Raw genomic sequence first — 98,096 nt, 5'->3', positions numbered from 1 at the left:
AAATCCTACTCCCGCACCCAACTTTGTAGTATTTTCGCCGTCTTGGTTCACCAAGGCGGCGATTTTGCATTTTACGGTCAAGGCAAACTTTCCCCGCTCTTCCAGCGGCGTGACCACGACGGTTTCAGTCAACTTGCGCACCAGGTCCCGGGCCTCAGCCGCTGCCTCGCTGTCGCTGCGATCCAAAGCGCGCTCCAACGAGCCTACGGCTGAGCGATAATGCTCCGTCACGCGCGGGTGCAGGGCGACGACTGACGCCGCCGGCGCTTGGGCCAGCTCTGATTTAATCTGGCTTCTCCGCGCTTTCAGCGCGTCCAGACGATCCTTGACTGCAGCGCCCGTAAGGGAACCATCGGCGATCTGGTCAACGAAGCGTTGGGCGGGGCGCTTTACCTCTTCAAGCTCACTGTCCAGTTTTGATCGAGCCTGGGCAACTCTACGCGCGTTATTCTCCCCTGCCATCCCCGCCTCTTTGATAGCCAGCGCTACACGTTCCGGCGCAAGAAGTCGGTTGTTGATTGCGGCTAGGACGCGCGCTTCGATCTCGGCACTCTTGATCCCTCGGCCATTTGTGTATGCCGATTTTCCGCGCTCTCGTCGCCATGAGCACATAAAGCGTTGGTCGGCGCCGCTTCGGATCATCGGGCCGCCACAAACCCCGCAGGTCAGTTTTCCGCTTAGTAAGTACCGGGGCCGAACGGCTATGCGCGGGGAGGGCCTCCGTGGCGATAAGGTGTTTTCCGCGTAGCGACCCTGAACTTTCGCCCATAACTCGTCGGAGATGATCCGAAGGTGGGGTACCTCGGTCCGGATAATTTCTCCAGGATCCGCCGTTCGCGCTTGGCGCTTTCCTGTGCGTCTGTCCTTGACCCAAGTCTGGCGACCGAAAACCAGGACGCCGCGATACAATGCATTATGGATGACCCCATTGCCGCGCTCGGCATTGCCGTTGATCGTCGACGCGTTCCAGCTTCCGCCTCTCGGGCCGGGTATACTGCGCCGATTCAAGTCGCTTACGATCGCCCGAGGCGATTGGCCGGCGGCGTAGCGCCGAAAGATTTCTCTGACGACTTCTGCTTCACCAGGATCGATATCGCGAAGGCCCCGGATCGGTTCGCCGATGGCGTCGACTTCTCGCCTGGTTTTGTAGCCGTAGACACGGCCCCTAGTATGGCGACCGGAGCGGACGACGCCTTGAAGGCCGCGCCTTGTCTTTCGGCTTGTCTCGCGCAGTTGGAGGGCGTTCATGGTGCCCATCAGCCCAATCTGAAGCTCAGATATGTCGCCTTCGGAGATCGTGCGGATTTTGACGCCGTGAAACCGCAGATCCTCGAAGAGGGCCGCGACATCGGCTTGGGACCGAGAAAGGCGATCTAACGCTTCACAAAGCACGACGTCGAACTCGCCGTTCTTTGCGCCGCGCATCAGGCTGTGCAATCCGGGTCGGTTTGCTGCGGACCCTCCTGAGATGGCTGCGTCCTCAAACGTCGCGACGATCTTGGTCGCCTCCTTCGCTGCAAACGAACGGCACGTCGCAAACTGATCCGCGATCGAAGCGACGTTTTGAAGGTCGGTCGAGTAACGGGCGTATAGGGCGGCACGCATCAGATCAGGCTCCGGGCGATTGAAAATCGCCACGGTGCATATCGAGCGTCATACGCGCAAGGATGCGAGCCAGCTCGTCGAGAAGGGCCTCGGCGAGAGCAGCTCGACTGCTTGGCCATATCGTATCGCACGCACTAATCGCGCGAGCGCTATCAAGTATGCTCCTGGCGTCAGCCAGCGCGCAATTTTGCGAAGGGGGTGAAGCTGTAAGCTCATCGCAAGATTGGCGATGACTTAATGTTGGAGTGGTTAGGGTAAACCTCTCCGTATTGGTCGTGTTATATTCAGATTTGATCATTCCACCTTATTCCTAAAAATAGAAATCCGGCGGGAATCGGTCTTACGGCTTGGTCAGCTTGAAGGCAGGTAAGTTAAGCGAAGGTTAACGTAAAGGCGGGGCTTAGCTGAACAGTTCAGACGGCCCACAGCCAAGGCCGACTGCGAGAGCGTAGACCGCCTTGATGCCGACGTTGCGTTCGCCGCGCTCAATGCCGCCGATATAGTTTCGGTGGAGCCCGGCTCTGTCGGCCAGTTCCTCTTGGCTTAGGCCAAGCGCAATCCGCCGCGACCTGACGGCGCGGCCAAAACTCAGCAGTTCAGCGTCAACTTCCACGCAACCGCACTTGCGGCTGCCGCCCGATCTTCACTACACACTATCAGTGTGATTTTTGCGAGGGGTGTGATGGCTGATTTTGTCGATATTTCCGAGATGAGTTCCGAACTGCAGCTCATGATCGGAACAGGGTCGCATCTGGACCCAGCAGAGCTCGACCCGTTGATCATGCTTGCATCGCTTAGGGTTCTGCAGAACGCCGGCTGGGAAGGCTTAAACGACGACGCACTCACGATCCTTTCGCTATTGCTGATGGTGTGGGTTCGACAGCTACGGGACGATCCCGACAATGGGGGGTTGGTGAAGACGACCGCCGAGGATCTGGCCGACCTTTCAGGATGGCTGGTGGACAGGGTGCTAGCGTCCCTGCAGGCGCTAGGTCCGCATATCCTGATCGATGACCTCGCCCTGTTTGCTGAAGGGGATCTGGAGATTGGCTTGGCGCCTCTGCTCCATCATGGCGGCGCTGACTGCGGCGATATGCTGATCCGGTATTGGACGGCTCACTATGTGATGAGAATGGGGCCCAAGCTCGAGGCTGCCGAGGAGACCGTCGCGGAGGGGTTGGCGCGAGCGAGGGATCTTGTTGGCGCCGAGGAGCGCGTGGCGAGGCTCAAGGCTCGCTGGGACGCCTATCGAGCCCAGCGAGACGGTTTTGCGCACTACACGGTGTACGGCGCCGGCGCGGACCTGGCCGCTTTTGTGGATGATGTCTCGACCCTTGAGGCGTTGAACGACGCAGTGGTTGGTCTGATCGACCCCGCCAATCATGGGCCGCTGTCCTTTGCTCAGGAATGCGGCCTTCTTGCGTGTACCAAGCTTCAGGCTCTCGCGATCAGTGCGGCTGAGCTGCAGCTGAACCCCGTCGAGACGAAGGGCGTTCGACACTGAAAAGCAGGCATTCGGACGTGTGCTCTGGTCGCCGTGCCGCCCCACAGCTTCGGTCACACGACATACTGCCGTGTACGAGAGCCACAGACTTTGTTGGGAGACGCCTGATGATGGACGTTCTTATATTCATGGCCGGTGGGGTCACCGCTGTGTTCATAGCCTGGTTGGTCAAGCCCATTTTTGGAGGGCTCATAAAAGGCATGAATGGCGGGACGAGCCGGCGTAAAAACAAGTCAGAGTAGCAGTTGGCTTCGCGTGTCGGTCGATGTATCGGCCGCGCGTTCCTCCGGTCCGGAGGATGTGCACGCCTTGTCGCGGTAGCCCTGCGCCTACTGGACGAGCGCAGTCGGATCAACGCGAGAAATTTAGGTCAAGATTGCGTGCTTGACTCGTCATGATCGCCGGCTCGGGCCTTTCGATCACACAGCGCTCGCGCCATTTTGGAGATCACCGTCTTGATGGCGAGGACCGCCACAATGGTGAACGAGAACACCAAAGCCATCTGCAAAAAGTTCATCTGAAAGGCTTGCAGCTCAGCGTCGCTCACCGTCGTTCTTCTAGCTGGTTGTGCAGCCAAATCTTCCATCTCAAGCGCCATCCTAATCACAGCCTAGGGGGCGATAGCCCGTGCTCTAAACGACGGAACCAGACGACAAAAAACGTCTAACCCCAGTTGGGGGCCATTAGGAATATCATCCTGTGGAGGATGATGCACACCTTACGCACACCTGCGGTAGTATTAGGTGATTGTAAAACAACAAGAAAACTCGGGCGCAAAATAGGTTACAGGTGACCCAAGAATCTGTAGGGCTGATTTACTTAGATAAAACAGCAGGTTATATGGGTTGCGCGTAACCCATTTAAAGACACACATCTGTACGCCAGCTCAGCTTCACCCTCATCATGGGGGCATGGGTCCTGATCATGAAATGGCGATTTCACGATGGGGATTCTGACCAGTCCTGCGGTCGCTCCTGGCGACTATCGGAAATCGCGCGCCTTCGGCTTGATCGTGTCGAGATGAAGATCGGGAATGTAGATGTCCCGGACCTTGATCGCGCGAGGGGGCGCGTCGCGCGCATCCGGCGACCCGCCGCGATGAAATTCGTCGCCGCGCCCGTGGGGCAGGGGGAAGGCTTCGCCCCGGTCGCCGACCGAAGCGAGCAGGGCCGAAGCATCATGAAGTCTGGTCGCGACGATATGGACGACGTCGCCCTCCCGCTGAACCTTGCCGTCGACGACCAGCATGGACGCCGACAGCACGATGCGGCGCTGCTGTTCGTAGAGGCTGGGCCAGATGACCAGATTGGCCACGCCGGTCTCGTCCTCGATGGTGATGAACATGACCCCCTTGGCGCTGCCGGGCTTCTGACGGACCAGCACGAGGCCCCCCACGCGTGTCAGCCGACCATCGCGCATGGCGGTCCCATCGGAACAGGTCATAACGTGCCGAGCCTGCAGATCGTCGCGCAGGAAGCTCAGCGGATGATCGCGTAGGGTCAAGCCGATGTGGCTGTAGTCCTCGACCACTTCTCGTCCCGGCGTCATCGGCTTGAGGCCAGGATCGGGTTCGGAGATTTCCGGTTTCTGGTCACGGGCGTCGGCGGCGGCGAACAAGGGAAGGGGGTCGTCCCGCAGCCCCTTGATGGCCCACAGCGCATCCCGACGGTCGAGGGAAAGGGCTGGGCGGAAGGCGTCCGCCTCCGCCAAGCGGACAAGACTGGCGACCTGGGCGCCGGCGCGTCGCCACAGGTCGTCGACGGAGCGGAAGGCGCCGTCTGTCCGCGCCGCCAGGATGCGGGCGGCGTCGCCGTTCACCAGGCCGCGCACCATGCGAAGACCCAGGCGGACGGCGAAGCGCCCATCCTCGCTTGCCGGCTCCAGAGTGCAGTCCCAGCGGCTGGCGTTGACGCAGACGGGCCGGATCTCGACGCCGTGCTGCTGGGCGTCACGGACGATCTGCGCCGGGGCATAGAAGCCCATGGGCTGGGCGTTCAGCAGCGCGGCGCAGAAGACATCCGGGTGATGGCATTTGAGCCAGGAGGAGGCATAGGCGATCAGGGCGAAGGAGGCCGCGTGGCTTTCCGGAAAGCCGTAGGAGCCGAAGCCCTCAAGCTGGCTGAAGGTCTTCTCGGCGAAGGCGGCGTCATAGCCACGCTCGACCATGCCGCTGATCAGCTTGTCCTTGAAATGGCTGACCCCGCCGGTGAACTTGAAGGTCGCCATGGCCCGGCGAAGCTGATCAGCTTCCGAAGCGGTGAAGCCGGCGCATTCGATCGCGACCCGCATCGCCTGTTCTTGGAACAGGGGCACGCCCAGGGTCTTGCCCAGCACCTTCTCCAGCTCGGGCTTGGGATAGACGACGTCCTCCTTTCCCTCGCGACGGCGCAAGTAAGGATGGACCATGTCGCCCTGGATCGGCCCGGGACGGACGATGGCGACCTCGATGACCAGATCTTAGAAGGTGCGGGGCTTGATGCGCGGGAGCATGGCCATCTGGGCTCGGCTCTCGATCTGGAAGACTCCGAGCGTGTCGGCCTTGCGGATCATCGCATAGGTCTTGGGGTCCTCGGCCGGAATGGTGGCGAGGTCGAGCGCGATCCCCTTGTGCTCGGCCAGGAGGTCGAAGCCGCGCTTCATGCAGCTGAGCATGCCGAGCGCCAGCACATCGACCTTCATGAACTTCAGGACGTCGATGTCGTCCTTGTCCCATTCAATGACCTGGCGGTCTTTCATCGCCGCCGGCTCGATCGGGACCAGGTCGTCCAGGCGGTCGTGGGTCAGGACGAAGCCCCCGGGGTGCTGGCTGAGGTGGCGCGGGGCGCCGATCAGCTGGCGCGACAGCTCCAGCGCCAGGCGAAGCCGCCAATCCTCCAGATTGAGGTTCAGGTCCGCGACATGTTTGTCCTCGACGCCCTCGCTGGAATAGCTCCAGACCTGGGACGACAGGGTCTTGATCAGGTCCTCGCTGAGGCCCAGCGCCTTACCGACATCGCGCAGGGCGCCGCGCGACCGATAGCGAGTGACGACCGAACACAGGGCCGCATGGTTGCGGCCGTAGGTCTCGAAGATCCACTGCATGACGACCTCGCGCCGCTCGTGCTCGAAATCGACATCGATGTCCGGCGGCTCGCGGCGCTCCTGGCTGACGAAGCGCTCGAACAGCAGATCATTGCGGCCCGGGTCGATCGAGGTAATGCCCAATACGTAGCAGACGGCGGAGTTGGCGGCCGAGCCGCGTCCTTGGCACAGGATGTCCTGGCTGCGGGCGAAGCGCACGATCGAATGGACCGTCAGGAAATAGGGGGCGTAGTCGAGCTGGCCGATGAGATCGAGTTCGTGCCGAAGCGTCTTGCGCACGCTGTCCGGCAACCCTTCCGGATAGCGCTCGGCGGCCCCGGCCCAGGTCAGCTGTTCCAGCGTCTGCCGCGGCGTCATGCCGGGCGTCGAGACCTCGTCAGGGTATTGATAGGCCAGCTCATCGAGGGAGAAGCGGCAGCGGTCGGCGATCTCGACCGAGCGGGAAAGCGCCTCGGGATAGGCCTTGAACAGGCGGTGCATCTCGTGGGGCGGCTTCAGATAGCGATCTGCATGGCGCTCGCGCCGAAAGCCTAGCTCGTCGATCGTGCAGCCGTGCCTCACGCAGGTGACCACGTCCTGCAACAGGCGTTGATCCGGATGATGAAACAGGACGTCGTTGGTCACGACGGTCGGCACGCCCGCCTGGACGGCGAGGTTCGACAGGTCGTGCAGCCGCAGCGCGTCGCCGGGGCGTCGCCGCAGCGTCAGGGCAAGATAGCTTCCCGCAGGAAAGGTCGCCTTCAGCCGTCGCAGATTGATGGCGCAGGCCTCGTCCGTCTCGTCAGGAACCAGGATGGCGATCAGGCCTTGCGCCCAATCCTTCAGGTCCGACCAGTCGAGATGGCATTTCGCCTTGCCGGCGCGGCGTTTGCCCAGGGAGAGCAGGCGCGTCAGTCGGGAATAGGCCGGTCGATCGGTCGGATAGACAAGCACGCCTGTCCCATCGATCAGATCAAGCCGGCAGCCAACGATCAGCCGTACGCCGGCGGCCTTGGCCGCCTCATGGGCGCGCACGATCCCGGCCAGCGAGTTGCGATCGACGATGGCCAGGGCCCCAAGCCCGCACAGCCGCGCCTGTTCGAACAGCAGCTCGCAACTGCTGGCGCCGCGCAGGAAGGAGAAGTGCGAAGTGGCTTGAAGCTCGACGTATGACATAGCGATTAGGCGGCTGTTCGATCTTCCCGACAGCACTCCGGCGAGCCGAATGGCAAGCGTCGCCTTGGACAAATGTTTTCTTTTTGTTCTCGCTTGATATGCAGGCTGCATGTCCGGCGTCGCCACCCGCAAGATCGTCCATGTGGACATGGACGCCTTCTTCGCCTCCGTGGAACAGAGGGATGATCCCGCCCTGCGCGGTCGCCCCGTGGCAGTCGGTCATGCGGCGGCGCGCGGCGTGGTCGCCGCCGCCAGCTATGAGGCGCGGCGGTTCGGGGTGCGGTCAGCCATGCCCTCGACGACCGCCCAGCGGAATGTCCGGACCTCGTCTTCGTCCCGCCGCGCTTCGAGGTCTATCGCGCGGTGTCGGCCCAGATCCATGCGATCTTTTCGGACTACACCGATCTGATCGAACCCTTGTCGCTGGACGAGGCCTATCTCGATGTGACGGCCGATCGGCGAGGCCTCGGGACCGCCTCGGCGACGGCGGAAGAGATCCGGCGGCGGATTCTAGACGAGACCGGCCTGACGGCTTCGGCAGGCGTTTCCTACAACAAATTCCTGGCCAAGCTGGCGTCGGACCAGAACAAGCCGAACGGCCAGTTCGTTGTGGCGCCAGGGCGCGGCGAGGCCTTCGTCGAGGATTTGCCGGTCAGGCGCTTCCATGGCGTCGGCCCGGTGACGGCCGCCAAGATGGAGCGACTGGAAATCCGTACCGGCGCGGATCTGCGCCGTCAGTCCCTGGCCTTTCTCCAACACCATTTCGGCAAGTCCGGGCCCTGGTATTACGCCATCGCGCGCGGGCAGGACGACCGGGCGGTCAATCCGGACCGGACGCGCAAATCGAGCGGGTCGGAAACCACCTTCGCTTCCGACCTGACTAATCCGGACGCGATCGAAGCCGGTGTGGCCGCCATGGCCGACGATGTCTGGGCCTGGTGCGAGAAGACAGGAAGCCGGGGACGGACGGTCACCGTCAAGGTCAAATGGGCGGACTTCCAGCAATCGACGCGTAGTCGGTCCCTGTCCGAGCCCGTGGCTTCCCGCCAAGCCCTGCACGAGGTCAGTCGGCTGCTGGTCCGATCCCTCTACCCGCCAAGCCGTGGCGTGCGCCTTGTAGGGGTCAGCCTGTCCAATCTGGAGACAACCGGGGCCGCGGCGAACCAACTGGCCCTGTCGTGACCGGACTGTCGCAGTTCGATTTGTTCGGCGATGCACCCGCGCGCACGCCCGTGGTGGCGGGGTTCGACTATTGGGCCGACGTTCTGTCGGCGCCCGAACAGGCCGCGCTTGTCGCCGCGCTCCAGACTCTGGCGTTCAAACCCTATGAACATCTGGGCTACTTGGGCCACCGCCGGATCGCCGCTTTTGACCGCAAGGGGGATGGGCCGGAGTGGCCAACGTTTCTCTCGACCCTAATGGCGCGCTTGGCGGGTCGTCTCGATCTGGACGGCGCGGCGTTCGTCCAGGTCCTGGTCAATGAATATGCCCCGGGTGCCGGCATCGGCTGGCATCGCGACCGTCCTGTCTATGGCGAGATCCTGGGCCTGTCCCTGCTGGCGCCCTGCGTGATGCGGCTGCGCCGACGCGAGGGGGCGGGTTTTCTGCGGCGCAATGCGCCGCTGGCGTGCGGCTCGGTCTACCGGTTGTCGGGAGAGGCGCGCAGGGACTGGGAGCATTCGATCACGCCGATGATGGCCTTACGCTATTCCGTCACCTTCCGGACCCTGGCCGCCTGAAGACTGCGGGGGCTGCCGCCGGACGTCATGTGTCCGGATCGGCTTAGTCAGCGAGGTCGATCCAGGCCGGCGCATGGTCGCTGGCGCCCTCGACGCCGCGGACCGCGCGATCGACGCCGGCGTCGGTTAGGCGTTCGGCCGCAAGGCCGTTGAGCAGGAGATGGTCGATGCGCAGGCCCGCGTCGCGGGACCAAGCCTCGCGGAAATAGGACCAGAAGGTCCAAGGCGGCGGATCGTGCGGGAAACGCTCGCGCAGGGCGTCGGTCCAGCCCTGGTCCAGCAGGCGCTTGAAGGCGGCGCGGCTCTCGGGCTGAAGCAGGGCGTCGGCCTTCCACGAACTGGTGTTGTAGATGTCGGCGTCGGTCGGAACGACATTGTAGTCGCCGGCGAGCACGACCGGCGCTGCAGTGGCGTAGAGGGTCCCCGCATGGGCGATCAGCCGGTCGGCCCAGGCGAGCTTGTAGTCGAACTTGGGCCCGGGCCTGGGATTGCCGTTGGGCAAATAGAGGCAGCCGATCAACACGCCATTGACCGCCGCCTCTACATAACGGGCCTGAGGATCAGTGGCGTTGCCGGGCAGCCGGCGTCGGGTCACGACCGGCTCGCCGATGCGGCTTAGGATAGCGACGCCGTTCCAGCGCTGTTCGCCAACCCAGGCCGCATCGTAGCCGGCCGCCTTGATCTCGGCATTCGGAAATTGGCTGTCGGTCGCCTTCAGCTCCTGAAGGCAGACCACGTCCGGCTGGGCCTGTTCAAGCCAGGCGAGGAGATTGGGCAGGCGACGATTGACGCCGTTGATGTTGAAGGTGGCCAGCCGCATCCCGTCACGGCGTCCGCAGGGCCGCCAGGGCGGATCGCACATGGGGTGCAAGGGTGTCGGCCATCTTGCCCACGCCGGCGGCGTTGGGATGGATCCGGTCCGGCAAGACATAGGCCGGCTGCAACGCCACACCCTCCATCAGGAAGGGCATCAGGGGCACGCTCGCTGCGCGAGCGACCTCGGGGTAGACCGCATCGAACGCCCAGGCGTAGGCGCCGAACCAGGGCGGCGCCCGCATACCGCACAGCAGAATGGGGATGCTGCGCCGATGGAGTTTGTCGATGATCGACAGCAGATTATCCCTGACATGATCGGTCGGGCCCAACTGCATCATGTCGTTGGCGCCCAAGGCGACGACGCAAAGATCCGTTTGCGCCGGCACGTCCCGATCGAGCCTTTGCAAGCCGTCCCCCGTCGTGTCGCCGAATACGCCCGCGCCGATGACGCGAACCAAAGGCGTTTCGCTCGCCAGTCGCGCCGCCAGTTGGCGCGGCAAGCTTTCAGCCGACTTCAGGCCGTAGCCTGCGGTCAGCGGGTCGCCGAGAAGCGTTACGACACGCTCAGCATTGCCCATAGGCGGCGCTCCTGTCAGCGTCGAATGTGACAGGCAGGCCGAAACCGGATCTTGGGCGGTCGGAGTGCAGCGGGTCATGCGTCATGGCCTACCCAAAGTAGGCCGCACCTGTCCTGTTCCTCTCAGGTCGTCTGAAAACAATCCCCAACTTCGGCCGTGATGCGCTCGTCTGGCTGTCGATCGTCCACGGCAGTAAGGCTTTAAAGAAGGCCGTTGATCAGCCGTGCGGCTTCAGTACGACCTTCGTCCATTCGTTCGGATTGTCATGGAAGTTCTTGTAGGCCTCTGGCGCCTGCTCCAGCGGGAGACGGTGGCTGATCAGATCCGTCGTGTCGATCTTGCTGTCCATGACCAGCTCAAGGAGCTGCGGCAGGTATTTCTGCACATGGGTCTGGCCGGTCTTGATCGTCAGACCCTTCTGCATGAGGGCGCCGATCGGCAGCTTGTCGCCAATCCCGCCATACACGCCGGGGATTGAAACGCGACCTCCCTTGCGACACGCCATGATCGTCTCGCGCAGGACATGTTGGCGATCCGTTCCCAGCTTCGTTTCTTGCTTCACCGCATCGATGATGTTGTCGGGCGAAAAGCCATGCGCCTCCATGCCGACGGCGTCGATGCAGGCGTCCGGCCCGATGCCGGCGGTCATCTCCATGAGTGCGTCTCGAACCTTGACCTCGTGATAATTGAGGACTTCCGCGCCGTTCGCCTTGGCGAGCTCCAGTCGGCGTGGATGATGATCGATGGCGATGATGCGGCCGGCGCCCATCAATCTGGCGCTCTTGATGGCGAACAGGCCGACGGGGCCGCAGCCCCAGATCGCCACCGTGTCGCCGGGTTCGATCTCCGCGTTCTCGGCCGCCATCCAACCCGTGGGGAAGATGTCGGACAGGAACAAGACCCGCTCATCCTCAATCCCGTCCGGCACCACGATCGGGCCGACATCGGAATAGGGGACGCGGACATATTCCGCCTGACCGCCCGCATAGCCGCCGGTCAGGTGTGAATAGCCGAACAGGCCGGCTGCCGGATAACCGTAGGCGATCTCGGACGCGTCGGATTTGTCGGCGGGATTGGAGTTGTCGCAGGCCGAGAATTGCTGCTTGCCGCAATGGAAACACGAGCCGCAGGCGATCACGAAGGGCACGACGACTTTCTGGCCGACCTGAAGGCTTGTGTTGCCACGGCCGATCTCGACAACCTCGCCCATAAACTCATGGCCGAGGATATCCCCATTGGACATGCCGGGGATCACGCTGTCGTAGAGGTGCAGGTCTGATCCGCAGATGGCGGTCGCCGTGATCTTGATGATCGCATCACGGGGATTGACGATCTGAGGATCGGGGACCGTGTCCACCTGAACATTGTGTTTGCCGTGCCAGGTCAGAGCGCGCATGAGAATTCCCTCCGGGATCAGAAATGACGATCGGCGCGCGGCGCCGCGTCGGGGGCCTTGGACGTCGAGATTTCGCCCGTCTCCATCAGCTGTTTGAAACGTCGCAGCTCGCGCCGGGCCTGGACCCGGGGCTCGCGCTGCATCACCTTGGCGACCAGTTTGCCAACGGCGCCCGCCGGCGGGTCATAGCTGATCAGGATACGCACCTCGGTTCCACGGCCAAAGGCGTTGTCGCGAAACTCGATCCAGCCCTGGTGATCGACGTCGCTGTCTTCTGTGGAGCGCCAGGCGATGTACTCGCCGGGACGGTCTTCGGTGATCTCGCTCACAAGCTCGATCTCCGCACCGGCCGGGCCGGCGACGCTCCAGCTCGATCGTGGGGCGTCCAGAAGATCCACCGACCTCACATTCTCCATGAAACTGGGCAGGTTTCGAAAGTCGCGCCAGTAGTCATAAAGCCGTTGACGGGGCTGGTTGATCATGACGGCCCGAATGCTGGTGGAGTCGTAGGCGCCTTCGACATAGTCGTCGTCGTGGAAGGCGGGTGACTGAACGTCGGCGTATGTCGAAAGGGGGGCGGACATCGTTGATGCCTCCTTGATGTTAAACGGTCGGGATCAGGCGGCTCGAGACTGGGGCGCGCCAGCGTAGCGTTCGAACTCTTCGGCGTAACGCGAGGCCAGACGGATCTGGTGGTGACCCTTGGCCTTCAGCGTCAGGAACCAATCGCTCTCTTCCTCGAACATATGGGTGAGAACGGCGCCTTCGATGTGCGCCCACTTGTCCAGCCAGGCGGGCTTCGAGGGCGCGATGTTTTCAAGCTCCGCCATCTGAGCCTTCGTGGTCGTCTGCTCGAGATAGGCGTGGGCCGCGTGCATCTTTTCGCCGGCCTGACCGAGGGCGGGATAGAGGACCAGCTCCTCAGCCAGCGCATGGCCGTTCAGCACGACGGCGAGGACATCGCGAGCGGCGTTTCTTTCGACAGCGGTCTTGGCCGTTCGGCCGCAGGCGAAGGCGGCGCGGATGGCGTCATGATGATCGAGCACTAGCGAAAGCCAGTCTCCAGCCTGGGAGGCGGCGCGTGCCTTTTCCGTCGCCGCCTTGCGCGTCTCGTCGTCAGGCTGCGGGGTGACGGCGGCGAGCGCCTTGTCGATGAGGGACATCAAACCTCCCGTGAAAGAGGGTTCAAGAGCCGTTGGGAGTTGTCCGTTCCGCCTGTCCAATAACGGGCACAACAGGTGTCCAGCTCGACAGTAAAACGATCCAAGGTCCGAAAACCGACCTTTGGAACAGCACTCGGAATGGCCCGGTTAGCTCGGCTTCAACCAAGGAGCCAACCATGTTCATGCATAACAAGCGCCTGATGTATACGGTCAGGGTAGCCGAACCGAACCCGGGTCTCGCCACCCTGATGCTTGAGCAATTCGGAGGGCCGCAGGGCGAGCTCGCCGCCGCCATGCGCTACTTCACACAGGCTTTGGCGGACGAAGATCCGGGCCGCAAAGACATGCTGCTCGACATCGCCACGGAAGAGTTAAGCCACCTCGAAGTCATCGGCTCGATCGTGTCCATGCTAAACCGGGGCGTGAAAGGCCAGATGGCTGAAGCCGCGATGGAGGAGGCGGATCTGTACGCCTCGCTGAACAGCGGCGGTGAAAGTCATACGACGTCCATTCTCTATGGCGGCGCGCCGGCCCTCATCAACTCCGCCGGTGTCCCGTGGACCGCCGCCTACATCGACTCGATCGGCGATCCCGCCTGCGACCTACGCTCCAACATCGCCGCCGAGTCCCGAGCCAAGATCGTCTATGAACGTCTGATCAACTGCACGGACGATCCCGGCGTGAAGGACGCGTTGAACTTCCTGATGACGCGCGAAGTGGCGCATCAGAAGTCCTTCGAGAAGGCCCTCTACGCCATGGAGCCGAACTTCCCGGCAGGCAAGCTGGTCGGCCTGCCTGCCTTCGCTGACAAATACTACGACATGTCCCAAGGAGAGGGCGATACCCGCGGTCCCTGGAATGAGGGTGAGCAATGGGAGTTCATCGACGACCGTGAACAGCAGGGCGCCGTGGACGGCGGCGACGGCTCCGCCAGCGTCTCACTGGGCGAACGGGACGCCGCCGCTGTCCAGGCCTTCGCGGCCCGAACAGCCTCTGACGCCGACAGCAATCCTGTGACCGGCGCTGATCTAGGGGCGGGACCTGGGGCAGGGACCACGACCGAACTGATCGAGGACGAAGGCGTCAGTTAACCCATGTAAGTGCGCTACGCCCGGAAAGTCGCAGGATGCGCCTATGCTCGATCCTGCGACACCGTCCGGCGAAACCCCGCCATGTCTAGAGCCGCGCGAGGAAATTCTTTCGTTGTGGCGGGCGTTTGATCCGCTCTCCTTCGAAAGTCGCAGTCGCGCGCTACGCCTGGGAGAGATCATTCCCGTCGTGTCGGGCGGACCCTATCGTCCGGATGGCGAGATCGCTGTCGTTCTCGACGGTTGTCTTCTTCTTGATGACGGGAAACGAGGAACCCATTGCGGCGTCGCTGCGGCGGGCGATCTGATCGACATCGCAGGGGGAAGCCAAGGGCTTTGGCTGTCGAACGGCTTGGTGTACCGGGCGCCCGTGGCGGCCTTCTGCCGGGAAGCGGGTGAGGAAGGCGTTCAATTTCTGCTTGCAGGCGGCCTCAAGCGACTGAAGTCGATGGAGGCGCGGTTGAGGTGCGCCATGTCGCATGGGGCGGTCTCTCGCGTCGCCAGCTTTCTTCTGGATATCCATCGCGCTACCGGTGGCTTTGAGATCGCGCTGTCACAATCGAATATCGGAGCGTTGCTGAGCCTGCGCCGATCCAGCATCAATCAGGCGTGTCAGAGCCTTCGCGCCGCCGGCGCCCTACGCACCGTGCGGGGACGAATTCTTTTGAAGGATGAGGCCGTTCTCGCGAGCCTGGCCTGCTGTCACTATCGTCCACGGTCTCCAGCGTTCGCCGAAGCCATCGCGGCCGAGGCGGCCTAGATCAGGCCGTCACCGGTCTCGGACCGGTGCGCCGAATACATAGATGCCGGCATGGACGAGCTTTGCGATCAAGTCGGGCGAGAGGAGCGACGGGGCTGAATCGACGTCGGCGATCCACCGACCATCGCACCACAGGGCGACAGCCTGACCCATCGCTTTTGCGCGCTGAGACGCCTGGGCCATGGCGTCAGCCATGTCGTTTGAGATGAGGGTCTCAGGCTCTCCGCCATCACGGTAACGGATCTGATAGCGCAGAACGGGAGGATGGACGGTCATGCCACCCAGACCTCCAGCACCTCTCGGCATTCGGCAGTTTCGACCTGGAGACTGAAGCGGTCGCTGTAGAGCGCCAAAAGGTGGTCGTGAGGCTGATCAGCCGAACTGCAGACCCCGTCGCTGACCACCACGATACGATAGCCCAGATCGATGGCTCCGAGCACGGTCGAGAGAACGCAAACGTCAGTTTCCGCGCCCGTTACGACGAGCGTATCGACACCCTGATCTTTGAACGCCTTGTGGAGGTGTGTGCCTGACCAGGCGGAATAGACCGTTTTGTCAATGATCTGCGCAGGCGGCGCGAACCGCTGAAGCGGAAGCGCCAGATCCAACATCGCCGGATCGAGAGCGTTCTTCGTCATGGTCGACCAACGCCGCCAATAGTCGCGCCAGGCGCCCCCCGCCTCATCGGGCGTTGCGGCGGGGATTAATCGGGTGAACCACAGCCTTTCAGGCCTTGCAGAACATAGCGCCTCGATGGCCGGAAGGGTTTTGGCTGCCCAAGGCGTATGCCATTCGGTCCCTTCCACGAACATGCGTTGCATGTCGATGCAAAGGTGCGCCGTTGTTTCCGGAATGCGCGTCTTCAGGCCGTGTGTCACGGCCTGAGCCCCGGCGTCTCTTCACCGCAGTGGTGTTCGCTCTCGCCCAGCTCGACTTCGGTGCGGGAGACGACCTCCTCCTGTCCCGCGTCGAGTATTTCGTCCTCGGGGCCGCCTAGACCGCCCTGCGCCAAGCCGCGCGTATCATCAATCTTGTCCCTGTGTGGCGTATGTCGGGTCATGTCGCCTTCTCGCCGGATCAAAAGACAACCAATCCTGGTGCGTCCGCTCAGTTTCATAGGTCCGATTTTGGACAGGCTTCTAGCCTGTCGAGAGTACCCCCCGACGGCGCGTCGGACAGCCCTTTACATGGGTTAGTGCAGGCATGCCGGGTTTGGGGGAACGCGAGGCATGGATGAGGACCTGCCGCCCCCAATCGATTCGCCATCCGATGCGCCGGGCCGGCTGGGAGAATTCGTCGCGCTGTCGTCTCGCGAGCGTTCGGCGCTGGCCGGGCTTCTCGAGCCGGTCCAGCATTGGCCTCGCCACCATGTGTTGCGTCATGAGGCGGCTGAACCTTCGCATCTCTATCTGCTGACTCAGGGCTGGGTCGCATCGTCCATCGCGCTTGCATCGGGCAAGCAACAGATTGTGAAGGTCCATCTTCCGGGCGATCTCCTGGGAGCGCCGAGCCTGTGCCTGACGACAACGGTCGACTGCCTGACCGCCATGACGCCCATCGCTGTGCACGCGATATCGAGGTCCAGGCTGATAGCGACATTTGAGGCCTATCCGCGGATTGCGCTTTCGCTCTTTCTGAGCGCGCAGAAAGAGCGTGTCGCGTTGATGGAAAGTCTGGCCGTGGTTGGTCAGGCGCCCGCACACGTTCGCATCGCCGCCACGCTGACCAATCTGTTCGATCGATTGTCCGAACGCGGCGATGCGCCGGGCGGCATGTTCCATATGCCTTTGACCCAGCGCGATCTCGGCGACCTGATCGGGATCACGCCGGTGCATGTGAACAGAACCCTTCGCGAGATGGATCGCCTGAATCTGATCAAACGGTCCGACCAGACGATTTCCCTGATCGATGTTGATCGGCTTCGCCGTATCGCTGGGCTGCCCGTCAGGCGCTATGTGTCCGGTCCCAACCGGATCGCGAGCGTCTGACGCCGCAGGCGCGGAGATGGAGGCGCAGCGGCCGCGCGCTAATGAGCTTCGGATGGATTTAGGCCGTCCGCCGTCTCGCGATCGGCGCGCCGCTTGAGGACCTAGACAGCTTCAGATCGAGATAGGAGGCGTCGAAGGCGACGCGCTCGGTCAGCGCCGTCCAGTCGTCGATCGACACCTGACCATTCCGCCATCGCACCAGGCCCGTGTCGCGAAGGACCTTGAGCGAGCGGTTCACGTGGACGCTCGACATCCCCAGCATGTCCGCTAGGTCCGATTGGGTCAGAGGGCATTCGAAGGTGTGGTCTTGGGCGAGGGCTACGGCTTCCAGACGGAGGTAGAGTTCACAGATCAACTGGCCCAGTCGTGTCCCTGCGTCTCTGCGTCCCAGCGCCACCAGCCACTGCCGGTGGATGGCCGCATCTATCAGCGTTTCAAGCCAAAGCGCCCGCGCAAGGCGAGGGGCGTGTTCCGTCACGCGCCTCAAGTCGGCGTGCTGGACAACCGCAACGGTGACGTCAGACAAGGCTACCAGGCTGTGATCCATCGTTTTCAGAAGAAAGCCATGCAGATCGATGAAGTCCCCGGGAACGCTAATCGCTGTGATCTGACGACCGCCGTCCGCCAGGGTCGAGACTCGGCCGACAAATCCCGAGAGCAGCAGCGTACTGAACGTGGGTCGATTGCCCTCTTCCACCAAGGCTTCGCCGGCTGCTGCGCGACGGCGCCCACTTAGGAGGCCTCCAAGCCGTCCGCGATCGTCGTTCGAGAGGTCGCCGAGGCGATGAAGCTTGGCATCGATGAGCGATTCCACGGACGTCATCCTTGCGAACAGAGGCGTCGGGACGCTGCGGCCCTTGTCACAGGATCAACGCGACGTAGCCGAGGACCGGCTCGCATGAGGGTCATCCGTCCTTGGCGCCGAATTCGACGAATGCGGCGCGTATCGTCTGTTCCTCGTCATCGGTTTCTGCAGACACGACGACTTTGACACGGCCGGCGATCGGCACGTCCGACCGAGAGTCGACGCTGGGGCTGTCGCCTTCGACGTCTCCGCCCGAAGGCCTGTCTCCAACCGTGTTCGCCTCGCCTTCAGGAGCGACCTGAATGGCGTCTCGTTCCATGCCATGGGTTTGGACAAGCCGTTCGACCACGAGCTCGGCGTCTCTACGTGTTGCGAATGTGGAGGCGACAAGGTTGGTCATGGTTGGGTCCTCTTAGTTCGTCCACTGAACGCGCTGCGTAGTTTATCGCTCCAAAGCTGACTGCTCTCCGCAGCCCTCGCGCGATTGCATCGGATCATCTCGACCAAATGCTCTTGGTTCTGCTGGCTTCAAAAGCCGAACGCCTCCCATCTGCTTGAGACCATTATCGCACACAGGAACGAATAGCCGCGGCATAGCTTTGACCTTCAGGCTTTACGCCATGGACCGATCCGAGGGGGGTCGGGTTGTCGATCACGGCGGTATGGATGCGCATCGGCGTCATCGCACATCTCAAATATCCGATCGCAGAACCCTTCGCCGGCGGGCTGGAGATGCATACCCATCTGCTCTGTCGCCAACTGCGGCTGAACGGTCATGACGTCACGCTGTTTGCAGCGACCCTGTCCGACCCCGCGCTCGGTCTGGAGGCGATCTGCGAGCAGACGGAAATCGCCAAGGTCGGGACTGCGGAGGCCGGCGACGTCGCCTTCTTCCGAGAGCATCATGCTTATCTGTCGTTGATGAGCCGGCTTCGACGCAGTTCATTCGACGTCATCCACAACAACAGCCTGCACTATCTGCCGGTCTCGATGGCGGAGACCTTGCCGATGCCGATGGTCACTACGCTCCACACGCCACCCTTTTGCTGGCTGGAAAGCGGTATCCGCGAAACGAGCGCACCCTTCGCGCGGTTTGTCGGCGTTTCCGAGGCCATGCGCGAACAATGGAGCCGAGTGCGGCCGATCGATCAGGTCATTCTGAACGGGATCGACCTGGAGCGCTTTCAGTGGCGTGCGCGTCACGACGAACCTGGGCATTTGATCTGGTATGGGCGGATTGTGCCCGAGAAGGGTCTGCATCTGGCGCTGGACGCGGCGGCATTAGCGGGTGTCGCCCTGCGGTTCGCGGGCCCGATCCTGGATCAAGCCTATTTCAATGCCGAGATCGCTCCGAGGTTGACGCGCGAAACCACCTATCTCGGCCACCTCGATCACGAAACGCTGTCGAAGGAGATTGGGCAGGCGGCCGCCTTCGTCTGCACGCCGCGCTGGGACGAACCCTACGGGTTGGTGGTGGCCGAAGCGCTGGCGTGCGGCACGCCCGTCGCTGCCTTCGCGCGCGGCGCCATTCCCGAGATTCTGTCTCCCGACTGTGGCGCCTTGGCCCGTCCGGACGATGTGCAGGATCTGGCGCGCGCGATCGCCCGGGCGGTCGGTCTGTCTCGGTCGGCCTGCCGCGCGCGCGCGGAAGCGGTCTGCGATGCGCGCCGGATGATCACCGCCTATGAAGAACTCTATGGCGAGATGATTCAGGCGGCTGCGGCAGCGCAGATGCAGGCCAATGACACGCTGGAAGATCGGCTGATCGCATGACGGGCGAACCTGCCTTCTGCGTTTGCGTGCCCGCGCGGAATGAGGAACGGCGTCTTCCCGTGCTTCTGGCCGCCCTGGCCGCGCAGAATCTTCCGGGCAGGATTTCGGTCGCGCTCTGCATCAATAACTCGACAGACGGTTCGCTCCATCAGGCGCAGGCAGCGGTCCCCCGGTGGAAGGATCGACTGGACATCGTCGTCGATTTGCAGACCTTCCCAGAGCATCGCGCGCATGCCGGCGCAGCGCGGCGCGCGGCCATGTCCGCCGGTCTCGAGCGTGTCGCAGATCAACCCAATGGCGTTCTGATCTCGACGGACGCCGACACACGACCACCACCGAACTGGCTGTCCGCCAATCTCGCAGCCATCGCGGATGGAGCGGATCTGGTGGGCGGACGACTGGTGTTGGATGAAGCGGAAGCGATCTCTGCGGATGTCGCGGCTCTGCGCCAGATGTGGGACGCCTACTGGCGTGAAGTTCGCGCGATTGAGGACGAGATCGACCCTTCGCCGCATGATCCGGCGCCCAGACATGGCGATCACACCGGGGCCAGCCTCGCCATCACGGCGGCGGCCTATCTGTCAGCCGGCGGGGTGCCCGAACAGCCGACGGGCGAGGATCGGGCGCTTGTGATCGCCGCTCAAGCGCAAGGGGCCAGGCTTGTGCATCCCTTGGCGGTGTGGACCCGAGTGTCGGCACGAACGACGGGCCGCGCCGCCGGGGGGATGGCGGAGGACATGAGCCGCTTGTTCGATCAGGCGCGGAACGGCGGTCCGATCATGGCGCCGGACCTTTCGCATTGGCGGCAGCGGGCGAGGTGGCGCCGGGGTCAGCGTCACGACGCGGCGAGCGCCAGGCGGCTGTCGGCATTGGAAACCCAACTGCCCGCCATGCCGCTCGATATGGATTTACGAGAATGGGCCGACGGCGTTGAGAGAGCCGCAGCGTGAGGGCTTCGATCGGATACTATGTCCATCACCAGGGCGACGGCCACCGCCAGCGCGCACTGGAAATCGCCGCCGCTGCGCCCGAGCGATTTGTCCTGCTTGGAACGGGATTGAAAGGACGAACCGAAGACATCGCCTGCGTGGATCTGGAGGATGACAGGCCCCACGACGAAGACTGCTTCTCCGGCCGTGACGAGGCGCCTGTCCGGCCTGAGGCGCTGCATTACGCCCCCTATCACCATGCAGGCGTCCGGGCGCGGACCGCCCGGTTCGCCCATTGGATCAGCGAAGCCAGGCCGGCCTTGATGGTGATCGATGTGTCGGTCGAAATGGCGATGCTGGCCCGGCTGTGTGCGACGCCTGTGGTCTATGTCCGCCTCGCGGGGGATCGATCGGACCCGGCGCATCTAGACGCCTTCCGCGGCGCAGAAGCCTTGCTTGCGCCCTTCCATGAGCAGCTGGATGGGATGGGGGCCAGCGAGGTGCGGGACAAGACGCACTACTTCGCCCCCCAACGCTATTCGGGACCGAAGCGTGGATCAGGCGTCCTGGTCGTTCATGGGCGAGGTGGCGATCCGCTGGATGGCGCCAAGCTGGCGGCGGCTGCGGAGGCGACGCCCGAGAAGATGTGGACCGGCGTTGGGCCGATCGAGCCTCCGCCGGTCATACCGCCGAACCTGAAGCTGGCGGGCTGGATCGACGCCATCGGCGACGAGATCGACAAGGCGGAGGTCATCGTCGGAGGCGCGGGAGACGGCCTGCTGAATGCGGTGATTTCGGCCGATAAACCCTTTGTCTGTCTTCCCGAGCCTCGCGCCTATAATGAGCAGGTCGCGAAGGCCGAGCGATTGGCGACACTTGGCGCTTCGATCGTCCTGGCGCAGTGGCCGCAGGCGCAGCAATGGCCGGGCATCCTTCAGTCAGCACTCGCACTGTCGCCCGCTGATCGGCAGCAGATCAGCGGGCAGGGACTCGGCGCCGCCGGACCCTGGCTTGTCGACCTCGCATCAGAGCTTGAGGCACGCCGATGACAGCCCTGGAAACAACGCCGACCGCGTCATCGCCTCTGGAACTTGAGGTCAGGTTGGCGGCGCTCGGTGCGCGCTACGACGCTGCGCCGCGATATCCCGCCGAGAGTCTGACGCTGCTCGCCTCGGAGGGTTGGGGTCGGCGGTTCGCTCCGGTTCAAAGCGGCGGAACGGCCTATGACGATCCAGTCCAAAAGGCCTTGGCCTTGATGGGCGCTTTGCGAAGCGTGGGGCGGTCGGATCTCAGCGTCGGCCGATTGTTCGAAGGACACGTCAACGCCTTGGCGCTGTTCGACTGGTACGCGGACCCGGCCCAGAAGGCTTGGCTCGGCAAGATCCTTGCGCAGGGGGGCTGGTTCGGCGTCTGGGCGACGGAGCCGCCGCCCGGCGTTCGTCTGGTCGGCGACCGGCTGCAGGGCGACAAGATGTTCGCGACCGGCGCAGGCGGCCTGGAATATGCGATCATCACCGCCCAGCCGGAACAGGGCGAACGCCAGCTGATCGTCGTGCCGGCGAACGACCCGAAGAGGGCTGATCTGAGCGGGTGGCGCGTCCGCGGCATGCGCGCGACGACCAGCGGGCGCTATGAGATGACCGAGTTGAAGGTCGATGCCGATCAGCGGCTCGGACGTCCCGGAGACTATGATCGCGAACCGCGTTTCACGGCCGGGGCCTGGCGGTTCACGGCGGTGCAGTTGGGCGGCGTCGAAGGCCTGGTCATGGCGATGCGCGACGCGCTGTCCGACGCCACCCGCGCCGATCCCATCCAGCGCGCGCGCTTCGCCGACGCGGTCGTTGCGACGCGGACGGCCTGGCTCTGGGTCCGCGAAGCCGCGATCCGCGCGGCGTCCGAAGCGCCGGACGCCGGGGATTTCGCCCGCGCCACGCGCGGCGTCGTCGAACGCAGCGCCCTGGATGTCATGGAGTTGGCGGCGCGGTCGGTCGGGACACGCAGCGCCTTCGACGGCGAGCGCATCGACAAGATCACCCGTGATCTCAGCCTCTATCTTCGGCAGGCCGGACCCGACTATGCGAAGGACCAGGCGGCCAAGACCTGGCTGGATCGCGATCTCTGGGGCGAGGGCGACGCCCTATGGTGAGCGAGAAAACCGGCCGGCTGGCGACCCTGGCGCTGGAGCGTTCGCCCTGGCGATCCGCGCGGTGGCTGGTCATCGCCCCGCATGCCGACGACGAGACGCTGGGCGCCGGCGCCTTGATCCATCAGGCGGCCGAGGCTGGGCGGTTGGCGGGCGTCGTGATCCTCACCGATGGTGCGGGTTCGCACGATCATTCGGATGCGGCCTCCCGTGCGAGGCTTATCCGGACCCGACGCCTGGAGGCAGGGCGCGCCGTTCGACGGTTGGCGGGGGATGCGGCGGCGCCGCCCGTGTTTCTGGATTGGCCTGATGCTCAGCCGGCTTCTCCTGGCAGCACGGTATTCGAGGCGACCGCCCGTCGTCTGGCCGCCGTGTGCCGTAATCGGCGCGTCGATGCGATCGCCGTCACTGGACCAGACGATCCCCATTGCGATCACCAGGCGGCGGCACAGCTTGCCCGCCGCGCAGCCGGTATGGCTCGCCGGCCGGTCGCCGTTTTCGATTATATCGTGTGGGGGGCGGCTCCGTCCGAGACGAAGCTGCGGATTACGACGCGACCTCTAAGGGCCGGCTTGAGGGCCTATGCCTTGTCGGCCCATCAGAGCCAGTTGACGCCGATGTTTGGACCGGGGTTTCGGCTCGAGACGGCGAGGGGGCTGCGGGCCGCCTCGGACACCCTGTATCGGCGCGACGCCTATGGCTGAACGCTCGCTTCCCGCCGCCTATTTCGAAGGCATCTTCGCCGGGGACGCCGATCCGTGGGATCTGGCCTCCAGCCCCTATGAGGCCGCCAAGTTCGATCGCACCATCGCCGCCCTTTCGACGCGGCGAGCAGCTTTTGCGCTCGAGGTCGGTTGTGCCGGCGGCGTCCTGACCGAGCGGCTGAGCACAGTCTGCAATCGTCTGTTGGCGATCGACGTCAGCCCGACCGCCCTGGAAAGGGCGCGCCAGCGTCTGTCGGGGCGGCCGAACGTCCGGTTCGCGGCCGCGGCCTTCCCTCGCGACTGTCCGGTTCTGGACGGGCTGGATCTCGTCGTCCTGTCCGAAGTCGCCTATTACTGGAGCGACGCCGATCTGGACTTTGCGGCGCAACGCATCTCCGACGGCCTGGTCGAGGGCGGACGCGTTCTTCTGGTGCACTGGACTGGCGAGACTGACTATCCCCAGACCGCCGACGACGCCGTCGAGCGCCTCTGGCTTGGATTATCGGAGCTCATGCAGGTGGATCTCGCCGAAAAGCATCCGAACTATCGGCTGGATTTGTGGAGCCGGCGATGACGACGCTGTCCGCTCTGACGCTGGTTCGCAACAGGCAGGCGCATCTGGACCGATTGGTCGAGGGATTGATGCTCAGCGCCTCGCCGCCCGACGAACTGATCGTCGTCGACATGAGCGATGCGCCCGTGAGGCTGCCGCCGGTGGGTTTTCCGGTCCGCGTCGAACGTCTGGCGGGCGACGCCCTGCCTCTGGCCGCCGCCCGAAATCTGGCGGCCGCCTTGGCGTCGGGCGATATTCTACTGTTTCTGGATGTGGATTGCATCGTGTCGTCGGCAGTTTGCGACCGGATGCAGGCGGTGCTCGCCGAGCATGACGCCGTCATCTGTCCAGAGGTGCTCTATCTTCCCGCCGGAGCCGTCCGGCCGGGACCCCTGTCGGAAGTCGATCTGAGCGCCGCCGGGCGACCCCATCCCGTGCGCCCCTTTCCACGGGAAGGCGAAAGCCCGGAGGGCAATCCGGGCCTGTTCTGGTCTCTGGCTTTCGCGCTTCGTCGCTCGACCTTCCATCGGCTTGGCGGGTTCGACGAGACCTACGTCGGCTACGGCGCCGAAGACACGGATCTGGGGTTTCGCATTGCGCGAGAGGGCCTGCCGCTGCTCTTTGCCGGCGGTGTGCCCGTCTTCCACCAACATCATGACGGCTATGATCCGCCCCTGCAGCATTTCCGCGCCCTGATCGCCAACGCCAAACGCTTCCACGCCGCCTGGTCGATTTGGCCGATGGACGGTTGGCTGAAAGCGATGGCGGATCTCGGACTGGTCGACTGGTCGTCGGATGAACTGACCATTTGCCGGGACCCAACGCCGGCAGAAATCGCTGCCGCGCGAAAAGATCCTGCAAACCCCTTCTAGACCGGTTCCGCCACGCTAGCAGTTGAAATGACGGGTCGGGGGTACGAAAGCGGGCGCAACCCTCGACCGGCCTTGGGGTTCAGCCAGGATGAAATCGTCACCTGCCGACACCGATCTTTCCGCCACGGGCCAACAGGTCCTCGTGGGAGGGCCAGCGCCCGAGCAGGACGACGGCAAGCGTTGGAAAATGCCGGCGGCGGCTGTGGCGGCCGGACTTGCCGAGATGGAGACAAGGCAATCGCAGGCCCTAGTGTTCATAGCCACCAGCGAACGCCGCGCCGATGAGATTGCGGCGGCCCTCTCGCCGATGGTGAAGGACGCCGAGGTGCTGGTCTTGCCGCCTTGGGACTGCCTGCCTTACGACCGCGCCGCGCCTTCGCGAGAAAGCATGGGGCGGCGGATGGCCGTCTTGGCCGCCCTGAACGAAGCCAGCGCAAGGCCCGTGTTCCTGGTCGCCTCGCCCGATGCGATCGTGCAGCGGACGCCGTCGCGCGAACGGATCAAGGCCCGCTTGTCGCTCGCGGCGGGCGAGGCGCTGGATCGCGAAGTCCTGGACTCGTTTCTCAGGGATACGGGCTATGCGGCGGATGAGCGGGTCGACGAACCTGGCGAGTACGCTCTGCTCGGCGCGGTGGTCGACGTCTTCCCGCCGGCGTCCGCAACGCCTTATCGCATCGCTTTGGACGAGGCGGACCGGATCATCGAGATCCACGCCTTCGATCCCGTATCGCAGCGCCGGGGCGCCGAGATCGAGACGATCTGTCTGACCCCGGCGGCTGAATGGAGCGACCGGTCGCCCGAGGATGACGAGGCTAATCATCAGGACACGGGCCCGTCGATCGATGCTGAGACCTCCACGACCCTGTTTGATTTCCTCGTCAAGCCGATGATCCTGACTGACGTGGGCGTCGAGGATCGGTTCGAACGCATTCGCGCGCATATGGCCGAAGCCTATGACACGCGCCTGCGGTTCAGCGAGGGCGCGCGTCCTGCGAAACCCGACAGCCTCTATTTGACGGAAAAGGACGTTCGGCAGGCGTTGAAAGGCGCCAAACCCCTGAGCGTCGAGGGTTGGGCGCCGACGCCGGCCTTCGCATTGGAGAAGTCGCCGGGGCGGGCCCTTAAACAATTCATTGCCGAGCGGCGCGAGGCGGGCGACCGCATCGTCCTGACAGGATTGCCTCATGAGCACAGGATCATCCTACGCCTGCTGCGTCGCCACGATGTCGATACGCCCGTGGCGCTCGAGAGCTGGACCGCGATCGCACCACTGCAGCCCGGGCAGATCGCCGTCGTAACCGCCGATCTGAACACAGGCTTCCGACAGTCGGCCGCCGGTCTAGTCGTCCTGACGCCCTCGGACATTTTCGGCGGCCGGATCGCGCGAGGATCCGGCGAAACGAACGCTGCGTTCGGAGAGACCGAACTGCGGTTGGACGATGTGGTCATCCATGAAGACCACGGTCTGGGCGTCCTGAAGGCCTTGGAGCGGGTTGCTGCCGATGGTGTCGAGCGCGACGTTCTGCGCATCGAATATCACGGCGGTGGGACCATTCTCGCGCCGATCGAGGAGTTTAGCAAAATCTGGCGCTATGGCTCAGAGCCAGACGCGGTGTCGCTGGATCGGCTGAATACACAGGGATGGCTGAAGCGTCGCGCCAAGGTCAGCGCGCAGATCGACGAGGCCGCAGCGGCCCTGTCCGCCCGGGCCGAAGCGCGTGCAGCGCTGAGGACCGAGCCGATCGCCGCGCCGCGTCAGGCGCTGGCCCGGTTCGCCGCCGGGTTCGCCTTCCCCGAAACGGCCGATCAGGCGCGCGCCATCGAGGCGGTCCTGTCGGACCTGGGATCCGGCAAGCCCATGAACCGGCTCGTCTGCGGTGATGTCGGTTTCGGCAAGACCGAGGTGGCCCTGCGCGCTGCGGCGGCCGTGGCCCTTGCCGGCAAACAGGTCATCGTCGTCGCCCCGACCACCGTCCTGGCGCGTCAGCATTTCGAGGTCTTCAAGAGACGGTTCAAGGACACGGACATTCAAATCGGCCACCTGTCGCGCGCCGCAGACAGCGCGGAGGCGCGGGCGGTCAAGGCAGGGCTGGCGGACGGCTCCATGCGCGTCGTGGTGGGTACGCAGGCGCTGGCGTCGGAAGGGTTGGCGTTTTCCAGCCTCGGGCTTGTCATCATCGATGAGGAGCATCGCTTCGGCGCGCAGATGAAATCTGCCTTGGCAGAGAAGGCGCCGCATCTGTTGTCGATGTCGGCCACGCCGATTCCAAGAACCCTGCAGAGCGCCATGGTCGGCATTCAGGACGTCAGCCTGATCGCCAGTCCGCCCGCCCGACGCCGGCCCATCCGAACCTTCATGACCCCGTTCGACGCTGGGGCCGTTCGCCTGTCGCTGATGCGCGAGAAGGCGCGGGGCGGGCAGAGTTTCGTGGTCGTGCCGCGGATCGAGGATATGGAACCCTTGGCGGAACGCTTGAAGACCTTGACGCCCGAGCTGTCGGTGGTTTCGGCGCACGGTGACATGTCCCCGTCCGCGATCGACGAGGTTATGAGCCGGTTCTCCGACGGCGAGGGGGACGTGCTTCTGGCCACGAACATCATCGAGACCGGCCTGGATGTGCCGCGCGCCAATACGATGCTGATCTGGCGGCCGGACCGGTTTGGCCTGGCGCAGTTGCATCAGCTGCGCGGGCGTGTCGGCCGGGGGCGGCGACAGGGCTTTACCTATCTGCTTTCCGATCCCGAAGCGCCCATGGCGGCGGCGACGGAGGCCCGTCTTCAGACATTGGAGGCTCTGGACCGACTGGGGGCGGGCTTCGCGATCAGCGGGCGCGATCTGGACCTGCGCGGCGGCGGCGATCTGGTGGGCGAGGAACAGGCCGGACATGTCAGGCTGATCGGCTCGGCCCTTTACCAGGCCGTCCTGGCTCGGGCGCTCGCGGCTGCCAAAGGCGATCCCGATCCAGACCAAGCCTCTCCCAGTCTAAACGTCGGCGCGACAGGACATCTGCCGGCGGACTACATCCCCGACGAAACCGTGCGCATCAATCTTTATGCCCGGTTGGCGCGCGCCACGACGGCGGAAGATGTCGACGCCTTGCGAGACGAAGCCGAAGATCGGTTCGGCTCTTTGCCAGACCCCGCAGAGGATCTGTTCACCGGCCGTCGCCTGGCGGCGCTCGCCCGTTATGCCGGCGTCACGGAAATCGTATCGGGACCGAAGGCGACGGCGTTGCGGATCGCAGCGGCGCGTCGGCCCGGCATGGAAGCGTCCTTTCCGTTGCGCGATGATCGACGCTGGTCCGAGGATCGCATGATCGTCGACGCCGCCAACGATCAACCGCACGACACGGCTTTCATCGAGAAGCTTCTGACCGAATTGGCGGCGGCCTGAGGGCAGGGCGGGTTTGAGCCGGTTTCAACGTCTGGAGTCTGCTTTGTTGGGAGCAATTCCGCCGCTGGCGCGCTGATCGACGACCGCCGACCGATCACGGCGGAGCCTCGCGTCTTCGCTTTTTAAAAAGCCCGTGCATGTCCACAGACACTCGCCTCACCGTCGTCTTCCTTCATTCCCTGGGCTCTAGTCGCCACGATTGGGACGCGGTGATCGACCGGCTTTCCGATGAGGTGCTGACGGTCACGATCGATCTTCCAGGGTTCGGGGACAGGGCGGGGGAGGGCTATGGCGATGTCCAGGTCGTGCTCGACGACCTGAGCCGCCGCCTTACCGATCTTCATCTCCCCCGCTGGATCCTTGTCGGCTACAGCATGGGCGGCAAGTTTGCGACCTTGATCGCTGCGCGGGCGCGTGACGGGGCGGCGGGTCTAAGCGGGTTGCTGGGCGTGGTGCTGGTTGCCGGATCGCCACCCTCGTCGGAGCCGATGGACGACAGCAGGCGTGCGGATATGCTGACCTGGTTCGACGATCCGACCAGGATCGAGGATCGGGGACGCCAGTTCATCGACGCCAATACCGCCGCCGGTCTGCCGCAGGCCGCCTTCGATCGGGCCCTGGCTGATTTCACTCGATCCAGCCCCGAAGCCTGGCGCGGATGGCTGGCCGAAGGATCGCGCGAGGACTGGTCCGATCAGGCCGGCGTCCTGCCTTTCCCCGCCCTGATCATCGCCGGCGCAGAGGATGGCGATTTGGGTGAGGCAGCGCAGCGGCGTGTCAACGCCCCCCACTATCGCGCATCTGATGTGGTGGTCGTGCCGCATGCGGCGCATCTGATCCCTCAGGAACAGCCGAACCGTCTCGCGGGCCTGGTTTTAAAGTTCGTCGAGAAGGTCGGTTCATCCGCGCTGCCGGCGCGCTTTGTGAGTCTGATGGCGTCCGAGCGTGTGTCGGATCGCACCCGACGCGCAATGCTGGATCGTCATTTCGGTCCGGCGCCAGCTGGCGGCGGCGTCCTGAACCCGACCCAGCGCGCCGTGCTGTCGGCGATGATCGCGCGCATTCTGTCTGATGCAGGCGATCCGGATGATCTGACGCGGCGTCTGGATGTGGGGCTCGCCAGCGGACAGGGCGACGGGTGGCGGTTCGCCGATCTTCCCTCGGACGCCGAGGCCTGGCGACGCGGGCTGGATGAGATCGCCGCCATGGCGCCGGAGTTCGCAACTCTGGCCCCCGATCGCCAAGACGACATCCTGCGCACCATTTCACAGGGCGAATGGCCCGAGCCGGGCCGGCTTTCGGCGGACGCCATGAGGCTGTGGTTCGAGGATGTCGTGTCCGAGGCCGCGCGCCTGTGGATGTCGCTGCCGGCGACTTGGGCCCAGATCGGTTACGACGGCTTCGCCACGGGCGGCGAAGGCCGGTTCCAGGGCTACGATCAGACGGCGGCGGACCACATCGAACCTTGGCGTCTGCCGATGGAGGGCGTGGGTTGAGCGCGCCTGCAAGGACGGCCGGCGAAACCGATGTCGTCATCATCGGCAGCGGGGCCGGCGGGGCTCCGATCGCGGCCAGGTTGGCGAATGCTGGGCTGTCGGTCACGGTGTTGGAGGCAGGGCGGGCTTTCGATCCGGCGGAGCATACGCCCGACGAAACGACGGCCGATCTCTATTGGATGGAGGAGCGCCTGAGCGGAGGGCGCGACCCGACCGCCTTTGGGGCCAACAACTCCGGCCAGGGCGTCGGCGGCTCGCTGCTGCACTGGGGCGCCTTCTTCCCAAGACCCGATCCCCGTGATCTGACGCTGGCCTCGGAGACGGGACGCGGGCGGGACTGGCCGTTCGGCTGGGACGAATTGAAATCCTATGTCGAGACCGTAGAGACGGTGATCGAGGTCTCAGGCCCGGCCGACTATCCGTGGGGCGGGCGGCAGTTCGCCTATCCGCCTGTCCCGCGCAACGCCCCGGCGGATGCGATGGCCCGTGGCGCGACGGCCGTCGGGCTGACCGTTACGGATGCGCCGGCGGCCGTGCTGTCCCGCGATCGCGAGGCGGGGACGACGCCCTACCGCATGGCCTGCGTCAACTGCGGCGCCTGCCACCAGGGATGCAGAACCGGCGCCAAGGGCGGCGCGGACAACAGCTTTCTGCCGATGGCCGCAGCCAACGGCGCCACAATCATCGCCAACGCGCGAGCGATAGGCGTCGAGCGTGACGCCGGTGGACGGATCAAGTGCGTGATCTATCGTCGCGACGGGCAGGATCATCGCCTGAACTGTCGAGCGCTGTTCCTCTGCGCGGGCGGTGTCGATACGCCGCGACTGCTGCTGAACTGGGGATTAGGCAACGCCGGCGGTGAGGTCGGCCGCAACTTCATGACCCATGTGGCGACCCAGGTCTGGGGGCGGTTCGACGCCGACATGTCCATGAACCGCGGCTATCCCTCTTCCTTGATCAGCGAAGACATGGTGCGTCCGTCGGGCGCGAACTTCGCCGGCGGCTACCTGATCCAAAGCCTCGGCGTCATGCCGGTCACCCTGGCGGGCGGGTTTGCACGCGGCGCGGGCCTCTGGGGCGCGCCGCTGGTCGATACGCTGCGCAACTATCGCCGGCTCGCCGGGATCGGCATCAATGGAGAGTGTCTGCCGAACGACGACAACCGCCTGACCCTGTCCGATGAGATCGACGCCGTCGGGCTGCGCAAGGCGCGGATCGACTTCAGCTATGGCGACAACGAGCGGCGTCTGGACGCCCATGCCCGGCGCGTCATGACGGAGATTTGGACCGCCGCCGGCGCCGAGGACATCTTCGCGGTGGCCCGGTCGGCGCACACCATCGGCGGCTGCCGGATGGGGGACAAGGCGGATGGGGCGGTCGTCGACGGCGACGGGTGCAGCGTCGAGATCGACAATCTGTACGTCTGCGACAACTCCGTCTTCCCCAGCGCGCTTTCGGCCAACCCGGCCTTGACCCTCATGGCCGTCGCCCTGCGCACGGCCGATCGCTTCCTCGAACGTCAACGAACAGGAGATTTGTGATGGACCTCGGGATCAAGGGGCGTATCGCCCTCATTTCGGGCGCCGATTCCGGCATGGGCAAGGAGACGGCGCGGCTGCTGCTGGAAGCCGGCGTAAGGGTCGCCCTGACCGACAAGCCGGACGGCACGCTGGATGAAGCCGTCCAGGAGCTTTCCGCCTTGGGCGAATGCATCGGCGTGACCGGCGACGTGACCAAGGCCGACGACGTCGAGCGGCTGTGGGCGGAGGTCCGAGACCGCATGGGCGATCCGGACATCTATGTGAACGCAGCGGGCGTGACCGGCGCGACCGGCGATTTCCTGGATGTCGATGACGCCGGTTGGCTGGAGACGCTCGACATCAATCTGATGGGCGCGGTGCGGATGTGCCGCCAGGCCATTCCGGCCATGCGGCGTTCGGGCTGGGGCCGTATCGTCCTGTTCGCGTCAGAGGATGCGGTCCAGCCCTATGTCGATGAGCTGGCCTATTGCGCCTCGAAGGCCGGCATTCTCAGCCTGGCGAAGGGTCTGTCCAAGGCCTACGGCTGCGACAATGTGCTGGTGAACACGGTCTCGCCGGCCTTCATCGCCACCCCGATGACCGACGCGATGATGAAGAAGCGCGCCGAGGAACGCGGTGAAACCTTCGAGGAGGCGATCAAGAGCTTCCTGAAGGAAGAACGCCCCGGCATGACGCTGGATCGTAGGGGCAAGCCGGAGGAGGTCGCAGCGGCCGTCGCCTTCCTGTGTTCGGAGCGCGCCAGCTTCATCAACGGCGCAGGCATCCGGGTGGATTCCGGCTCCGTCGCAACCATCGCCGGGTAGTCGCGCGGCCGAAAGAGAGACCGGCGGCGGGACGATCCCGCCGCCGGTTTTGTCTTGTCAGGCGACGCCCATGCCGCCGGTGACGCCGAAGACTTCGCCCGTGATGTAGCTGCCCTCTTGCGATGCCAGCAGAACATAGACCGGAGCGATCTCGACAGGCTGGCCTGGACGACCCAGCGGCACCTGTTCGCCGAACTTCATCACGGCGTCCTGCGGCTGTCCGCCGGACGACTGCAGGGGCGTCCAGAAGGGGCCGGGCGCCACGACATTGGCGCGTATGCCCTTTTCGATCAGCTGCTTGGACAGAGCTTTCGTATAGGCGACGATCCCGGCCTTGGTGGTGGCGTAGTCCAGCAGGATCGCCGAGGGCTCATAGGCCTGGATCGAGGCGGTGGTGATGACCGAGGCGCCCGCCGGCAGATGCGGAACGGCCGCTTGTGCGATCCAGTGCATGGCGTAGAGGTTGGTCTTCAAGGTCTTGTCGAAGTCTTCCGACGTCACCTGAGAGATGTCCTCGCGATACTGTTGGCGGCCGGCGTTGATGACCAGGATGTCCAGTCCGCCCAGCGCGGACACGGCCTGTTCGACCATCTGCCGGCACCAGTTTTCATCGGTGATGTCGCCGGGCAGATCGATGGCCTTGCGGCCTTCAGCCTCGATCAGGGCGATGACTTCGGCGGCGTCCCTGCGCTCGGACGGCAGATAGGAGAGGGCCACATCGGCGCCTTCCCGGGCATAGGCGATGGCGGCCGCGCGGCCGATGCCGCTGTCCGCGCCGGTGATCAGGGCCTTGCGTCCTTTCAGCTTGCCGGAACCCTGATAGCTGTCCTCGCCATGATCGGGTTTGGGGTCCATCTCGCGCGCTTCGCCCGGTACGGGTTGGGGTTGGCGCGGGAACGGCGGCTTTGGATATTGCTCGCGCGGATCCTGAAGGGTCAGTCGATCAGTCATGGAACGTCTCCGTTTCGGGCTGGGGGGAAGTGGTCTGCGCCTTGTTGACGGCGGTCAGGGCGGTCAGATGCGCGAGGTGGCTGAGCCCCTGCGGCATGTTGCCGAGGTAGGCGCCGGTGTCCGGGTCGATCATCTCGGTCAGCATGCCCCAGCGGCCGCTGAGGGCTTTGCGTAGGCTGTCGATGCGGGCGCGCGCCTTGTCCGATTCGCCTAGCGTCGCCCAGGCTTCGGCGATCCAGAAGGAACAGGCGATGAAGCACCCTTCCTCGGCTTGCATGCCGGAATAGCGATAGTGGAAAACGCCAGCGCCGAGATGGCGATCCAGCGCCTCAAGGGTTGCGCGCAGTCGATCCTCGCCATCGAACCGGAACCGCACGGCCAGGGCCAGGGCGGCGTCCAGCTTGTCGCTGCCTGGATACATGACGAAGGCCTGAAGGCTTTCGGACCAGCAATGCGTCTCGACCCAGTCGAAAATCCGGTCGCGTTCCCGCCGCCAGCGATCCCGGCACGTCGTCGGCAGTTGTCCGGCGTCCGCCAGTTCGACGGCGCGGGCCAGGGCCTGCCAGCAGCTGATCTTGGACATGGTGTAGTGCTGCTCGTCTTCCAGCTCCCACATGCCCGCGTCCGGCTGTCGCCAAGCGTCGGCGCACTGATCCGCCAGTTCGGACAACTGCTGGGCGCTGGCGCTGTCGAGGATGTTGCCGCAGCCGACGAAACGTGAGGCGGTCTCAAAGATGTCGCCGAACACGCCGTGCTGCGCCTGGTCGGCGGCACGGTTTCCGGTGACCACAGGACGCGAGCCTTTATAGCCCGGCATGTCCCAGTGTGTTTCCGGCGGCACGAGTGCGCCGTCTAGGCTGTAGCAGACCTTGGCGCCATGGCGCTTCAGCTGCATCAGCAGCCAGCTGAAGGCGGCCTTGGCCTCCGCCTGCGCGCCGGCCGCCAAAAAGGCCTCGATCGTATAGCCGGCGTCGCGCAGCCAGGCGTAGCGATAGTCCCAGTTCTTGTCGCCGCCCAGACGCTCGGGCAGGGAGGTCGTGGCCGCCGCGGCGATAGCGCCCGACGGAGAGTACAGCAGCAACTTCAACGCCAGGGCGCTGCGGATGAAGTCGTCGCGGTACAGGCCGGGACAGTTCAGGCGCGCCGCCCAGTCCCGCCATTCCTGATCCGACAGGTCGATGCGGGCGTCGATCTCTTCGATGGACGGCACGACCAGCGGCTCGTCCCGCCCGGCGACGATGGCCACGGTGCGCCGCTCGCCTGCGCCGACAACGATGGTTCCGACAATGCCCTCGTCGGACCATTCGCATGAGATGCGCGGATCGTGGACAAACAGGCCAAGCACCCGCTCGACGTGGAAGACCGTGTGTTCGCCGATCTTGGAATGATACGGATTGGCCGTGTCGCCCCGACGCCCCAAACGCATGTCCAGGGCGACGGTCACCTCGCCCTCCAGGCCATCGATACGGCGGGCCAGTTCGCACCACGGCAAACGGCCGGCCGTGCCGCTGTTCAGGCTTTCGGTCAGACGCGCGCGCCCGGTGGCGGTGGTGAACTCCGTCTCCAGCACATTGCTGTCGGGCCGATAGCGGCGGGTCGTCGTGAAGGCCTCGGTCGGCGTGATCGAAAACCGGCCGCCCTCCGGATCCAGTAGGCGGTCGAAAAGGGGCGGCGCATCGATCGCCGGGACGCACCACCAATCGATGCCGCCATCCAGCGCCGACAGGGCCACTGTTCGGCCCTCGCCCAGAACGCCATAATCTTCGAGGGCGACGTAGCCATCGGGACGGAGCGCTTGCGACGAGCGCGCCGGATGGGGCGTGAAGGCCGTCTCTGTCATCGTTTGGACGATCCGATCGCAAAGCCCGCCGTCACCGCAAGGCCGGCAAGGACACCGACCGCCGCGACCTTGAGCGCTGTGATCTGGCGGCTGGACACGAAACCGATCCACGGTCTGACCACCCGTTCAGTGTCCGGACCGTCGATCGCCGCCGGACCGTCTTCGGGTTGATCGAGATTGCCGAGACGCGGCAGTTGCGGGTCGCCCTGCTGCGCTGTGATCATCCTGGCGGCCTGCCGATCGGCCAGCGCCGGCGTAAACTGTTGCGCCAGCGCCATCAGCCATGTCGTGCGACCTACAAAGACCTTGCGGCTGGGCCTCTGCACAGCCGACCAGACGGCGTCTGCGCACAGGCGAGGATCGAAAAGGGGATCTGGAATGACCTGCGCCCGGTCGGTCCGGTTGCGTGACCACAAAGGCTGGGGCGTGTTGACGGCCGGCAAATAGACGGTGGTCAGGATGACGTTGGAGGATGAGGCGATCAGTTCTGCCCGAATGGCCTCCGTGAACCCGTCAACGGCCGCCTTGGCGCCGCAATAGGCAGCCTGCAGCGGAGCGGGGCGCAGCGCCAGTCCCGAGGAAATCTGGATCACCGCCCCTTTGTCCGCCGGCCGCATGACCCGAAGCGCTGCGCGTGTTCCGTAGACCTGAGACAGATAGGTCGTCTCAACGACGCGGCGGTAATCGGCGTCAGTCAGATCTTCATCGCGCCCGATGACCGTGGACATGGCGTTGTTGACCCAGACATCGATGCCGCCAAATGCGTCCACCACATCGCGGCCCGCCTGCTCGACGAACTCCGGATCGGACACATCGCCCGCCATGCCGATCACTCGGTTTCCCGAACGCTTCAGCTGTTCGACGGCTTTGGAAAGGCGTTCAGCCTGTCTGGCGATAACCACGACCTGCCATCCGGCTTGGGCGAACCGCTCGGCGATCGCGAGACCGATGCCGGCGCTGGCGCCTGTAACGACGATGACCGGCATGGCGATCCTTCTGATCTCGATTGCGGAATGACGATTGCGGCTGCGGCCTAAGGGGAGGCTCTGACAACGACACGTCCGGAGGAAGGTTGCCGTCTTTCCGGCGACCGGCACTCCGGGGCGCTAGTCAGCATTTCGATGCTGGCGCGAAGCGTCGACCATAAAGATGGAACAGGCGTAAGCATGCAGGACGGCGGCAAAGACTGTGCAACGTCATTCGCTGTCGTGCGGTGCGGAGCCGCTGGACCAAGCGGCTTAGCTTCGGATAGTTTCTCTCTGCTGAAGGCGGGGTGAAACGATGCGTGCAGCTTGGATCGGTTCGGTTGCTGTCGGCATTTTGGCCGGAACAGCGCCGAACGCCCTTGCGGCGGTCTCCCACGTTCAGGCCGCGCCCCAAGAGGCGGCCCAGGGCGACGCTACAGTCGCTTTGACCTATGCGGCCGCTCAACAACGTGTTCGCTCCAACTCCAGTCTCGGTCGCGCTGCGGGCTATGGGATGCAGGCCGCCAGGGCCCAGGCGGATGTGGCTGCCGGGCTGAATCGGCCGACCGTAGCGCTCGATGCTCAGTTGATCCGTTATCGCAAGACATTCGATCTCTCGCTGGGCGACACGCTGGACCGCGCACAGGCCGAGCTCGGCTCCGCCATTCCTGGGCTCATCGCGGATTTGCCCGGTGTGCCGGGTGACGTGTTGCAGAGTGTCGGCCAGCGGCTGGAAGCGGCGCTTCCCGAAATTTTCGCCGCCTTGCCGCAAGACGTCCGATTGCAGGTCGACGACACGACCTTTCGCCCCACGGTGACGGCGCTTCAGCCGATCTATACCGGCGGCGCAATTCCAGCTCTCCGACGAGCGGCGGCCGCCAATGTGGATCTGGCGCAGGCGAAGCAGCAGGAAGCTATCAGTCTGGAGGACGTAAATCTGGCGCGGGCTTATTTTGGCCAGGTGCTGGCCGCCGAAGCGCTGAAGATCGCACGCGAGACCTGTGACGGCTTCGATCTGCATTTGCGCAACGCTCGACTGTTGGAATCGCAAGGCGTGCTCAGCCACGCCCAGACGCTTCAGGTCGAAGTCGCCCGCGATGCGGCGCAGCGGCAGGTCAACAGGGCCGAACTGGAGCACGACAACGCCGTGGCGTCCCTCGCCAGGGTTGTTGACACCAATGGCCCCGTCGTTCCAACCACGCCCCTATTCGTGAACCGTGACCCAATCGGTCCAGCCGGCGTGTTTCTTGACCAGGCAAGCCAGACGAACGCTCGCCTTGCGCAGGCTCAAGCCGGGCGCGATCTGGCCGAGGCGGGCGCCGATCTCGCGGCGTCACGAATGAAGCCGTCCGTCTATGCATTTGGAACCTACAATCTGAATCCAGACGACGCTCTGCCGACCGAGCCGGATTGGGCGGTCGGGGTCGGCGCCCGCTACACTCTGATAGCGACGGTGGATCGACGACGCATGCTGGCCGCAGCACGCGCTCAGGCCTCGGCTGCTGCGGAGGTGGAACGAGAGGCCCGAGACGACGCCCGATTGCTGGTCACGCGAGCCTATAATCAGGCGGAGTTGGCGCGCCGTCAGTTTCTGAGCATGGACAGCAGCCTGCAGGCCGCCAGCGAAAATCTTAGAGTCCAGGAGGTTGGATTCCGTGAAGGCGAGGCCACAGCCGCCTCGGTCGTAGACGCCCGCAATCTTCTGGGGGGCGCACGTTTGCAACGCGCGGCAGCAGCTTACGAATATGATCTCAGCCTGGCCGCCCTGCTAGCGGCGTCGGGAAGCGATCTGACTTTGAACGACTATCTGCAACGCGAAGATCGGATCAGCGCGCCATGAGCGAGACGCCTCCCTTTGCCGATGCCTCGACAAACGGTGCGCCGACCATCGCGGCCGGTCGTACGTCTGCATGGCGACGCATTCTGCCTGTGATCGTGGGCGTCGGCCTCGTTCTGCTGATCGGCTTCATCATCGTGGGCCTCTTCCTTGCGGCCCGTCCTGCCAACGATCGGGTTCAGGGCATGGTTGAGGCGGAGACCTTCATCGTTGCGACCAAGGTGCCCAGCCGCGTGGAGCGCTTCCTCGCGTCAGAGGGCGATCAGGTGAAGGCAGGTCAAGAGTTGGCTCTGATGAGCAGCCCGGAGGTTGCAGCAAAGGACGCTCAGGCCCGCGCCTTGCTTCAGTCGAGCCAAGCCATTCAGTCAATGAGCCGCGAAGGCGCTCGGCGCGAAGATGTGCAGTCGGTCGAGTCCATCTGGCGCGCCGCCCAGGCGACGGCTCGTTTGGCGGACCAGACTGCGCGGCGGGCGGAGAACCTGTTCGCCGAAGGCGTGATTTCCGCCCAGCGCCGTGACGAAGCCGTGGCCGCTCGCGCTGCTACAGCCTCGCAGACCGAAGCCGCCCGTCAGCAGTACCTGAAGGCATTGGCAGGGACACGGCCACAGGAAAAATCTGTTGCCGACGCCAATGTGCAAGGCGCGCAGGCCGCCGTCGCTGAGGTCCAAAGCCTGCAAGGCGAGACACGACTGCTCGCTCCAAATGACGGCGAGGTTGCGGAGCGTTTCGCCAATGTCGGCGAGCTCGTGCTCACGGGCGTGCCAGTCTTCACAATCGTGGACATCGGCGACCCGTGGGTTACGTTCAGTGTGCGCGAGGATCAGTTTCGCGATCTGAAAATCGGCGCGATCGTGCATGGCGACGTGCCCGCACTCGGCGTTACTGACGTTGCTTTCCGTATCACCGCCATCAGTCCTCAAGGCGAGTTCGCCACTTGGCGCTCAACCCGGCAGTCGAGCGGCTATGATGTGCGAAGCTTTCAGGTCAAGGCCAAGCCTGTTCGACCTGTCAACGGCCTGAGGCCTGGCATGAGCGTCCTGTTCGATTGGTCCGCACGGTGAAACGCCTCTTGGCCGTCTTCGTATCGGCCGTTCGGGACGAGGCGCGCATCTTGGTGACCCGACCGTGGGACGCGTTCGTCGCCTTCGGCCTGCCGCTGATCCTGCTGATGGTCATCGCGGCAATGCTGGCCCCTGGAGTGATCCGTCAGGCCCCGGTCGCCGTGGTCGATCAGGACAATTCGGCCTTCAGCCGCGCCGCAATCCGCAACATGGAGGCGAGCCCCGGTGTTCGCGTGACCCATGCTCCGGCGACGATGACGGAGGCCATGGCCTTGATGCGGCGGGGCGAGATTTACAGCGTCGCTCATTTTCCAGCAGATTTTTCTGACGGTGCGTTTCGTCGGCCGGAACAGGTGACCGTGTCATTCAACGGCGCCTTCCAGACGGTCGGCGCCTTGTCCGCCTTGGGACAGAGCGCGGCCATCGCATCAGCGGCCGGCCAGCAGTTGCAAGAACGCGCGCGCCAGAGAGGATTGCCCGAAACCGCATTGCAACTCCCCGCTGTCCAAGTGTCGATCGTCGGCAATCCGCAGCTCAGCTTCGAGCTTTTTCTCGGCGGACTTCTGGCGCCGGGGGTCCTTCATCTGCTGGCGGCTTGTTCCGCGGTGCTGGCGGTTGGCCGGCTGATGCAGGGCGGCTCCTTCAAACGCTTCAAGGCCGAGACAGACGGCTTCACGACGACAGCTCTGGTCGGGCGACTCATTCCGCACTTCGTGATCTTCAGCCTTTGGGGCTTGGCGTGGATCGCTTGGCTCAGCGGCGTCCGGGGCTGGGGTGTGGCAGGCTCTCTCCCTCTGCTGACCCTTGGCGTACTCGCCTTGATGGCGGTGAGCGTAGTCTTGTCGGCGTTTTTGGTCGCCGCGCTTGGCGAGGTGGATATGGCGTTCTCGGCCACCGCCATCTATTCGGGCGCGGCTATCGCCTTTTCCAACGGCACTCTCCCGCTGGACCATGGGCCGCGCTTCGCCCGGGTTTGGAGCGATATTCTTCCGTATACGCACTATCTACGGCTGCAGACGGGCCAGCTAGTCACGGGTGCGACTACCGCATCGGCATGGCGAGACTTGATGATCCTGAGCGGCGTCGCCGTCGTTGGTCTTCTTCTATCGGCGCTGTTCATCCGGGGACGAGCGCGTCTTGTCCCCAAACCGGAAAATTTGAACTTTCCGCTTCCGCAACAGGGCGTTATCGCCACCTTTGCCGCGACGTTCCGGAACCTGCCGCGTGCGCGGCCGGTCAGCAGCCTGCTGATCCTGGCCGTCGTCCTTTACGCCTTTTACTATCCGGCCGCCTATGCCGGCCAGGCCGCGACGGGACTACCCATCGCCATAGCGACCCCGACGCAGACAGCGCTGACGCGCACTCTTGTCGAAGACCTGAATGCTTTGCGCGAGATCGAGGTCGCCGCTGTGATTTCATCCCCCGCTGAGGGCTTCGAACTGATGCGGCGCGGCGTGGTCGACGGGGTCGTCGTCCTGCCTCAGCGTTTTGAGGCCGATTTGGTCAGGGGGGCGCCGACGGGCGTGGCCATCTGGCTTAACGGCGGCTATCTGGTTCGTGTCATAGCCGTCGGCAAAGCCGTCGCCGCCGCAACAGCGCAGATCGCCGAGGCGCAGTTGAAGGGGCTGCCTGATGTCGCCCGCACCGTCAGATTGGCGCCGACTCTGGAGCAGGTTTCGCTATTCAACCCGACGGAGGGCTATGGCGGCTATGCCGTGCCGGCGGTTAGTCTGATCATCCTGCAGCAGACGCTATTGCTGGGCGCCGGCGTGATTACAGCCGTGCGCCGACAGACCGCCGCGCCTAGGTTGAGACGCAGCGCGCGCTTGGGTCTGTGGCTGGCGCTTACGGCGATTGGGACAGCATCCAGCCTCTTCTATTTCGGTTTCGTATTCTGGTTTCAGGACTATCCGCGCGCCGGCAACCTGATGGGCGTCCTACTGCTGGCGCCCATTTTTTCAGCAGCGGTCGCCGCTGTGGGTCTGCTTCTAGGCGTGCTTTTCGATCGCCATGAGAGAGTCTTGCAGGTTCTGGTCGGCACTTCCGCGCCCTTGTTCTTCCTGTCCGGCGCTGCGTGGCCGCATTTCATGATGCCTGAAGGTCTCGTTTGGCTCGCGCATCTTTCACCGTCCACCGCTGCGGTTCAGGCCTTTGTTCGCCTGAACGCCATGGGCGCCAGCCTTTGGGAAGTCTCGGCTTTGGCAGCCATTCTGACAGGCCTCGCCGTCGTCTATGGCGGCTTGTGGGTGGTGGTCGGCTCTCTGCGCGCCACGGCGGGGGCGTCATTGTCGCAAAGCGCAACGCGAGAATAGAGACCAATTGAAGCGCAGGGGTGGGTTTGGCTATCGCGACGCCCACCTAGGCGTTATGCCGATGATGCGAAGGACACCGGGTCGCTGACAAGCGCCATGATGCGTCTGGTCGAAAATCCCGATGAACGTCTGGCCCTGGCGCGTGGTGGGCAGGCCTATGTCGAGCGGGTGCATTCGCCGGCCGCGCGCGCGGCCGAGCTAGACGCCTTGCGCGAGGCCTTGGTCGACAAGGCGTTCGTGACGCCGAAGCCGACGCTGCGGAGGCGTCCTCTGGTCGGGCCGGCGGCGTCGCTGACCCGGCTTCAGGGCTAGGCTTCAGCCTCTTCGGATAAAGCTGTCGTAAACGTGGGTAACTGCGTCGAATCGCACGCGCGTCGGCTGGTCGCCCAAGGGGGCAGCCCGGAAGTAGAGATCAATTAATCCTGCGGCGACGGGATCGGCGATCTTGTCGGTGTTCCAGCCCAGCAGCAGGCGGCCGCCCGAGCGGAGGATGGCCGCCAGAGCCTTCAAGGCGCGCTGCTGCTGGTCGGGACTGTCGACGCCATAACCCAGCACGCCGTTGCAGACGACGGCGTCGAAGGTCAGGTCCGAGAACAGCCGATCCGCCTCGCATATGTCGCCGGTGCGGTGGCGACCTTCGCGGCCCCAGCGTGCGGCCGCCGGATCAATGTCGGTGGTCCAGACCTCGCCGCCCTGCGCCTCCAGCAAGGCGTAGTCGTCCAGAGTATACTCGCGGCAACCGACCCACAGGATGCGCCCGCCGTCGGCCGCCAACGCTGGAACATAGCTGTCGGCCATCACCCGTCGGTCGGGCAGGGCGCGGATTCGCGCCGCCTTCGCTGACCGTCGCCTGCGGTCGGCGTCCTTACCGAAGATCAGACCCCTGATGAGCGTTCCCAGACCCACGTGCTTTCCCCTCGGACCGTTCGATACAGTTGTTATCGAGGGGGCGGCGATCTGTCTTGCGCTTTTCCGGGCGTTTCGGGTCGCCGGGCTTTGATGTGGCGAAACGACCGCCTACTGACGGCGCATGATCCAGGACGTTCCTCCCCCCGTCACGCCCACCGCCTTGCCCGAGATCGTTGTCACCGCCGCGCGTCTGCCGCCGGCGGCGGCCGATGCTGCGTTTTCCGTGGTGCGGATCGACGAGGCGGTGCTGTCCCGGTCGTCGCGTCTGGATGAGGCGCTACGGTCCGTGCCAGCGGTGTCGCTGTTTCGACGCACCAGCAGCGCGGCGGCCAATCCGACGACGCAAGGGATTTCGCTGAGGGCCATCGCGCCGTCTGGGGCGGGGCGGACGCTGGTGCTGCTGGACGGCGTGCCGCTGAATGATCCGTTCGGGGGCTGGGTCATCTGGTCCCAGGCGACGCCGGAATCTCTGGAGAGCCTGGATGTGATCCGGGGCGCGGGCTCGGGCCCCTATGGCGCGGGCGCGCTGACGGGCACGATCACCCTGCGTGAGCGCGGGAAAGGCGGCGCGCTGGATGTGTCCGCGTCCGAGCGGGGCGGGTTACGGGCGGCGGGGGCGGCGTCCACGCGCGTGGGGCCGGTGGCGGTGACGTTGAGCGGGTTGCGCGAAGTCAGCGACGGCTATGTGCCGGTGCGCGGGTCGGCGGCAGGCGCGGCGGACACGCCGCTGGATCTCGACAGCCGAAGTGCAGCGCTGCGCGTCGATACGGCCTTGGGACAGGCGAACCTGTCCGTCAGGGCGGCGACCTGGGAGGAGGATCGCGGATCGGGTCTGGCCGGAACGCGCGCCAACGCCAGCGGGCACAGCCTGAGCGCCACGGCGGCGCAGGCCCCGTCGGCCGACGGCTATGGCTGGCGGCTGCAGGCGTGGCAAATCGACAGCAATCTGGCCAACAGTTCGGCCTCGGTGTCGGCCGACCGCTCGACCACGACGCCCGCCAACAACCAGTTCAAGACGCCCGCGACGGGATGGGGACTGAATGCGGCGCTGCGCCGACGCATGGCGGATTTCGCGGGCGGAGGGCTGGAGTGGGAGCTTGGCGCGGATGCGCGCTTCAACGAAGGCGAGACCAATGAACTGTTCAGCAATCCAACGGGCGCGGGTTTCACCCGCATTCGGCGTGCGGGTGGGGAGACGGCGGTGGCCGGGGCCTATGTCGATGCGTCCTGGACCGCGGCCGAATGGCTGGTGGCTGGCGGAGTTCGGGTGGATCGGTGGGAGAATACGGGCGGGTTTCGTCAGGAGAACACGCTGGCGACCGGCGCCGTCCTGCTGAACGAGAGCGACCCGGATCGGTCGGGCGAAGTGGTCAGCGCGCGCCTGGCCGTGCGGCGTGATCTGGGCGGCGGCTACGCGGCGCGGGCGGCGGCCTATTCCGGGTTCAGGCCCGCCATGTTGAACGAACTGCACAGGCCATTCCGAGTCGGCAACGACATCACCGAGGCCAACGCCGCCCTGACGCCGGAAACGCTGAAGGGCGTGGAGACGGGCTTGGCCTTCGACCGCAACGGCGTGCGTTGGGGTGCGTCGGTGTTCTGGAATCAGATCGAAGACGCCATCGTCAATGTGACGCTCGGATCCGGGCCGGCGACCTTCCCGCGCGCCGGGTTCGTGCCGGCGGGCGGGGTGCTGCGCCAGCGCCAGAACGCCGGGACCATCGACGCCTGGGGCGTGGAGCTGAACGGGGCGGTGGACCTGTCGTCAGCCGTGTCGCTGAACGCCGCCGCGTCCTGGACCGACGCCGAGATCGACGGCGGATCGTCCGCCACGCAGCTGACCGGATTGCGTCCCGCACAGGCGCCGGAATGGAGCGCGACGGCTGGGGTGGATTGGCGCGCGACCGATCGACTGACCCTGGCCCTGGCGGCACGTTACGAATCGAGCCGGTTCGATGACGACCTGAACAGCCGGGTGCTGGACGCCGCCCTGACGCTGGATGCGCGAGGGGAGTGGGCCTTCACGCGGAACGCGACCCTTTGGATGGCGGCGGACAATCTGTTCGACGAGGATGTCGAGGTGTCGGAAACGGGCACGGGCGTCGCCGGGTACGGCCCCCCGCGAACGGTCAGCATCGGTCTGCGGTTGAGCTATTGAGAACGCGGACCGGCTGTCTTCTCGACCAGGTTTTTGCGCGACGCACAGATTTCGTCCGCCTGACGGGTGAAAATGACCTTCAATGCTGTTGCGCGAGGCCGCTGGCGCGCTAAGCGCTAAAGGCGGTCGATCCACGGCCGCTGATCCCAACGACGAGCCTGTCATGTCCGAAGAATTCTACCGCATGAAGCGGTTGCCGCCCTATGTCATCGCCGAGACCAATGCGATGCGCGCGGCGGCCCGTGCGGCGGGCGAGGACGTGATCGATCTTGGGATGGGCAACCCGGACCTGCCACCGCCCCAGCATGTGATCGACAAATTGATCGAGGTGGCCAGGAAGCCCGACGCCCACGGCTATTCAGCGTCACGCGGCATCCCCGGCCTGCGCCGCGCCCAGGCCAACTATTACGGCCGCCGCTTCGGCGTCGATGTGGATCCCGAGACCGAGGTGATCGTCACCATGGGCTCCAAGGAGGGGTTGGCCAGCCTGGCCACCGCCATCACCGAGCCGGGCGACGTGATCCTGGCGCCCAATCCGTCCTATCCGATCCACACCTTCGGCTTCATCATCGCCGGGGCGGCGATCCGCAGCGTGCCGACTACGCCGGACGAGAAGTATTTCGAGGCGTTGGAGCGGGCCATGGCCTTCACCGTGCCGCGGCCCAAGATCCTGGTGATGAACTACCCGTCGAACCCGACGGCGGAGACGGTCGATCTGGCTTTCTACGAACGCGTCGTGGACTTCGCCAAGACCAACGACCTGTGGATCATCAGCGATCTGGCCTATTCGGAACTCTATTACGACGGCAAGCCGACGGTCTCGATCCTGCAGGTGCCGGGGGCCAAGGACGTGGCGATCGAGTTCACCTCGCTGTCGAAGACCTACAGCATGGCCGGCTGGCGCATGGGGTTTGCGGTTGGCAACAAGAAGCTGATCGCGGCGATGACGCGGGTGAAATCCTACCTCGACTATGGCGCCTTCACGCCGATCCAGGCGGCGGCGTGCGCCGCGCTGAACGGACCGCAGGACATCGTCGAGCAGAACCGCAAACTCTATCACCGCCGCCGTGATGTGCTGGTCGAGAGTTTTGCCCGCGCGGGCTGGGACATTCCCAAGCCGGCCGCGTCCATGTTCGCCTGGGCGCCGTTGCCCCCGGCGCTGAAGCATCTGGGCAGTCTGGAGTTTTCCAAGCAGTTGCTGACCCACGCGAAGGTCGCGGTGGCGGCGGGCGTCGGCTATGGCGAGAACGGCGAGGGCTTCGTGCGTATCGCCATGGTCGAGAACGAGCAGCGCATCCGCCAGGCCGCGCGCAACATCAAATCCTATCTGAAATCGCAGGGCGTCAATGTGCCGCCCAGCCGGGAAGACTGACTATGCCGTCTGGACTGATCGCGCTGCTGGACGACGTCGCCGGCATCGCAAAGCTGGCGGCCGCGTCGCTGGATGACGTGGGCGCGGCGGCGGGCAAGGCCTCGACCAAGGCCGCCGGCGTGGTGGTGGACGATGCGGCGGTGACGCCGCGCTATGTCATGGGCCTGTCGCCCAGCCGCGAGCTGCCGATCATCAGCAAGATCGCACTCGGGTCGTTTCGCAACAAGCTGATCTTCATCCTGCCGGTGGCCCTGGTGCTCAGCGCCTTCGCGCCCTGGGCCATCACCCCGATCCTGATGTGCGGCGGGACCTATCTGTGTTTCGAGGGGGCGGAAAAGCTGCTGGAGGCGATGGGGCATGGCGGGCATGAGGATGCCGCGCCGGTCGCGCGCGACGCAGCGGCGCTGGAGAAGACGACGGTGTCGGGTGCGGTGCGCACTGACCTGATCCTGTCGGCCGAGATCATGGCCATCGCCCTGGCCGATGTGGCGGCGCAGCCGATCCTGACCCAAGCCGCTGTGCTGGCTGTGGTCGGCATCGCCATGACCGTCGTCGTCTATGGCGCAGTGGGCCTGATCGTGAAGATGGACGACATCGGCCTGCATCTGGCCCAGCGGCCCAACGGCGGGGTGCGCGCCCTGGGACGGGGTCTGGTCAAGGGCATGCCGATGGTGATGAGCGCCCTGTCGGCGATCGGCACGGCGGCCATGCTGTGGGTCGGCGGCGGCATTCTGCTGCATGGTTCCCATACGCTGGGGCTGCACTGGCCGGCGGTACCGGTCGAGCATCTCTCGCATGCCGTCGGCGAACTGTTCGGGCCGTTGGCCGGCGTGATGAGCTGGCTGACGACGGCGGTGGCCTCGGCCGTGATCGGGCTGATCGTCGGCGGGGTGGTGGTGCTGGTCCTGCATCAGGTCGCGCGCCTGCGGTCCAAGGAATCGCACTAGGAGCGAGCCGGGCTGTCACGCGGGCGCCATCCGCAACAGCTAGAGGCCGCACGGCTGTTGTTGGAGTTGTTCATGTCCCTGTCGCGTCACGTCGCCGCCGCGTGTCTGGCCGTCTTGTCGATCGCGGGCGCCGCCTGTGCGGGCGCGCCGGTCGCCCAGCCGCCGGTTCAGGCCGCCGCGCCTCAGGCATCGGCTGCGGCCCTGACGCCGCCCAAACTGATCGTGACCATCGTGGTCGATCAGTTCAGCGCCAACCTCTTCAACCAGTATCGCAGCCGCTACAGCGGCGGCCTGCGCCGGTTGGCCGACCAGGGGCTGGTGTCGATCAACGGCTATCAGACCCATGGTCTGACCGAGACCTGCCCCGGGCACTCCACCGTTCTGACCGGCATGCACCCGGCCGAGACCGGCATTCCCGCCAACGACTGGATCGACGGCAAGACCGGCAAGGAGGTCTATTGTCTGGCCGCGCCGCAGAACCATCTGGCGCACGGGCGTGACGACACCGACAACGGACCGGTGGGCCCGGACCAGCTGCGTGCGACGACGCTGGGCGACTGGTTGAAGGCCGTCAGTCCGGACAGCAAGGTCATGGCGGTGTCGGGCAAGGATCGCGGGGCGATCAATCTGGCCGGTCATCAGGGGCAGGCCTTCTGGTTCACCGACGGGTTTGGATTGACGGCCTATGTCGAGCCGGGACAGACGGCCGAGGCCAAGTTGGCGCCGGTCGCAGCGTTCAACCGTGACTTCAACGCCTGGACGGCGGCGACGCCGGTGACCTGGGACTATCAGAACGCGGACTGCCGGGCGCTGGCGGGCGACTGGACCATTCGCGGCCAGACCTTCCATTCGGTGCTGCCGCCGGCGGGGTTGAAGTTCGACACCTCGCCATTGCTGGACGAGCAGACGCTGAAGGCGGCGGAATATCTGCTGGACAGCCAGAAGCTGGGGCAGGGGACAGCCACCGACATGCTGGGCGTCAGCCTGTCGGCCACCGACCGGATCGGGCATATGTACGGCACCCAGGGGCCGGAGATGTGCGAGCAGATGCACCGGCTGGATGCGGCGCTGGGCGCCTTCCTGGACAAGCTGGCCCAGGTTCCCGGCGGCGCGCTGGTGGTTCTGACGGCCGATCACGGCGGCTCGGACTTCGTCGAGCGGCTGCATGAGCATGGCTATCCGCAGGCGCACCGCGCCGACACCGATGCGATCAAGGGCTTCAACGCCGCGTTGAAGGCGCGCTTCAATCTGGACGCCGATCCGCTGCAGTCCGGCGGAAGCGGCTGGATGGTCGCCGATGCGGATCATAAGTCGCTGCCCGATCCGTTGCGGACACAGGTGGCGGAGGCGGCGGTCGAGATGCTGCGCGCCCTGCCGGACGTGGCTTTCGCCGAGACGCGCGACCGACTGCTGGCTGAGCCCCTGCCCGACAGCCGTCAGCCCGAGATGATGACGGTGCGCGAGCGGATGCGGTTGTCGACCGTCGCCGAGCGATCGCCCGACATCCAGTTCGCCTGGACCCAGAACACCACCTCGGGCGGCCGCGTCGGCTCGACCCTGGCCGGACACGGCACGCCGTGGGAATATGACCGGCGCGTGCCGATCATCTTCTGGTGGCCAGGCGCCAAGGCCGAGGAGCGGTTCCTGCCGATCCGGACCGTCGATATCGCCCCGACCCTCGCCCATGTGATCGGCGTCGCCGCGCCGCAAGTCGAGGGCCGATGCATCGATCTGAACGGGTTCGCAGTTGCGGCTTGCGGGACGGCGGCCAGATAAACTCCTGTTTCCGGCCGTCAACTCATGTTTCCTGAGGGGAAGGCGGCCTTACGCAGCGCGGGTTTCGTTGGCAGAAGAGGGCGAAATCGCCCAGGCGGCCCCGTTTTGCCGTCCGAGAGAGCAAACAGGAAACGTCATGAACCGAGCCCGTCGCGCGCGCATCGTCGCCACCCTGGGACCCGCCAGCCGTGCGCCCAGCACCGTCAAGGCGCTGGCCCAGGCGGGGGTGGACGTGTTCCGCCTGAACTTCAGCCACGGGTCGCATGAGGATCACGCCGCCGCGTTGAAGGCGGTGCGCGGCGCCGAAATGGCCCTGCAGCGTCCGCTGGGCGTGCTGGCCGACCTTCAAGGGCCGAAGCTGCGTCTGGGCCGTTTCAAGGACGTCGAGATCTCGGTCAAGCCGGGCCACACCATGCGTTTCGATCTGGACCCGACGCCCGGCGACGAGACGCGGGTGCAGATGCCGCATCCCGAAATTTTCAAGGCGCTGCGCAAGGGCATGCTGCTGCTGCTGGACGACGGACGGGTGCGTCTGCGTGTGGGCGAGCGGACCGATGAGTGGGCCGATGTCACGGTCGAGAGCGGCTCGAAGCTGTCGGACCGCAAGGGCGTGGCGGTGCCGGAGGCGGTGATCCCGGTCTCGGCCCTGACGCCGAAAGATCGTGAAGACCTGGCGTTCGCCCTGCGTATGGGCGTGGACTGGGTTGCGCTCAGCTTCGTGCAGAAGCCCGAGGACATGGCCGAGCTGAAGCGGATTGTGAATGGTCAGGCGGCCTGCCTCGCCAAGATCGAGAAGCCGGCGGCCCTGGCCGATCTGGAAGCCATCCTGGACTATTGCGACGGGGTGATGGTGGCGCGTGGCGATCTGGGCGTCGAGCTGGATCCCGAAGATGTGCCGGTGGCGCAAAAGCAGATCGTGCGCGCGGCCCGCAATCGCGGCGTGCCGGTGATCGTGGCGACGCAGATGCTGGAATCCATGACCAGCGCTCCGGCCCCGACCCGCGCCGAGGCGACCGACGTGGCCAATGCGGTCTATGAGGGTGCGGACGCCCTGATGCTGTCGGCCGAGACGGCGTCGGGCGACTATCCGCTGGAATCCGTCGGCATCATGAGCCGGATCATCGAGCGCGTCGAACGCGATCCGATGTGGCCCAGCCTGATGGGCGCCGAACATGCCGGCATGGATGAGCACGATGTGGACGCCCTGGTCGGGGCGGCGCGGATGGCGGCGAATGCGCCTTCGACCGGCTGTCTGGTGGTGTTCACGACCCTGGGCGGCACGGCGCGGCGGATGGCGCGCGAGCGGCCGCTGAAGCCGATCCTGGTGCTGACGCCCAATCCCAACACCGCGCGCCGGCTGGCCCTGGTCTGGGGGCTGGAGCCGCGTCTGGGCGAGCAGCCGGACTCCTTGGAGGCCGTGACGGACGACGCCGTCAACAGCGCGGTCAAATATGGTCTGGCCGAGCCGGGCCAGCGCATCCTGATCCTGGCGGGCACGCCGTTTGGGGCGCCGGGCGCGGCCAATCTGCTGCGCCTGGCCCACGCTCCGGCAGCGACGTCGAAGGGCCGTAAGAAGAGCTAGAGAGCGATCTCGCGACGCTCCGCCGCGCTGCGCAGACCGGCGTCAAGGATGCGCATGACGGTCAGGGCCTGGTCGGCGGGGACGGGCGGCGGGCCTTTTTCGAGGATCGCCTCGCGCATGGCGGCGTAGAAGGCGGGATAGTCGCCGCGCTCCGGAGCCGGCGTGGTGCGGACGGTTTCGCCGTCGATCTGTTTCGTCAGCTCACCGGGCGAAGGATCGACGCCCCAGTCCGTGTCGCCGGGACGCAGGCCGGCCTTGGACTGGCTCTCCTGGGCGTCGAGGCCGCGTTTGATGAAGCTGCCGCCCGTGCCGTGGACGGCGTAGCGGAGGCTGGCCTCGGCGGCGAGGTGGCTCATGTTCAGGATGACGCGCAGCCGGTCGTAGCGCAGCAGAACGTGGGCGTAGTCGATGGCCGTGGCGCCGACACGTTGGGCCTGGAGGTCGGCATAGATGGCCAGCGGCGGGCCGAACAGCTCGACCGTCTGGTCGATCAGATGCGGGCCCAAGTCGGCCCAGACGCCGCCGTCGCGCTTGTCCTTCCAGCGGTCGGCAGCGGTCGGGCGGAAGCGGTCGTAGTGGCTTTCGAACACGGCGACGTCGCCCAGTTCGCCCTGGTCGATCAGGCCGCGCAAAGTCAGGAAGTCGGCGTCCCAACGGCGGTTCTGGAAGACGCTGAACACGCCGGGGGCATCGGCGACGACGGCGGCGACGGCTTGGGCCTGCTCAAGCGTGGCGGCGAAGGGCTTGTCCACCACCACGGACTTGCCGGCCTTCAGCGCGGCGATCGACTGCTCGGCGTGCAGGGCGTCGGGGGTGGCGACGACGATCAGGCCGATGTCGTCGCGGGCCAGGGCGGCGTCCAGGTCGGGCAGGACTTCGACCTCCGGCAAGTCGGCGTGGACCGCATCGGGCCGGGACGAGACGACGGCGGTCAGGGTCAGGCCGGGGGTCGCTTCGATCAGGGGGGCGTGGAAGGTCTGGCCCGCCAGGCCGTAGCCGACGACGGCCACGCCGATGGGTGCGTGCGAGGTCATGCCCCGATCAATAGCGGTCGGGGCGCGGGCCATCCAGCACATAGGGCACGACGCCGCGTTCGTTCTCCGGCACGTGCAGGGTGCGATCCAGCGGCGGGAAGGCGCGCTGGGTGCAGTCGGTGCGCTCACAGATGCGGCAACTGACGCCGATCCGGGCGGCGGGGCCGTTCAGATCCAGGCCGGCGGCATAGATGAGAGATCCGGCGTGTTCGACCTCGCACCCTAGGGACAGGGCGTAGCGGCGGTCGTTGGCCAGGTAGGAGCCGCTGGGCTTGGACACGCTGCGGGCGATGGAGATGTAGCGAGAGCCGTCGGGCATCTCGGCCAGCTGCACCCCGATACGGTCGGGCGCCGCGAAGGCCTCGTGCACGTTCCACAGGGGGCATGCGCCGCCGAAGCGGGCGAACTGGAAGCGGGTGGCGCTGTGGCGCTTGGTGATGTTGCCGGCCATATCCACGCGAGCGAAATAGAAGGGCACGCCGCGCCAGCCCGGCCGTTGCAGGGTCGAGAGCCGGTGGCAGACCTGTTCGAAACTGACCTGGAAACGGGTGCGCAGCCGGTCGATGTCGTGCTTTTCCTCGCGCGCGGCCTCGAGGAAGGCCCGGTAGGGCAGCAGCAGGGCGCCGGCGGCGTAGTTGGCCAGACCGACCCGGGCCACGTCCCGCGCGGCGTCCGTGCGGAAGGCGGCCTGATCCAACTCAGCCTCGATCAGGTCGCGGAAGGACAGCAGGGCCAACTGGTGCGCCAGCTGGAACGACCGCGTCGCGCCGGGCTGCCAGGCGTCCAGCGTCAGGACGCGGCTGGCGGGATCGTAGCGACGCAACGCGTCTTGGCCCGCGACGTAAGCGACCCGGACGCCGTGCGCCTGGCTCAGCGCAGACTCCAGCGCCCGCTCGATCTGGCCGTCCTGCACCAGCGTCGTCGCCAGCGCCTCGGCCGCCGTGTCCAGCGTGTCGATGTAGTTGTCGCGATAGTGGAAGAAGTCGCGCACCTCTTCGTAGGGCAAAAGGGCGACACTTGCGCCGTGTTCGTCCCGGCCGAGGGTGTCGTCCAGCGCCTTCACCCGCTCGTCCAGACGGCGGAAAGTCTGGTGCAGGGCCAGGAACTGACGGGCCAGGCGCGGGGTGTTGGCGACGGCCTGTTTCAGCTCGGCGGCCGTGGGCGGTTCGGCCTGACCCGCAATGTCTGTGGTCGCCTCGCGCAAATCGGCGATCAGGCGGGCGTCCCCTTCCAGATCGAACAGACTGGCGTCCACATGAAAGGCGCGCGTCAGGGCGATCAGGACGCGCGCGGTCGCCGGGCGCTGGTTGGTCTCGATCTGCGACAGATAGGACGGCGACAGGCCGAGCCGCTCGGCGCAGGCCTCCAGCGTCCAGCCGCGCGCCTCGCGCAGCTTGCGCAGTTTGGCGCCCAGGAAAAGCTTCTCAGCCATTCGCAACTTTGCAGATCATATCGCCATCCTTTGCAAGCCCGCGCAGTTCCACACTTTTTGCAAAGTTGCGTTTGCCATTTTGCGATGAAGGCGCCACGCGTTCTTTGAACGAGAGGCGAAGATCCATCATGACTCAAGCCATCCTTGAAGAACTGGAGCGCCGTCGCGCCGCCGCCAAACTGGGCGGTGGGGAAAAGCGTATCGCCGCCCAGCACGCCAAGGGCAAGCTGACGGCGCGCGAACGCATCGACGTGCTGCTGGACGAAGGCTCCTTCGAGGAGACCGACATGTTCGTCGAGCACCGCAGCCATGACTTCGGCATGCAGGACCAGCGTATCCCCGGCGATGGGGTGGTGACGGGTCGCGGCACCATCGGCGGACGGCTGGTCTATGTCTTCTCCAAGGACTTCACCGTCTTCGGCGGATCGCTGTCGGGGGCCCATGCGGCCAAGATCGTCAAGCTGCAGAAGATGGCCCTGACCACCGGCGCGCCGATCATCGGCCTGTTCGACGCCGGCGGCGCGCGGATCCAGGAAGGCGTCGAGAGCCTGGCCGGTTACGCCGACATCTTCCTGCAGAACACTCTGGCCAGCGGGGTCATTCCCCAGATCAGCGTGATCATGGGGCCGTGCGCGGGCGGCGACGTCTATTCGCCCGCCATCACCGACTTCATCTTCATGGTGAAGGACACGAGCTACATGTACGTGACCGGCCCCGACGTGGTGAAGACGGTCACCAACGAAGTGGTCAGCCACGAGGACCTGGGCGGCGCCCGCGTTCACGCCGGCAAGTCGGGCGTGGCGGACGGGGCGTTCGAGAACGACCTGGAAGCCTTGTCGGAGGTGCGCCGCCTGATCGGCTTCCTGCCGCTGTCGAACCGCGAAAAGCCGCCGGTGCGCGAAAGCTATGACGAGCCGGAGCGGGACGAGCCGTCGCTGGACACCCTGATCCCGGCCAATCCGAACCAGCCTTACGACATGAAGGAGCTGATCCTGAAGGTGGTGGACGAGGCCGACTTCTTCGAGATCGGGGCCGACTTCGCCAAGAACATCATCACCGGCTTCGGCCGGCTGGACGGCCAGACGGTCGGGATCGTCGCCAACCAGCCCCAGGTGCTGGCGGGCGTGCTGGACATCGATTCAAGCCGCAAGGCCGCGCGGTTCGTGCGCTTTTGCGACGCCTTCGACATTCCGCTGGTGACGCTGGTGGACGTGCCGGGTTTCATGCCGGGCACCAAGCAGGAGTACGGCGCCCTGATCAAACACGGGGCCAAGCTGCTGTTCGCCTATGCTGAGGCGACCGTGCCGAAACTGACCCTGATCACGCGCAAGGCCTATGGCGGCGCCTATGACGTGATGAGCTCCAAACACCTGCGCGGCGACGTCAACTACGCCTGGCCCACCGCCGAGATCGCGGTCATGGGCGCCAAGGGGGCGGTCGAGATCATCTTCCGCAAGGAGGCCGGCGATCCCGAGGCCCTGGCCGCGCGCGAGGCGGAGTACAAGGACCGGTTCGCCAACCCGTTCGTGGCGGCGGGCCTGGGCTACATCGACGACGTCATCATGCCCCATGGGACACGGCGACGGCTGGTGAAGGCGCTGCGGACGCTGAAGAACAAGGTCCAGGAGAACCCCTGGAAGAAACACGATAATATTCCGCTTTAGGTGATCGCAGTGGTAGATGTCATCACATTCGAGCATGCGCTTGATGCAGCAAGCGGCTGCACAAATAGGGATCTGTTGCTTGGAAACGGGTTTAGTATTGCCTGTTTCCCCAAAATATTCCCCTACAGTTCGCTATTTGAAGAGGCGAAACCTGGCCTCCCTCCCGAACTAATTTCTGTATTCGAAATATTGAAGACCACCGACTTTGAAGCGGCTATTCGAGCGCTTCAGTCTTCGGCTGCTATCGCTCCGATCTATGGCGGGGACGCCGCCAAGATGATTGAGCACGCCGAGCTTCTGAAGGATGCTTTGGTGAGCGCTGTGGCCTCCCGACACCCGGCTAGGCCGGGAGACATCACGCCCGAAAAATATGCGGCATGCCGGAAATTTTTATCCCATTTCCTGGGTGGTCCCAAAGGCTGCGTTTACACGACTAACTACGATCTGCTTCTCTATTGGGCGGCGATGCAGACCGAGATCGACGACCTAAAGCTCCAGCACAACGATGGCTTTGGGAAAGACGAGAATGATTACGACGCCCCTTATGTGATGTGGCATGGCGAGTCTAAATCGCACGAACAGCGAGTGCACTATCTGCACGGTGCGTTGCACCTGTTTGATGCGGGGTATCAGCTACAAAAGTACACATGGGTGAATACGGGAATCCCTCTCGTAGACCAGGCGCGCGACGCATTGTCCCGAGACGAATTTCCGCTCTTCGTGGCCGAGGCCAACAGCGATCAGAAGCTAAATCGCATCCAGCACAGCGCCTACCTGCATCACTCCTACAAGAGCTACGTGGGGTCGTTGCGAAGCGGAAAAAACAGTGCGCTGTTCGTCCTTGGGCATTCGCTTGATGCGAACGATGACCACATCTTCGAACGGATTGGGCGCTCTCAACTCGGTGAGCTCTATGTCAGCCTCCACGGCGACCAGCTTGAGCCGTTCAACCAAGAAATCATTCGACGTGCGGAACGCTTGAAAGCCAAGCGCGGTGCCGTCTACCCGCTTCACATCGGATACTTTGACGCTGCCAGCGCAGCGCCTTGGGGCTAGTAAGTTATGTTCTCCAAAATCCTCATCGCCAACCGGGGCGAGATCGCGGTTCGGATCATCAAGACCTGCCGCAAGATGGGCATCCAGACGGTGCAGGTCTATTCGGAGGCCGACGCTGGATCGCTGGCGGTCGAGATGGCCGACGAGGCGGTGCTGATCGGGCCAGCGCCGGCGGCGCAGTCCTATCTGCTGGCGGACAAGATCGTCGAGGCGGTGCGCCAGACGGGGGCGCAGGCCGTGCATCCGGGCTTTGGGTTCCTGAGCGAGAACGCCGGATTCGCGCGGCGGCTGAGGGACGAAGGGATCGCCTTCATCGGCCCCAATCCCGAGGCCATCGAGGCCATGGGCGACAAGATCAGCTCCAAGAAGCTGGCGGCCGAGGCGGGCGTCTCGACCGTGCCGGGCCATATGGGGCTGATCGAGACGCCGGACGAGGCGGTCAGGATCGCCAACCAGATCGGCTATCCGATCATGATCAAGGCCTCGGCCGGCGGCGGCGGCAAGGGCATCCGGGTGGCCCATTCGGACGCCGACATGGCCGAGGGATTCGCGGCGGTGAAGGCCGAGGCGCTGAACGCCTTCGGCGACGACCGGGTCTTCCTGGAGAAGTTCATCGTCGATCCGCGCCACATCGAGATCCAGGTGCTGGGCGACAAGCACGGCCATGTGGTCCACCTGTTCGAGCGCGAATGCTCGATCCAGCGGCGCAACCAGAAGGTCATAGAGGAGGCGCCGAGCCCCTTGCTTGACGAGGCCACCCGCGCCGCCATGGGGGCGCAGGCCGTCGCCCTGGCCCAGGCGGTGAACTATGACTCGGCCGGCACGGTCGAGTTCGTCGCCGGTCAGGACAAGAGCTTCTACTTCCTGGAGATGAACACCCGTCTTCAGGTCGAGCATCCGGTGACGGAGCTGATCACCGGCGTCGATCTGGTCGAACAGATGATCCGTTCGGCCTGGGGCGAGACGCTGGCCTTCGAACAGAAGGACCTGAAGATCGACGGCTGGGCGATCGAGAGCCGCATCTACGCCGAGGATCCGTATCGCGGCTTCCTGCCGTCCATCGGCCGGCTGGTTCGCTATGAGCAGCCGGAAGAGGGCGATCAGGGCGACTACACCGTCAGGAACGATTCCGGCGTCCGCGAGGGCGACGAAATCAGCATGTTCTATGATCCCATGATCGCCAAACTGTGCGCCTGGGGCGAGACGCGTGAGGCGGCGGTCGAGGGCATGGCCCGCGCGCTGGAAGACACCCACCTGTCGGGCCTGGGCCACAATGTGCCCTTCCTGGCGGCAGTGATGGACCAGGACCGGTTCAAGTCGGGCAATCTGTCGACCAGCTATATCAAGGACGAGTTCCCCGACGGCTTCCACGGCCTGAAACCGACGCAGGACCAGGAGCGCATCCTGATCGCCTCGGCGCTGGCCATGCACGAGGTTATCGCCGAACAGGACGGCGATCCGTCGGACCGCACCGACTGGATCGTGATGATCGACAAGACGCCGCACGGCGTCGGCCTGTCCTATGACGAGGACGAGGAGATCATCCTGACCCTGACCGGCGGCGGCGACATCCGCCTGTCGGACATCGACTGGCGGCCGGGTCTGGCCCAGTTCAAGGCCGAGCTGGACGGTGAGCCCTTCACCGCCGAGGTCAAGCGCGTCGCCGACGGCTTCGACATCCGCCACCGCGCGGCCAAGGCGCGGGTGCGGGTGCTGCGGCCCCACGTCGCCGAACTGTATGCGCGCCTGCCGGAGAAGGTCGCGGCGGACACCTCCAAGATGGTGCTGTCGCCGATGCCGGGTCTGGTGGTCTCGATCCCGGTGGTCGTGGGCCAGGAGGTCAAGACCGGCGAGACGGTGGCCATCATCGAGGCCATGAAGATGCAGAACATCCTGAAGGCGGAGCGCGACGGGGTGGTGAAGGCCGTCGGCGCCAAGGACGGCGATCCGGTGGCGGCGGATGACGTGCTGGTGGAGTTCGGGTGATGACGGGCTTTCCCGCGCCCACGCCGCTGGAATGGCGCGAGGCGGCCCAGAAGGCGCTGAAGGATCGGCCGATCGAGTCGCTGATGCATCTCGACGCCGATCAACTGGTGACGCGGCCGCTGTACGCAGGCGCGACGGGCGTGCAGCCGATCTTCGCCCCGCGTCCGTCCGACTCCGAAGGCCGGGCCTGGGATCTGCGGACGCTGGTGGAGGGCGACGATGCCGAAGCGGTCAACGCCGCCGTCCTGACCGATCTGGAGAACGGCGCGGCCTCGGTGGTGCTGAAGGGGCGGGTGCTGGCGGATTCTGCGCCCCTGGGCCGGGCGCTGGAAGGCGTGACGCTGGAGTTGGCGCCCGTCGCGCTGGACGCCGGGATCGACGGGCCGAATGCGGCCAACGCCCTGGCGGTCGTCGCCAAGGGCTCGCCGCGCGCCCAGCTGCGGTTTCATATGGACCCGGTCTCGGCCTTCGCCGAGGCGGGCGGGGCGCCGCGTTCTGTGGAAGAGCATCTGAGCTTGGCGGCCAATACGGCGGCGCGCCATGCGGGGGCCTATCCCGACGCGACCTTTTTCCTGGCCAGCGGGCGCGTGGCGCACGAGGCGGGCGGATCGGCGGCGCAGGAGCTGGCCTTTGCGGCGTCCAGCGTCGTGGCCCATGCGAAGGCGGCGGTGGAGGCCGGGATGTCGGTCGAGGCGGCTTTGCGCGGCACCGTCGTCGGCCTGTCGGTCGATGCTGAATATTTCGACAGCCTGGCCAAGGTTCGGGCCATGCGGCTGATCTGGGCCAGCCTGACGAAGGCGTTCGACGTGGATGTTCCGGCGGTGATCGAAGCGCGCTCGTCGCGGCGGATGCTGTCGGCGCGCGATCCCTGGCCCAATCTGCTGCGGCTGACGGCGGCGGGCTTCGCCGGCGCAGTCGGTGGGGCGGACGTCGTGGTGCTGGATGGCTTCACCCGCGCCTCCGGAACGTCAGACGCCTTTGCGCGGCGACAGGCGCGGAACACCCAACTGGTGTTGATGGAGGAGGCCAATCTGGGTCGGGTCGACGATCCGGCCGCCGGCTCCTGGTATCTGGACGCCCGGACGCGGGACTTGGCCGAGGCCGGCTGGGCCGAGTTCCAGAGGATCGAGGCGGAGGGCGGTCTGGTCGAAGCGCTCAAGGGCTCGATCATCCAGCCCCGCATCGCCCGCGCCCGTGAAATCCGCGAGGCCGCGCTGACGAACGGCGCGGCGCAGATCATCGGCGTGACCAAATATGTCGATGCGGACGTGCGGCCTGCGCCGGTCGAGGCGGGCGATGAGGCGGCCGTGTTGGTCGAACGGGTGTGCGAGCCCCTGGCTCCGATCCGGTTCGCCGCGGCCTTCGAGGAGGCGGCTCAATGAGTTTCCCCGACTTCAGCAAGATCGCCCTGAACCTCGATGCGACGGGGCAGGGGCCGACGCGCGATCCTTGGCTGACGCCCGAGGGGCTGACGGTCGAGACCGCCTATGGTCCCGACAGCACGGACGCGCTGGATCACCCGCACGGCCTGCCGGGGTTCGCGCCGTTCGTGCGCGGGCCCTATCCGACCATGTATGCGGGCAATCCCTGGACGATCCGGCAATACGCCGGCTTCTCGACCGCCGAGGAGTCCAACGCCTTCTATCGCCGCAACCTGGCGGCCGGTCAGAAGGGGCTGAGCATCGCCTTCGACCTGGCGACGCACCGGGGCTATGACAGCGACCACCCGCGGGTAAAGGGCGACGTCGGCATGGCGGGCGTCGCCATCGACAGCATCTATGACATGCGGACCCTGTTCGACGGGATCCCGCTGGACCAGATGTCGGTGTCGATGACGATGAACGGTGCGGTGCTGCCGATCCTGGCGCTCTATGTCGTCGCGGCCGAGGAGCAGGGCGTGCCGCACGCCAAGCTGACCGGCACCATTCAGAACGACATTCTGAAGGAGTTCATGGTCCGCAACACCTACATCTATCCACCCGAACCCTCGATGCGGATCATCGCGGACATCTTCGCCTGGACGGCGCAGGAGACGCCGAAGTTCAACTCGATCTCGATCAGCGGCTATCACATGCAGGAGGCGGGAGCCTCGGCGGATATCGAGCTGGCCTACACCCTGGCGGACGGGATCGAGTATCTGCGCGCGGGCGTCGCGGCGGGGATGCCGATCGACCGGTTCGCACCGCGCCTGAGCTTCTTCTGGGCGATCGGCATGAACTATTTCATGGAGGTGGCCAAGATGCGCGCCGGCCGCCTGCTGTGGGCCGAGGCGGTCAGGAAAGAGGGCGGGGTTGATCCCAAATCGCTGAGCCTGCGCGCCCACTGTCAGACCTCGGGCTGGTCGCTGGCGGCGCAGGACGTGTTCAACAATGTGCCGCGCACCATGGTTGAGGCCATGGCGGCGGCGGGCGGCCAGACGCAGAGCCTTCACACCAATGCGCTGGACGAGGCCCTGGCCCTGCCCACCGACTTCTCGGCCCGGATCGCGCGCAACACCCAGATCTTGTTGCAGCAGGAGACGGGGCTGACGCGGGTGATCGATCCTTGGGGCGGCAGCTTCTATGTCGAACGGCTGACCCACGAACTGGCCGAACGGGCGCGCGCCCATATGGCCGAGGTCGAGGCCCTGGGCGGCATGGCCAAGGCGATCGAAGCCGGCATTCCCAAGCTGCGGATCGAGGAGTCCGCCGCCAAGACCCAGGCCCGGATCGACACCGGCCAGCAGACGGTGGTCGGGGTGAACAAATATCTGAACCCCGTCGTCGACGACATTCCGATGCTGAAGGTCGACAATGCGGCGGTGCTGGCCGCCCAGATCGACAAGCTGAAACGGCTGAGGGCCGAGCGGGATCAGGCGACGACCGATGCGGCGCTGAACGCCCTGACCGAGGGAGCGCGCGGGAACGCCAACCTGCTGGAGCTGGCAGTTCAGGCCGCCCGCGCCAAGGCGACGGTGGGCGAAATCTCCGACGCGCTGGAGGCCGCCTTCGGCCGCCACGTGGCGACGGTCCAGACCGTGTCGGGCGTATACGCCAAGGAGGCGGGGACCGACGCCCGCTTCGCCCGCGCCCGCGAGATGGTCGCGACCTTCGTCGAGAACGACGGCGGGCCGCCGCGCATCCTGATCGCCAAGCTGGGCCAGGACGGGCACGACCGGGGCCAGAAGGTCGTCGCGACCGGATACGGCGATCTGGGCTTTGACGTTACGGCGGGCAGCCTATTCCAGACGCCGTCGGAGGCTGCTCAAGAAGCCGTCGAGAAGGGCGTTCACGCGGTCGGCGCATCATCGCTGGCGGCAGGGCATCTGACGCTGGTGCCCGAGCTGAAGGCCGAGCTGCAGAAGCTGGGCCGGCCCGACATCATGATCGTGGTTGGGGGCGTAATTCCGCCGTCCGACGTGCAGCCCCTGCTCGATATGGGCGCGGCCGCCGTCTATCCGCCCGGTTCGGCCATCGCCGATACGGCGGTCGACCTGATCGAGAAGCTGAACCAGCGTCTGGGTTACGCCCAGCCCGCGCCTAAGGAGACCGCATGATCGGCGCCCTGAACCATGTCGGGATCGCGACCCCGTCGATCGCGGACTCGATCAAACTGTATCGCGACGTGCTGGGGGCGACCAAGATCGGCGAGCCCTTCGACCTGCCGGCGCAGGGGGTAAAGGTCTGTTTCATCGACACGCCGACGGCCCAGATCGAGCTGATCGAACCCTATGACGAGACCAGCCCCATCGTCGGCTTCCTGGTTAAGAACCCCAAGGGCGGCCAGCACCACGTCTGTTTCGAGGTCGAGGACATCCACGCCGCCGTCGCCGAGATGCGGGCCAAGGGGGTGACCATCCTGGGCACGGGCGAGCCGCGCATCGGGGCGCACGGGACGCCGGTCGTCTTCCTGCATCCGCGCGACATGGGCGGCGTGTTGATCGAGCTGATGGAGACGCCAAAAGCGGGGCATTAAGCGGAGCCTTTGGTCAGGTTGGGCCGTTGAAGGCGAAACCAGAGGACATGACATGATGTCGCACCGCCTGACCGCGTTCGTCGCCATCGCCGCCTTGGCCGGCGCCGCAGCCTGCTCTCGCACCGAGCCGGAACAGCCCGCCGCCCCGGTCGAACCGTCGGCCGCGCCTGCATCCAATGCGCCCTCGGTCGGCTATGCCTGCGAAAGCGGCGCGACGCTTCAGGTCCAGTATGTCGACAGCGACAACGCCAGGCTGACCCATCAGAACCAGAACTATGCCTTGCGTTCGGTGCAGGCCGCCAGCGGCGCGCGCTATGTCGGCGGCGGGGTGGAATGGTGGACGGCGACGCGTGATGGACAGGAGAGCGGCACGCTGAGCCGACTGGGTCCGGACGGCACCACAGGTGTCGCGGTGCTGGAGCGCTGCTCGCGGCCGATCCCCGGGGCGGATGCGACGCCCGGACCGCTGCCGACGCCAGGTCAGACGCCGACCGAGGCGACCGGCGGGGTCTTGCCCGCTGCGCTGCCCTGCAAGGGGCCGCAACTGACGCTGGCGGCGGGCGACGGGGATGCGGGCGCCGGAAATCGGGTCACCAACTTCAGTCTTCAGAATATCGGAAGCCAGGCCTGCAGCCTGACCGGCTATCCGACAGTGACCTTGCAGGACGCGCGCGGACGCACCCTGTCGTCCATACGCGCCGAACAGAGCCCCGGAAGCTATTTCCGCCAAGGCCAGGCCCCGACGCCGGTCCAGCTGGCGCCCCGCGCCAAGGCCTATTTCGAAATGGCCTGGAGCGTCGTGCCCAACGAAGCCATGCAAAAGACCTGTCCCGACGCGGCCACGATAAAGGTCACGGCGCCCAGCGATACCGCCGCCGTCAGCCTGCCGTTCTCGTTCAGCCCCTGCGGCGGTCGCATTCGCGTCAGTCCGATCCGGGCCGAGGCCAACCCGGCCCCGGCGACCTGAGGCGGGTGGAAACCGATCGAAAATCGGCGTAGGTCGCGGCTCATGACCCAGAGCTTCTACGACCGCGTCGCCGGCGAACTGTCCGAGATCGACGCCCAGGGCCTGACCAAGCCCGAACGCATCATCGCCTCGCGCCAGGGGCCTGTGATCCAGGTCGCCGGCCGCGACGTGCTGAACTTCTGCGCCAACAACTATCTTGGCCTGGCCGGCGACGAGCGCGTGACCCAGGCCGGAATGGCGGCGCAAGCGAAGTGGGGCGCCGGCACCGCGTCCGTGCGCTTCATCTGCGGCACGCTGGAGATCCACAAGGAGCTGGAAGCGGCCATCGCCGCCTATCTCGGTTTCGAGGACGCCATCCTGTTCGCCGCCGCCTTCGACGCCAACGGCGGTCTGTTCGAGCCGCTGCTGGGCGAAAACGACGCCATCGTCTCCGACAGCCTGAACCACGCCTCGATCATCGACGGGGTGCGGCTGTGCAAGGCCAAACGCTATCGCTTCGCCAACTCCGACATGGACGAGTTGGAAAGCCGGCTGAAGGAGGCCCGCGCGGCCGGCGCCCGCGACATCATCATCGCCACCGACGGCGCCTTCTCAATGGACGGCTATATCGCCAAGCTGGACGAGATCCGGGCGCTGGCCGACAAATACGACGCCCTGATCATGGTGGACGACTGCCACGCCACGGGTTTCCTCGGCATGCAAGGCAGGGGCTCGTTCGCCCATCACGGTGTCGAGGTGGATTTCGTCACCGGAACCTTCGGCAAGGCCCTGGGCGGCGCCATGGGCGGCTTCATCTGCGCCAAGAAGTCGGTGGTCGAACTGCTGAAGCAGCGGGCGCGGCCCTATCTGTTCTCCAATGCACTCGCGCCGGCCGTGTGCGGGTCCAGCCTGGAGGCCATCCGCATCGCCCAAGGGACGGAAGGCGATGCGTTGCGCACCCGTCTGTCGGCCAACGCCCATCGCTATCGCGGGGCCATGTCGGACGCAGGCTTCACCCTGCTGGACGGCGAGCATCCGATCATCCCTGTCATGCTGGGCGACGCCAAACTGGCGCAGGATTTCGCGGCGCGGGCGTTGGAGCTGGGCGTCTATGTGATCGGTTTTTCCTTCCCCGTCGTGCCGCGTGGTCAGGCCCGCATCCGTACACAGATGTCGGCGGCGCATAGCTTCGATCAGATCAACCGGACGGTTGAAGTGTTCACTCAGGCGGGACGGGAACTGGGCGTCATTTAGCCCCTTTCGCCCGCCATCGACGAAGACCAAGCGGCGAGAAGGCGTGGGGCCTCAGCCGCCGGTTCCGGGATGAACCCGGAGCCGTGATTTCAGGGAGTTGAGACTATGACCGACACGATGAAGGCCCTGGCCAAGACCGCGCCTGGCGTCGGCCTGGAACTGATTGACGCGCCTATCCCCGAGGCGGGACCGGAGGATGTGCTGATCCGGGTGCATCGCACGGCTGTCTGCGGCACCGATATCCACATCTGGAACTGGGACGAGTGGTCCCAGAAGAACGTTCCGACCCCGATGATCACCGGCCACGAGTTCGCCGGCGAGATCGTCGCCATCGGCAAGGACGTGGATCGGCCGCTGAAGATCGGCCAGCGCGTCTCGGCCGAGGGCCACGTCATCGACCTGAACTCGGAAGCCGCCCGCGCCGGCCATTTCCACCTGGACCCCAAGACGCGCGGCATTGGCGTGAACCGTCAGGGCGCCTTCGCCGAGTTCGTGGTGGCGCCGGCCTTCAACGTGATCGAACTGCCGGACGATGTGCCCTATGAGATCGGCTCGATCCTCGATCCGTTCGGCAATGCGGTTCACACGGCCCAGCAGTTCGACCTGCTGGGTGAGGATGTGCTGGTCACCGGCGCCGGCCCGATCGGTATGATGGCCGCCGCTGTTGCCCGCCACGCGGGCGCGCGCACCGTGGTCCTGACCGACATCAACGACTTCCGGCTGGAGCTGGCGCAGAAGGTCGCGCCGGGCGTTCGCACCGTGAATACGACCAAGGAAGACATCCACGATGTCATGAAGGAACTGGGCCTGAAGGTTGGCTTCGACGTGGCGCTGGAGATGTCTGGCTCGCCCATCGCCTTCAAACAGTGCGTCGACACCCTGATCATGGGCGGCGGCATGGCGCTGCTGGGCATTCCCGGCAAGCCGATGGAAACCGACTGGGGCGCGATCATCCTGAAGGCCCTGACCATCAAGGGCGTGTACGGCCGCGAGATGTTCACCACCTGGCGCAAGATGCTAGGCCTGCTGAAGGCCGGGCTGGACCTCAGCCCGCTGATCACTCACCGCCTGGGTTACGCCAACTACCGCGAAGGCTTCGAAGCCATGAAGTCGGGCCAGTCGGGCAAGGTCGTGCTGGACTGGGACAAGGCGGCCTGAGAGACGAATGCTGCTGATCAGACAGCCAGCAGCTGTTTGATCAGCGCCTTTTCAAACCCCTTGGTCTCTGACCCCGGCAAGGCCTTGCCGATTTCGCCGCTTTCGAACAGGGCGAAGACCTTGGGGTGGACATAAGACGCGCGGCAGACGGTGGGGGTGTTGCCCAGCAGACCGGAGACGGCTTTCACGCAGACGGTGATCTTTCGCTTGGCGTCGGTGGGCGAGGTCGGGGCCTCGGTCTCTCGCAGCGCCCGCGCCGCCGAGACGGTCCCGGCCCAGGTGCGAAAGTCCTTGGCCGAGAACTGCTCGCCCATCGCCTCGCGGATGTAGGCGTTCACGTCATCGGAATCGACCGGGCACAGCGTGCCGTCGGCCGCGCGATATTTGAACAGTTGCTGGCCGGGCAGGCCTTCTAGCTGCCGCACGACCTTGGCCAGGCGCCGGTCCTTGACGCTGACGCTGTGATCCTTGCCGCTCTTGCCGCGAAACTCGAACGTCAGGGCCGCGCCGTCCACGTCGATGTGGCGCTTGTGCAGAGTCGTCAGGCCGTAGCTGCGGTTCTGTTTGGCGTAGATGGAGTTGCCGACCCGGATAAGGGTGATCTCCAGCAGGCGCACGGCGGTGGCCAACACCTTGTCGCGACAGACGCCGCGAAGAGCCAGGTCATGTTCGACCTTCTCGCGCAGCTTCGGCAGGTTGCGCGAGAAGGCGGGCAGCTTGTCGAACTTGTTCTCCGAGCGGGCCGTGCTCCAGTCGTTGTGATAGCGGTATTGTTTGCGGCCCTTCACGTCCCGGCCGGTGGCCTGGATATGGCCGTTGGCCTTGGGACAGATCCAGACGTCGGTCCAGGCTGGCGGAATGGCCAAGGCGCGGATGCGGTCCAGGGTTTTGGCGTCCGTGACGGTCTTGCCCTTGGCGTCGCGATAGGACCAGCCCTTGCCGGCGCGGCGGCGGGTCAGGCCCGCGAACTCGTCGCTGCAATAGCTGAGGCCTTGGGGAACTTCGGCGGCGATGTCGAAGGCGTGCGATCCGTCGGCCATCAGCCGTTCGCCTTTTCGAGGCGATCATGCAGCCGTTTGATCCAGCGCTCGGCCGGATCGCCGCCCCACAGCAGCCAGGCGATATAGCCGGCCGAAGGATCGGTGCGGCTGCCCCAGCCCTTGCCGTTCTTGTCCACGGTGTGGCGGGCGAAATAGCTGTAGATGTCCTTGATGTCCTTGTCCGAGACGGGCTTCTGATCCGCCAACTGATGGGCGCGGCGTACGCCGACCTCGGTGCCGCCCCGGTCGTGCTTGTCGCGCAGGTCGAGACCGCGCTTGGCCTGGGTCGCGACGCCCTTGGGCGGCTTGCGTTGCGCGTCGGTGAGTGTGGTTTTGGCGGCCATCGCATCTTTCCGTACAAGGACTTGGGCCGAACGCCGTGTCTGGCGCGCGAGTTCCGCTTGACCGCGCGGGCCGGGCGCGGGACGAGGCGGCATGAACTATCGCCACAGCTTTCACGCCGGAAACTTCGCCGACCTGGTCAAGCACGCTCTGGTGTTGTGGCTGGTGAAGGCGCGGCAGGCCGCGGGGCCGCTGACGGTCTTCGACACCCATGCGGGGGCGGGGCTGTACGATCTGTCGGGCGAGGGCGCGCGGTCCAAGGAGGCCGAGGCCGGCGTGGCGCGGCTGATGTCCGCCGAGGGGCGGACGCCGCTGATGGACGCGCTGGCGGCCGAGGTCGCGGCGCTGAATCCTGAGGGCGGATCGCGGTTCTATCCGGGGTCGCCGTTGCTGATCGCGGACGCGCTGACGCCCGGCGGTCGCTACGTCGGGTTCGAGCTGAACCCGCCGGTGCGAGCCATGCTGGCCGAGGCGCTGAAGGGGCGAACGAACGCCGAGGCGCGCGAGGGCGACGGCTATGCGGCCGTGGTCGCGGAGGCGGCGAAAGCGCGCGGGCCGCTGGTGCTGATCGACCCGCCTTTCGAAAAGCCCGACGACTATGTCCGCTCGGCCGAGACCGCGATTTCGGTGGTGAGGCGCGATCCGACGGCGACGGTGGCGATCTGGACGCCGCTGAAGGATCTGGAGACCTTCGACGGCTTCATCCGGCGGCTGCAGGGCAAGGAGAGGCCGACCCTGGTCGCCGAGGCGCGGCTGAGGCTGCTGACCAATCCGATGAAGATGAACGGCTGCGCTATGGTGGTGGTCAATCCGCCGGCGGGCGCGGAAGCGGCCGCGACCGAGATCTGCGGCTGGGTCGCGGGGGCGCTGGGCGAAGCGGACGGACGGGCCGAGGTCTGGACCTTCTGACCGCAGTCACTAGGTTGATCGCATGACGCGCATCGCCATTCTGGAAACCGGACACCCGCCGGAGCATCTGAAGGACGATTTCGACGACTATCCGGCGCGGTTCCGGGCCCTGCTGGGCGAGGGCGTGCCGACGACGCGGTTCGACGTGCAGTCTGGGCATCTGCCGGGCGATCCCTCGGCGTTTCATGGGGCCATCGTCACGGGGTCGGCGGCGGGGGTCTATGACGACCTGCCGTGGATCCCGCAGTTGATTGACTGGCTGAGGGCGGCGCGGGGTCGGACGCGGCTGGTCGGCATCTGTTTCGGGCATCAGGCGCTGGCCCATGCGTTCGGCGGGGTGGTGGAGAAGTCGCACAAGGGCTGGGGCGTGGGGCTGCACCGCTATGACGTGCGTGAGGATGCGCCGTGGATGCATCCGCGCGCGCGGACGATCGCCATTCCCGTTTCGCATCAGGATCAGGTGGTCGCGGTTTCGGACGATGCGCGGGTGATCGCGTCCAGCGGGTTTACGCCTTACGCCGGTCTGGCCTGGGGCGACGATGCGATCTCGTTCCAGTGCCACCCGGAGTTTCAGCCGGACTATGCGGCGGCCCTGATCGAGGGACGGCGTGGGGTGCGCATCCCGCATGATGTGGCGGATCAGGCGATCGACAGTCTGAAACGGCCCAACGACCGGGCGGTGCTGACCGCCTGGATCCGCGCCTTCCTGCTGCTGACCCCGCCGCCGGTCGAGGATGACGGCAGCGGGATTTAAAGACCCAGCAGCCGGATCAGCGCCAGCGCCAGCACTACAAGGGCGCCCAGCGACAGGACGACGGCGGCGACGACACGGCCGCCGGCGCGGGCGACAGCGCGGATGTCGGTCTGAAGGCCCAGGGCGGCCATGGCGACGACGGTCAACAAGCCCGAGGCGGCGGCCATGGGCGCCAGCGCAGCCTGCGGGATCAGGTCGAACGAGCGCAGGCCGATCATGACCAGGAAGCCGATGATGAACCAAGGGAGCAGGCGCGACAGGCCGGGCTTTGCGGCGCCGGGCGCGCGCTCGCGGAAGATCAGCGACAGGGCGAGGATGACAGGGCCGAGCATCAGCACCCGCACCAACTTGACCACCGTGCCGGTCTGGGTGGCGACCGCGCCGAAGGGCGCAGCGGCCGCCAGAACCTGCGGCACGGCATAGACGGTCAGACCGGCCAGGGCGCCGTATTGCAGGCCGTTCAGATGGATCAGGCCACCCAGCAGGGGCAGGGTCAGAACCACGATCACGCCGAGCACGGCGGTGAAAGCGATGGAAGCGGCGACCTCTTTCCCGTCTGCGTCGATGACGGGGGCGACGGCGGCGATGGCGGAGTTGCCGCAGATGGCGTTGCCGCAGGCGACCAGCAGGGCCATGCGCGCGTTAAGGCCCAGGGCGCGGCCGACGCCGAAACCGACGACGATGGCGAGCGCGACCAAGGCGAAGATGCCCAGGACGAAGCCGACGCCCAGCGATGACAGGGTGGCGGCGCTGACCGAGGTGCCGAGCAGGACCACCGCAACCTCCAGCAGGGTCTTCGCGGAGAAGTCGATCCCGGCCTTGAACCGCGCATCGGGCGTCCAGGCGGTGCGGACGGCGGCGCCCAGCAGGATGGCCAGCACCAGCGGCTCCAGCCAGACATGGCCGATCACGTCGCGCTCGATGCTGGTCAGACCGATGGCGGCCAGAGTGACCAACAGGCACAGCATGACGCCCGGCCGGATTTTGCGCGCGAACGCTGTCGCCGACGCCACAATGGGCGCGCGAAGCGGGGCGGGCAGGGCGGCGGACTCCATCGGCAAGCGTGATGCGCCTGCCCTCGACGGCGGTCCAACGGATAGTTATGGTCGTTTCAATCCGATTTGGAGATCAATCGTGACCTTGGAACGCCTGCGTATCTTCGTCGCCGTCGCCGAGCGTGACCATGTGACGGCGGCGGCAAGGGCGCTGAACCTGACCCAGTCGGCGGTGTCGAATGCTTTGGCCGCTTTGGAAGCCGAGCATGACGTGCGGCTGTTCGACCGGGTCGGGCGTGGCGTGGTGCTGAACGAGACCGGCCGCGCCTTCCTGCCCGAGGCCAAGGCGGTGCTGGCGCGAGCGGCGGCGGCTGAGGCGGCTCTGGCGGACATGAGCGCCCTACGGCGCGGGCGTCTGGCGGTGTTCGCCAGTCAGACCATCGCCAGCTACTGGCTGCCGCGCCGATTGGTGGATTTCCATACGGCCTATCCCGGCGTCGAACTGGCCGTCGAGATCGGAAACACGCGCGAGGCGGCGCAGGCCGTGTTGAGCGGCGCTGCCGAGATCGGCCTGGTCGAGGGGGCGGTGGACGAGCCGGCCCTGTCGCAGGTTCAGGTGGGGTCGGATCGGCTGGCCGTGCTGGTGACGCCGGACCATCCCTGGGCGACGCGACGTCGGCTGGAGGCGAATGATCTGGCGGACCAGCCTTGGGTGTTGCGCGAAGTCGGCTCGGGCACGCGATCGACTCTGGAGGCAGCGGTGCGGGACATTGGGGTCGATCCCGCGACCCTGTCGGTGTCGATGACCCTGCCGTCGAACGAGGCCGTGCTGGCGGCGGCCGAGGCCGGGGCCGGGGCCACGGCGCTGTCGGAAAGCGTGGCCTATGCGTCGGTGGCCGCCGGACGGCTGGTGACGGCGCCCTTCACCCTGCCCGAGCGGCCGTTCCGCCTGTTACGACACCGCGAACGGTATCGCAGCCGCGCCGGCGACGTGTTTGTCGAGGCGATGGGCTAGGGCCACTTCACCACCGGCGGCATGGACGACAGGATCGAGTCGACGTTCCCGCCCGTCTTCAGCCCGAACATGGTGCCACGGTCGTAGAGCAGGTTGAACTCGACGTAGCGGCCCCGCCGGATCAGCTGTTCCTCGCGCTCCTCGGCCGTCCAGGGCTCGGCCATGCGGGCGGCGACAATGCGCGGATAGACGTCCAGGAAGGCCAGGCCGATGTCGCGGGTGAAGGCGAAGTCGCGGTCATAGTCGCCGCTGTCGTGATGGTCATAGAAGACGCCGCCAGTACCGCGCGGCTCCTTGCGGTGAGGCAGATAGAAATACTCGTCGCACCAGGCCTTGTATTTGGCGTGCCAGGTGGGGTCGTGGGCGTCGCAGGCGGCCTGCATGGCCGCGTGGAAGGCGACGGTGTCGGGGTGATCCTGACGACGATCCGCCATCAGCACGGGCGTCAGGTCGCCGCCGCCGCCGAACCAGCTCTTGGTCGTGGCGATGAAGCGTGTGTTCATATGAACGGCCGGAATGCGCGGGCTGACGGGGTGGCAGATCAGGCTGATCCCCGTCGCGAAGAAGCGCGGATCGACGTCGGCGCCGGGCACGTTCTTGGCGTAGTCGGGGGGAAAGGCACCATGCACGGTAGAGACGTGGACGCCGACCTTTTCGAACAGGCGGCCGTGCATCATTCCCATGACGCCGCCGCCGCCCTCGGGCCGTTCCCATGCGGTGCGGACGAAGCGACCGGGCTCGCCGGGGAACAGGTCGGCGGGGGCGGCATCCTCCAGCGCCTCGAAGGCGGCATGGATGCGGTCGCGCAGATGTTCGAACCAGGCGCGGGTCTCGACCTTCTTAAGGTCGAGCGGATCGGAGAAGACGGCGTCGCTCATGGCGCGCTTGAACCACGTCGCGGCCGCGGCGTCATCCGGCGAGGTTGTCATAAGCAGAATCGCGGGCGCTAATGGCCGTCTGCCGTTTTCAGGAAGCCCGCCCATGATCCGTCGTCTCGTCTCCGTCGCCGTCGCCTCGCTCGCGCTGGGAGGAGCGGTTCAGGCCCAGGACGCGGACGAGGCGCGGGTGATGGAGATTTTGAAGACCACGCCGCTGATCGACGGGCACAACGACCTGCCGTGGGCGCTCCGACAGCAGTATGGGAATGACGTCTACGCCGTTGATCTGACGAAGAATCTGGCGGCGTCGACGAAACTGCATACTGACATCGCGCGCCTGCGGGCTGGAGGCGTCGGAGGGCAGTTCTGGTCCGTCTATGTGCCCGCCAGCCTGACGCCGCTGGAGGCGGTCGAAGAAACCTTTGAGCAGATCGATACGGCCAAACGCATCATCGCCGCCCATCCCGACACCTTCGGCTTGGCGACCACGGCGGACGAGGTGGATGCGGTGTTCAAGTCGGGCCGGATCGCCAGCCTGATCGGGATGGAGGGCGGCTATTCGATCGACGATTCCCTGGCCCTGCTGCGGGAGTTCTACCGCGCCGGCGCCCGCTACATGACCCTGACCCACTCCAAGACCACCACCTGGGCCGACAGCGCGACGGACGCGCCGAAGTGGGGCGGGCTCAGCCCGTTCGGCGAGGTGGTGGTCAAGGAGATGAACCGGCTGGGCATGATGGTCGATCTCAGCCACGTCTCCGAGGAGACGATGCTGGACGCCATGCGCGTGTCCGATGCGCCGGTGATCTTCTCCCACTCCTCGGCGCGGGCGGTCACGGATCATCCGCGCAATGTGCCGGATCGAGTGCTGCGGATGATGCCGCAGGACGGCGGCATCGTGATGATCAACCTGGCGCCCGGCTTCGTGTCCGAGGCGGTGCGAACCTGGAACGGGGCCAAGGCGGGCGAGGAGGCGCGGCTGAAGACCCTGAACCCCGGCGATCCCGGCGCGGTCGAGGCCGGGCTGACCGCCTGGACCGCCGCCAATCCGACGCCCCAGGCGACCCTGGCCGACGTGGTGGCGCATATTCAGCACGTGCGCGAAGTGGCGGGCATCGACCATGTCGGCCTGGGCGCCGACTTCGACGGCATCGGCAGCCTGCCGGAAGGCATGGGCGGGGTGGACGCCTATCCGCGAATCCTGGCGGCCCTGATGGAGGCGGGCTGGACCGAGGCCGACATCCGCAAGATCGCCGGCGAGAACCTGCTGCGGGTGATGCGGCCGGTCGAGGCGGTGGCGGCGTCAAAGTCCGGCGAACGCCCGTCGATGGCGCGGCTGGAGCCCGCTTCGGCTCAGAACTGACCGACGGCGCCCGTCTGGCGCAGGCCTTCCCAAAGGGCGATTCCGGCTGTGACCGACAGGTTCAGCGAGCGGGCGTCGGGTCGCAGCGGCACGACGACACGCGCGTCGGCGGCGGCGTGGACATAGTCGGGGGCGCCGGCGCTTTCCTTGCCAAACAGCAGGGTGTCGTCAGGCTGGAAGACGAAATCGGGCAGGGGTGTGGCGCCCTTGGTCGTAAGCAGCACCAGCCGCCCGGCCGGACGATCCGCCTGGAAGGCTTCCCAGTCCGCGTGGCGGGTCATGTGGGACAGTGGGCCGTAGTCGAGGGCGGCGCGCTTCATGGCGCGGTCGTCAAAACGGAAGCCCGTCGGCTCGATCACATGCAGATCGACGCCGAAACAGGCCGACAATCGGATGCAGGCTCCGACGTTCTGAGGAATGTCCGGTTGAAAAAGGGCGAGACGCATTCTAAGGCCTGACATACGCGCGGCGAGGGGGTTTGTCGCGGTCTGTTTGCGAGCGTTTCGCAAGAAACGTCAGCAGCTTGCGTCCAACGCGGCGCAAGTCACGGGCCGTCGGGGATTCCCGGCGTCTTTTGTTGGTTCGTGCCGTGGCTGGGGACGCCCTTGGGGGTCTTCTGCGGCGTTCGAGAGGTGGAAACGTGGCCGAATCGGTCGTGCATACGGAAGACGGTCACAGCCCTGAGGGCGGTGATCCCAATCGTCGGGACTTTATCTACATCGCGGCGGGCGCCGCAGCGGTCGGCGCGGGCGCCATGATCGCCTGGCCGCTGATCAACCAGATGAATCCGGCGGCCGATACGCTGGCGCTGGCGTCGATCGAGTTCGACCTGACCAAGGTTCAGGAAGGCCAGCAGGTCGTCATCAAATGGCAGGGCAAGCCGGTGTTCGTGCGTTACCGCACCCCGGCCGAGTTGCAGAAGGTCATCGCGGACGATCATGCTCCGGACCTGAAGCAGCCCCAGACCGACGCCGAGCGCACTAAGCCGGGTCACGAGAAATATCTGGTCGTCATCGGTTCGTGCACGCACCTGGGCTGCGTGCCGACCTTTGGCGCGGGCGATTACGGTGGCTGGTTCTGCCCCTGCCACGGCTCGCACTACGACGCCTCCGGCCGCATTCGTAAGGGGCCGGCGCCTCTGAACCTGGTGGTGCCGGAATACGATTATCTGTCCGACACCCGCGTCAAGATCGGCTGAGGACCAAGGGGGAATCATGAGCGATCACGAGAGCACCTACGTCCCGAAGACGGGCGTCGAGAAGTGGCTGGACACCCGGCTGCCGATCATCCGTTTCGGCGCGGACTACATGTCCCTGCCGACGCCGCGGAACCTGAACTACTGGTGGACCTTCGGCGGCATCCTGGCCCTGTGCCTGATGACGCAGATCGTCACCGGCATCGTCCTGGCCATGCACTATACGCCGAACGTCGACCTGGCCTTCGCCTCGGTCGAGCGCATCATGCGCGACGTGAACGGCGGCTGGCTGATCCGCTATGTCCACGCCAACGGCGCGTCGATGTTCTTCATCGCCGTCTATCTGCATATGCTGCGCGGCCTCTACTACGGCTCGTACAAGGCGCCGCGCGAGATGATCTGGATCATCGGCTGCGTGATCTTCTTCCTGATGATCGCCACCGCCTTCCTGGGCTACGTCCTGCCGTGGGGCCAGATGTCGTTCTGGGGCGCTGAGGTCATCACCAACCTGATCGGCGCCATTCCCGTGCTGGGCGAGCCGATCCTGATCTGGCTGCGCGGCGGCCCGGCGATCGACAATGCGACGCTGAACCGCTTCTTCTCGCTGCACTATCTGCTGCCCTTCGCCATCCTGGGCTGCGTCGTGCTGCACCTCTGGGCGCTGCACTCGGCCGGTCAGAACAACCCGGTCGGCATCCTGATCCCGAAGGATCGGGAGAAGAAGGACACGCTGCCCTTCCACCCGTATTTCACGGTCAAGGACGGCTTTGCGATCATCCTGTTCCTGATCCTGTTCGCCATCTTCGTCTTCTATCAGCCGAACGCGCTGGGCCACGCCGACAACTATATCCCGGCCAACCCGCTGCAGACGCCGGCCCACATCGTGCCCGAGTGGTACATGCTGCCCTTCTACGCGATCCTGCGCGCCATCCCGGACAAGTTCGGCGGCGTGGTGGCCATGTTCAGCGCCATCGGCGTGCTGTTCGTCCTGCCCTGGCTGGATACGTCCAAGGTGCGCTCGATGCGCTATCGCCCGACGATGCGGACCTTCTTCATCATCTTCCTGGTGGTGGGCGTGGGCCTGGGCTGGTGCGGTGGTCAGCTGCCTGACGCGCCGGTGATCGGGTCGTTCAAGACCTTCACCCTGATCGACGGCGACCTGAACTCCTACCTGTGGCTGACGCGGGTCTTTACCCTCTACTACTTCGTCTTCTTCCTGATCATCATGCCGCTGGTCGGGTTGAAGGAGCAGCCGCTGCCGATCCCGGCGACGATCTCCGAGCCGGTCCTGACCGGCGCCGGCGCCGTCGAGCACAAGGTCTGAAAATCATGACGATTGGAATGAAGACCGTGTCGTTCAAGACGATCATCGCCTCGGCCGCCATCGCGCTGGGTCTGTCGAGCGCAGCCGCTCCCGCCATGGCGTCGGGCGCCGCCGCCCATCCGCGCTCGGGCGGGTTCAGCTTCGAGGGGCCGTTCGGCACCTATGACCAGGGCCAGCTGCAACGCGGCTATAAGGTCTATCACGAGGTCTGCGCCGCCTGTCACAGCATGAACCTGATGCACTATCGGAACCTGGGCGACCGTCATGGGCCGTTCTGGAATCCGAAGTACCCGAACCCGAACGACAACCCTGTCGTGAAGGCTCTGGCCAAGGAAAATCAGGTCGGCGACATCGACAGCGAGACTGGCGAGGCGATCCAGCGTGACGCCACGCCCGCCGACAAGTTCCGCGCCCCCTATCCCAACGCCACGGCGGCGGCGGCGGGCAATGGCGGCGCCGCGCCGCCCGACCTATCGGTCATGGCCAAGGCCCGTCACGACGGCGCCAACTACATCTATTCGCTGCTGTCGGGCTACAAGGCCGCGCCGGCCGGCCTGCAGATCCGCGAGGGTCAGCACTACAACCCCTATATGGCCGGCGACCTGACGCCGTTCTGGACGGGTGACCACAAGGACGTTCCGCCCGGCGGCTTCATCGCCATGCCGCCGCCGCTTCAGAACGGTCAAGTGACCTATGACGACGGTTCGCCGCAGACGGTCGATCAATACGCCAAGGACGTCGCGGCCTTCATCGCCTGGACGTCCGAGCCGAAGATGGTCGAGCGCAAGCAGGCCGGTCTGGGCGTGATGATCTATCTGCTGCTGTTCGCCGGCATCACCTACGTCGCCTACCGCCGCATCTGGAAGGGCGTCGCGCACTAAGGACGTCGCCGCCTGATCGAAATCGTAAGCCCGCCGAGGTTCGCCTCGGCGGGCTTTTTCGTTTGCAGATCATGTTTGGTACGGCCCGAAGCCGTTGTGTGCACTGTCTGAAGTTGATTGTCATCGCCTTGAGGTGGCGCGTGTTTGCAACCTGTGTCTAAATCGCTGACGAACTTCGTGAGGTGACAATGCTTACAATTGCTCTCGGCTTGGCGATGACAGTTTCCGCCGCGCAGCCGACCACCACACCAAGTCCCTCGAACTCTCAGGTCATCTACGCGGTCGGCGGCCTTGCGCGTTTCGAAGACAACGACCGTCGCCTGATTGTCGAAAACGAGCGGCGTGATCAAATCCAGCGTTGGCGGCAGGTGGTCATCAACCAGCGCTTCGAGCTGGCTGACAAACTCGACCGTTTGATCGCCAGCGGCGATTGCGAAGCTGCGAGGGATCTGGCCGTCCGTGGTCGTTATGCCGACATTCGCGAGGCCGTGACAAAAACCTGCGACGCTCGCGAGAGCCCCGTTGCACGCTAACGGAAGCCTCGTTTGTGTCGACAGCTGGATGATCGCCCCCTAGGGTCGCGCATCGTTTCTGGCTGTGGGGCCCTCAGTTCATGCGTCTTGTCTCTTCTTTCGCCGCTCTTTTGTTGGCGAGCGCCGCCTTGTCCGCCTGCGCCACGGCGCCCAACCCCGCTGCGGATCACACCGTCCCGACTTTCGATGCGGCGCGCATCTCGCAGGACATCAAGACGCTTTCGGACGACAGTTTCGAGGGCAGGGGCATCGCCACACCGGCCGAGGAAAAGGTCATCCGGTATCTGAGCGAAGGCTACGCCGCCGCCGGGTTCGAGCCGGGCGGGCCGAACGGCCAGTGGACGCAGGACGTGATCCTGAACCGCTTTACCCAGTCCAATGTCCGGGCGTCGTTAAAGCTGGGCGACTGGACCCTGGCGATGACGCAAGGGCGCGAGGTCGCCATCTCGACCCGCCGCCCGGCTGAAAACGTCAGCCTTAAGGACGCGCCGCTGGTCTTCGTCGGCTATGGCATCAATGCGCCCGAGCGGCGGTGGAACGACTTCAAGGGCCAGGACCTGCGCGGCAAGATCCTGGTCGTGCTGGTCAATGACGCCGACTTCGAGGAGCCAGCGCTGAACACCTTCGGCGGCAAGGCCATGACCTATTACGGCCGCTGGACCTACAAATACGAAGAGGCGGCCAAACAGGGCGCGGCGGGCGTGCTGATCGTGCACGAGACGGCGCCGGCGTCTTACGGCTGGCAGACGGTCGCCAACTCCTGGGGCGTGTCGCAGTTCGACATCCTGCGCCAAAATGCGGCGGCGGAGCGCGTGCCGATGGAGGGCTGGATCCAGCGTGACGTGGCGGTCGATCTGTTCCGTCGCGCGGGTCTGGATTTCGACGCGCTGAAGGTCCAGGCGCGCAGCCGTGACTTCCAGCCGGTCGCCTTGCCCGGCGCATCCTTCTCGACCGAGTTCGACGTGGCCACCAGTCAGGTCACCAGCCACAACGTCATCGCCCGCCTGCCGGGCTCGACTCATCCGGACGAGACGATCCTCTATACCGCCCACTGGGATCACATCGGCATGGGCGAGCCGGATGCGACCGGCGACCGCATTTTCAACGGGGCGGTGGACAACGCGTCGGGCACGGCGGGTCTGTTGGAGCTGGCGCGCATGTTCGGTCGCGCGCCGCGCACCGAGCGCTCGATCGTGATGATCAGCTTCACCGGCGAGGAAAGCGGCCTGCTGGGCTCGGAATACTATGCGGTGAACCCGGTCTATCCGTTGGCCAAGACGGTGGGCGGGTTCAACATGGACTCCATGAACGTCTATGGCCGCGTCACCGGTCTGGGCGTCACCGGATATGGCCAGTCGGACTTCGACGAACGTCTAGCGGCGGCGATTCAGCCGCAAGGGCGGTCGCTGGTGCCGGATTACGAGAATGCGGCCGGCACCTATTATCGTTCGGACCACTTCCCGCTGGCCAAGCGCGGCGTGCCGATGGCCTACGCCGGCAGCCGGGGCGAATTCCGCGACGAACCGATCGCCGCGCGCGAGGCGGCGCGGTCGGAATACGGGGCCAAACGCTATCATCAGGCGGCGGATGAATGGTCGCCCGACTGGGACTACAGCGGCATGATCGAGGACCTGGCCGTCTTCTACGATGTCGGTCGCGCCCTGGCGAACGGTCGCGACTGGCCGCAGTGGAAGTCGGGTTCGGAGTTCGCGCCGGTGCGCGCCACGACCGCGTCCGAACGCCGCTAGTCTTTTCAAACATCGAGATGGGGCGGGGAGGGATCTCCGCCCCTTTGCCATTCCGCCTGTCGAGTCAGTTCAATGATCCATCGCCGTTCACCCCTCATCGCCCTCGCGGCGCTTGCACTCGCCGCCTGCGCGACCACGCCGGTCGCATCTCCGGCGCCGAAGCTGGACGCTTTCGCCGTGGCCTCGGCCGCGACGCCTCAGTTCAGCGCCCAGCGCCTGTCGGACCACATCAAATATCTGGCGTCGGACGAGTTGGAGGGGCGGTTTCCCGGCCTGATCGGCGAACGGCTGACCCTGGCCTATCTGCAGGCGCAGTATGAGGCGATGGGGCTGGAGCCGGGCGGGCGCGACGGATCATGGCTGCAGCCCGTCGATCTGGTGCGCTTCACGCCGGAGCGGGCGCCGATGGCGTCCTGGACCGGGGCGGACGGCGTGGCGCATCCGCTGGTTTCCGGGACGGACATCACCCTGCGGGCCGGTTCGGCGGAACCGGTCGTGACGGCCGAGGCGCCGCTGGTCTTCGCCGGTTACGGCATTTCGGGCCCGACCTGGGACGACTATGGCAATGCGGACCTGACCGGCAAGGTCGTGGTCATTCTGCGCGGCCAGCCGACGGTGATGGGCGAGGATCCCAACTTCTACGGCTCGACCACGCACAAGACCCAGGAGGCGCTGAAGCGGGGTGCCGTGGGCGTCATCACGCTTCAGGACCAGGACAACCGCTGGCGTCGCGCTTTGGGCGGGGCGACCCGGCCGCAGATGACGGTCAAGGGCGCGCAGGACCCGCGTTTCAGCGGATCCATCAACATGGCCACGGCGACGGCGATCGGCGGCGGGGCCCTGGAAGCCGCCGTCGAGCGTGCGAAGACGACCGCCTTGGGCGGAGCGATCGATCTGGGCGCGCGGCTCAGCGTCGATATCGCCGAGGCCACCGAGGTCATCCACTCCAACAACCTGCTGGCCAAGATCCCCGGCACCGAGCGGCCTGACGAGTACGTCTTCTATTCCGCCCACTGGGATCACGTCGGCAAGGCCCGGACTCCCAATGCCGAGGGCGACGACATCTTCAACGGCGCCTGGGACAATGCGTCGGGGACGGCCGGTCTGATCGAGATGGCGCGGGCGTTCAAGGCTGGACCGGCGCCGAAGCGCACCGTGGTCTTCCTGCACGTCACGGCCGAGGAGCAGGGGCTGCTGGGGTCGGAAGCCTATGCCGCCGATCCGGTCTATCCGCTGGCCAAGACGGCGGCGGACATCAACATCGACATGCTGCCCTTCACGCCAGCGACGCGCGACGTGGCGGTGTTCGGCGTGGGCAAGTCCGAGTTGGAGGATATCCTGGGCCGGTTTGCGGCCGTGCAGGGGCGGGTGGTGACGGGCGACGGCTATCCGGAGGAAGGCTTCTACTACCGCTCCGACCACTTCAACTTCGCCGCCGGCGGGGTGCCGGCCCTAATGCCGTGGACGGGCCGCGATTTCGTCGAGGGCGGGATCGAGGCGGGCAAGCCCTATTACGAGGGCGCGATGGCCAAATACTATCACAAGCTGACCGACGAATGGCGGGCCGACTATGATTTCACGGCCGCCTTGCAGAACCTAGACCTGCTGTATCGGCTGGGGCTGACGGTGGCCGACAGCGAGAGCTGGCCTGCGTGGAAGCCGACGGCCGAGTTCAACGCCATCCGCGACCGCACGGCGGACCAGAGACGCTAGGCCTCAAACCGCGCCGAACGGATAGGGGCTGACGGACTTGGACCAGTCATCGACCGCTAGGGGGCGGTCGATGGGGGCGGCGGCGCGTTCGGCGCAGGGGTGACGATGACACAGGCGGCAGGCCGGGCCGATGGGCGTGACCTCGGGGTTCTGCAGGTCGATGCCGTGGGCGTAGGCCAAGCGATGCGCGTGACGCAGTTCGCAACCCAGGCCGACGGCGAGGTCGTGGCGCTCATCATAACCGTCGTGGCCTTGCCGCTCGACCGTGCGGGCGAAGGTGAACCAGCGGCCGCCGTCTGGAGTCTCGATGATCTGGGTGACGATGCGGCCCGGCGTGCGGAAGGCCGAATGCAGCCGCCAGCGCGGGCAGGCGCCGCCGAAACGCGAGAAGGGAAAGGCGCCCGCCGCATAGCGTTTGGAGATGTTGCCCGCCTGATCGACACGCATCAGGAAGAAGGGCACGCCGCGCGCGGTGGGGCGCGACAGGGTGGTCAGGCGGTGCGCGGCCTGTTCGTAGCTGACGCCGAACCGGGCCTGGAGCCGAGCCAGATCGTAGCGCGTCTCTTCCGCCGCCCGCTGGAAGGCGGCGTAGGGCATCAGGGTCGCGGCGGCGAGCGTGTTGGTCAGGGCGACCTTCAGCAGCGATCGAGTGGGCGCGTCCGGGGCGTTCGAGGCCTCTGCCAGCGCGTTGAGCGCCGGCCCCTGCTCGGCCAGGGCCAGTTGATAGGCGGTGGCAAAGGCGCGCGAGGACGGCCCCAGGGTTTCCGACAGCAGCAGGCGGCGGCGGTGCAGGTCGTAGCGACGGGTCCACTCCACCATGACCTCGGCCGGCAGGGTTCGGACGCCAAGGTCGTGCCTGGCCGCCAGCCGATGGCGCGCGGCGGGTTCGAAGCCGTCAGCGTGGGCGGGCGCCTCTGTGGACAGGGCGTCGGACAGGGCCTCGCCCATCTGGTCCAGTTCGGGAAAATGGTTGCCGCGCGACTGGATGTATTCGCGCACCCATTCGGCGGGGCTGGTCTCGATCGGGCTCTCACCCGTTTCGGCGGCGGCGCGTGCGCGCGTGCGGCCGTCGTCGAAGGCCTGATAGAGGCGCAGCAGGGCGTCGGCGACGCCGGGCGCCTCTTCCAGCAGTTGCACCAGTTCGTGGCGGGGGGCGGATAGGTCCTTGAACAGGGGGTCGGCCAAGATTTCCGTGAGACGCGCCTCGTCCGCCGCGCCACCCTGGTTCAGCGCGCGCAGATCGACGTCATAGGTGTCCGCCAATCGCAGCAGCAACTGGGCTGAGACCGGCCGCTGATTGCGTTCTATGTGATTGAGATAGCTTGGAGAAACGTCCAGATCGGCGGCCATGGCGGTCTGGGTCAGCCCCAGATCGCGCCGCAGCCGCTTGAGCCGGGCACCCAGAAACAGCTTGCGGTCAGCGGCGGTGTTCATCACCACACGATGTCACAACGTGACCGAATAAGCAAAGTCATAGTATGACAAGATGACTTCGTTGATGGGGTTCGGTCTGTATCAGTTTTGACCGGTGCGTGTTCTTGTCTCCGAGACGGCGGCTGCGGCCGCGCCCTTCAGAGACCGAGTTCGAGCATGACCACCTTCGCCGATCTGGTGCCTTCGCCCGCCGGCCGTTTCGACGGCATCGAGCGCCCCTACACCCCTGAGGACGTCCTGCGCCTGCGCGGCTCGGTGCCGATCACCCATACGCTGGCGGAGCGGGGCGCCAACCGCCTGTGGCAATTGCTGCACGACGAGCCCTTCATCAATGCGCTGGGCGCCGTCACCGGCAACCAAGCCATGCAGATGGTCCGCGCGGGCCTGAAGGCCATCTATCTGTCAGGCTGGCAGGTCGCGGCGGACGCCAATACGGCCGGCGCCATGTACCCCGACCAGTCGCTGTATCCGGCCAACGCCGCGCCGGAACTGTGCCGCCGCATCAACCGCACCCTGCAACGCGCCGATCAGATCGAGCATGCCGAGGGCGGCGCCAAGCGTGACTGGTTCGTTCCCATCGTCGCCGACGCGGAAGCCGGTTTCGGCGGGCCGCTGAACAGCTTCGAGATCATGAAGGCCTTTATCGAGGCGGGCGCGGCCGGCGTTCACTTCGAGGACCAGCTGGCGTCGGAAAAGAAGTGCGGCCACCTGGGCGGCAAGGTTCTGATCCCGACCCAGGCGCATGAGCGCAATCTGGTCGCCGCGCGTCTGGCCGCCGACGTCATGGGCACGCCGACCATCACGGTCGCGCGCACGGACGCCGAAAGCGCGCAACTGATCACCTCGGACATCGACGAGCGGGACCAGCCCTTCATCGATCGCGACAACCGCACGCCTGAAGGCTTCTTCCGCCTGAAGGAGGGCACGGGTCTGGACCACTGCATCGCGCGCGGCCTGTCCTACGCCAATATCGCCGACCTGCTGTGGTGGGAAACCAGCCATCCGGATCTGGACGACGCCAAGAAGTTCGCGGAAGCCGTCCAGAAGGCCCATCCGGGCAAGCTGATGGCCTACAACTGCTCGCCGTCCTTCAACTGGAAGGCCAAGCTGGACGACGCCACCATCGCCAAGTTCCAGCGCGAGCTGGGGGCCATGGGCTACAAGTTCCAGTTCGTGACCCTGGCCGGCTTCCACAGCCTGAACAACTCGATGTTCGAGCTGGCGGACGGTTATCGCGATCGCGGCATGGCGGCCTATTCCGAGCTGCAACAGCGCGAGTTCGCCAACGAGGCCAGCGGCTACACCGCCACGCGTCACCAGCGCGAAGTCGGCACCGGCTATTTCGACCAGGTCGCCACGGTCATCTCCAACGGCACGTCCTCGACGACGGCGCTGAAGGACTCGACCGAGACCGCCCAGTTCACCCACGCGGCTTAACCCGGAAAGGAACCCGCAAATGGAACCGCTGACCCGAACCGAAGCCATCATCGACTTCTGCCTGGCGCCCCTGGAGCTCGACTCCGGCACGGAGGCCGAACGTGAGGTGCGTCGTCGTCTCACTCACGTGCTGAGGACCTATCAATCCAAGACCGCGACGCCCGTCGCCGTGGACTTCTCGTCCATGCCGTCACAAGTCATCAACGAAGCGGCGCACGGTTACGAATAGGCCGATGGCCCAAGAAAAAGGCCCGCTCCGATCGCTCGGAGCGGGCCTTGCTCTGTTCGAAGTGTCGCTTAGCGCGTCGTCGGGTCGGTGTTCAGCGATTGGGTGGTCGCAACCGCCGGGGTCGGAACAGGCGTCGCTTGCGGGACGGTGACCGAGATGGGCGTGCGCGCTGGCGCGGCGCCGGTTTCCTGAGGATCGCCGACGACGATGGTGGTGATCTGCGTCGCCTCGGTGGTGCAGGTCGCCAGGTCGCGGGTGATGTGACGGCCCAGGCAGAAGATGTCCTCGTAGCTGGGGCGCGAGGCGGCCAGGCACTGGAACAGCATCAGCTTGGACATATCCATGCAGAACTCGCTGTTCGGCTCGTGCGTCAGGGCCTCGGTATTGACCCGGGCCTCGTCGCCGCCGGCGCCGAGCGCGCCCAGAGCCGCGATGGCCAGAGAGCGGACGACGGCGGGGGTGTAGGGCGGGCCCTTGCGCGAAGGCTCCAGTCCCAGACCCGTGCCGCTGTTGGCGGCGGCGAACAGGCGGCTCGATTCCTCTGGCGACGGCAGCATCTTCACGGCCGACAGGGTCTTTGCACTTTCCAGTCGCACTTCGCGGTTCGGGATGGGCGTGATGGCCCAGCGGCGGCGGGGATCGCTGCGGCCCTGGATGGTGTAGGCGTCCTGCTCGATCGCCTCGGCGATGGCGCGCATGGCGATGGCGTCCTTGCCGACGGTCGCCGAGATCAGGCCGGCGGCCGCATCGGCGCCGGGCAGGGTGGCGGCGTAGGCCGGATCGGCGACGATCTGGGCGACCATGCGCTGACGTTGCGCCGGATCGATCGCATACTGCTGTACGCCGGCGACGAACTCGGGCGACTGCAGGGCGATGATGGCGCCGTATGCGATCAGCCCGCGCGACAACTGGTCGGCGTCATAGGCCGAACCCTTGCGCAGGGCGGCCTGGATCGATTCCGCATCGGGGAAGCCGCCCGGCTGGATCGTCTGGGCTTCACGCAGGAAGGCGACATAGATGGCGGCGGCGTCCGCCACGCCCTGGTTCAGCGACACGGGGGGCGGCTTGCGGGCGGCCAGTTCCGCCGCCAGACGCTGGGCTTCCAGCTCGGCCTTCGAGGGTCCGCTCTCGCAACTGGCGAGCAGGACAGCGGCGGCGAGGGCGGCGGCCGACAGACCGCGGCTCAGTAGGGCCGTTTTCATGGAGACTTCCTCAGGCGAATACGCGCGCAAAAAGCGCCAATACTGTTGGCGCTTATAAGGCGGGCCTTATGGTTATCCGAAGGTTAATCGAACAGTTTCGACACCGATTCTTCGTTCGCGATCCGTCGGATAGCCTCTCCGACCAGCGGAGCCACGGAAACCGCTCGGATTTTCGGGCAGTTCAAAACTTCGTGGGGTTGTTCGATGGAGTTGGTGATCACCAGCTCCTTCAGCGGGCCGTCGGTGATGCGCTGGACGGCGGGACCGGACAGGACGCCGTGGCTGATGTAGGCCGAAACCTCGGTCGCGCCCTGATCGATCAGGGCCTTGGCGGCGTTGACCAGGGTGCCGCCAGAATCGACGATATCGTCGAACAGGATGCAGCGGCGGCCCTGAACGTCGCCGATGATGTTCATGACCTCGCTCTCGCCCGCCTTGGGCCGGCGCTTGTCGACGATGGCCAGGTCGGCGTCCAGGCGGCTGGCCAGCGAACGGGCGCGCACAACGCCGCCGACGTCGGGCGAGACGATCATCAGGTCGTCGCCGCGGGCGTAGTTTTCCTTGATGTCCTGCGCCAGCACGGGGGTCGCGACCAGATTGTCGGTCGGAATGTCGAAGAAGCCCTGGATCTGACCGGCGTGCAGATCCATCGTCAGGACGCGGTCGGCGCCGGCGCGGGTGATCAGATTGGCGACCAGCTTGGCCGAAATCGGCGTGCGGCCGCCGGTCTTACGATCCTGACGCGCATAGCCGAAATAGGGGATGACAGCCGTGATCCGCTTCGCCGATGCCCGCACCAGAGCGTCGGTTATGATCAGCAGCTCCATCAGGTTGTCGTTGGCCGGATAGGAGGTCGACTGCAGGATGAAGACGTCCTCGCCGCGGACGTTTTCCTCGATGATGGCGAAGACCTCGTTGTCGGCGAACCGCTTGACCTGGGCCTTGGTCAGGGGCGCATCCAGGTGGTCGGCGATCGCCTGGGACAGTGCGCGGTTGGAGTTGCCTGAGAGCAGCTTCATCGGCCGGTCATCCTTTCGCCGTCATCCGCCCCCCATGAACGGCGGTCGGTTGGCGCGCTCTTTACCAGTGGAGCCGGGCAGGGCAAGTCGTATGCTGAGTTTTCCTCGGCATGGCGCGGCTCGGTTGCGGGTGCTAGAGGTCGCCGCGTTGGTTTCCGGGGAACGGCTTCAGGGCCGTCCTTCACACGTCATGGGGTCGTCCTTGTCCGCTTCTAAGTTCCGTTCCGGCATGGTGCTGATGGCCGCGGCGCTCGCCGCAGTGACGATTTCAGGCTGCTCGGGCACCAAGCGTCCCAAGCTGGCCTATGAGGAACGTCCGGTCGAGGCGCTCTACAACACCGGCTATGATCGGCTGCAGCAGCGCCGCTGGTCCGACGCCGTGGACTATTTCCAGGAAGTCGAACGCCAGCATCCCTATTCGGACTGGGCGCGTCGTTCGATCCTGATGCAGATCTACGCCTACTATCAGAATAACGCCTATGCCGACGCCATCGCGGCGGCCGACCGGTTCATCCAGCTGTTCCCCGGCAATCCGTCAGCGTCCTACGCCTTCTACATGAAGGCGGTCTGCAACTTCGAGCAGATCACCGACGTGGGGCGTGATCAGGGTTACGCCACCGCCGCCCTGGCGGGTCTGAAGGATGTCTCGCGCCGCTATCCGGGCACGCCCTATGCCTCGGACGCCGCCGTCAAGATCGACATGGTCAACGACCAGCTGGCCGGCAAGGAAATGAACATCGGCCGCTACTATCAGCGCGCCAACCAGCCGCTGGCGGCGCTGAACCGTTACAAGGCCGTGATCGCCAACCCGGACTTCCAGCGCACCTCGCACACGCCCGAAGCCCTGTATCGCCTGGTCGAGGTCAACCTTCAGCTGGGTCTGAAGGAAGAGGCGACGCGCAACGGCGCCGTGCTGGGCTACAACTATCCGGGCAGCCCCTGGTACGCTGAGGCCTATGCGCTGCTGACCGAAAACGGCCAGACGCCGGACAAGGCGCCTGAGGGCAAGCGCGAGAGCTGGTTGCAGCGTATCATTCCGGGCTGATCACGCGACGGCTTGTGCAATCCGGCGGGGATCGGGATTCTGTCGGTCATGATTCGTTCCGCCGGCGCCTGACGCGATGCTGACCGCCCTTTCCATTCGTGACGTCGTCCTGGTGGACGTGCTCGATCTCGAGGTCGAGAATGGCCTGACCGTGCTGACCGGCGAAACCGGAGCCGGCAAGTCGATCATTCTGGACGCGCTCGGCCTGGCGCTCGGCGGGCGCGGCGACGCCGGCCTGGTGCGAAATGGCGCTAAACAGGCTGTGGCCACCGCCGTCTTCTCCGCCCCCGACGATCCCGATCTGCTGGCCCTGATCGCCGACAAGGGGTTCGACGTGCAGCCGGGGGAAGATCTGATCCTTCGCCGCGTCTTGGGCGCCGACGGTCGCAGCCGGGCCTATGTCAATAATCAGCCGGCCGGTGTGACAGCCGTGCGCGAGATCGGCGCGGCCCTGGTCGAGGTGCACGGCCAGCATGAGACGGTGGGCCTGCTGGATTGGCGCACGCACCGCGCGTCGCTGGACGCCTATGGCGGCCTGCAGCCTCAGTTGTCGGCGGTCGCCTCGGCCTCCGCCAAACTCAAGGCTGCCGAGGCGAAATTGGCCGAACTGAAGGCGCAGGCGGCGGACGCCGATGCGCGGCGCGAAGAAATCAGCCTGAACCTCTCCGAACTGGATGCGCTGGATCCCCGCGCCGACGAAGAGACGGAACTGGCAGGCGAACGCGCCCTGCTGGGCGCCGCCGAAAAGGCCATCGCGGATCTGGCCGACGCGCGCACCCAGCTGGGCGGCGACAAGTTGAGCCAGAAGCTGGGCGCGGCGCTGAGGGCCGTCGAACATGCGCGCCAGAGGGCAGGGCAGGCGGGCGCCGAGGGCGATCATCCGGTCATTGTCAAACTCTCGGCCGCCGTGGAGGCGATCGACCGCACCATGGTCGAGGCGGCGGAAGCCCTCGCCGCCGTGGACGCCGCCGCCGACGCCTTCGACTATGAGCCCGGTCGTCTGGACAAGGCCGAGGAGCGGTTGTTCGCCCTGCGCGCCGCCGCCCGCAAGCTGCACACCACCGTCGACGCCCTGCCGACTCTACGCATTCGCCTGCGCGAGCAGCTGCGGCTGATCGAGGATGGCGAGGAGGCGCTGACCAACGCCGGGCGCGAGACGGCCGAGGCGGCGGAAGCCTATGATCTGGCGGCCACTTTCCTGACCTCGGCGCGGGAAGCCGCCGCCGAACGCCTGACCGCCGCCGTCATGGGAGAGCTAGGCCCGCTGAAGCTGGAGCGCGCGCGGTTCCGCGTAGCGCTGGAACCGATCGAAGGCCGACGCGGGCCAGACGGCGTCGAGACGGCGCGCTTCCAGATCGCGACCAACGCCGGAACCGACTTCGGCCCGCTGGACGCCATCGCTTCAGGCGGCGAACTGGCGCGTTTCGCCCTGGCGATGAAGGCGGCCCTCGCAAGCCGCGAGGACATCCGTCAGCCCGTGATGATCTTCGACGAGGTGGATCAGGGAGTCGGCGGCGCGGTGGCCGAAGCCGTCGGATCGCGTCTGAAACGCCTGTCGAACGGCGCCCAGGTCCTGGTCGTGACCCACAGTCCGCAAGTCGCCGCGCGCGGCCATGCCCACTGGAAGGTGATGAAGGCCGACCGCGACGGCCTGACAACCACCACCGTCGTCGCCCTGGACGACCAGCGCCGCCAGGAAGAGATCGCGCGCATGCTGTCCGGCGCCGAGATCACCGACGAAGCCCGCGCGGCGGCGCGGGCGCTGATCGGCTGAGCGAATCGTTAGGCCCCCAGGATCCAGCCTTCTTCCTGTTCGACCTGGGCGATCAGCTCGGGCGAGGCGTCCTTGGGCGGGGCGAACGCCTTGGCCAGGTCGCCGGCCTCGTCCATGCGGGCGAGGGCCTCGGCCGTGGAGCGAACCTGGGCCTGGTCCTTGAACTCACCGGGTTGAGGCTTGGTCTCGTGCATCGACGGCCAGACCTCGACAACCAGGGCCGACAAGGGTTCCACGTCATCGGGGGTCAGCGCGCGCCAGCCGGTGCCGAAGGGCCAGACGGCGCCTGACGGGCCGAGGCTTTCCAGAAGCCGCCGCACAGCCGGGATGCCGACCAGGGTCTGGCCGCCCACGGCGCCGGCGCCGTGCATCTGCCACACGCTCTTGGGCTGAAGCCGGCCCTTGCGAGCCGCGTTTTCTGTGGCGCGGAACTCGGGGATGTCGGCGCCGGAGCCGGCGGGCGGTTTCGTCGTAGTCAACCAGCGCTGGGCCTGTTTGGCCGGCGCGCCCCACAGAGGCCAGGCCTCATCGGTCATCAGCCGGTTCATCTTGGCCGCGACCTGATAGCGGTTGTTGGTGTTGTCGGGTTTGTCCACGACGTTGGAGGCGATGAATTTCCACATCAGCTGCCAGGGGGGCTGCCCCGCCGTTCCCTCCAGCTTCAGCCGTGCGGCCGTGCCGGCGGGATAGCCGAAGTTGAAGTCCAGCCCGACCAGAACCCGGTCGCCGCGCTTTCTGTGGTCCGCCAGGATCGAGGCCAGCAGGGCTTCGCCCTCGGCCCGGGTCGCGACATTGTGCGTCTCGGTATAGAGGCGGAAACGCACGTCGCGCTTGGCCACGCCGATCCACAGCGAGGTGTCGCCGAGCTTCTTGGTTTCGGCGGCGGTCCAGTCAGCGACGATATAGGCGTCGAAAAGGCGGGCCAAGGCGGCCTCCCTGATAAAGGCGTGTCGGTTAGGAATGAGCCGGGCTTCTAACGCCGCATCGCGGCGACCGAAAGGCCCTGTCGCGTCTCAGCCCTTCAGCAGGGCCTCCAGATGCGACAGCCAGCGGCGACCGAGACGAAGCGCTTCCCCCGGTGAGCCGGTCTGGACAGGCAGGGCGGCGTCCCACAAGGCCAGTTCGAACTCCGGGTGGCGGGCGTCGGCGAACATCAGCCGAAGCACCACCTGTTCGGCGTCGGGGGCCAGCACGTCCAGCGACTTGCGCGCCTCGCCGCGACGGATGCGGGCGACGACGTGGCCATCCACGATGATCTCTCCCCCCTCGACCTCATCGAAGGCATAGACCAGGCCATGGGCGCCGTTGGCCCACAGCACGACGACCTGTTCGACATCGAAGTTCAAGGCGCAGGCGCGACCTTCGCCCGGCGACAAGGCCTCGACCTCCGGCGCGGCGCCCAAGGTCTTGAGCATGGCGCGGTGCAAACGGCGTGGCGGCTCCATCCACCACGACAGCGCCAGGGCCAGGGTCGTCAGCAGGGCCGCCGCGAGGGCGATCAGCAACACCACCCGCAATACGTCGGCCATGGTCGTCAGGCCTCTAGATCAATGTCGACCACCACGGGAACGTGGTCGCTGGGTTTTTCCATGTCCCGGGCGTCTCGGTGGGTCTCGATCCCGCGGAACCGGTCGGCGGCCTGGGGCGACAGCATGGCGAAGTCGATGCGGATTCCATGGTCACGCTGCCAAGCGCCGGCCTGATAGTCCCAAAACGTGTAGGCACCAGCAGGTTCGCCGCCGATCTCGTGCGCGTCGGCCAGGCCCAGGTTCTTGAGCGCGCGGAATGCCTGGCGGCTCTGAGGCTGGAACAGGGCGTCGTCGGTCCAGGCGGCCGGATTCTTGGCGTCCTCGGCCTCGGGGATGACGTTGTAGTCGCCGCACAGGGCCAGCGGCTCCTCGAACGCCAGCAGATCCTGGGCATGGCGGTTCAACCGGTCAAACCAGGCCAGCTTGTAATCGAACTTCTCGCTCCCGATCGGATTGCCGTTCGGCAGATAGATGGCGCCGACGCGAATGGGTCGGGGCGCCTCGACCAGGGCCTCGATGTAGCGCGCCTGTTCGTCGGTCTCGTCGCCGGGCAGGCCGCGTCGGATGTCGGACAGCGGATACTTCGACAGCAGGGCGACGCCGTTGTAGCTCTTCTGCCCGTGGGTCTCGACATTGTAGCCCAGGCTCTCGAAAGCCTCGCGCGGGAACTTCTCGTCCACGCATTTGATCTCCTGGAAACAGGCGACGTCGGGGGCAGCCTGCTCCAGCCACGCAAGCACGGTGGGCAGGCGGGCGTTGACGGAGTTCACGTTCCATGTGGCGATGCGCATGACGGCGACGCTAGGCTGCGTCTCGGTTTTGGAAAAGAGGGCGCAAAAGAAAAGGGCCGCCGGATCGCTCCGACGGCCCTTCGATCAGTCTTTTGGCTGGCTTAGAGGCGACCGCCGGCGGGCGCCGCAGCAGTGGCCGGAGCCGTCGTCAGCTTGCAGCCGCCGCCGATCCGCTGGGCGGTGGCGCAAGGGTAGATTTGCTGAACCGCGTTTTCGGCGTTCAAGCGAGCGATGACGCCGTCGGCCCCTTCACACTTGGCTTCATAGAACATGCCGTTTGCGTTCTGCCCCATCAGACGGGCTTCGACGACGTTGCAGGATGCGGCTTCCGAGCCCGCGAGGAGCGTTTTTACGAAGGTGGCGTTTTCGGCCGTGGTCGTGAATTCGCAGGCGCCGTTCTCGGCCAGGACCTGAAGGCACGGGGTCTTGCTCCAAACGCCGGCGTCTTGCCTGATCCAGAAGCCCGGACCGTCGGAGCACCCGATTTCGTAGACGACAACACCGCCGTTGGACTGTCCCAGCACCTTGGTCTGATCGACCGCACAAGGAACGCCGGCCTGTTGAGCGTATTCGCGCAAGAACTTGTCGGTGTCGGTGTTGGCGGCGATCGTGCATTGTAGGCCGACATCGGCGGCGGGATCGCGTTCACGTGCCACGCGCGCCGAATAGGCGAGCGCAATGCAGCTGGTCGCGGACGGTGGTGTCTTCGATTCGATGATGAAGCCAGGACCCGTGGCGCAGGCTACCTCATACACCGACGTCTTGTCGGCGGTTTGCCCAAGCAGCTTGGCTTCACTGACCTGACAGTTGGCGCTGGCCAAGGTGGCTTGTTGCTGCGCGGCCGCCAAAATCTCTTCTGCCGTGGGTGGCGCCGGTTGACGCTCGCGTCGCGGTTGGTTGTTGCTGGGGCGCTGAACACGCGACGGTGTCACCCGTTCGCTGGGGGCTTCGATCCCGTTTCGAGATCCTGCAGGCCCATACCCCGTTGACGGCGTCGTTTGCGCAAAGGCAGACACGGAAATCGCGCTGAAAACGAGCGCTGTCGCTGCGGCGAATATTCGAGCTTTCATATCGACACCCAGATTTGTCACTACCGACTACGTGACGTCGTATTGGCACGCGGTCAAGGCGAGTGTGGACGGCGGCAAGGGACGCGGGCTAAGTATCTGCGCGTTTCGATTGGAGACTGACTTGGCTGATGGAACGGCGCCGGCGACGGCCGCGAATGATGGGCGGGGGCTAACCTATCCGTTCGACGCCGTGCCCGGCGCGGGCGAGGCGATCGAGGTCGCGCCCGGCGTGCTGTGGCTGCGGTTCGCCCTGCCGTTTCAGCTGGACCATGTGAATGTCTATGCGATCCGGGACGGCGACGGCTGGGTCGTTGTCGATACGGGACTAAAGACCGCGGCGACCATCGCAGCGTGGGAGACGGCGTTGGATGCGACGCTAGGCGGCAGGCCCGTGACGCGATTGATCTGCACCCATATGCATCCCGACCACATCGGCTTGGCGGGCTGGCTATGTGAGCGGTCGGGCGCGCCGCTGCTGATGTCGCGACTGGAATATGTGACAGCGCGGATGCTGATGGCCGAGGAGGCGGGTGATGCGCCTGCGGACAGCGAGCGATACTATCGCGCCGCAGGCTGGAGCGATGAGCAGATCGCGCGCTGGCGGGCCGACTACGGCGGGTTCGGCAAGGGCGTGGCGACGATGCCGCGCAGCTATCTGCGACTGTCCGACGACGATGTCGTTCAGATCGACGGCGACGACTGGAGTGTGGTGGTCGGTTCGGGCCATAGCCCGGAGCACGTCTGCCTGTGGCGGCGGTCGGACGACGTCTTCATCGCCGGGGATCAGATCCTGCCGCGCATTTCCTCCAATGTCTCGGTCTGGTCGACGGAGCCGGAAGCCGACCCTCTGGGTGACTGGATGGGCTCGCTGGACAAGCTGAGGGCGCTGTTGCCGGAGGGCGCGTTCGTCCTGCCGGCGCATGGCGAGCCCTTCTACGGCGTGCATGCGCGGCTCGATGCCCTGAAGCGAGGGCATGAGGTCGCGCTGAAACGGCTTGAGCGGACGTTGCGTCAACCGTCTAGGGTGGTCGACGGCTTCTCCGCCGTCTTCGGTCGAGTGGTCGGGGATGGGGTGCTGGGTATGGCCACAGGCGAGGCTCAGGCGCATCTGAACTATCTGGAACGACGCGGCCGCGCCCAGCGGACGCGCGACGAGAGCGGCGTAGACTGGTGGAGCGCCGTCGCACAGGACGAGGAAACGACGTGAGCGAACATATCCGCAGCGAACTGGCCGACGGCGTCCTGACCGTCACCCTGGATCGGGCCGACAAGAAGAACGCCATCACCCAGGCCATGTATTCGGCCCTGGCCGAGGCGACCGAGCAGGCGCGGACCGACGATGCGGTGCGGGTGCTGCTGCTGCGCGCCGAGGGCGACAGCTTCTCGGCCGGCAATGACATTCAGGATTTCATCGCCCTGGGCTCGCAAGGGGCGGGGCCGGGCGACATGCCTGTGTTTCGTTTCCTGAAGGCGCTGGCGGATCTGGACAAGCCGGCTGTGGCGGCCGTGAAGGGGCGGGCGGTCGGGATCGGCCTGACCATGCTGCTGCACTGCGATCTGGTGGTGGTGGCCGAGGACGCGCTGCTATCCGTGCCCTTCGTCAATCTGGCCCTGGCGCCGGAGGCGGCGTCCAGCCTGCTGTTGCCGGCCGTGATTGGTCATCAGCGGGCCTTCGAACTGTTTGCGCTGGGCGAGCCGCTGGATGGGCGGACGGCCCTGGCGTGGGGCATCGCCAATCGCGCTGTGCCGGCTGATCGGGTCGAGGCGACGGCGGCGGAGCTGGCGGCCAAGGTGGCTGCTCGAGCGCCCAACTCGATCCGCAAGACCAAGCGGCTGATGCGTGACGCAGCAGGTCTGTGGGGACTGATGCAGCGCGAGGGCGAAGCCTTCGGCTCGCAGATGCGTAGTCCCGAGGCGATGGAGGCCTTCATGGCCTTTACGCAGAAGCGGGCGCCGGACTTTTCAAAGGCGGGTTAAGCGGACGTCACAAGGCCTTGCCTTGATTTGGCGCAGCTTTGCTTCTAGGTGCGCGCGCCGATGTCGCACGCCCTTTCCATACCTCCGGCCGTAAGCCGTATTGAAGCCGAGACCCCGGCCGACGCCGAAGGCGTGGATGCGCTGGTCATGGCCGCCTTCGGGCCCGGGCGGTTCGCCAAGACGGCCGAACGTCTGCGTGAAGGGTCGCAGCCAGGTGTGGGCTTTGTCGTGAAGCGCGACGGGGAAGTCGTGGGCTCGGTGCGACTGTGGCCGGTCGTGGTTGGAGACACCTCGGCCCTGTTTTTGGGGCCGATCGCGGTGGACGCCGGCCGCCGGTGCGACGGTCTGGGCGCCGAACTGGTTCAGGCGTGCGTGGATCAAGCACGGACGCTGGACGTTGGCGGCGTGCTGCTGGTCGGGGATGCGGCCTATTTTGAGCGGTTTGGATTCGCCCCTGCGCCCGAGGCGATCCTGCCTGGACCTGTGGATCGTCGCCGTGTCCTGTGGCTGGCGACCGGCGTGGATCAGGTTTCGGGTTCGGTTCGCATCGGCTGACCCTTTCCCGCGCGGTTCGCGGGGCCTAAGTCAGAGGGATGGACAATCCCAAGTCAGGACTGAACGCCGTCGCCGAGGCGGCCAAACAGGCGCCCGGCAAGGGGCTGCCGCCGGTCCACCTTTGGCATCCCGAGCATTGCGGCGACATCGATATCGTTATCCGGGCGGACGGTGTCTGGATGCATGAAGGCTCGCCCATTGGCCGCAAGGAATTGGTGCGACTGTTCTCGACGGTGCTGAGGAAGGACCCGGACGGCTATCACCTGGTTACGCCGGTCGAAAAGCTGAAGATCGCCGTCGAGGACTTGCCGTTCCAGGCTGTCGCGATGCGGCGGGAAGGCGACGCCCTGATTTTCACCACCGATGTCGGTGATGAGGTGAGGGCCGGCGAAGACGATCCCATCGTCGTTGAAACCGATCCGACGACGGGCGAGCCGGCGCCGCGCATCCATGTGCGCCGCGATCTGTGGGCGCGCATCGCGCGGTCGGTCTTCTATGAAATGGTCGAGATGGCCCAAGAGGTCGATGGACGACTGGTCGTTCGGTCGGGCGGCCAGATTTTCTCCTTGGGCGCGGTGACGTGAGCCTGGAGACCTTGAAGGCCCGGCTGGTCGATCGGCTGGCGCCGGTCGAGACGTGGCGGCCTGAACTGGTCGCGGCGCGGTCGGACTTCGACCTGAACCCGCAAGCGACACGGACGGCCAAGGAACTTCGGCCGGCGGCGGTGCTGATCCCTATCCTGGCGCGGCCCGAGGGCGCGACGGTGCTGCTGACGCGGCGCGCCGACACCCTGGCGCGGCATACGGGGCAGATCGCCTTCCCGGGCGGTCGGCTGGACCCCGGCGAGACCGCAGTTCAGGCGGCGTTGCGTGAGGCGGACGAGGAGGTGGCGCTGGACCCGGCGGCGGTCGAGGTGCTGGGCCTGTCGGACGCCTATGAGACGGGTACCGGATTTCTGGTCACGCCGGTGATCGGCTGGCTGCGCGAGACGCCGGTCACGACGCCGTCGCCGGACGAGGTCGCCGAGGTGTTCGAAACCCCGTGGGACTTTCTGATGGACGCCGCCAACCATCGGCGTGACTTTTACGATCTGGATGAGGGCTTGCGGCGCTGGTTCTGGGCTATGCCCTGGGGCGAGCGCTACATCTGGGGCGTGACGGCGGGGATCCTGAAGGCTTTGCACGTCCGGCTTTACGGCGGTGAGGCTGCGCCAGAGGCGGCGGCCGACGAGGACGCGGCATGAGCGTCTCTGTGAAGGGACATCCCTGGCTGGAAAGCCGGGCGACGCGCGCAGTGATGCGGGCGCTGGAAACGGCGGGCGGTGCGGGCTGCGCGCGCTTCGTGGGCGGCTGCGTAAGGAACAGTCTGCTGGGGCAGCCCGTCGACGACATCGACATCGCCACGCGCTTGCGACCCGAACAGACCATGGCGGCGCTGAAGGCGACAGGGTTGAAGGCCGTGCCGACGGGTGTCGAGCACGGCACGGTGACGGGCGTGTCGGAGCGGCGTCCCTATGAGATCACGACCCTGCGTCGCGATGTGGAGACGGATGGACGCCGTGCGGTGGTCGCCTTCACCGAGGACTGGGCCGAGGATGCGGCGCGGCGGGATTTCCGGCTGAACGCCCTTTACGCCGATGCGGCAGGGACGGTGTTCGATCCGACGGGCGGCGGGTTGGAGGATGCGGCGGCGGGACGCATCGTTTTCGTCGGCGAAGCGGAGACGCGCATCCGCGAGGACTACTTACGCATCCTGCGCTTCTTCCGGTTCTACGCCTGGTACGGACGGGGTGAGCCGGATGTGGACGGACTGGCGGCGTGCGCGGCGCTGAAGGGCGGCATGGCCCAACTGTCGGCCGAGCGGGTGTCCAAGGAATTGTTGAAACTGCTGGCGGCGCCTGATCCGCGTGCGGCGGTGCGGGCGATGGCCGAGACCGGCGTGCTGGCTCAAATTCTGCCGCAAGCGCAGCCGCTGGCGCTCTTCGAGGCGATGTGCGATCTGACCGACGATCCTGTGATGCGGCTGTCGGCCTTGCTGCCCGCAGATGCGGGGGCTGTGACGGAGATCGCGGGTGGTCTGAGATTGTCGAACGCGGTGCGAGATCGGTTGGCGGCGGCGGTCGCGGATGGGCTTGCCGTTTCGCCGATGATGAGCGACGCAGAGGCGCGGGCGGCGATCTACAGGCTGGGACGCAGGGCGTTCGAAGATCGGCTGATGCGCGCCGAAGCGGCAGGCAGGGGCGATGGCACGGGGCTGCGGGCGCTGGCTGCCGACTGGACTCCGCCCAAGATGCCCGTCGGGGGGCGCGATCTGGCGCGTCTGGGCCTGGCGCCAGGGCCGGAGACAGGACGGGTGTTGAAGGCGTTCGAGGACGATTGGGTCGCTGACGACTTCCCTGCCGAGGGGCATGAGGGGCGGCTGAAGATCCTTATCGCGACTGAGCGCGGGTGAACTCGGTGACAACGGGGCGGTGGTCGGATCCCGTCGGCTCGCCCAGGCTGCGCGTGATCAGGGCCAGATCCGGCGTACGATAGACCTGGTCGATGGTGATGCCGGCGAAGGCGGGAATCTGGCTGGGCCAGGTGCCAGGCCAGCCGGGCGCGGGGATCAGGCCCAGGTCGGACTGAATCTGTTTGCCAATGCGGGCGCTGGAGACGCTGTTGAAATCTCCGGCGGCGATGACGGGATGCTCTGGCGCGGCCTTCATGCGCTCGGCCAAGGCCATGACCTGGGTGATCTGGCCCCACTGATATTGATAAGGCCAGGGTCGGGTCAGGTGGACGCCAAAGACGTTGATCGGGCCGATGGGCGTCTGAACCGTTGCCCCCACGGCGCTGAGGCCGTCGGGACGCTCGGGCAGGCGTTGCAGGATCGGATAGCGCGAGGCGATGATCGAGCGCGCGTGGTCGCCGGCGCGCGCCTGGCCGATCAGAACACGGTGCGGATAGTCCGGCAGCAACTGGTCCAGCCGCGACGCCGGCGCCTGTCCCAACTCGACCAGCACCAGGATTTCGGCGTCGGCGGCCGCGATGGAGCGGCGCATGGCTGCGACGTCGTTGTTGAACACATACATATTGGCCGAATAGACCCGCACGATCGGCTGGTCGGGAACCGGCACGCCCTTCGTCGGCGTCCATTGCGGCCAGACCGACAGGGCCAGCACCACGCACGTCAGTCCACCGACGATCGAGGCCGGCCACAGGCGAAAGAGCAGACACGCCACGGTCACCCCGAGAGCCGCCAGCAACACCGGCGATGTGAACTGCGCCACGATATCCACCCAGCGATGGTCGATGCCGCTGAGCGCCGCCACGCCGAAAGCCGCCAAGCCCAGCAGCAGGGCGCTCGCCGTCACATTCGCCGCCAGCTTGATCAGGGTCATCGAAGACGTATCTCTCGGATTGAACAGGAAGCCTCGCCCAGCGTTAAGGCGACGCTTTGGAGGGCGACATGGCCAGACGGTCGATCCGGGATATCGAGAACATCTGGTCCAATGTCGAGGGCGTCAAGAAACTGTCGGACCGGGTCATCGGCATCGGCCCCTTCGGCATGGGGCTGGACGCCATGCTAACCTGGGTGCCGGTCGTCGGCACGGCATACACTGTCGGGACGGGCGGCTGGCTGATGCTTCAGGCCGTGCGGGCCAAGGCGACGCCGGCGACCCTGGCGCGGATGGGGGCCTATATGGCCATCGACACCGCCACGGGCACGGTGCCCATCGCGGGCGACATCGTCGACACCTTCTTTCCCGGACAGCTGATGGCGGCGCGGGCGCTGCAAAAGCACATCGAAAGCACCCACTGGGTCGAGGACACCGAGGCCAATGCGCGCGCCACGGGCGACCACGCGATGCACGAGGCGCGCGTGCAGAACGACAAGACGCTGAAGCGGATCATCTATCTGCACGATTGAGATGCGCTGGCTGAGGCGGCCTAGCCATCGTTTTCTCCGCAACGAATCTGCCTGAAATCAAGGACCTGAGCCAAATGACCGCCCGTCTTCCGGCCTGAGGAAGGGCTGCGCCCAGACTGATCTCCACGACAACGGAGAGAAGAATGAGCGACGATTTCAGCGCGCGTCTTAACCTGCCCTATCTGGCGGCGGGGCAGATGCAGAAGCATGTGACCCTGAATACGGCCATGACCCGGCTGGACGCCCTGTTGCAGACGGCGGTGGTCAGTCGCACGACGGTCATCCAGCCGGCCGATGCGTCGGATGGCGATCTCTATATCCTGCCGCAAGAGGCCGAAGGCGCAGCCTGGGCCGGGCGGGCGGCCGGCGCCCTGATGCGGTTCGCAGGCGGCGGCTGGACCGTCGTGACGACGTCGGACGGCATGATCGCTTGCGTTCTGGACGAAGGCGTCGTGGTGGTGCGGGCCGATGAGGGCTGGATCACGCTGGGGCAGCGACTGGGCGAGGTCCAGGGCCTAACGCGGCTGGGTCTCGGGACGACCGCCGACGAAGCCAATCCCCTGGCGGCCAAGATCAACACCGCCCTGTTCACGGCGCGCGGTGAGGAGGAAGGTGGCGACGGCGACCTGCGCCTGACGCTGAACAAGACGACGGCGGGCGATGTCCTGTCGCTGCTGTTCCAGAGCGGATACGCCGCCCGCGCAGAGCTGGGTCTGATCGGCGACGACGACCTGAGCCTCAAGGCCTGCGACGACGCCGGGATATGGCGGTCGGTGTGGCGCGTGGATCGCGCGACGGGGCGTATCGCCTTCGATCAGGGCGCGATCCGGCGCGAGACGACGCTGTTCACCAGCGATGACGACTATGCCCTGCCGGCCTGGGCGCGCTGGGTCGAGGCGACCTGCGTGGGCGGCGGTGGCGGCGGGGGCGCAGGGCTGGCGGGTCCGGCTAGTGCGTCGCGTCTCGGCGGCGGCGGAGGCGGCGCCGGCGGGCTGAGCCTCGGGCGTTGGGCAGTCGACGATCTGGACGGCGTCCTGACGATCACGGTCGGCGCCGGCGGGATCAGCGGCGTTTCGGGCGGCGATAGTCAGGTCGCGATGGGTGACACGGTCCTGTTGCGCGCGACGGGCGGGACCGCAGGCAACTTGGGCCTCGGTGGAGCAGGCGGTATCGGCCAACGGCTCGCCAATCCCGGCGGCAGCTCTTCGACAACCGCGACGGCGGCGACGGGCGTAGAAACCCTCTGCTCGGACGGGCCGGGCGGCGGCGGGGCAGGGGGCGGTCTGAGTGCAACGGATGTCGCCTATGCCGGAGGCGCGGGCGGTGTGGGCGGCTGGTCGGCCCTTCGCGCGGCC

89 protein-coding genes and 2 pseudogenes are annotated in these 98,096 nt (G+C 65.9%); 57 read left to right on the top strand and 34 right to left on the bottom strand.

Annotated features, from left to right (window positions below; all coding sequences use genetic code 11):
* Both B3T77_RS07480 and B3T77_RS07475 read right to left on the bottom strand, forming a co-directional pair.
* On the bottom strand, window positions 1-1,638 hold a 1,638-nt coding region (locus B3T77_RS07480; RefSeq protein ID WP_292078528.1), incomplete at its 3' end, for a recombinase family protein.
* Window positions 1,639-2,005: 367 nt separating this feature from the next.
* A complete protein-coding gene (locus B3T77_RS07475) occupies window positions 2,006-2,218 on the bottom strand; it encodes a helix-turn-helix domain-containing protein (protein ID WP_292078525.1) in 213 nt (70 codons plus the stop codon).
* A 69-nt stretch (window positions 2,219-2,287) separates the two neighbouring features.
* Between B3T77_RS07475 and B3T77_RS07470 the strand changes: the two genes are divergently transcribed.
* Window positions 2,288-3,109, top strand: a complete 822-nt coding sequence (locus B3T77_RS07470; RefSeq protein ID WP_292078523.1) for a hypothetical protein — start codon at window positions 2,288-2,290, stop codon at window positions 3,107-3,109.
* A 370-nt stretch (window positions 3,110-3,479) separates the two neighbouring features.
* Here B3T77_RS07470 and B3T77_RS07465 read toward each other — a convergent pair whose 3' ends face one another.
* The gene (locus B3T77_RS07465) at window positions 3,480-3,707 is read right to left on the bottom strand and encodes a hypothetical protein (RefSeq protein ID WP_292078520.1); all 228 of its coding nucleotides are present in this window, start codon (window positions 3,705-3,707) and stop codon (window positions 3,480-3,482) included.
* A 383-nt stretch (window positions 3,708-4,090) separates the two neighbouring features.
* Window positions 4,091-7,345 (bottom strand): annotated as a pseudogene (locus B3T77_RS07460) (error-prone DNA polymerase).
* A gap of 109 nt (window positions 7,346-7,454) precedes the next feature.
* On the opposite strand from B3T77_RS07460, the pseudogene dinB reads away from it, so the two are divergent.
* Together dinB and B3T77_RS07450 are read left to right on the top strand one after the other, a co-directional pair.
* Window positions 7,455-8,527, top strand: a pseudogene (gene dinB, locus B3T77_RS07455) (DNA polymerase IV).
* Window positions 8,524-9,084, top strand: a complete 561-nt coding sequence (locus B3T77_RS07450) for an alpha-ketoglutarate-dependent dioxygenase AlkB (protein ID WP_292078518.1) — start codon at window positions 8,524-8,526, stop codon at window positions 9,082-9,084. Before dinB ends, B3T77_RS07450 begins: the two are co-directional and overlap by 4 nt.
* A gap of 43 nt (window positions 9,085-9,127) precedes the next feature.
* Here the strand turns inward: B3T77_RS07450 and B3T77_RS07445 are convergent, their stop codons facing one another.
* The 5 genes from B3T77_RS07445 to B3T77_RS07425 all read right to left on the bottom strand — a co-directional run bounded on the left by B3T77_RS07445 (window position 9,128) and on the right by B3T77_RS07425 (window position 13,037).
* Window positions 9,128-9,904: an exodeoxyribonuclease III gene (locus tag B3T77_RS07445; protein ID WP_292078516.1), complete on the bottom strand. Its 777-nt coding sequence runs from the start codon at window positions 9,902-9,904 to the stop codon at window positions 9,128-9,130.
* A gap of 4 nt (window positions 9,905-9,908) precedes the next feature.
* Window positions 9,909-10,556, bottom strand: a complete 648-nt coding sequence (locus B3T77_RS07440) for an arylesterase (protein WP_292078514.1) — start codon at window positions 10,554-10,556, stop codon at window positions 9,909-9,911.
* Window positions 10,557-10,695: 139 nt separating this feature from the next.
* The gene (locus B3T77_RS07435; RefSeq protein WP_292078513.1) at window positions 10,696-11,874 is read right to left on the bottom strand and encodes a zinc-dependent alcohol dehydrogenase; all 1,179 of its coding nucleotides are present in this window, start codon (window positions 11,872-11,874) and stop codon (window positions 10,696-10,698) included.
* A gap of 17 nt (window positions 11,875-11,891) precedes the next feature.
* On the bottom strand, window positions 11,892-12,458 hold the full coding sequence (locus B3T77_RS07430) for an SRPBCC family protein (protein WP_292078510.1): 567 nt from the start codon (window positions 12,456-12,458) through the stop codon (window positions 11,892-11,894).
* A gap of 33 nt (window positions 12,459-12,491) precedes the next feature.
* Entirely contained in the window at window positions 12,492-13,037 is a 546-nt protein-coding gene (locus B3T77_RS07425) for a hemerythrin domain-containing protein (RefSeq protein WP_292078508.1), read from the bottom strand.
* Between the two features lie 176 nt (window positions 13,038-13,213).
* On the opposite strand from B3T77_RS07425, the gene B3T77_RS07420 reads away from it, so the two are divergent.
* Window positions 13,214-14,128, top strand: a complete 915-nt coding sequence (locus B3T77_RS07420; RefSeq protein WP_292078507.1) for a manganese catalase family protein — start codon at window positions 13,214-13,216, stop codon at window positions 14,126-14,128.
* Between the two features lie 43 nt (window positions 14,129-14,171).
* Window positions 14,172-14,885 (top strand): Crp/Fnr family transcriptional regulator, encoded by a 714-nt coding sequence (locus tag B3T77_RS07415; RefSeq protein ID WP_292078506.1) that lies wholly within the window; start codon window positions 14,172-14,174, stop codon window positions 14,883-14,885.
* A 9-nt stretch (window positions 14,886-14,894) separates the two neighbouring features.
* On the opposite strand, the gene B3T77_RS07410 is transcribed toward B3T77_RS07415, so the two are convergent.
* The 3 genes from B3T77_RS07410 to B3T77_RS07400 are packed head-to-tail and all read right to left on the bottom strand — an operon-like array spanning window position 14,895 to window position 15,945.
* The gene (locus tag B3T77_RS07410) at window positions 14,895-15,161 is read right to left on the bottom strand and encodes a hypothetical protein (RefSeq protein ID WP_156363152.1); all 267 of its coding nucleotides are present in this window, start codon (window positions 15,159-15,161) and stop codon (window positions 14,895-14,897) included.
* Window positions 15,158-15,763, bottom strand: coding sequence for a cysteine hydrolase family protein (locus B3T77_RS07405; protein ID WP_292078505.1), 606 nt, complete (start codon window positions 15,761-15,763; stop codon window positions 15,158-15,160). The genes B3T77_RS07410 and B3T77_RS07405 overlap by 4 nt, the downstream gene beginning before the upstream one ends.
* The gene (locus tag B3T77_RS07400) at window positions 15,760-15,945 is read right to left on the bottom strand and encodes a hypothetical protein (RefSeq protein ID WP_292078504.1); all 186 of its coding nucleotides are present in this window, start codon (window positions 15,943-15,945) and stop codon (window positions 15,760-15,762) included. Before B3T77_RS07400 ends, B3T77_RS07405 begins: the two co-directional genes overlap by 4 nt.
* 169 nt (window positions 15,946-16,114) lie before the next feature.
* Between B3T77_RS07400 and B3T77_RS07395 the strand changes: the two genes are divergently transcribed.
* Complete coding sequence (locus B3T77_RS07395) at window positions 16,115-16,873, top strand: Crp/Fnr family transcriptional regulator (protein ID WP_055805653.1); 759 nt, start codon at window positions 16,115-16,117, stop codon at window positions 16,871-16,873.
* 58 nt (window positions 16,874-16,931) lie between these two features.
* On the opposite strand, the gene B3T77_RS07390 is transcribed toward B3T77_RS07395, so the two are convergent.
* Both B3T77_RS07390 and B3T77_RS07385 read right to left on the bottom strand, forming a co-directional pair.
* Window positions 16,932-17,687 (bottom strand): Crp/Fnr family transcriptional regulator, encoded by a 756-nt coding sequence (locus B3T77_RS07390; RefSeq protein WP_162233938.1) that lies wholly within the window; start codon window positions 17,685-17,687, stop codon window positions 16,932-16,934.
* 91 nt (window positions 17,688-17,778) lie between these two features.
* Complete coding sequence (locus B3T77_RS07385; RefSeq protein WP_066551468.1) at window positions 17,779-18,078, bottom strand: hypothetical protein; 300 nt, start codon at window positions 18,076-18,078, stop codon at window positions 17,779-17,781.
* Between the two features lie 266 nt (window positions 18,079-18,344).
* On the opposite strand from B3T77_RS07385, the gene B3T77_RS07380 reads away from it, so the two are divergent.
* From B3T77_RS07380 to B3T77_RS07330, 11 genes are all read left to right on the top strand, one after another.
* On the top strand, window positions 18,345-19,451 hold the full coding sequence (locus tag B3T77_RS07380; RefSeq protein ID WP_292078497.1) for a glycosyltransferase: 1,107 nt from the start codon (window positions 18,345-18,347) through the stop codon (window positions 19,449-19,451).
* A complete protein-coding gene (locus tag B3T77_RS07375) occupies window positions 19,448-20,401 on the top strand; it encodes a glycosyltransferase (protein ID WP_292078495.1) in 954 nt (317 codons plus the stop codon). Before B3T77_RS07380 ends, B3T77_RS07375 begins: the two co-directional genes overlap by 4 nt.
* Window positions 20,398-21,429, top strand: a complete 1,032-nt coding sequence (locus B3T77_RS07370; protein WP_292078493.1) for a glycosyltransferase — start codon at window positions 20,398-20,400, stop codon at window positions 21,427-21,429. The genes B3T77_RS07375 and B3T77_RS07370 overlap by 4 nt, the downstream gene beginning before the upstream one ends.
* Window positions 21,426-22,526, top strand: coding sequence for an acyl-CoA dehydrogenase family protein (locus B3T77_RS07365; RefSeq protein ID WP_292078491.1), 1,101 nt, complete (start codon window positions 21,426-21,428; stop codon window positions 22,524-22,526). Before B3T77_RS07370 ends, B3T77_RS07365 begins: the two co-directional genes overlap by 4 nt.
* Window positions 22,520-23,227 carry a PIG-L deacetylase family protein gene (locus tag B3T77_RS07360; RefSeq protein ID WP_292078490.1) on the top strand — a complete coding sequence of 236 codons (708 nt, stop codon included), beginning with the start codon at window positions 22,520-22,522 and terminating at the stop codon, window positions 23,225-23,227. The genes B3T77_RS07365 and B3T77_RS07360 overlap by 7 nt, the downstream gene beginning before the upstream one ends.
* Window positions 23,220-23,801: a class I SAM-dependent DNA methyltransferase gene (locus B3T77_RS07355; RefSeq protein ID WP_292078488.1), complete on the top strand. Its 582-nt coding sequence runs from the start codon at window positions 23,220-23,222 to the stop codon at window positions 23,799-23,801. The genes B3T77_RS07360 and B3T77_RS07355 overlap by 8 nt, the downstream gene beginning before the upstream one ends.
* Window positions 23,798-24,652, top strand: coding sequence for a glycosyltransferase family 2 protein (locus B3T77_RS07350; protein WP_292078486.1), 855 nt, complete (start codon window positions 23,798-23,800; stop codon window positions 24,650-24,652). The genes B3T77_RS07355 and B3T77_RS07350 overlap by 4 nt, the downstream gene beginning before the upstream one ends.
* A gap of 88 nt (window positions 24,653-24,740) precedes the next feature.
* Window positions 24,741-28,046, top strand: a complete 3,306-nt coding sequence (locus B3T77_RS07345) for a DEAD/DEAH box helicase (protein ID WP_292078483.1) — start codon at window positions 24,741-24,743, stop codon at window positions 28,044-28,046.
* A 137-nt stretch (window positions 28,047-28,183) separates the two neighbouring features.
* The gene (locus tag B3T77_RS07340; protein WP_292078481.1) at window positions 28,184-29,542 is read left to right on the top strand and encodes an alpha/beta hydrolase; all 1,359 of its coding nucleotides are present in this window, start codon (window positions 28,184-28,186) and stop codon (window positions 29,540-29,542) included.
* A complete protein-coding gene (locus B3T77_RS07335; protein ID WP_292078479.1) occupies window positions 29,539-31,083 on the top strand; it encodes a GMC family oxidoreductase in 1,545 nt (514 codons plus the stop codon). The genes B3T77_RS07340 and B3T77_RS07335 overlap by 4 nt, the downstream gene beginning before the upstream one ends.
* Window positions 31,083-31,886 carry an SDR family NAD(P)-dependent oxidoreductase gene (locus B3T77_RS07330; protein WP_066624466.1) on the top strand — a complete coding sequence of 268 codons (804 nt, stop codon included), beginning with the start codon at window positions 31,083-31,085 and terminating at the stop codon, window positions 31,884-31,886. Before B3T77_RS07335 ends, B3T77_RS07330 begins: the two co-directional genes overlap by 1 nt.
* A gap of 57 nt (window positions 31,887-31,943) precedes the next feature.
* Here the strand turns inward: B3T77_RS07330 and B3T77_RS07325 are convergent, their stop codons facing one another.
* From B3T77_RS07325 to B3T77_RS07315, 3 genes are read right to left on the bottom strand one after another with little or no spacing between them, the layout of a single operon-like run.
* The gene (locus tag B3T77_RS07325) at window positions 31,944-32,837 is read right to left on the bottom strand and encodes an SDR family oxidoreductase (protein ID WP_292078475.1); all 894 of its coding nucleotides are present in this window, start codon (window positions 32,835-32,837) and stop codon (window positions 31,944-31,946) included.
* On the bottom strand, window positions 32,830-34,677 hold the full coding sequence (locus B3T77_RS07320) for a glycoside hydrolase family 15 protein (protein WP_292078473.1): 1,848 nt from the start codon (window positions 34,675-34,677) through the stop codon (window positions 32,830-32,832). The genes B3T77_RS07325 and B3T77_RS07320 overlap by 8 nt, the downstream gene beginning before the upstream one ends.
* On the bottom strand, window positions 34,674-35,663 hold the full coding sequence (locus B3T77_RS07315) for an SDR family oxidoreductase (protein WP_292078471.1): 990 nt from the start codon (window positions 35,661-35,663) through the stop codon (window positions 34,674-34,676). The genes B3T77_RS07320 and B3T77_RS07315 overlap by 4 nt, the downstream gene beginning before the upstream one ends.
* 424 nt (window positions 35,664-36,087) lie before the next feature.
* Here B3T77_RS07315 and B3T77_RS07310 point away from each other — a divergent pair, with 424 nt between their 5' ends.
* The 4 genes from B3T77_RS07310 (at window position 36,088) to B3T77_RS07295 (ending at window position 41,164) form a co-directional block, all read left to right on the top strand.
* Complete coding sequence (locus tag B3T77_RS07310; protein WP_292078470.1) at window positions 36,088-37,482, top strand: TolC family protein; 1,395 nt, start codon at window positions 36,088-36,090, stop codon at window positions 37,480-37,482.
* Entirely contained in the window at window positions 37,479-38,540 is a 1,062-nt protein-coding gene (locus B3T77_RS07305; RefSeq protein WP_292078468.1) for an HlyD family secretion protein, read from the top strand. Before B3T77_RS07310 ends, B3T77_RS07305 begins: the two co-directional genes overlap by 4 nt.
* Window positions 38,537-40,852, top strand: a complete 2,316-nt coding sequence (locus tag B3T77_RS07300) for an ABC transporter permease (RefSeq protein WP_292078466.1) — start codon at window positions 38,537-38,539, stop codon at window positions 40,850-40,852. Before B3T77_RS07305 ends, B3T77_RS07300 begins: the two co-directional genes overlap by 4 nt.
* A 96-nt stretch (window positions 40,853-40,948) precedes the next feature.
* On the top strand, window positions 40,949-41,164 hold the full coding sequence (locus B3T77_RS07295) for a hypothetical protein (RefSeq protein WP_292078464.1): 216 nt from the start codon (window positions 40,949-40,951) through the stop codon (window positions 41,162-41,164).
* 3 nt (window positions 41,165-41,167) lie between these two features.
* On the opposite strand, the gene B3T77_RS07290 is transcribed toward B3T77_RS07295, so the two are convergent.
* On the bottom strand, window positions 41,168-41,650 hold the full coding sequence (locus B3T77_RS07290) for a class I SAM-dependent methyltransferase (RefSeq protein WP_292078462.1): 483 nt from the start codon (window positions 41,648-41,650) through the stop codon (window positions 41,168-41,170).
* A 232-nt stretch (window positions 41,651-41,882) separates the two neighbouring features.
* Here B3T77_RS07290 and B3T77_RS07285 point away from each other — a divergent pair, with 232 nt between their 5' ends.
* The 5 genes from B3T77_RS07285 (at window position 41,883) to pyk (ending at window position 49,593) form a co-directional block, all read left to right on the top strand.
* Entirely contained in the window at window positions 41,883-43,916 is a 2,034-nt protein-coding gene (locus B3T77_RS07285; RefSeq protein ID WP_292078459.1) for a TonB-dependent receptor, read from the top strand.
* A 163-nt stretch (window positions 43,917-44,079) separates the two neighbouring features.
* Window positions 44,080-45,288, top strand: coding sequence for an LL-diaminopimelate aminotransferase (locus tag B3T77_RS07280; RefSeq protein WP_292078457.1), 1,209 nt, complete (start codon window positions 44,080-44,082; stop codon window positions 45,286-45,288).
* Between the two features lie 2 nt (window positions 45,289-45,290).
* The gene (locus tag B3T77_RS07275) at window positions 45,291-46,235 is read left to right on the top strand and encodes a DUF808 domain-containing protein (protein ID WP_066628604.1); all 945 of its coding nucleotides are present in this window, start codon (window positions 45,291-45,293) and stop codon (window positions 46,233-46,235) included.
* 72 nt (window positions 46,236-46,307) lie between these two features.
* Window positions 46,308-48,011, top strand: coding sequence for an alkaline phosphatase family protein (locus B3T77_RS07270; RefSeq protein WP_292078454.1), 1,704 nt, complete (start codon window positions 46,308-46,310; stop codon window positions 48,009-48,011).
* Window positions 48,012-48,147: 136 nt separating this feature from the next.
* Window positions 48,148-49,593 (top strand): pyruvate kinase, encoded by a 1,446-nt coding sequence (pyk, locus tag B3T77_RS07265; protein ID WP_055753148.1) that lies wholly within the window; start codon window positions 48,148-48,150, stop codon window positions 49,591-49,593.
* Here pyk and B3T77_RS07260 read toward each other — a convergent pair.
* Genes B3T77_RS07260 through B3T77_RS07250 form a run of 3 tightly spaced genes read right to left on the bottom strand, consistent with a single transcriptional unit; the run spans window position 49,590 to window position 52,189 of the window.
* On the bottom strand, window positions 49,590-50,627 hold the full coding sequence (locus tag B3T77_RS07260; protein WP_292078451.1) for an oxidoreductase: 1,038 nt from the start codon (window positions 50,625-50,627) through the stop codon (window positions 49,590-49,592). The two genes, pyk and B3T77_RS07260, sit on opposite strands and share 4 nt — an antisense overlap.
* A 7-nt stretch (window positions 50,628-50,634) precedes the next feature.
* Complete coding sequence (locus tag B3T77_RS07255) at window positions 50,635-52,059, bottom strand: helix-turn-helix domain-containing protein (RefSeq protein ID WP_292078449.1); 1,425 nt, start codon at window positions 52,057-52,059, stop codon at window positions 50,635-50,637.
* Window positions 52,052-52,189, bottom strand: a complete 138-nt coding sequence (locus B3T77_RS07250) for a hypothetical protein (RefSeq protein ID WP_153923009.1) — start codon at window positions 52,187-52,189, stop codon at window positions 52,052-52,054. The genes B3T77_RS07255 and B3T77_RS07250 overlap by 8 nt, the downstream gene beginning before the upstream one ends.
* Between B3T77_RS07250 and B3T77_RS07245 the strand changes: the two genes are divergently transcribed.
* The 9 genes from B3T77_RS07245 (at window position 52,188) to tdh (ending at window position 64,077) form a co-directional block, all read left to right on the top strand.
* Window positions 52,188-53,723, top strand: a complete 1,536-nt coding sequence (locus B3T77_RS07245) for an acyl-CoA carboxylase subunit beta (protein WP_091745804.1) — start codon at window positions 52,188-52,190, stop codon at window positions 53,721-53,723. The two genes, B3T77_RS07250 and B3T77_RS07245, sit on opposite strands and share 2 nt — an antisense overlap.
* Before the next feature lie 9 nt (window positions 53,724-53,732).
* Window positions 53,733-54,779, top strand: coding sequence for a DUF4917 family protein (locus B3T77_RS07240; protein WP_292078442.1), 1,047 nt, complete (start codon window positions 53,733-53,735; stop codon window positions 54,777-54,779).
* Between the two features lie 6 nt (window positions 54,780-54,785).
* Window positions 54,786-56,765 carry an acetyl-CoA carboxylase biotin carboxylase subunit gene (locus B3T77_RS07235; protein WP_292078439.1) on the top strand — a complete coding sequence of 660 codons (1,980 nt, stop codon included), beginning with the start codon at window positions 54,786-54,788 and terminating at the stop codon, window positions 56,763-56,765.
* Window positions 56,765-58,147: a methylmalonyl-CoA mutase family protein gene (locus B3T77_RS07230; protein ID WP_292078437.1), complete on the top strand. Its 1,383-nt coding sequence runs from the start codon at window positions 56,765-56,767 to the stop codon at window positions 58,145-58,147. The genes B3T77_RS07235 and B3T77_RS07230 overlap by 1 nt, the downstream gene beginning before the upstream one ends.
* The gene (gene scpA, locus B3T77_RS07225) at window positions 58,144-60,300 is read left to right on the top strand and encodes a methylmalonyl-CoA mutase (RefSeq protein WP_292078435.1); all 2,157 of its coding nucleotides are present in this window, start codon (window positions 58,144-58,146) and stop codon (window positions 60,298-60,300) included. Before B3T77_RS07230 ends, scpA begins: the two co-directional genes overlap by 4 nt.
* Window positions 60,297-60,719: a methylmalonyl-CoA epimerase gene (gene mce, locus B3T77_RS07220; RefSeq protein WP_292078433.1), complete on the top strand. Its 423-nt coding sequence runs from the start codon at window positions 60,297-60,299 to the stop codon at window positions 60,717-60,719. Before scpA ends, mce begins: the two co-directional genes overlap by 4 nt.
* Window positions 60,720-60,771: 52 nt before the next feature.
* On the top strand, window positions 60,772-61,686 hold the full coding sequence (locus B3T77_RS07215; protein ID WP_292078431.1) for a DUF4232 domain-containing protein: 915 nt from the start codon (window positions 60,772-60,774) through the stop codon (window positions 61,684-61,686).
* Between the two features lie 42 nt (window positions 61,687-61,728).
* Window positions 61,729-62,919 (top strand): glycine C-acetyltransferase, encoded by a 1,191-nt coding sequence (locus B3T77_RS07210; protein WP_292078428.1) that lies wholly within the window; start codon window positions 61,729-61,731, stop codon window positions 62,917-62,919.
* A gap of 117 nt (window positions 62,920-63,036) precedes the next feature.
* Window positions 63,037-64,077, top strand: coding sequence for an L-threonine 3-dehydrogenase (gene tdh, locus B3T77_RS07205; RefSeq protein WP_349681213.1), 1,041 nt, complete (start codon window positions 63,037-63,039; stop codon window positions 64,075-64,077).
* Between the two features lie 17 nt (window positions 64,078-64,094).
* On the opposite strand, the gene B3T77_RS07200 is transcribed toward tdh, so the two are convergent.
* Together B3T77_RS07200 and B3T77_RS07195 are read right to left on the bottom strand one after the other, a co-directional pair.
* A complete protein-coding gene (locus B3T77_RS07200; protein WP_292078424.1) occupies window positions 64,095-65,117 on the bottom strand; it encodes a DNA topoisomerase IB in 1,023 nt (340 codons plus the stop codon).
* Entirely contained in the window at window positions 65,117-65,461 is a 345-nt protein-coding gene (locus B3T77_RS07195; RefSeq protein WP_292078422.1) for a hypothetical protein, read from the bottom strand. The genes B3T77_RS07200 and B3T77_RS07195 overlap by 1 nt, the downstream gene beginning before the upstream one ends.
* Before the next feature lie 91 nt (window positions 65,462-65,552).
* On the opposite strand from B3T77_RS07195, the gene rlmJ reads away from it, so the two are divergent.
* Both rlmJ and B3T77_RS07185 read left to right on the top strand, forming a co-directional pair.
* Complete coding sequence (rlmJ, locus tag B3T77_RS07190) at window positions 65,553-66,368, top strand: 23S rRNA (adenine(2030)-N(6))-methyltransferase RlmJ (protein WP_292078420.1); 816 nt, start codon at window positions 65,553-65,555, stop codon at window positions 66,366-66,368.
* Window positions 66,369-66,390: 22 nt separating this feature from the next.
* Window positions 66,391-67,122, top strand: a complete 732-nt coding sequence (locus tag B3T77_RS07185; RefSeq protein WP_292078419.1) for a glutamine amidotransferase-related protein — start codon at window positions 66,391-66,393, stop codon at window positions 67,120-67,122.
* Here B3T77_RS07185 and B3T77_RS07180 read toward each other — a convergent pair.
* Entirely contained in the window at window positions 67,119-68,177 is a 1,059-nt protein-coding gene (locus B3T77_RS07180; protein ID WP_292078530.1) for a YeiH family protein, read from the bottom strand. The genes B3T77_RS07185 and B3T77_RS07180 overlap by 4 nt on opposite strands.
* A 79-nt stretch (window positions 68,178-68,256) precedes the next feature.
* Here B3T77_RS07180 and B3T77_RS07175 point away from each other — a divergent pair, with 79 nt between their 5' ends.
* Entirely contained in the window at window positions 68,257-69,132 is an 876-nt protein-coding gene (locus B3T77_RS07175; protein ID WP_292078417.1) for a LysR family transcriptional regulator, read from the top strand.
* Here the strand turns inward: B3T77_RS07175 and hemF are convergent.
* Window positions 69,129-70,010 (bottom strand): oxygen-dependent coproporphyrinogen oxidase, encoded by an 882-nt coding sequence (hemF, locus tag B3T77_RS07170; RefSeq protein ID WP_091748981.1) that lies wholly within the window; start codon window positions 70,008-70,010, stop codon window positions 69,129-69,131. The two genes, B3T77_RS07175 and hemF, sit on opposite strands and share 4 nt — an antisense overlap.
* Window positions 70,011-70,113: 103 nt before the next feature.
* Between hemF and B3T77_RS07165 the strand changes: the two genes are divergently transcribed.
* The gene (locus tag B3T77_RS07165; RefSeq protein ID WP_292078414.1) at window positions 70,114-71,373 is read left to right on the top strand and encodes a dipeptidase; all 1,260 of its coding nucleotides are present in this window, start codon (window positions 70,114-70,116) and stop codon (window positions 71,371-71,373) included.
* On the opposite strand, the gene B3T77_RS07160 is transcribed toward B3T77_RS07165, so the two are convergent.
* Window positions 71,364-71,819, bottom strand: a complete 456-nt coding sequence (locus B3T77_RS07160) for a tRNA (cytidine(34)-2'-O)-methyltransferase (protein ID WP_292078412.1) — start codon at window positions 71,817-71,819, stop codon at window positions 71,364-71,366. The genes B3T77_RS07165 and B3T77_RS07160 overlap by 10 nt on opposite strands.
* 194 nt (window positions 71,820-72,013) lie before the next feature.
* Here B3T77_RS07160 and petA point away from each other — a divergent pair, with 194 nt between their 5' ends.
* The 6 genes from petA to B3T77_RS07130 all read left to right on the top strand — a co-directional run bounded on the left by petA (window position 72,014) and on the right by B3T77_RS07130 (window position 78,767).
* A complete protein-coding gene (gene petA / locus B3T77_RS07155; protein WP_045810115.1) occupies window positions 72,014-72,571 on the top strand; it encodes a ubiquinol-cytochrome c reductase iron-sulfur subunit in 558 nt (185 codons plus the stop codon).
* 16 nt (window positions 72,572-72,587) lie between these two features.
* A complete protein-coding gene (locus B3T77_RS07150) occupies window positions 72,588-73,892 on the top strand; it encodes a cytochrome b (RefSeq protein WP_039245598.1) in 1,305 nt (434 codons plus the stop codon).
* A gap of 5 nt (window positions 73,893-73,897) precedes the next feature.
* On the top strand, window positions 73,898-74,773 hold the full coding sequence (locus tag B3T77_RS07145) for a cytochrome c1 (protein WP_292078407.1): 876 nt from the start codon (window positions 73,898-73,900) through the stop codon (window positions 74,771-74,773).
* A gap of 215 nt (window positions 74,774-74,988) precedes the next feature.
* Window positions 74,989-75,306: a hypothetical protein gene (locus B3T77_RS07140; RefSeq protein WP_292078405.1), complete on the top strand. Its 318-nt coding sequence runs from the start codon at window positions 74,989-74,991 to the stop codon at window positions 75,304-75,306.
* 80 nt (window positions 75,307-75,386) lie between these two features.
* Complete coding sequence (locus tag B3T77_RS07135) at window positions 75,387-77,054, top strand: M28 family metallopeptidase (RefSeq protein WP_292078403.1); 1,668 nt, start codon at window positions 75,387-75,389, stop codon at window positions 77,052-77,054.
* Between the two features lie 72 nt (window positions 77,055-77,126).
* Window positions 77,127-78,767, top strand: a complete 1,641-nt coding sequence (locus tag B3T77_RS07130) for a M28 family peptidase (RefSeq protein ID WP_292078402.1) — start codon at window positions 77,127-77,129, stop codon at window positions 78,765-78,767.
* Window positions 78,768-78,770: 3 nt separating this feature from the next.
* On the opposite strand, the gene B3T77_RS07125 is transcribed toward B3T77_RS07130, so the two are convergent.
* A complete protein-coding gene (locus tag B3T77_RS07125) occupies window positions 78,771-80,201 on the bottom strand; it encodes a helix-turn-helix domain-containing protein (protein WP_292078400.1) in 1,431 nt (476 codons plus the stop codon).
* Between the two features lie 156 nt (window positions 80,202-80,357).
* Here B3T77_RS07125 and aceA point away from each other — a divergent pair, with 156 nt between their 5' ends.
* Together aceA and B3T77_RS07115 are read left to right on the top strand one after the other, a co-directional pair.
* Window positions 80,358-81,638, top strand: coding sequence for an isocitrate lyase (gene aceA / locus B3T77_RS07120; RefSeq protein WP_292078398.1), 1,281 nt, complete (start codon window positions 80,358-80,360; stop codon window positions 81,636-81,638).
* A gap of 19 nt (window positions 81,639-81,657) precedes the next feature.
* Complete coding sequence (locus B3T77_RS07115) at window positions 81,658-81,867, top strand: hypothetical protein (protein ID WP_292078395.1); 210 nt, start codon at window positions 81,658-81,660, stop codon at window positions 81,865-81,867.
* A 68-nt stretch (window positions 81,868-81,935) separates the two neighbouring features.
* On the opposite strand, the gene B3T77_RS07110 is transcribed toward B3T77_RS07115, so the two are convergent.
* Entirely contained in the window at window positions 81,936-83,069 is a 1,134-nt protein-coding gene (locus tag B3T77_RS07110; RefSeq protein ID WP_292078393.1) for a hypothetical protein, read from the bottom strand.
* An 83-nt stretch (window positions 83,070-83,152) separates the two neighbouring features.
* On the bottom strand, window positions 83,153-84,088 hold the full coding sequence (locus B3T77_RS07105; protein WP_039245590.1) for a ribose-phosphate pyrophosphokinase: 936 nt from the start codon (window positions 84,086-84,088) through the stop codon (window positions 83,153-83,155).
* 190 nt (window positions 84,089-84,278) lie between these two features.
* Here B3T77_RS07105 and B3T77_RS07100 point away from each other — a divergent pair, with 190 nt between their 5' ends.
* Both B3T77_RS07100 and recN read left to right on the top strand, forming a co-directional pair.
* A complete protein-coding gene (locus B3T77_RS07100) occupies window positions 84,279-85,133 on the top strand; it encodes an outer membrane protein assembly factor BamD (RefSeq protein WP_039245588.1) in 855 nt (284 codons plus the stop codon).
* Window positions 85,134-85,209: 76 nt separating this feature from the next.
* The gene (gene recN, locus B3T77_RS07095) at window positions 85,210-86,907 is read left to right on the top strand and encodes a DNA repair protein RecN (protein ID WP_292078389.1); all 1,698 of its coding nucleotides are present in this window, start codon (window positions 85,210-85,212) and stop codon (window positions 86,905-86,907) included.
* An 8-nt stretch (window positions 86,908-86,915) separates the two neighbouring features.
* On the opposite strand, the gene B3T77_RS07090 is transcribed toward recN, so the two are convergent.
* The 4 genes from B3T77_RS07090 to B3T77_RS07075 form a co-directional block, all read right to left on the bottom strand.
* Window positions 86,916-87,833 carry a cobalamin biosynthesis protein CbiG gene (locus B3T77_RS07090; RefSeq protein WP_292078387.1) on the bottom strand — a complete coding sequence of 306 codons (918 nt, stop codon included), beginning with the start codon at window positions 87,831-87,833 and terminating at the stop codon, window positions 86,916-86,918.
* 87 nt (window positions 87,834-87,920) lie between these two features.
* Window positions 87,921-88,436, bottom strand: coding sequence for a hypothetical protein (locus tag B3T77_RS07085; protein ID WP_055753176.1), 516 nt, complete (start codon window positions 88,434-88,436; stop codon window positions 87,921-87,923).
* 5 nt (window positions 88,437-88,441) lie between these two features.
* Window positions 88,442-89,227 (bottom strand): exodeoxyribonuclease III, encoded by a 786-nt coding sequence (gene xth / locus B3T77_RS07080; protein ID WP_292078385.1) that lies wholly within the window; start codon window positions 89,225-89,227, stop codon window positions 88,442-88,444.
* A 101-nt stretch (window positions 89,228-89,328) separates the two neighbouring features.
* Entirely contained in the window at window positions 89,329-90,318 is a 990-nt protein-coding gene (locus B3T77_RS07075; RefSeq protein WP_231868759.1) for a hypothetical protein, read from the bottom strand.
* A 100-nt stretch (window positions 90,319-90,418) separates the two neighbouring features.
* On the opposite strand from B3T77_RS07075, the gene B3T77_RS07070 reads away from it, so the two are divergent.
* From B3T77_RS07070 to B3T77_RS07045, 6 genes are read left to right on the top strand one after another with little or no spacing between them, the layout of a single operon-like run.
* Window positions 90,419-91,504 carry an MBL fold metallo-hydrolase gene (locus B3T77_RS07070; RefSeq protein WP_292078381.1) on the top strand — a complete coding sequence of 362 codons (1,086 nt, stop codon included), beginning with the start codon at window positions 90,419-90,421 and terminating at the stop codon, window positions 91,502-91,504.
* Window positions 91,501-92,274: an enoyl-CoA hydratase gene (locus B3T77_RS07065; RefSeq protein WP_292078378.1), complete on the top strand. Its 774-nt coding sequence runs from the start codon at window positions 91,501-91,503 to the stop codon at window positions 92,272-92,274. The genes B3T77_RS07070 and B3T77_RS07065 overlap by 4 nt, the downstream gene beginning before the upstream one ends.
* A gap of 60 nt (window positions 92,275-92,334) precedes the next feature.
* A complete protein-coding gene (locus B3T77_RS07060; protein WP_292078375.1) occupies window positions 92,335-92,829 on the top strand; it encodes a GNAT family N-acetyltransferase in 495 nt (164 codons plus the stop codon).
* Window positions 92,830-92,867: 38 nt separating this feature from the next.
* Window positions 92,868-93,413 carry a DUF1285 domain-containing protein gene (locus B3T77_RS07055; protein ID WP_185224619.1) on the top strand — a complete coding sequence of 182 codons (546 nt, stop codon included), beginning with the start codon at window positions 92,868-92,870 and terminating at the stop codon, window positions 93,411-93,413.
* Window positions 93,410-94,072 carry a CoA pyrophosphatase gene (locus tag B3T77_RS07050; protein WP_292078373.1) on the top strand — a complete coding sequence of 221 codons (663 nt, stop codon included), beginning with the start codon at window positions 93,410-93,412 and terminating at the stop codon, window positions 94,070-94,072. The genes B3T77_RS07055 and B3T77_RS07050 overlap by 4 nt, the downstream gene beginning before the upstream one ends.
* A complete protein-coding gene (locus tag B3T77_RS07045; RefSeq protein ID WP_292078371.1) occupies window positions 94,069-95,280 on the top strand; it encodes a CCA tRNA nucleotidyltransferase in 1,212 nt (403 codons plus the stop codon). The genes B3T77_RS07050 and B3T77_RS07045 overlap by 4 nt, the downstream gene beginning before the upstream one ends.
* Here the strand turns inward: B3T77_RS07045 and B3T77_RS07040 are convergent.
* Window positions 95,258-96,211 (bottom strand): endonuclease/exonuclease/phosphatase family protein, encoded by a 954-nt coding sequence (locus B3T77_RS07040; protein WP_292078369.1) that lies wholly within the window; start codon window positions 96,209-96,211, stop codon window positions 95,258-95,260. The two genes, B3T77_RS07045 and B3T77_RS07040, sit on opposite strands and share 23 nt — an antisense overlap.
* A 68-nt stretch (window positions 96,212-96,279) precedes the next feature.
* Here B3T77_RS07040 and B3T77_RS07035 point away from each other — a divergent pair, with 68 nt between their 5' ends.
* A complete protein-coding gene (locus B3T77_RS07035; RefSeq protein WP_174087228.1) occupies window positions 96,280-96,741 on the top strand; it encodes a DUF4112 domain-containing protein in 462 nt (153 codons plus the stop codon).
* 143 nt (window positions 96,742-96,884) lie between these two features.
* Window positions 96,885-98,096 (top strand): DUF2793 domain-containing protein (locus tag B3T77_RS07030; RefSeq protein ID WP_292078365.1); only part of this gene is annotated, 1,212 nt, incomplete at its 3' end.

This window comes from Brevundimonas sp. UBA7838 (assembly GCF_002500885.1).
Lineage (GTDB): Bacteria > Pseudomonadota > Alphaproteobacteria > Caulobacterales > Caulobacteraceae > Brevundimonas > Brevundimonas vesicularis_C.
Note: the sequence above shows the minus strand (reverse complement) of the source record. Positions and strands in the feature narration are given on the sequence as shown.

What these genes read in the sequence shown, in the direction of transcription:
- B3T77_RS07305 (WP_292078468.1), top strand. Translation starts at nt 37,479, where the DNA reads ATGAGCGAGACGCCTCCCTTTGCCGATGCCTCGACAAACGGTGCGCCG.
- mce (WP_292078433.1), top strand. Translation starts at nt 60,297, where the DNA reads ATGATCGGCGCCCTGAACCATGTCGGGATCGCGACCCCGTCGATCGCG.
- B3T77_RS07150 (WP_039245598.1), top strand. Translation starts at nt 72,588, where the DNA reads ATGAGCGATCACGAGAGCACCTACGTCCCGAAGACGGGCGTCGAGAAG.
- B3T77_RS07040 (WP_292078369.1), bottom strand. Translation starts at nt 96,211, where the DNA reads ATGACCCTGATCAAGCTGGCGGCGAATGTGACGGCGAGCGCCCTGCTG.
- B3T77_RS07415 (WP_292078506.1), top strand. Translation starts at nt 14,172, where the DNA reads ATGCTCGATCCTGCGACACCGTCCGGCGAAACCCCGCCATGTCTAGAG.
- B3T77_RS07085 (WP_055753176.1), bottom strand. Translation starts at nt 88,436, where the DNA reads ATGGCCGACGTATTGCGGGTGGTGTTGCTGATCGCCCTCGCGGCGGCC.
- B3T77_RS07445 (WP_292078516.1), bottom strand. Translation starts at nt 9,904, where the DNA reads ATGCGGCTGGCCACCTTCAACATCAACGGCGTCAATCGTCGCCTGCCC.
- B3T77_RS07435 (WP_292078513.1), bottom strand. Translation starts at nt 11,874, where the DNA reads ATGCGCGCTCTGACCTGGCACGGCAAACACAATGTTCAGGTGGACACG.
- B3T77_RS07285 (WP_292078459.1), top strand. Translation starts at nt 41,883, where the DNA reads ATGATCCAGGACGTTCCTCCCCCCGTCACGCCCACCGCCTTGCCCGAG.
- B3T77_RS07250 (WP_153923009.1), bottom strand. Translation starts at nt 52,189, where the DNA reads ATGATGGATCTTCGCCTCTCGTTCAAAGAACGCGTGGCGCCTTCATCG.
- B3T77_RS07255 (WP_292078449.1), bottom strand. Translation starts at nt 52,059, where the DNA reads ATGGCTGAGAAGCTTTTCCTGGGCGCCAAACTGCGCAAGCTGCGCGAG.
- B3T77_RS07245 (WP_091745804.1), top strand. Translation starts at nt 52,188, where the DNA reads ATGACTCAAGCCATCCTTGAAGAACTGGAGCGCCGTCGCGCCGCCGCC.
- B3T77_RS07315 (WP_292078471.1), bottom strand. Translation starts at nt 35,663, where the DNA reads ATGCCGGTCATCGTCGTTACAGGCGCCAGCGCCGGCATCGGTCTCGCG.
- B3T77_RS07400 (WP_292078504.1), bottom strand. Translation starts at nt 15,945, where the DNA reads ATGACCCGACATACGCCACACAGGGACAAGATTGATGATACGCGCGGC.
- B3T77_RS07035 (WP_174087228.1), top strand. Translation starts at nt 96,280, where the DNA reads ATGGCCAGACGGTCGATCCGGGATATCGAGAACATCTGGTCCAATGTC.
- B3T77_RS07115 (WP_292078395.1), top strand. Translation starts at nt 81,658, where the DNA reads ATGGAACCGCTGACCCGAACCGAAGCCATCATCGACTTCTGCCTGGCG.
- B3T77_RS07420 (WP_292078507.1), top strand. Translation starts at nt 13,214, where the DNA reads ATGTTCATGCATAACAAGCGCCTGATGTATACGGTCAGGGTAGCCGAA.
- pyk (WP_055753148.1), top strand. Translation starts at nt 48,148, where the DNA reads ATGAACCGAGCCCGTCGCGCGCGCATCGTCGCCACCCTGGGACCCGCC.
- B3T77_RS07260 (WP_292078451.1), bottom strand. Translation starts at nt 50,627, where the DNA reads ATGACCTCGCACGCACCCATCGGCGTGGCCGTCGTCGGCTACGGCCTG.
- B3T77_RS07375 (WP_292078495.1), top strand. Translation starts at nt 19,448, where the DNA reads ATGACGGGCGAACCTGCCTTCTGCGTTTGCGTGCCCGCGCGGAATGAG.
- B3T77_RS07200 (WP_292078424.1), bottom strand. Translation starts at nt 65,117, where the DNA reads ATGGCCGACGGATCGCACGCCTTCGACATCGCCGCCGAAGTTCCCCAA.
- B3T77_RS07180 (WP_292078530.1), bottom strand. Translation starts at nt 68,177, where the DNA reads ATGGAGTCCGCCGCCCTGCCCGCCCCGCTTCGCGCGCCCATTGTGGCG.
- B3T77_RS07295 (WP_292078464.1), top strand. Translation starts at nt 40,949, where the DNA reads ATGATGCGTCTGGTCGAAAATCCCGATGAACGTCTGGCCCTGGCGCGT.
- B3T77_RS07145 (WP_292078407.1), top strand. Translation starts at nt 73,898, where the DNA reads ATGACGATTGGAATGAAGACCGTGTCGTTCAAGACGATCATCGCCTCG.
- rlmJ (WP_292078420.1), top strand. Translation starts at nt 65,553, where the DNA reads ATGAACTATCGCCACAGCTTTCACGCCGGAAACTTCGCCGACCTGGTC.
- B3T77_RS07125 (WP_292078400.1), bottom strand. Translation starts at nt 80,201, where the DNA reads ATGAACACCGCCGCTGACCGCAAGCTGTTTCTGGGTGCCCGGCTCAAG.
- B3T77_RS07320 (WP_292078473.1), bottom strand. Translation starts at nt 34,677, where the DNA reads ATGACAGAGACGGCCTTCACGCCCCATCCGGCGCGCTCGTCGCAAGCG.
- B3T77_RS07355 (WP_292078488.1), top strand. Translation starts at nt 23,220, where the DNA reads ATGGCTGAACGCTCGCTTCCCGCCGCCTATTTCGAAGGCATCTTCGCC.
- B3T77_RS07395 (WP_055805653.1), top strand. Translation starts at nt 16,115, where the DNA reads ATGGATGAGGACCTGCCGCCCCCAATCGATTCGCCATCCGATGCGCCG.
- B3T77_RS07410 (WP_156363152.1), bottom strand. Translation starts at nt 15,161, where the DNA reads ATGACCGTCCATCCTCCCGTTCTGCGCTATCAGATCCGTTACCGTGAT.
- B3T77_RS07215 (WP_292078431.1), top strand. Translation starts at nt 60,772, where the DNA reads ATGATGTCGCACCGCCTGACCGCGTTCGTCGCCATCGCCGCCTTGGCC.
- B3T77_RS07210 (WP_292078428.1), top strand. Translation starts at nt 61,729, where the DNA reads ATGACCCAGAGCTTCTACGACCGCGTCGCCGGCGAACTGTCCGAGATC.
- B3T77_RS07185 (WP_292078419.1), top strand. Translation starts at nt 66,391, where the DNA reads ATGACGCGCATCGCCATTCTGGAAACCGGACACCCGCCGGAGCATCTG.
- B3T77_RS07340 (WP_292078481.1), top strand. Translation starts at nt 28,184, where the DNA reads ATGTCCACAGACACTCGCCTCACCGTCGTCTTCCTTCATTCCCTGGGC.
- B3T77_RS07270 (WP_292078454.1), top strand. Translation starts at nt 46,308, where the DNA reads ATGTCCCTGTCGCGTCACGTCGCCGCCGCGTGTCTGGCCGTCTTGTCG.
- B3T77_RS07165 (WP_292078414.1), top strand. Translation starts at nt 70,114, where the DNA reads ATGATCCGTCGTCTCGTCTCCGTCGCCGTCGCCTCGCTCGCGCTGGGA.
- B3T77_RS07045 (WP_292078371.1), top strand. Translation starts at nt 94,069, where the DNA reads ATGAGCGTCTCTGTGAAGGGACATCCCTGGCTGGAAAGCCGGGCGACG.
- B3T77_RS07135 (WP_292078403.1), top strand. Translation starts at nt 75,387, where the DNA reads ATGCGTCTTGTCTCTTCTTTCGCCGCTCTTTTGTTGGCGAGCGCCGCC.
- hemF (WP_091748981.1), bottom strand. Translation starts at nt 70,010, where the DNA reads ATGAGCGACGCCGTCTTCTCCGATCCGCTCGACCTTAAGAAGGTCGAG.
- B3T77_RS07105 (WP_039245590.1), bottom strand. Translation starts at nt 84,088, where the DNA reads ATGAAGCTGCTCTCAGGCAACTCCAACCGCGCACTGTCCCAGGCGATC.
- B3T77_RS07350 (WP_292078486.1), top strand. Translation starts at nt 23,798, where the DNA reads ATGACGACGCTGTCCGCTCTGACGCTGGTTCGCAACAGGCAGGCGCAT.
- B3T77_RS07290 (WP_292078462.1), bottom strand. Translation starts at nt 41,650, where the DNA reads ATGGCCGACAGCTATGTTCCAGCGTTGGCGGCCGACGGCGGGCGCATC.
- aceA (WP_292078398.1), top strand. Translation starts at nt 80,358, where the DNA reads ATGACCACCTTCGCCGATCTGGTGCCTTCGCCCGCCGGCCGTTTCGAC.
- B3T77_RS07345 (WP_292078483.1), top strand. Translation starts at nt 24,741, where the DNA reads ATGAAATCGTCACCTGCCGACACCGATCTTTCCGCCACGGGCCAACAG.
- B3T77_RS07425 (WP_292078508.1), bottom strand. Translation starts at nt 13,037, where the DNA reads ATGTCCCTCATCGACAAGGCGCTCGCCGCCGTCACCCCGCAGCCTGAC.
- B3T77_RS07055 (WP_185224619.1), top strand. Translation starts at nt 92,868, where the DNA reads ATGGACAATCCCAAGTCAGGACTGAACGCCGTCGCCGAGGCGGCCAAA.
- B3T77_RS07365 (WP_292078491.1), top strand. Translation starts at nt 21,426, where the DNA reads ATGACAGCCCTGGAAACAACGCCGACCGCGTCATCGCCTCTGGAACTT.
- B3T77_RS07140 (WP_292078405.1), top strand. Translation starts at nt 74,989, where the DNA reads ATGACAGTTTCCGCCGCGCAGCCGACCACCACACCAAGTCCCTCGAAC.
- B3T77_RS07275 (WP_066628604.1), top strand. Translation starts at nt 45,291, where the DNA reads ATGCCGTCTGGACTGATCGCGCTGCTGGACGACGTCGCCGGCATCGCA.
- B3T77_RS07330 (WP_066624466.1), top strand. Translation starts at nt 31,083, where the DNA reads ATGGACCTCGGGATCAAGGGGCGTATCGCCCTCATTTCGGGCGCCGAT.
- B3T77_RS07470 (WP_292078523.1), top strand. Translation starts at nt 2,288, where the DNA reads ATGGCTGATTTTGTCGATATTTCCGAGATGAGTTCCGAACTGCAGCTC.
- B3T77_RS07430 (WP_292078510.1), bottom strand. Translation starts at nt 12,458, where the DNA reads ATGTCCGCCCCCCTTTCGACATACGCCGACGTTCAGTCACCCGCCTTC.
- B3T77_RS07360 (WP_292078490.1), top strand. Translation starts at nt 22,520, where the DNA reads ATGGTGAGCGAGAAAACCGGCCGGCTGGCGACCCTGGCGCTGGAGCGT.
- recN (WP_292078389.1), top strand. Translation starts at nt 85,210, where the DNA reads ATGCTGACCGCCCTTTCCATTCGTGACGTCGTCCTGGTGGACGTGCTC.
- B3T77_RS07130 (WP_292078402.1), top strand. Translation starts at nt 77,127, where the DNA reads ATGATCCATCGCCGTTCACCCCTCATCGCCCTCGCGGCGCTTGCACTC.
- B3T77_RS07440 (WP_292078514.1), bottom strand. Translation starts at nt 10,556, where the DNA reads ATGACCCGCTGCACTCCGACCGCCCAAGATCCGGTTTCGGCCTGCCTG.
- B3T77_RS07110 (WP_292078393.1), bottom strand. Translation starts at nt 83,069, where the DNA reads ATGAAAACGGCCCTACTGAGCCGCGGTCTGTCGGCCGCCGCCCTCGCC.
- tdh (WP_349681213.1), top strand. Translation starts at nt 63,037, where the DNA reads ATGAAGGCCCTGGCCAAGACCGCGCCTGGCGTCGGCCTGGAACTGATT.
- B3T77_RS07465 (WP_292078520.1), bottom strand. Translation starts at nt 3,707, where the DNA reads ATGGCGCTTGAGATGGAAGATTTGGCTGCACAACCAGCTAGAAGAACG.
- B3T77_RS07325 (WP_292078475.1), bottom strand. Translation starts at nt 32,837, where the DNA reads ATGACTGATCGACTGACCCTTCAGGATCCGCGCGAGCAATATCCAAAG.
- xth (WP_292078385.1), bottom strand. Translation starts at nt 89,227, where the DNA reads ATGCGCATCGCCACATGGAACGTGAACTCCGTCAACGCCCGCCTGCCC.
- B3T77_RS07160 (WP_292078412.1), bottom strand. Translation starts at nt 71,819, where the DNA reads ATGCGTCTCGCCCTTTTTCAACCGGACATTCCTCAGAACGTCGGAGCC.
- B3T77_RS07280 (WP_292078457.1), top strand. Translation starts at nt 44,080, where the DNA reads ATGTCCGAAGAATTCTACCGCATGAAGCGGTTGCCGCCCTATGTCATC.
- B3T77_RS07235 (WP_292078439.1), top strand. Translation starts at nt 54,786, where the DNA reads ATGTTCTCCAAAATCCTCATCGCCAACCGGGGCGAGATCGCGGTTCGG.
- B3T77_RS07230 (WP_292078437.1), top strand. Translation starts at nt 56,765, where the DNA reads ATGACGGGCTTTCCCGCGCCCACGCCGCTGGAATGGCGCGAGGCGGCC.
- B3T77_RS07380 (WP_292078497.1), top strand. Translation starts at nt 18,345, where the DNA reads ATGCGCATCGGCGTCATCGCACATCTCAAATATCCGATCGCAGAACCC.
- B3T77_RS07060 (WP_292078375.1), top strand. Translation starts at nt 92,335, where the DNA reads ATGTCGCACGCCCTTTCCATACCTCCGGCCGTAAGCCGTATTGAAGCC.
- B3T77_RS07385 (WP_066551468.1), bottom strand. Translation starts at nt 18,078, where the DNA reads ATGACCAACCTTGTCGCCTCCACATTCGCAACACGTAGAGACGCCGAG.
- B3T77_RS07195 (WP_292078422.1), bottom strand. Translation starts at nt 65,461, where the DNA reads ATGGCCGCCAAAACCACACTCACCGACGCGCAACGCAAGCCGCCCAAG.
- scpA (WP_292078435.1), top strand. Translation starts at nt 58,144, where the DNA reads ATGAGTTTCCCCGACTTCAGCAAGATCGCCCTGAACCTCGATGCGACG.
- B3T77_RS07100 (WP_039245588.1), top strand. Translation starts at nt 84,279, where the DNA reads ATGGGGTCGTCCTTGTCCGCTTCTAAGTTCCGTTCCGGCATGGTGCTG.